Here is a 109705-nt window from a genome sequence, read left to right on the forward strand (position 1 = left end):
CGGCCGCCTGCAGCGCCGCCGCGTCGCGCTGCGCGGCCTGCTCGACGAATGCGTCGAGGCGCAGCGGCTGCAACTGCAGGCGCGCGGGTTGCGGGTGACGATCGATGGCGGCCGCCAGCCGGCACTGCTCGACCCGGACAAGCTGCGCGTCGCGCTCGGCAACCTGCTTTCCAACGCCATCGCCTTCAGCCCGGACGGCGGCGAGATCCGGCTGTCGGCGCGGATCGCCGACGGCGTGCTGATGATCGACTGCGTCGACGCCGGCCCGGGCGTCGCCCCGGAGGACGCCGAGCGCATCTTCGAACCCTTCGTGCAGGGCAGTCGCCGACCGGCGACAGCGGCGGCGGGCAGCGGCGTCGGTCTGTCGATCGTGCGCGAACTGGTCGCCGCGCAGGGCGGTCGCATTTATCTCGTGCCGGAAGCCCGTGGTGCGCATTTCAGGATGGAGCTGCCTCATGAACACTGATCTTCGTCGCTGCCTGCCGGCGCTGCTGTGCCTCGCGCTGGCTGCCTGCGGCACGCCGCCGGCGCGCGTCGCCGCGCCGGAGGAGGCGCCGCTGCGGGCGATGCTCGCCTACTACGCGGGCAATCCGCGGCCGTCGCCGGAGGCGCTGCGCGAGCGGCCGGCGGGCGGCGATCCCTACCTGCTGATGCAGCAGGCGATCCAGCTCGCCAACGCACGGCCGCCGGAGTTGCAGCGCGCCTCGGCGCTGCTCGAGAGCGTGCTGAAGAGCGCGCACCCGTACGCCGCCGACCTGGCGCCGCTGGCACGACTGTTGCACGACCAGTATGGCGAGCGCCTGCGCCTCGAGCAGCAGTGGCGCGAAGCGCAGCGGCGCGGCGACCTGCTGCAGGAGAAGATCGATGCGCTGACCGCGATCGAGCGCAGCCTGCCGGCGCGGCCGCAGCCGAAACCCATGCCTGGAGGTACCCCATGAATCTCGCGGTGATGTTGCAGCCGCCGTCGGCGCACGTGCTGGTCGTCGACGACGACCCCGACCTGCTGCGCCTGCTGTCGATGCGCCTGCGCGCCAGCGGCTACCGGGTGACCGCGGTCGATACGGCGGAGGCGGCGCTGGCCCGCGTCGCCGTCGAACGGCCGGACCTGGTGCTGAGCGACGTGCGCCTGCCCGGGCGCGACGGCCTCGCGCTGTTCGACGAGCTGCGCCAGCAGCATCCGGCACTGCCGGTGATCCTGCTCACCGCGCACGGAACGATCCCCGACGCGGTGGCGGCGACCGCGCGCGGCGTCTTCGGCTACCTGACCAAGCCCTTCGACAGCCAGGCGCTGCTGGAAAAGATCCGGCAGGCGCTGGCGCTGTCGCCGGCGCCGGCGGAGGAGGACGGCGGCGACGGCGACGCGTGGCGCGCCGGCATCGTCAGCCGCAGCAAGCGGATGGCCGAGGTGCTCGAGGAGGCGAAGCTGGTCGCCGCCTCCGACGCCGGCGTGCTGATCCGCGGCGAGAGCGGCAGCGGCAAGGAGCTGCTGGCGCGCGCCATCCACCGCGCCAGCGCGCGCGCGGCGAAGCCCTTCGTCGCGGTCAATTGCGGCGCGATCCCGGAGTCGCTGCTCGAATCCGAGCTGTTCGGCCACGTCAAGGGCGCCTTCACCGGCGCCACCGCCAACCACCTCGGCCTGTTCCAGGCGGCCGACGGCGGCACGCTGTTCCTCGACGAGATCGGCGACATGCCGCTGCCGCTGCAGGTGAAGCTCTTGCGCGTGCTGCAGGAGCGGGCGGTGCGCCCGGTCGGGGCGACCGCGGCGGTGCCGATCGACGTACGCATCCTGTCGGCGACGCACCGCGACCTGGAGGCGGCGATGGCCGAAGGCGCGTTCCGCGAGGACCTGTTCTATCGCCTCAACGTCGTCGGCCTGACGCTGCCGACGCTCGACGAGCGGCGCGAGGACATCCCGCTGCTCGCCAACCATTTCCTGCAGGCGCTGGTCGAGAAGTACGGCAAGAAGGTAAACGGCTTCGCGCCGGAGGCGCTGGAGGCGCTGGCGACGGCGCCGTGGCCGGGCAACGTGCGCCAGCTCTACAACGTCGTCGAGCAGGTCTGCGCGCTGGCGACCTCGCCGCTGATTCCGCTGGCGCTGGTGCAGCGCGCGCTGCGCGTGCGCGGCAACGAGGTCCTCAGCTACGCCGAGGCCAAGCTGCGCTTCGAACGCGACTACCTGGTGCAGCTCTTGAAGCTGACCGACGGCAACGTCTCCGACGCCGCCCGCCTGGCCGACCGCAACCGCACCGAGCTCTACCGCCTGCTGCAGAAGCACGACCTCGTTCCCGCGCATTTCCGCGGCGACGGCGACGATGTCGCCGGCGGACGACGCGGCTGAATCTTCTCGAAACAGGCACTTGCCGCGATCGCGCGGGTGCCTGTCGGCAGGTGGCGACAGCTGCCGCCGGCGGCTGCTCCGCCGGCGCCGATTTTTTCCCCTAACTCGCTGATTTTCCTGGTGATCGTCCGCTTGGCACGGATGTGGCTAAAGCTTCTCCGTCGCGCCTCTGGCGCGGTGTTCCGGACAACAACGAGATCAGGAGAAACGGATGGACATCCTCAGCCAGCGCGGAAAACTGCTTGCCCTCGTCGCGCCGGGCATCCTCGCCATCGAGGCGGCGCCGGTGCCGTGGGCGGTCGCGGCGTCGACGACGGATTTCACGCCGCGCCTGACGCAGACGGTGCCGGGCTGCAGCCCGACGCGCGTCGGCCGCCTGGTCGATTCAGGCGCGGTCGCGGATCACTTCTCGACGAAGGCGCGCTCGATCACGTAGTCGCCCTGCGCGCCGATGTACGGCGAGACCTTGAAGCCGCGCGCGTCGAGCAGCTCGCACATGTCCTTGTTCATCGCCGGGCTGCCGCAGATCATCGCGCGGTCGTCTGCCGGGTCGAGCGGCGGCAGGCCGATGTCGGCGCAAAGCTTGCCGGAGTCGATCAGGTCGGTGATGCGGCCCTGGTTGCGGAAGGGCTCGCGGGTCACCGTCGGGTAGTAGATGAGCTTGCCCTGCGTCAGCTCGCCGAGGAATTCGTGGTTCGGCAGCGTCTGCTCGATGAACTCGGAATAGGCGAGTTCGCTGGTCCAGCGCACGCCGTGCACCAGCACCACCTTGTCGAAGCGCTCGTAGGCCTCCGGGTCCTGGATCAGGCTGAGGAAGGGGGCGAGCCCGGTGCCGGTGCCGAACAGGTAGAGGTGCTTGCCCGGCTTCAGGTCGCGCAGCACCAGCGTGCCGGTCGGCTTGCGGCTGACGACGATCGGGTCGCCGGTCCGCAGGTGTTGCAGGCGCGAGGTCAGCGGGCCGTCCGGCACCTTGATGCTGAAGAACTCCAGATGCTCCTCGTGGTTGGCGCTGGCGATGCTGTAGGCGCGCGTCAGCGGCTTGCCGTCGACCTCCAGCCCGATCATCACGAACTGGCCGTTGTCGAAGCGCAGCCCGGGATCGCGCGTGGTGCGGAAGCTGAACAGGTGGTCGTTCCAGTGGCGGACGTCGAGAACCGTTTCGGTGCCGTACTTGCTCATGGTCGTGCTCTGCGATGGAAGTGGGAACGCCGCCAGTCTAGAAGTTGGCGTAATATCCGTGAAACAGATTGTACAAATCGTATATATCAGGATCGCAGATATGCACTTCACGCTCCGCCAGCTCGAGATCTTCGCTGCCATCGCGCGTTCCGGCAGCGTCTCCGGCGCCGCCGGGGCGGTCGCGCTGACCCAGTCGGCGGCGAGCACCGCGCTCGCCGAGCTGGAGCGGCAGACCGGGCGGCGGCTGTTCGACCGCGTCGGCAAGTCGCTACGGCTGAACGAACTGGGACGCAACCTGCTGCCGAAGGCGGTCGAGCTGCTCGACCGCGCCGCCGAGATCGACGACCTGCTGCAGGGGCACGAGGCGGTCGGCAACCTGAACATCGGCGCCACGCTGACGATCGGCAACTATCTGGCAACGCTGATCGTCGCCGAGTTCCTGCGCCGCCACCCGCAGGCGCGGGTGAAGCTGGAGGTGCGCAACACCGCCCACCTGCTGCAGGCGCTGGCGGTGCACGAGGTGGATCTGGGGCTGGTCGAAGGCGATTGCCACCATCCGGACCTGGCGGTGGTGCCGTGGGTCGACGACGAGCTGGCGGTGTTCTGCGCGCCGGGGCATCCGCTGGCCGGCCGCAGCGCGACGCCGAAGCGCCTGCTGCAGGAGCCGTGGATCCTGCGCGAGCCGGGTTCGGGGACGCGCGAGACCTTCGATCATGCCTTCCGCCATCATCTGCCGGGCCTGCGGGTGCGCCTCGAGCTGGAGCATACCGAGGCGATCAAGCGCGCCGTCGAGAGCGGGCTGGGGCTCGGCTGCATCTCGCGGCTGGCGCTGAAGGACGCCTTCCGCCGCGGCAGCCTGGCCGAAGTGCGGACGCCGGCGCTCGACCTGAAGCGCACCTTCAGCTTCGTCTGGCACCGCGACAAGTTCCACGGTGCCGGGCTGCGCGCCTTCCTGGAATTGTGCCGGGAGTTTTCACAGGGGGCGGCGACCAGCGACGAGATCGCGCTGCCGCCGGTGCCGTAGGCGAAAAAGCCGCCGCCCCGGAGGATTCCGGAGCGGCGGCCGCCGGCGGCGTCAGTTGACGATGTTGAACACCGTCTCGGTGCCGTCGTCCCAGCCGTCCCACAGGTAGTCGTCGGCCTTGCCGTCGGCGATCAGACGCAACGCGTAGTTCACCTGCTCCTTGTAGAAGTCGCAGAAGGCACCGATCTTGTCCATGCCGCCGTTCATCTCGGCCGCTTCGGCCGGGCACGGCGAGCCGCAGAAATGGCGGATCGCGCAGGAGCCGCAGGGGTCGAAGGTGTCGACGTCGCGTTCGATCACCGGGCGGAAGGCTGCCGACTTCAAGGCCGCCTCGACGCCGTCGGTGAGCAGGTTGCCGCCGTTGAAGCGCTTCAGGCCGATGAACTCGCTGCACGGGTAGAGGCCGCCGTCGGCCGCCAGCGCGAAGAAGGCGCGGCCGCCGCCGCAGGGCGAGATGTCGCACATCAGCCGGCGCGCGGTCGGCGCGAGGATCGCCAACAGGATGTTGGCGAAGTTGGCGACCATCAGCTTGCGCCCGGTTTCCCGGTACAGCTCGTGCGTGCGGTCGAGCGCGGCGAAGAAAGCCTTCGCCATGTCGCCGTCGGCCGGCTTCACGCCGCGCGCGCCGGGCAGCGTGCAACGGACGGTGTTGAGCATGCAGGTCGGCACTTCGGCGGCGTGGAACAGCTCGACCATGCGCGTGAGGTAAGGCAGGTTCTCGGTGTTGCAGGTGGTGATCACGCTCCACGAGCCGTAGCCGCGCAGCTTCTCCATCGCCGTCAGCACCTTGTCGTGCACGCTCTTGCCGCCCCAGGTGCGGCGCGTGGCGTCGGTGATGCCGGCGACCGGGCCGTCGAGCGAGAGGCCGATGCTGACGTTGCGCGAGGTCAGGAAGTCGATCGCCGCGTCGTCGAGCAGCGTGCCGTTGGTCTGCACGCCGAAGGCGAAGTCGTCGGCGAACTCGTCGATCGCGGCGAACACCGCGTCGCGGTTCATCAGCGGCTCGGCGCCGTGGAAGATGGCGCGCGGCTTCCTGTCCGTGTCGCCCATGACGGAGGCGAAGTAGTCGCGCAGCGCGGCGAGCGAGGCGGTGAGCGTTTCGCGCGGCATGTGCGTGCCGCCGCTGCGCTGCTCGCCGGGCAGGTAGCAGTAGGTGCAGTTGAGGTTGCAGCGCTCGGTCGGGTTGAGATAGACGCCGGAGGGCTTCAGCTCGAAGCGCAGCGCGTGCAGCTCCCTGGCGAAGCGGTCGTATTCCTTGCTGTAGGCGTCGAACAGCGGACCGCCGGTCAGCGACTCGTTGACGCGCGTCTTGTCGACCAGGCCCCAGAAGGCGGTGGCCGGGTCGGTGACGGCGGCATAGACGGCGTGGCCGATGTCCACGGGAACCAGCGCCGGACCGCCAGTGGCGGCCCGGCTCATCGTTGCGGCAGCAGTCATCGTTACTTCGCCGCCTTCTTGTCCATCAGCACGTAGTGCGAGAGGCCGATACCGTCCGGATTGCAGCTCTTGCGCGTGGCGATGCTCGGGGCGACGGGTTTATCTTCGCCCTTTGCGGCGGCGGTCTGGGGCTGGGCGGTTTGTTGCGCTTGAATGGTCTGCGTCATGATCGAGTCCTCGAATCAAATGGTGAAAAAGAAAAGGGCTCCGGCTGACGGCACGCGTGAGCATGCAGTCAGCCGGAGCCCTTGCCTTGGCTCCGGATCGGTTCGACACGTCTTCTGGCTCCCGGATCGTCCGGAGCGCTGCTGCCTTCCCGCCGGGGTGTGCCCCGTCAGTGGCCGATCAGTCGATCATGCAGCGCCCGTCCCCGGTTACAGCGGCGGGCCCGCCACGGATTCGCACCGTGTTCCGTTTCGTCGAACCGAAATGGAAGGCGGATTATCGTGCAGGAGCGGGGGAATGGGTTTGATGTAGGGCAATTTGCGCGTGCATTTCAAGCGACAGCAGAGAGGCTACTGACTTTGAGGCGATTCATCCTTCTTGATGCAGTGCTTGCCATAGGGGGTGCGATCAGTTTTTGACACGGCTCCGGAATGCCTGGAGCGAATATCTGCAGCCCGAGCCGTAAATACGGCAGCATCTGCTGCTCGGTCGGTCTCTCTCAGCGCCTGCGCGTATTCGTCAAGGAAATCGGCAAACCCTATCGGGTCTTTTGACGCGGCGTCGAGTTTTTCAACGACTGGCAATGCGCGTTCAAAATAGGGTACCGCTTGGACGAACTGGCGTTGATCGAGATTGAGGCGAGCCAATTCGATAAGGGGATAGTGAACCGGTCCCGACGACTCTTCGTCGAGTTTCAGCGCCTTGAGCAGATATTGTTCGGCGTGGTCATAAAAACACGTAGCACCGCACGCTCGCGCATACTCGTAATACATTACCGAGCGTGCACGCACTGGAGATCCGCCAAGATCGGCATTCACCGCAGCGCGTGCGTATGCCCGGCGCGCCGAATCCCAGTCGCCGCGGCGAACTGCGGTGTAACCTGTCTCCGCATAGCGGGCTGCATTGAGCTTGTTGATGTCATGGGCACATCCGCTCAGGAGCGCCAGAGCGAGAAGTATTGCGGCGTATCGCAGGTTCGTCGAGTCCTAAAATTGCTGGTGTGCGTATAAATCACCCAGGGCCGCGCGGTGAAAATGCCTTGGGCGATTTGTCATTTTGACGGTAGGGGAGGGATTTGGCGCTATCGTTGTCCAGACTCGGCCACTTGGCGTCCAGTGAAAAGAATCTTCGCTGGCAGTTCCTTTTCTTCCGCCCTTAGCTCGCTCAACAAGCCATCTGTTCCCCAGATCAATTCAACGTCGCCGTCATCGACCGTCGAGTATTTCCATACCGGTGAATCGGGAGAAGTCGTCAGGTCTGGTCGAGGAAAGCCAAGGGAGAGGATTACCTGCTGCTTGCTCATCCCGCGCAATAGCTTTCCGGAACGAATGGCCTCCTGGATCGCAGGCGGATATGAGGTGATCAGTTTGGAAGGGTCGTCCTTGACGACCAGCTTCGCGACGAGCTGCTCTTTCGTCTCCTGCTTGCGGCCATAGTCGTGTCCGATGGTCATCTGTCGTCCATCGACCAGTACGTGAATGCGGTTCCGTCCATATTCCCGGATGGCGATTGGCGTTCCTGCGGGAATGAACGGCAGGCCCCAAAGGTTCTCATCGCTGATCCATTCGTCCTGGTAGTGCAGATTGCAGCACGCAAAGGACGCTCCAGCCATTGCCCGGATGCGGTCGTCCTCGGCCGCGATATTGACGACTTTCTCGCCGATTCGCTTTCCTGTTGCTGACTCTTCCAGCCACACCTCCTGACGGAACTCCTCCAGCACGCCGCGGACGCGGTACTCGACAGCCGGGAGTAGCGTCACCTCGATCTCGCCCTCGACCCGGTAAGCGGCGGCCGAGCGCAACAGGTTGTCGATCGGCGCCGCAAACACGTATCGTCCGGCCAGCTTGATACGGTGCTTGCCGGCAGGCACCGGGCGCTCGACTTTCTTGAAACTTATGCTTCTTCCCTGTCCGTAGGACGCACGAACACTGTCATCCATATTGTTCTGCGGTTCGGGCACGCCATCGATCTCGCGGACAAAGAAGAAACCGCCGCCCGGCATCCCGCTTCCTCTTCTAAGCAGGAGGCGTTTCCATCCGGTCGGTTCTTCGACGCTGTCGCCTGTCGAAGTGTCGACGATTCGTGCCGTCTTCTCTGCGGCTTCCTTGATCACCAGGGAGTTTATGAAATGCTCGCCTTCGGCAAGCAAGATCGGATCTTGGAAAGGTGAAGGAGCCCTTTCCGAGTACTCGACAGTGACTATTTTCTGTTTGTTGGGATGCAGGCACGAGAAGCCCTTCGCCTCCAGAAAGCTGGGAGACCCACTGGATCTCGATATGACTTTGTCCCTGGCTTTCAGATGGAACCTTGTGCAGAAGGGCGGCTTGGTTTCATCCAGTTTTTCGTCATGAAGCAGCTGCTCGAATCGATCCGGGTCAGTGTCGCTAGCCCTTGCGGTTTTTACAAATGCCAGGAAATCGCTTTCGCTGGCGAACTTCACGCCTGTGTCATGTACGCGGACCGATGCGACAAAGGTGCGATTATTCGTCTCAAGTTTTTTTCCGTACGCTAGAAAACCCTTGGCCCTTGGCATTTCATACCAGTCGCTGCCTTGTGGCGGTGAGATTTCAAATAAGCCAAGGAGATACTGCGTCCTGGTCAATTCTCCAGTTACCGGCCTCGGTTGCATTGCCGGAGTACAGGCCGACAAAGCACCGATCAACATCAGCGACAAAATAAACCTGCTCGACCCCACACTGCCCCCTGAAAACATAAACAAAGGTGTAGAAAAATAAACTTCGCATCATGCCGGGAGTGAGCGGGGCGATCAAGCCAAAGTCATAAATTGGATGAGGAATTCCACGGTCGGGCGCGAGACAATCAACACTGGTGCCGTCGAGTTATTGCGGTAATTGGCTTTTGCTGCCTTTGTTCACACCCTCAACTGCCTGTTTCGGAGCGCAGACTCAACCCTCCGGACACCGCTTCACCGCCGCCCGGATGCGCGCGATGGTCTCGTCCATCGGTGCCCGCGGCGACACCTCCAGCCCCAGCCCCTCGGCGATGCGCGCGATCCGCCGCGGGTCGAGCGGGATGCCGCCGGCGTCGATGGCGGCGATCAGCTGGCGGGCGCGCTCGATGTCCGAGAGGGGGTTGGCGGGCGGTGCCGGTCGGCCGAGGAGTCGTCGCAGCAGGGATTTCATCGCGGGGGGCGGGGCGTCGGAAGTGGAGGGCAGGGCGAGGGTATCATCGACGCATGACGAGCCAGAACCTTTACGCCGATCTTCCTTCCAATCCCGAAGCCGGGGAGCGTTTCGACGCGCTCCTCGCCCGGCCGGGGCTGCGCATCGAGCGCATCGTGTCGACCGGGCAGGCCAGCCCGCCGGATTTCTGGTACGACCAGGACGAGGCCGAGTGGGTGCTGCTGCTGCAGGGCGCGGCCGCCCTGCGCTTCGCCGACGAGCCGGCGGCGCGGGCCTTGCGGCCGGGCGACTGGCTGTACGTCGCGCCGCACCGGCGCCACCGGGTCGAGTGGACCGCCGCCGGCGAGGCGACCGTCTGGCTGGCCGTGCATTTCGCCGAATGACGCCGGCCATCCGCGAGCGGAAATGAAAAAGCCCGCGCCGGGGCGCGGGCTGGGCGGGGGGCCGTGAGCGCCGATCAGGCCGCGTAGTCCGCCATCGGTACGCACGAGCAATGCAGGTTGCGGTCGCCGTAGACGTCGTCGATGCGGTTCACGCTCGGCCAGAACTTGTTGTCGCGCACGAAGGGCAGCGGGAAGACGGCTTCCTCGCGGCTGTACGGGCGGTCCCAGTCGGCGGCGAGCACGTCGGCCTGCGTGTGCGGGGCGTTCTTCAGCGGGTTGGCGTCGGCCGGCCAGCTGCCGTTCTCGATCTTGCGGATCTCGTCGCGGATGGCAATCATCGCCGCGACGAAGCGGTCGAGCTCGGCCTTCGGCTCCGATTCGGTCGGCTCGACCATGATCGTGCCGGCGACCGGGAAGCTCACCGTCGGCGCGTGGAAGCCGTAGTCCATCAGGCGCTTGGCGATGTCGATCTCGGCGATGCCGGTGGCCGCCTTGATGCCGCGGATGTCGAGGATGCACTCGTGCGCGACGCGGCCCTGCGCGCCGACGTAGAGCACCGGGTAGTGCTCCTTCAGCTTGGTCGCGACGTAGTTGGCATTCAGGATGGCGGTCTTCGTCGCCAGCGTGACGCCTTCGCCGCCGAGCATGGTGATGTACATCCACGAGATCGGCAGGATCGACGCCGAGCCGTAGGGCGCGGCGGAAACGGCGCCCTGGCCCAGGTGCGGGCCGGGGATGGCCTGCACGACGTGGTTGGCCATGAACGGCGCGAGGTGCGCCTTCAGCCCGATCGGGCCCATGCCCGGGCCGCCGCCGCCGTGCGGGATGGCGAAGGTCTTGTGCAGGTTCATGTGGCTGACGTCGGCGCCGATGAAGCCCGGCGAGGTCAGGCCGACCTGGGCGTTGAGGTTGGCGCCGTCCATGTACACCTGGCCGCCGTACTGGTGCACGACGGCGCAGATTTCCTTGATCGCCTCTTCGAACACGCCGTGCGTCGACGGGTAGGTGATCATCAGGCAGGCGAGGTTGGCGGCGTGCTGCTCGGCCTTGGCCCGGAGGTCGACGACGTCGACGTTGCCGCTGTCGTCGCAGTCGACGGCGACCACCTGCATGTTGCACATCTGCGCGGTGGCCGGGTTGGTGCCGTGCGCCGACTTCGGGATCAGGCAGATGTTGCGGTGGCCCTCGCCGCGGCTGGCGTGGTAGCGCGCGATGGCGACCAGGCCGGCGTATTCGCCCTGCGCGCCGGAGTTCGGCTGCATGCAGATGGCGTCGAAGCCGGTCACCGTCTTCAGGTAGTCGGTCAGCCCGCCGATCATCTCCAGGTAGCCGTGCGCCTGGTCGAGCGGTGCGAACGGGTGCATGTCGCCGAATTCCGGCCAGGTCACCGGGATCATCTCGCTGGTGGCGTTCAGCTTCATCGTGCACGAGCCGAGCGAGATCATCGAGTGGTCGAGCGCGAGGTCGCGGTTCTGCAGCTTCTTCAGGTAGCGCAGCATCGCGTGCTCGGTGTGGTGGCTGTTGAACACCGGGTGCGTCAGGATCGCGTCGTCGCGCAGCAGGGCCGCGGCCGGCTCGTTGCCGGCGACCTGCGCGTCGAGCGCGGCGAGGTCGGCGTCGGTGCCGCCGATCAGCTTGATCAGTGCGGCGACGTCGGCGGCGGTCGTCTTCTCGTCGACGGCGATGCCGAGCGCGCTGGCGCCGGCCTGGCGCAGGTTGTAGCCGGCCTGTTGCGCGGCCTGATGGACCGTCGCGGCGCGGGCGCCGAGCTCGATGCGGATGGTGTCGAAGAAGGTCTTGCCGAGCACCTCGACGCCGGCGGTGCGCAGGCCCGCGGCGAGGATCGCGGCCAGGCGGTGGATGCGCCCGGCGATCGTCTTCAGGCCCCGCGGGCCGTGGTAGACGGCGTACATGCCGGCCATGTTGGCGAGCAGCACCTGCGAGGTGCAGATGTTGGAGTTGGCCTTCTCGCGGCGGATGTGCTGCTCGCGCGTCTGCAGCGTCATGCGGTAGGCGGTCTTGCCGCGCGCGTCCTTGGAGACGCCGATGATGCGGCCCGGCATCGCGCGGACGTTGGCTTCGCGCGTGGCGAAGAAGGCGGCGTGCGGGCCGCCGAAGCCCATCGGGATGCCGAAGCGCTGCGACGAGCCGAAGGCGATGTCGGCGCCCATCGCGCCCGGCGACTTCAGGAGCACCAGCGCCATCAGGTCGGTGGCGACGGCGACGACGCCGCCCCTGGCCTTCACCGCGCCGATCGCTGCGGTGAGGTCGGTCGCCTCGCCGCGGTCGTTCGGGTACTGGAAGAGGGCGCCGAAGACGTCGTCGCCGGCGGCGTCCTGCGGCTTGCCGAACTTCAGCTCGAAGCCGAAGAAGCCGGCACGCGTCCTGACCACGTCGATCGTCTGCGGGAAGCAGTCCTCGTCGACGAAGAAGACGTTCGACTTCGACTTCGACACGCGGCGCGCCATCGTCATCGCCTCGGCGGCGGCGGTGGCCTCGTCGAGCAGCGAGGCGTTGGCGAGTTCCAGCCCGGTCAGGTCGACGACCATCTGCTGGAAGTTCAGCAGCGCTTCCAGGCGGCCCTGGGCGATCTCGGCCTGGTACGGCGTGTAGGCGGTGTACCAGCCCGGGTTCTCCATCACGTTACGCAGGATGACCTTCGGCGTCAGCGTGTCGTAGTAGCCCATGCCGATCATCGATTTGCGGACCACGTTCTTCGCGGCCAGCGCCTTGATCCGGGCCAGCGCCTCGTGCTCGCGCAGCGGCGCGGCAAGCGGCAGCGGCGCCGGCAGGCGGATCGCCGCCGGCACGGTCTGCGCGATCAGGTCGTCGAGGCTGGCGGCGCCGACGGCGGCGAGCATCGCGGCGGTTTCCTCGGCCGACGGGCCGATGTGGCGATGGATGAATTCGTCGCGCTGTTCGAGCGCGGAGAGGGAAAGCTTGTCGGTCATGGCATTTCCGGGGCGGATGGCAGGACAGGAAAAAAAAACGGGGCGAGGCCGGTAGGCCTCGCCCCGGGCGCCGATTACTCGCTGATCTTGGCGTAGGCGGCGGCGTCGAGCAGGGCGTCGACGTCGGCGGCGTTGGCCGGCTTCAGCTTGAACAGCCAGGCGCCGTAGGCGTCCTGGTTGACGCTCTCCGGCGCGTCGGCGGCGGACTGGTTGACCTCGGTCACCTCACCGGCGATCGGCGCATAGACGTCGGCGGCGGCCTTCACCGATTCGACGACGGCCAGCTCCTGGCCGGCGGCGTAGCTCTTGCCGACTTCCGGCAGCTCGACGAAGACCAGGTCGCCGAGCGCTTCCTGCGCGTGGTCGGTGATGCCGACGGTGACGGTGCCGTCCGCTTCGGCGCGGACCCACTCGTGGCTTTCGGTGTACTTCAGGTTGGCGGGAACGTTCGACATGTTTTTCTCCTTCGGGTGAATGCTTAGACCACGGCCTTGCCGTTGCGGGCGAAGACCGGCTTGACGACCTTCGCCTGCAGGCGCTTGTCGCGGATTTCGACGTCGACGGTGTCGCCGATCGCCACGCCGAGCGGCAGGCGGGCGAGCGCGATCGACTGCTGCAGCGTCGGCGAGAAGGTGCCGCTGGTGATCTCGCCGTCGCCGTGCGCGGTGGTCACCTTCTGGTGGCCGCGCAGCACGCCCTTGTCCAGCAGCACGAGGCCGAGGAACTGCGCCTTCTGGCCGTTGGCGACGAGCGCCGCCTTGCCGACGAAATCGCGTTCGGATTTCAGGTCGACGGTCCAGGCGAGGCCCGCGTCGAGCGGCGACACGGTCTCGTCCATGTCGTTGCCGTAGAGGTTCATGCCGGCTTCCAGGCGCAGCGTGTCGCGTGCACCGAGGCCGCACTGGGCGACGCCGGCGGCGTGCAACTGGCGCCACAGGTCGGCGGCCTCTCCGGCGGGCAGGGCGATCTCGAAGCCTTCCTCGCCGGTGTAGCCGGTGGTGGCGACGAAATAGTCGCCGACCTGGACGCCGAAGAACGGCCCGAGATTCTCGGTCGCCGCCTTCACCTGCGGCAGCACCTGCCACACCTTGGCCTTGGCGTTCGGACCCTGCACGGCGATCATGCCGAGCGGGTCGTTGCCGTCGCGGCGCTCGGTGATCGTCAGGTCCATCCCCCAGTCCTTGCGGCGGGCTTCCATCCACGCCAGGTCCTTGGTCGCCGTACCGGCGTTGATGACGACGCGGTAGGTGGTGTCGCTCAGGTAGTAGATGATCAGGTCGTCTACGACGCCGCCGGCGTCGTTCAGCATCGCCGAGTAGAGCGCCTTGCCGGGCAGCTTCAGCTTGTCGACGTTGTTGGCCACCAGCTTGCGCAGGAAGGCCTTGGCGTCCGCGCCGACGACGTCGACCGCGCACATGTGCGAGACGTCGAACATGCCGCAGTCGCGGCGCACGGCGTGGTGCTCCTCGATCTGCGAGCCGTAGTTGACCGGCATGTCCCAGCCGCCGAAATCGACCATCCGGGCGCCGGCCTGGCGGTGCACTTCATTGAGTACGGTTTTTTGCGTCATATCAGTCCCTTGGGCGAGGGTATTGAATCGGTTTCAAGAAACGAAAAAGGGGCGAGCTCGAAAAAAGCTCACCCCTCTGTCCTTGGTACCTGAGAGATTGGCGGGTCGGTCGGCCGATCCGCTTGCCCCTTCGGTGGATGGGCGCCGCCAGCACGGTCGGGCCATCGCTCTCCAGAGAATTCGATGCTGCGAAACGGTCCTTTTGCCTGAGCGGTTGCGGGTGCGGTTGCGCCTTCGGCGACTGCGGTGCAGTTCTCTTCCGTTTGCGGGGCGGACTATACCTTTTCGGTACGCCCGCTGGCAAGGAGGCGAGGGCGGCCGGTGGTGTCCCGAGATTTTCTAAATGAGAACCGCTTGCATTTGATCGGCTAATTGATAATAATTCCCATCAGCAATTAACCGATCATGGAGCACCCCATGTACGTCTGTGTCTGTCACGCCGTAACCAGCCGTCAGATCGCGGTGACGATCGCGCAGGGCGCGACCACCTTCAAGGCGCTGCGCGACGAGCTCGGCGTCGCGACCTGCTGCGGCAAGTGCAGCAAGGACGTGCGCTCGATGCTGCACAAGGAGTGCGGCGGGCGCGACGGTTGCGCCTGCGCTCGCGCCGCCTGAACGACGGCGGCGGGAGGCCGGGCGGGCAGTACGGAGTTCCGCCCGTGCCAGGGGCTGGATGTGCTAAATTGAATTGGCACCCCCAACCCCGGAGGCCGTCATGAAAGGCGAAAAGAAAGTCATCCAGTACCTGAACAAGGTGCTGACCAACGAACTCACCGCGATCAACCAGTATTTCCTCCATGCCCGCATGTACAAGAACTGGGGGCTGGAGAAGCTCAACGATCACGAGTATCACGAGTCGATCGACGAGATGAAGCACGCCGACCGGCTGATCGAGCGCATTCTCTTCCTCGAGGGCCTGCCCAACCTGCAGGCGCTGAACAAGCTGCTGATCGGCGAGAACCCGAAGGAAATGCTGGAATGCGACCTGAAGCTCGAGTTGCATTCGATGCCGGTGCTGAAGGAGGCGATCGCCCATTGCGAGACCGTCGCCGACTACGTCACCCGCGACCTGCTCGAGGACATCCTGGAGAACGAGGAAGAGCATGTCGACTGGCTGGAAACGCAACTGGACCTGATCAAGCAGGTCGGTCTCGAGAACTACCTGCAGTCGCAGATGAGCTGACCGGCGCGCCGGGCGCCGCCCGCCGCGGTGCCCGCGCAAGCCCCTGCGGCGGGCCGCTCAGCCCGCTGTGCTATCATTCGCGGCTTCTTTCGAGCCGCTCCTAACGTGCCCAACGTAGATCTCCACTGCCATTCGACCGCTTCCGACGGCCTGCTCGCGCCGGCCGAGGTGGCCCGGCGCGCTGCCGCGAATGGGGTCGAACTGCTGGCGCTGACCGATCACGACGACATCGCCGGCCTGCCCGCCGCGCGCGCGACGGCGGAAGCGATGGGCATGGCCTTCGTCTCCGGCGTGGAGATCTCGATCGAGTGGGAAGGGCTGCAGATCCACGTCGTCGGCCTCAATTTCGATCCCGCCGACGGCGCGCTGAACGCCGGCCTGGAAGGTATCCGTTCCGGCCGCGTCGACCGCGCGCGGCGGATGGCGGCCGAGCTGGAGAAGATCGGCATCGGCGGCGCCTTCGACGGCGCGATGCGCCACGCCGAGAACCCGAACCTGATTTCGCGCGCGCACTTCGCCCGCTACCTGGTCGAGGCGAAGGTGTGCAAGGACGTGCGCAGCGTCTTCGAGTCCTACCTGGTGCCGGGCCGGCCGGGCTACGTCGACCACCGCTGGGCCTCGGTCGCCGACTGCGTGCAGTGGATCAACGGCGCCGGCGGCATCGCGGTGGTCGCCCATCCGGCGCGCTACAAGCTGTCGACCGGTGCGCTGCGGCGTTTCCTCGGCGAGTTCAAGGACCTCGGCGGGCAGGCGATCGAGGTCGTCTCCGGCAGTCATTCGCTCGACGACGTCGGCGTCTTCAGCCGGCTGGCGCGCGAATTCGGCTTCCTCGCCTCGCGCGGCTCGGACTTCCACGGGCCGCAGGAAAGCTACGTCGATCTGGGCATGCTCGGCTACCTGCCGGACGGGCTGAAGCCGGTCTGGGAATCCTTCTGACCGGCGCATGACCCAATACCTGCAGATTCACCCGGACGATCCGCAGCCGCGCTACCTCGAGCGCGCGGCGGCGATCGTGCGCGCCGGCGGCATCGTCGCCTTTCCCACCGACTCCTGCTATGCGCTCGGCTGCCACCTCGGCGACAAGGCGGCGGTCGACCGCATCCGCGCGTTGCGCGAGGTCGACGAACGCCACCACCTGACGCTGATGTGCCGCGACCTTTCCGAGATCGCCCAGTACGCCCGCGTCGACAACGCGCAGTACCGGCTGCTGAAGGCGACGACGCCGGGCAGCTACACCTTCATCCTGGAAGGGACCAAGGAACTGCCGCGGCGCGTGCTGCACCCGAAGCGCAAGACGATCGGCCTGCGCGTTCCCGAGCACCGGGTGGCGCTGGCGCTGCTCGCCGCGCTCGGCGAGCCGCTGCTGACGACGACGCTGATCCTGCCCGGCGACGAGGCGCCGCTGACCGAAGGCTGGGAGATCCAGGACCGCCTCGACGGCCAGCTCGACCTGATCCTCGACGGTGGCCATTGCGGCACCGAGCCGACGACCGTCGTCGACCTTACCGGCGGCCAGCCGGTGCTGGTCCGCGCCGGGCGCGGCAGCCTCGCGCCGTTCGCCTTCGAGTAGCGGCATGGATTTCTACGCCGTTGCGCAATCGATCGCCATCGCCGCGCTGCCGGTGGTGCTGGCGATCACGCTGCACGAAGCCGCGCACGGCTACGTCGCGCGCCACTTCGGCGACCCGACCGCCTGGCGCGAAGGGCGGATCACCGCCAATCCGCTGAAGCACATCGACCCGATCGGCACCATCGTCGTGCCGCTGCTGATCCTGATCGTTTCCACCGGCGGCTTTCTGTTCGGCTGGGCGAAGCCGGTGCCGGTGGACTTCGGCAACCTGCGCAACCCGAAGCGCGACATGCTCTGGGTCGCCGCCGCCGGTCCCGGCGCCAACCTCGCGATGGCGCTGTTCTGGGCGGCGGTGATGAAGCTCGCCTGGCTGCTGCCGCTCAACTACTTCAGCCTGCCGATGGCGCGCATGGCCGAGATCGGCGTGCTGATCAACGTCAGCCTGATGGTGCTCAACCTGCTGCCACTGCCGCCGCTCGACGGCGGTCGCATCGCGGTCAGCCTGCTGCCGCACCGGGCGGCGTGGAAGTTCGCACAGCTCGAGCGCTGGGGCTTCCCGATCCTCCTCGTGCTGCTGTTTACCGGTATCCTTGGCGACGTGCTGCGGCCGCTGATGAATGCCGTCACGCTCCTCATCGCAACGATTTTCCAGTTACCGACCTAATCGAACATGTACCAGGAACGCGTCCTTTCCGGCATGCGCCCCACCGGCAGCCTGCATCTCGGCCATTACCACGGCGTCCTCAAGAACTGGGTCAGGCTGCAGCACGACTATCCCTGCCTGTTCTTCGTCGCCGACTGGCACGCGCTGACGACGAATTACGACGATCCGCGCGGCATCGACGGCGCCACCTGGGACATGGTCATCGACTGGCTGGCCGCCGGCGTCGACCCGGAGAAGGCGGTCCTGTTCATCCAGTCGCAGGTGCCGGAGCACGCCGAACTGCATCTGCTGCTGTCGATGATGACGCCGCTCGGCTGGCTCGAGCGCGTGCCGACCTACAAGGACCAGCAGGAGAAGCTGACGCACAAGGACCTGACCACCTACGGCTTCCTCGGCTACCCGCTGCTGATGAGCGCCGACATCCTGATCTACCGCGCCGACAAGGTGCCGGTCGGCGAGGACCAGCTGCCGCACGTCGAATTCACGCGTGAGCTGGCGCGCCGCTTCAACCACATGTACGGCCGCGAGCCGGGCTTCGAGGAGAAGGCGAAGGAGGCGGTGAAGCGCCTCGGCAGCAAGCGCGCGCGCAGCTACGAGCACTTCCGCACACGCTTCCAGCAGGACGGCGACGCAGGCGCGGTGGCCAAGGCGCACGCGCTGCTCGACGAGGTCGAGAATCTCGCGCACGAGGACCGCGAACGCCTGTGCGGCTACCTCGAGGGCACCGGCAAGATGATCCTGGTCGAGCCCGGCGCGCTGTTGACCGAAGCCTCGAAGATGCCCGGTCTCGACGGCCAGAAGATGTCGAAGTCGTACAACAACACGATCACGCTGCGCGAGGACGAGGCGTCGGTGACGCAGAAGGTCAAGCGCATGCCGACCGACCCGGCGCGCGTGCGCCGCACCGACGCCGGCGACCCGGCGCGCTGCCCGGTCTGGCAGCTGCACGAGGTCTATTCGGACGACGAGGTCAAGGGCTGGGTGCAGGCGGGCTGCCGCTCGGCCGGCATCGGCTGCCTGGAATGCAAGCAGCCGGTGATCGACGGCATCCTCAGGGAGCAGGCGCCGATGCGCGAGCGCGCGCAGCGCTACCTCGACCGGCCGGCGTTGCTGCGCGAGATCGTCGCCGCCGGCAACGACAAGGCGCGTCAGCTGGCGCGCGAGACGATGGCCGACGTGCGCGAGGCGATGGGCCTCGGCTACCGCTGAGCGGGATGCAGGCGAGGACGGACAGATGAGCGAGAGCGGCCTCCTCGACGGCATCGAACCCCCGCCGCCGGTGCCGGCGGCGACGGCGGCGGCCGAGCCGGTGGCGCGCATCTACGGCGAGCCACTGGAACAGTTGCCGCTGGACCTGTATATTCCGCCCGATGCGCTGGCGGTGATGCTCGATGCCTTCGAGGGGCCGCTCGACCTGCTGCTCTACCTGATCCGCAAGGCCAACATCAACATCCTCGACATCCCGATGGCGCCGCTGACGCGGCAGTATCTGGACTACGTCGAGGCGATGCGCTCGCGCAACCTGGAACTTGCCGCCGACTACCTGGTGATGGCGGCGATGCTGATCGAGATCAAGTCGCGCATGCTGCTGCCGCGGCCGAAGGCGGCCGAGGGCGAGGACGTCGAGGACCCGCGCGCCGAACTGGTCCGCCGCCTGGTCGAGTACGAGCAGATGAAGCTCGCCGCGGCCAAGCTCGACGCGCTGCCGCAGGCCGAGCGCGACTTCGCCTGGGTCGAGATCTGGGTCGAGAAGTCGATGGTGCAGCGCTTCCCCGACGTCAGCGTCGCCGATCTGCAGGACGCGTGGGCGACGATCCTGCGCCAGGCGAAGCTGCACAAGCACCACCGCGTGCAGCGCGAGGAACTGTCGGTGCGCGAGCACATGGGCATCATCCTGCGCCAGCTGCGCGAGACCGACGGCTTCGTCGAGTTCGTCCGCATGTTCGAGCCGGCGATGGGTGTCGCCGGCGTCGTCGTGCATTTCCTGGCGATGCTCGAACTGGCGCGCGAGCATCTCGTCGAGATTACGCAGACCGAAGCCTTTGACCCGATTTACGTGAGGTTGGCCGATGGAAGAAGTGTTGGAGCCGTCGTCGAACAGCCCGGCGGAAGCGCCGGGCAGCCTGCCGAATAACCCGGACGAGCTGAAGCGCGTGCTCGAGGCGGCGCTGCTCGCCGCCCAGGAACCGCTGTCGGTGAGCGACCTGCGCAAGATGTTCGCCGAGGACATCGGCGCCGACGTCGTGCGCAAGCTGCTCGACGAACTGCGCGAGGCGTGGGGCAGCCGGCCGGCCGAACTGGTGCAGCTCGCCAGCGGCTGGCGTTTCCGCACGCGCCCGGAATACCTCGGCTACCTGGCGCGGCTGAACCCGGAGAAGCCGCCGAAGTATTCGCGTGCGGTGCTGGAGACGCTGGCGATCATCGCCTACCGGCAGCCGGTGACGCGCGGCGACATCGAGGACATCCGCGGCGTCACCGTCGCCTCGCAGATCATCAAGGCGCTGGAGGAGCGCGGCTGGGTCGATGCCGTCGGCCACCGCGACACGCCGGGTCGGCCGGCGCTCTACGCCACCACCAAGAAATTCCTCGACGACCTCGGGCTGCGCAGCCTGACCGAGCTGCCGCCGCTGGAGCAGATCAACCAAGCACTGGAACTGGCCAATGGCTAACAAATCCCGCCGCACCCCCTTCCGCCCGCCGCAGGGGGGGAAAGCGAAAACGACCCCCGCCGCCTTCGAACGCTACGGCGACGACGAGGCGCTCGACCGCGCCGTCAACGGCAACCGCCTGCCGCAGGAAAAGCCGCCGCGCGAGGCGCGCCAGGCGCCGGCCCCGGGCGGCCGCCGCGGCCGCACCAGCGTCGAGCAGCAGGGCGAACCCGAGCGGCTGCACAAAGTGCTGGCACAGTCCGGCATCGGCTCGCGGCGCGAGATGGAGGAGATGATCGTCGCCGGCCGCATCAGCGTAAACGGCCTGCCGGCACACGTCGGCCAGCTGGTCGGCCCGAACGACCGGATCAAGGTCAATGGCAAGCTGGTGCATGCCAAGTTCTCCAGCCGCCTGCCGCGCGTGATCATGTATCACAAGCCGGAGGGCGAGATCGTCTCGCGCGATGACCCGGAAAAGCGCGCCTCGGTTTTCGATGCGTTGCCGCGGATCAACGGCGGCCGCTGGGTCGCCGTCGGCCGCCTCGACTACAACACCAGCGGCCTGTTGCTGTTCACCAGCTCGGGCGAGCTCGCCAACCGGCTGATGCATCCGCGCTACCAGCTTGTGCGCGAGTACGCCGCGCGCGTGCTCGGCGACCTCTCCGAGGAGAAGGTCGAGCAGCTGCGCGAGGGCGTCGAGCTCGAGGACGGCCCGGCGCACTTCGAGACGATCGAGGATGGCGGCGGCCAGGGCGCCAATCACTGGTACCGCGTGACCTTGTCCGAAGGCCGCAACCGCGAGGTGCGGCGCATGTTCGAGGCGGTCGGCGCGACCGTCAGCCGGCTGATCCGCGTGCGCTACGGCCCCTTCCTGCTGCCGCCCTACCTGAAGCGCGGCAAGACCAAGGAACTCGAGGAGACGGAAGTGCAGGCGCTGCTGAAGAGCTTCGGCCTCGGTTCCGGCGGCGAGGGCCAGGGGCGCGGGCGTGGGGCTGCCGACGGCAAGCGCGCGCCGCGTCCGGCACGCGGCGCGGCTGCGCCGGAAGTGGACGGTAACCGCGCGCCGGCACCGCGCAAGCCGCGGCCGCCGCGTCGCGGAGGTTCGGGCGCTGGCGCGGGTGGCGGCGAGGCCGACGGCAACCGCGCGCCGGCCCGGCGGCCGGAGGGGGCGGGGCGTCCGCCGCGCGCGGCGGGCAAGCCGGCGGCGGCCGGGGCGAAGCCGGGCGGCGGCGGTCGCCGCGGTCGCGGGCGCGGACCGAAGCCGGAATGAGGTCGCCGGATGGCGACTTCGTTGCCATCCGGACGCATTTTTCGTTATAATCCGCGGGTTTCTTCCGCCGGCCTCCGTTGAGGCAGGGCATTTTCTGGATGGGCGTTTCGCCCATTTTTTATTTGTAGCGCATGAATCTGCACGAACTGATCGAAAAAACCGTCGTCGGCCTCGGCTACGAGCTGGTCGACCTGGAAATGAGCCCGCGCGCGCGCGTTCTCCGGGTCTTCATCGACAAGCCGGAAAAGGAGCGCGGCGTCGACATCGACGACTGCGTCGCCGTCAGCAACCAGCTGTCGCGCGTGCTGACCGTCGAGAACGTCGATTACGACCGGCTCGAGGTGTCCTCGCCGGGGCTCGACCGGCCGCTGAAGAAGCCGGCCGACTATGAACGCTTCGCCGGTTCGGAAGTGCATCTCAAGCTGCGCATTCCCTTCAACGGTCGTCGCAATTTCAATGGTGTCCTGCAGGGGCTGCAGGACGGCAAGGTACGTCTCGTCCTCGACTCGGGCGAGGCAGAACTGGATCTGGGCAACATCGAACGTGCCCGGCTGGTCCCCAAGTTCGACTGAGCTTGGCAACAGGAGGTTAATAAATAATGAGCCGCGAAATTCTGCTGCTGGTCGACGCGCTGGCGCGTGAAAAGAACGTTTCCAAGGACATCGTGTTCGGCGCCCTCGAACTGGCGCTGGCCTCGGCGACCAAGAAACGGATCCACGAGGAGGCCGACGTGCGCGTCGCGATCGATCGCGAGACCGGCGACTTCGAGAGCTTCCGCCGCTGGGAGGTGGTCGCCGACGACGATTTCGAGAACGAGCACCTGCAGGTGCCGATCTCGGCGGCACTGGTCGAGGATCCGGAATTCCAGGTCGGCGACTTCATCGAGGAGCCGCTGGAGCCGATCGACTTCGGCCGCATCGGCGCCCAGGCGGCGAAGCAGGTGATCCTGCAGAAGATCCGCGACGCCGAGCGCGAGCAGATCCTCAACGACTTCCTCGAGCGCGGCGAGCATATCGTTTCCGGCACGATCAAGCGCATGGAGCGCGGCAACGCGATCATCGAGTCGGGCAAGGTCGAGGCGCTGCTGCCGCGCGACCAGATGATCCCGAAGGAGAACCTGCGCATCGGCGACCGCGTCAAGGCCTACCTGCTGAAGATCGACCGCCAGGCCCGCGGCCCGCAGCTGATCCTGTCGCGCACCGCGCCGGAATTCATCATGAAGCTGTTCAACCTGGAAGTGCCGGAGATCGACGACGGCCTGATGGAGATCAAGGCCGCCGCCCGCGACCCCGGCATGCGCGCGAAGATCGCGGTCAAGTCGAACGACCAGCGCATCGACCCGATCGGCACCTGCGTCGGCCTGCGCGGCGCCCGCGTCCAGGCGGTGACCAACGAGCTTGCCGGCGAGCGCGTGGACATCGTGCTGTGGTCGGCCGATCCGGCGCAGTTCGTGGTCGGCGCGCTGGCCCCGGCCGAGGTCTCGTCGATCGTCGTCGACGAGGAGAAGCACAGCATGGACGTGGTCGTCGACGAAGACAACCTGGCCATCGCCATCGGCCGCGGCGGGCAGAACGTGCGGCTGGCCTCCGAGCTGACCGGCTGGAACATCAATCTGATGACCGAGGAAGAGTCGCAGAAGAAGTCGGAAGCCGAAACCGCCGCGATCCGCGTGCTGTTCATGGAGAAGCTCGACGTCGACGAGGAGGTCGCCGACATCCTGATCGACGAAGGCTTCTCGACGCTGGAGGAGATCGCCTACGTGCCGCTGCACGAGATGCTCGAGATCGAGGCCTTCGACGAAGCCACCGTGCAGGAGCTGCGCGAGCGCGCCCGCAACGTGCTGCTGACCGAGGCGATCGCCACCGAGGAGCAGCTCGAGGGCGTCGAGGAAGAGATGATCAACCTCGACGGCATGGACAAGACGCTGGCCGCGAAGCTGGCCGGCAACGGCATCAAGAGCCGTGACGACCTGGGCGACCTCGCCGTCGACGAACTCACCGAAATGACCGGCATCGATGCCGAACGTGCAAAACAGCTGATCACCAACGCGCGCGCGCACTGGTTCGAGTAAGCGACAGGGAGAAGAAACCGATATGGCGCAAACAAGTGTTTCCCAGTTCGCCGGGGAGCTGAAGCTCCCCGCGACGTCCCTGCTCGAGCAGCTGAAGAAGGCCGGCGTCGACAAGAAGAGCGTCGAAGACCTGCTCACCGAAGCCGACAAGTCGATGCTCCTCGACTACCTGCGCAAGGCGCATGGCGAGGCGCAGTCGAAGAACAAGATCACGCTGACCAGGAAGCAGACCAGCGAGATCAAGGCGCACGACTCGTCGGGCAAGACCCGCACGGTGCAGGTCGAGGTGCGCAAGAAGCGCGTGCTGGTCAAGCGCGACCCGGCCGAGCTCGCCGCCGAGGCGGCGGCCGCTGCCGCCGCTGCGGCCCCGGTTGCAGCGGCGCTCGAACCGGTCGTCGTCGCGCCGGAGCCGGAACCGGTGGTCGTCGTCGCGCCGGAGCCGGTCGTCGAAGCGCCGCCCCCGGTCGTCGTCGAGGAGACGCCGGCGCCCGCGCCGGAGCAGCCGGCGAAGCCGGCCAAGTCCACCCGCGTGGCCAAGCCTTCGCTGGCCTCGGTGATCGGCGAAGAGCAAGTGCGCCAGCGCGAGGAGGAAGCCCGTCGCGCCTCGGCGCTGGCCGAGCGGCAGGCCGCCGATTTCAAGGAACGCCAGGAGCGCCAGGCGGAACTGGCGCGCCTGCGTCTGGAAGCCGAGGAAAAGGCCGCCGCCGCGCGCGCCGCGGAGGCCGCGAAGGCGGCGGCGGCGCAGAGCGCCGCCGAGAAGCCGGCCGAGGACAAGACCCTGCACCGTCCGGCGAAGCCGGAAGGTGCCAAGGGCAAGGACGCCAAGAAGGACGAGAAGAAGGGCGCCTGGACCGACAATGCGAAGAAGCGCGGCATCAAGACGCGCGGCGGCGACGCCGGCAGCGGCTGGCGCGACGGCAAGGGCGGCGGCAAGCACGGCAAGCGCGACGACGGCGAGCACGCCTTCCAGGCGCCGACCGAGCCGCTGGTGCGCGAAGTGCACGTGCCGGAGACGATCTCCGTCGCCGACCTAGCGCACAAGATGGCGGTCAAGGCCACCGAAGTCATCAAGACGATGATGAAGATGGGTTCGATGGTCACCATCAACCAGGTGCTCGACCAGGAGACGGCGATGATCGTCGTCGAGGAGATGGGCCACAAGGCGTTCGCCGCCAAGCTCGACGACCCGGACGCCTTCCTCGTGGACGATGCCGAGCACAAGGACGTGCCGCTGGAGCCGCGCGCGCCGGTGGTCACCGTCATGGGCCACGTCGACCACGGCAAGACCTCGCTGCTCGACTACATCCGCCGCACCCGCGTCGCCTCCGGCGAAGCCGGCGGCATCACGCAGCACATCGGCGCCTACCACGTCGAGACCGACCGTGGCATGGTCACCTTCCTCGATACGCCGGGCCACGAGGCATTCACGGCGATGCGTGCGCGCGGCGCGAAGGCCACCGACCTGGTCATCCTGGTCGTCGCCGCCGACGACGGCGTCATGCCGCAGACGAAGGAAGCGATCCACCACGCGAAGGCGGCCGGCGTGCCGATCGTCGTCGCCATGAACAAGATCGACAAGCCGGAAGCCAATCCCGACCGCCTGAAACAGGAACTGGTCGCCGAGCAGGTGGTGCCGGAAGAGTACGGCGGCGATTCGCCGTTCGTTCCGGTGTCGGCGAAGACCGGCCAGGGCATCGACGACCTGCTCGAGAACGTGCTGCTGCAGGCGGAAGTGCTGGAACTGAAGGCGCCGAAGGAAGCGCCGGCCAAGGGCCTGATCATCGAGGCGCGTCTCGACAAGGGCCGCGGCCCGGTGGCGACGATGCTGGTGCAGACCGGCACGCTGCGCCAGGGCGACATGCTGCTGGCCGGCCAGGTCTTCGGCAAGATCCGCGCGATGTTGGACGAGAACGGCAAGCCGGTGAAGGAAGCCGGTCCGTCGATCCCGGTCGAGATCCTCGGCCTGTCCGAGGTGCCGGCCGCCGGCGAGGAAGCCGTGGTCCTCGCCGACGAGCGCAAGGCGCGCGAGATCGCGCTCTTCCGCCAGGGCAAGTTCCGCGACGTCAAGCTGGCCAAGCAGCAGGCCGCCAAGCTCGAGAACATCCTCGAGTCGATGGGCGAGGCCGAGGCCAAGTCGCTGCCGCTGATCGTCAAGGCCGACGTCCAGGGCTCGCAGGAAGCGCTGGTGCATGCGCTGACCAAGCTGTCGACCTCCGAGGTCAAGGTCAACGTGATCCACGCCGCGGTCGGCGGCATCAGCGAATCCGACGTGAACCTGGCGCAGGCGTCGAAGGCCGTCATCATCGGCTTCAACACCCGTGCCGATGCCGGCGCGCGCAAGGCCGCCGAGCACTTCGGCGTCGACATCCGCTACTACAACATCATCTACGACGCGGTCGACGAGGTGAAGGCGGCGCTGTCGGGCATGCTGGCGCCGGAGAAGAAGGAAGAGATCACCGGCACCGTCGAGATCCGCCAGGTCTTCCGCATCTCCAAGGTCGGCGCCATCGCCGGCTGTTACGTGCTGGACGGCATCGTCCGCCGCAATTCGCGCGCCCGCCTGCTGCGCGGCAACGTCGTGCAGTGGGACGGCGAGCTCGATTCGCTGAAGCGCTTCAAGGACGACGTCAAGGAAGTCAAGGCTGGCTTCGAGTGCGGTCTGTCGCTGAAGAACTTCAACGACATCGAGGAAGGCGACCAGCTCGAAATTTACGAGATCAAGGAAATTGCCCGGACGCTCTAAGCACCACGCCGCCGGCTTCTCGCGCAAGGACCGCGTCAACGAGCAGATCCGCCGCGAACTGGCGGATCTGATCCGCGGCGAGCTGAAGGACCCGCGCGTGGGCATGGTCAGCATCACCGAAGTCGAGGTGACGCCGGACTATGCGCACGCCAAGGTCTGGTTCAGCACGCTCGCCGGCGACGACAAGGTGCCGGAGATCCTGCACGGCCTGAAGAAGGCTTCCGGCTTCCTGCGCCGCGAGCTCGGCCGGCGCATCCGCATCCACACCACGCCGGAGCTGCATTTCGTGCATGACGTGTCGCTCGAACGCGGCGCCGACCTGTCGAAGCTGATCGACGAGGCCAACCGCCTGCACGGTGCCGACGCGGAAGCCGCCGATCCCGCCGACCCCGCCAAGGGCGCCGACGGCGAATGAACCCGCCTGCCCGGCGCCGCTGGCGGCGGGTCGACGGCGTCCTGCTCCTCGACAAGCCCTCCGGCATCACCTCCAACGACGCGCTGCAGAAGGCGCGCCGCCTGTTCTCGGCCGAGAAGGCCGGCCATACCGGCACCCTCGACCCGATGGCGTCCGGCCTGCTGCCGGTCTGCTTCGGCGAGGCGACCAAGTTCTCCGCCGACCTGCTCGACGCCGACAAGACCTACGAGGCAACGCTGCGCCTCGGTGTGACGACGACCACCGCCGACGCCGAGGGCGAGGTGCTGGAGACGCGGCCGGTGCAGGTGGGCGAAGCCGACCTGCGGGCAGTGCTGCCACGCTTCACCGGTGCGATCGAGCAGGTGCCGCCGATGTACTCGGCCCTGAAGCGCGACGGAAAACCCCTCTACGAGCTGGCCCGGCAGGGGATCGAGGTCGAGCGCGCGGCACGCGCCGTGGTCATCCACGAACTGACGCTGCTCGCCTGCGCCGGCACCGACGTGTCGCTGCGCGTCCGCTGCAGCAAGGGCACCTACATCCGCACGCTGGCCGAGGACATCGGCAGCGCGCTCGGCTGTGGCGCCCATCTCACCGCATTGCGGCGCACCCGGGTCGGCTCGCTCGAACTGGCCGGCGCACGCACGCTGGCGGAGATCGAGGCCTGTGCGGAGGAGGGCCGGGAGGCGCTGCTGCGGCCCGTCGATACGCTCCTTTCCGGGCTGCCGCCGGTCGTCCTCGACGAGGCGCAGACGCTGCGCTTCGGCAACGGCAACCCGGTTGCCGCCGATGTCGTCGGCCCGTGCCGGGTCTATGCCGGCGGCCGCCTGCTCGGCCTCGGGCTGGGCGACGGCGCCGGGCGGCTGCACCCGAAGCGCCTGATCGCCCGCTGATTCAGGCGTCCCCCGCGGGGGCTTGTGGAGGGCTCGCGCCTTCGCTCAGGCGGCCGAGAGCACCGCCTCGATTTCGGCGAAGGTGCGTGCGGTTTCGCCGGTCGGCAGCGGCATCCCCAGCTGGCGCGCGATCTGCGTCGCCGAGAACACCCCGCAAACGAACTGCCGGCCGTGTGCGTCGCGATCGACGACGAAGGCGTGCTGGCGGCCGCAGGCCTTCAGCGTGGCGACGACGTGGCCGACCTCGGCGCGGGTGACCATCGCCAGCTCGATCGTGTCGAGGCGGGCGGCCGGCGTCATGATGTGCGACACGCGCAGTTCGCCGCGCGCCAGTCCGAGGTTCTGCGCTGCCTGCAGCGCCCGCTCGCCGAGGATGTCGCTGGCGGTGACGACGCCCTGCAGCTGCTTGGCTTCGTCGACGACGAAGAGCATGCGCACGCCGCGGTGGATCATCGCCTGGTTGGCGTCGGCGACGAGCGTGCCGGCAGCGATCGTGGCGGCAGGGACGCGGGTCAGGTCGGTCATGACCTGCAGCGCCGGCGAATCGATGCGTACCGGCGGCGGGGTCAGGCTGGTGGAGACGAAGCAGCCGGCGGCGGAAACGGAACCGGTGGCGAGAGCGGGGTAGTTTGTGCGTGTCATGATCGGCCTCCTGAGGTTGAGGAATGCGGACCACCGCCGCGGCGCGCGGCCCGCAACCGTCTGACACGCGCGCCGGACACGGGTTCCGGCGCGCTCGGCGGATCAGCTCAGGCCGCTGCGCCGCAGCATTGCTTGTACTTCCTGCCGCTGCCGCAGGGGCAGGGATCGTTGCGGCCGACCTTGCCGTTGTTGCGGCGGATCGTGCCGTGGCCGCGCTTGGCGGCCCAGAACATGAAGATCTCGGAAACGGCGCGCGCCAGTTCCTCTTCCGAGTCGCGCAGCAGTTCGGCGAGTTCCTCGCCCTCGGGCCAGGCCTCGCCGTGCTCGCGGGCGGCGGCCTCGGCCTCGCCGGTGAGCACCATCAGCGGGAACAGGCGCTCGTCGAGCCACTCGACCTCTTCCTCGTCGGCCAGGCCCTCGAACCAGTCCTCCACCGCCGTGTCGACGCCGTGCAGGTAGGCCAGGCACCACGGCTCGTAGTCGCTCGGCGCGTCGTCCTCGTCGCCCTGCGGGTAGAGGTAGAGCATCAGCGGCTCGTCGTCGGCGAGCTGGATCGCGATGTCGGCAGCCAGGCAGCGCAGCAGCGCGGCGGCTTCCTGGCCGGCCTCGCTGGCGACGCCGGCTTCGCTGCCGAGGATTTCCAGCAGCCACTCGCCTTCCGGCACCGGCACCGGACCGGCAAGCGCGGCGCAGAGGTAGCCCTGTGCCTCGTCGAGGCGCATCGCCTCGTCGAAGGCGGGGTCGTCGAGCAGCCCCTCGAGACGGTCGAGCTGGTCGTCGGAGATCGCCGGCTGGCGCTTGGTCAGGGTGGTTTCGGTCATGGCTCAGCCTCGCGTGTTGGATTGGGTGTCGAAGCTCGCCAGTTCGACCTTCGGCGCGGGCTTCCAGCCCTTCTTGCGGTGTTCGGCGACGACGTTGGTGAAGATGCCGCCGCGCACGTAGAACTTGGCGGTGAGGCGCATGTAGCGGGGCTTGGTGGCCTTCACCAGATCGTCGAGGATGCGGTTGGTGACGGCCTCGTGGAAGCAGCCTTCGTCGCGGAAGGACCACATGTAGAGCTTCAGGCTCTTCAGCTCGACGCACAGCTTTTCCGGGATGTAGTCGAGGATCAGCGTGGCGAAGTCGGGCTGGCCGGTCTTCGGGCACAGGCAGGTGAATTCCGGGATTTCCATGTGGATGTGGAAATCGCGCTCCGGGGCGGGATTGGGGAAGGTTTCCAGGGTCTTGGAAGGCAGGCTGGGCATGCTCGGGGGGTCCGTGAAGGGGATGCAAAGATGCTATTATAGCCGGCGATTCCGGGCCTTTCCCCGGGGCCGTTCGCGTCGACCCGGCGGTTGCTGGCGATGCGCCGGCCGGTTCCGCTGCCGCCGCCAGACAAAACAAGCAGATCGAGCCCTTCCCGCCCTGCACGAGAACACGCCCCGCCCATGCGCCTGACCAAACTCAAGCTCGCCGGTTTCAAATCCTTCGTCGACCCCACCACCATCGCCTTGCCCGGGCAGCTGGTCGGCGTCGTCGGCCCCAACGGCTGCGGCAAGTCGAACGTGATGGACGCCGTGCGCTGGGTGCTCGGCGAGTCGAAGGCCTCCGAGCTGCGCGGCGAATCGATGCAGGACGTGATCTTCAACGGCTCGTCGAACCGCAAGCCGGTCGCCCGCGCCGCGGTCGAGCTGGTCTTCGACAACTCGCTCGGCCGCGCCGCCGGCCAGTGGTCGCAGTACGCCGAGCTGTCGGTGAAGCGCCTGCTGACGCGCACCGGCCAGTCCGAGTACTACATCAACAACCTGCAGGTGCGCAGGAAGGACATCACCGACCTGTTCCTCGGCACCGGCCTCGGCCCGCGCGCCTACGCGATCATCGGCCAGGGCATGATCTCGCGCATCATCGAGGCCAAGCCGGACGAGCTGCGCGTCTTTCTGGAAGAAGCCGCCGGCGTTACCCGCTACAAGGAACGGCGCAAGGAAACCGAGAACCGCATCGCCGACACGCGCGACAACCTGACCCGCATCGAGGACATCCGCGTCGAGCTCTCCGCGCAGATGGAGCGGCTGGAAGCGCAGGCGGCGGTCGCCCGCCGTTACCACGAGTACAACAACGAGCTGACGAAGAAGCAGCAGCTGCTGTGGCTCTTGAAGCGCAACGAGGCGCAGGCCGAGCGCGAGCGCGCGGCGCGCGACGTCGAGCGCGCGAGCAACGACCTGGAAGGGCAGACGGCCGGCCTGCGCGAGGTCGAGGCGCGGCTGGAGGCGGCTCGCGAGCAGCACTTCGGCTCGTCGGACGGCGTGCACAACGCGCAGAGCGAACTGTTCGCGGCGAACGCCGAGGTCGCCCGGCTGGAAACCGAGCTGCGCCATCGCCGCGAGGCGCAGCAGGACCTCGAGCAACGCGTCGCGCAACTGAATGCCGAGCGGCAGCAGTGGCAGGCACAGGCGGAGAAGGCCGACGGCGACGAGCGCCGCTGGCGCGAACTCGGCGAACTCGCCGACGAGCGCTGCGAGGAAGCGGCGATGCGGCTGGAGGCGCAGCAGGAACGGTTGCCGCTGGTCGAAGAGGCGCAGGCGGCCGCGCAGGAGGCGCTCAACGCGCAGCGCGCGGCGGTGGCGGAAGCCGAGCAGAAGTTGCGCGTCGAGGAGGCGCATCGCGCCAACGCCGAGCGCACGCTGTTCAACCTCGGTGGCCGCCGCGAGCGCCTGGAGCAGGAAGCGGCCGCGCTGGTGAAACCGGATGAGGCCGAGATCGAACTGAAGGAAGCCGAGCACGAATCCCTGCAGGAAGACGTCGCGGCGGCGCAGGAGCGAGTGATGGCGGCGCAGCAGGCGCTGCCCGAGCTCGACGCGCGCCGACGCGAGGTGCAGCAGGACCTGCAGCGCGCGCAGCAGGCGAAGGGCGAGGCCGAGGCGCGGCGGAACGCGCTGGAGCAGCTGCAGAAGCGCATGCAGAGCGGCTCGAAGATCGGCGAATGGCTGCAGCGGCATGGTCTTTCCAGCCGCACGCCGCTGTGGAAGCGGCTGCATGTCGAGGCCGGCTGGGAGGATGCGCTGGAAGCGGTGCTGCGCGAGCGCCTGTCGGCGGTCGACGCCGGCGACGCCGACCTCGCCGCCTGGGCCAAGGACCGCCCCGGCGCCAAGGTCACCGTGCTGCTGCCGGGCGGCGGCGACGGCGCGGCGAGCAACGGCGACAACCTGCTCGCGCGCGTCCGCTGCGACGACCCGGCGATCGCCGGCCCGCTCGCCGACTGGCTGCGCGGCGTGCGCAGCATCGCCGACCTGCCGGCGGCGCTGGCACGGCGCGGCGAACTGGCCGCCGGCGAGGTGTGGGTGACCCCGGGCGGCGACCTCGTTGGCCGCCACAGCGTGACGCTGTTCGCGGCGGACGCCGCCGAGCACGGCTTCCTCGAGCGGCAGCGCGAGATCGAGTCGCTGCAGTCGCTGATCGACGAGCGGCAGCAGGCGGTCGAGGCGCAGGAGGCGCGCATCGCCGAGGTCGACGAGCGGCTGGAAGCGGCCCGCGGCGAGGTCGAGGCAGCGCGGCGGCAGCTCGAGGCGCGGCAGGAGCGCGCGCATGCGGTGCAGCTGGAAGTGTTGAAGCTGACCCAGATCATGGAGCGCTACCAGGACCGGATGGCGCAGATCAACGAGGCGCTGCGCGAGTTCCAGGGCGAGGAGGAGGCCGAGCGCGAGCGCATGCTGGTCGCCGAGGAGGCGATCGTCGTCCAGCGCGAGACAGTCGCCGAGCGGCAGCTGGCCCTGAACGAGGCCAAGGGCCGGCTGGAAGCCGCCGAACGCACGCTGCGCGACGAGCGCGAGCAGGTCGCCGTGGCCGAGCGCGAGCTGCGCGAGGCGCAGTTCTCGCAGCGCGAGTGCGCGAGCAAGCTCGAAGAGATCGCCGGCGGCCGCGAACTGGCGAAGCGCCAGCTCGCGCGCGTCGCCGAGGATCTGGCGCGCTGCGCGGAGAGTTCCGGCAACCTCGACCCGGAAGAGATCGTGCCGAAGCTGCAGGAAGCGCTCGAGCAGCGCGTGCTCCGCGAGCAGGCGCTGGCCGGCATGCGCGATGCGCTGGAGGCGGCCACTGCTGGCCTGCGCGGGTTGGAGGAGGAGCGGCTGAAGATCGAGCAGGGCCTGAACCCGCTGCGCGACCGCATCGGCGAGCTGCGCCTGAAGGAACAGGCGGCAGCCCTGAACGTCGAGCAGCTGGCGCTGCTGCTGGTCGAGGCCGAGGCCGACGAGGCGGCGCTCGCCGCCGACCTGCCGGGCGCCAGGCCGGGCCCGCTGCAGGGGCAGATCACCTCGCTGCAGCGGCAGATCGAGGCGCTCGGCGCGGTCAACCTCGCGGCGCTGGAGGAGCTCGAATCGGCGAAGGAGCGCAAGGGCTATCTCGATGCGCAGGCGGCCGACCTCGGCGAGGCGCTGGAGACGCTGGAGAACGCGATCCGCCGCATCGACCGCGAGACGCGCGAATTGCTGCAGACCACCTACGACACGGTGAACCGCCACTTCGGCGAACTGTTCCCGACGCTGTTCGGCGGCGGCGAGGCGAAGCTGATCATGACCGGCGACGAGATCCTCGATTCCGGCGTGCAGGTGATGGCGCAGCCGCCGGGCAAGAAGAACTCGACGATCCACCTGCTCTCCGGCGGCGAGAAGGCGCTGACCGCGATTGCGCTGGTGTTCTCGATGTTCCAGCTGAACCCGGCGCCGTTCTGCCTGCTCGACGAGGTCGACGCGCCGCTCGACGACACCAACACCGAGCGCTTCGCCAACATGGTGCGGCGCATGTCCACCAACACGCAGTTCCTTTTCATCAGCCACAACAAGATCGCGATGGAGATGGCCGAGCAGCTGGTCGGCGTGACCATGCAGGAATCGGGCGTCTCGCGCATCGTCGAGGTGGATATCGAAGAGGCGCTGCGCATGCGCGAACAGGTGGCGGCATGAACGAACTGCAACTGGGGCTGCTCGGGCTCGGTGCCTGCGCGGTGGTCGGCGTCTTCGCCTACAACAAGTGGCAGGAGCGCCGCCACCGCCAGCTGGTCGAACAGGCGCTGCCGCGTGCGCACGCCGACATCCTGCTCGGCGACGAGGACGACCTGCCGGCGCCGCCCCCTGCCGCCGCGGTCGACGACGCGCCGACGGCGCCTGCGGAGCCGGAAATCGCCGCCGTGCCGCCGTTGCGCACGCGGCACGGCGAGCGGATCGAACCGGTGCTGAGCACGGCCGACGACGACTGCGGCGGCGACGAGCCGGTGCTGCTCGAGACTGTCGCCGAGGAGGCCGTGGCAATGCCGGCCGACGCGGTGCCGGTGGCGATTCCGGCTGCGGCGATGGCGCCGGCGGCGGTGCCCGAACCGCCGCGGATCCCGCTTCCCGTCGGCGACGGCACGCCGGACGGCATCGTTTCGCCGGCGATCGACTACGTTGCCGCTTTCGAGCTGGTCGAGCCGGTGTCCGGCGGCCAGATCCTCGACTCGCAGCGCGAGCTGCTGTCGCGCCTCGCCAAGCCGATCGGCTGGGCCGGCTACAACGACCGCAGCGGGCTGTGGGAGCGCGTCGCAGCCGACGGCGCCTACCGCCGCCTGCGCATCGGGCTGTTGCTCGCCGACCGCCGCGGTCCGCTCGGCGAGGCCGACCTGCTGACCTTCCACGGCGCGATGCTGAACCTCGCCGACGAGCTGCTGGCGGTCGCCGACATGCCGCCGCGCGAGCCGGCGCTCGACGCCGCGGTCGCCCTCGACCACTTCTGCGCCAACGTCGATATCCAGATCGGCATCAACGTCGTCAGCAAGAGCCAGGCCTTCCCGGGCACCAAGATCCGCGCGCTGGCCGAGGCGGCGGGCATGGTGCTCGATTCGTCCGGGCGCTTCGTGCGCTGCGACGACGACGGGCACGTGCTGTACACGCTGGCCAACCTCGAGGCTGCCGGCTTCGCCGCCGAGGCGATGAAGACGATGAGCACGCACGGCCTGGTCTTCATCCTCGACGTTCCCTGCGTCAGCCACGGCGACCGCGTTTTCGCGCAGATGCTCGACCTTGCCCGGCGCATGGCCGACACGCTGAACGGCGTCCTCGTCGACGACAACCGGCGGCCGCTGACCGAGAGCATGCTCGATCCCTTCCGCCGCCAGATCGGCCAGTACCAGTCGCAACTCGCGGCCAAGGGCCTGCCGGCCGGCGGCCCGTTGGCGCTGCGCCTGTTCGCCTGATGCTGTTCGCGTCGCCCGAGGACTTCGCGCGCGCCGCCGAACTGCGCGCCGAACTGGAGAAGCTCGACTACCACTACTACGTGCTCGATGCGCCGCTAGTGCCGGACGCTGAATACGACCGCCTGTTCCGCGAGCTGCAGGCGCTGGAGGCGGCCCATCCCGAACTGCTGACGCCGGATTCGCCGACGCAGCGCGTCGGTGGCCAGCCGCTCGCCGCCTTCGCGCCGGTGCGGCATGCGGTGCCGATGCTGTCTATCCGCACCGAGACCGACACCGAAGCCAGTGGCGCTTTCGCCTTCGACACGCGCGTGCGCAACCAGTTGAAGCTCGCGGAGTCGGACCCGCCGGTCGAATACGCCGCCGAGCTGAAATTCGACGGGCTGGCGATCAGCCTGCGCTACGAGGCCGGCGTGCTGGTGCAGGCGGCGACGCGCGGCGACGGCGAAACCGGCGAGGACGTCACCGCCAACGTGCGCACCGTTGGCCAGGTGCCGCTGCGCCTCTTCGGCGCAGCGTCGGCATTGCCGCCGGTGCTCGAAGTGCGTGGCGAGATCTACATCAGGCGCGCCGATTTCGAACGCTTCAACGAACGTGCGGCGGCCGCCGGCGAGAAGACGCTGGTCAATCCGCGCAACAGCGCCGCCGGCAGCATCCGCCAGCTCGACCCAAAGGTCGCCGCCGGCCGGCCGCTGTCCTTCTTCGCCTACGGGCTGGGCGAGGTGCGCGGCTGGCGGCTGCCGGAAACGCATGCTGCCGTGCTCGACGCGCTCGCCGCCTTCGGGCTGCCGGTCTGCGCCGAGCGCGCCGTGCTTGCCGGGCCGCAGGCGCTGGCCGACTTCCACGCGGCGGTCGCGGCCAGGCGGCGGCAGCTGCCGTTCGACATCGACGGCGTCGTCTACAAGGTCAATTCGCTGGCGCTGCAGGAGCGGCTCGGCTTCGTCACGCGCGAGCCGCGCTGGGCGGTGGCGCACAAGTACCCGGCCGAGGAGGCGCTGACGACGCTGCTCGACATCGAGGTGCAGGTCGGTCGCACCGGCGCCATCACGCCGGTGGCGCGGCTGGCGCCGGTGTTCGTCGGCGGCGTCACGGTGACCAACGCGACGCTGCACAACCAGGACGAGATCGACCGCAAGGACGTGCGCATCGGCGATATGGTGATCGTCCGCCGCGCCGGCGACGTCATTCCGGAGGTGGTCGGCCCGGTGCTCGACCGCCGCTCGGGCGAGCCGCCGCGCTTCGACCTGCTGGCGCGCTTTCCGACCTGCCCGGTGTGCGGCTCGCACGTCGTGCGCGGCGAGGACGAGGCGGTGGCGCGCTGCAGCGGCGGCCTGTTCTGTCCGGCGCAGCGCAAGCAGGCGCTGCTGCACTTCGCGTCGCGGCGGGCGATGGACATCGAGGGACTGGGCGACAAGCTGGTCGACCAGTTGGTCGACGCGCACCTCGTGCGTACTCCGGCCGACCTCTACAAGCTCGGCTTCACGGCGCTCGCCGAACTTGAGCGGATGGGCGATAAGTCGGCGCAGAACCTGCTCGAAGCGGTCGAGCGGAGCCGGCGGACGACGCTCGCGCGCTTCGTCTACGCGCTCGGCATCCGCAACGTCGGCGAGGCCACCGCCAAGGATCTGGCGCGCCACTTCGGCAGCCTCGACCGCCTGCTCGCCGCCGACGAGGCGGCGCTGACGCAGGTGCCGGACGTCGGCCCGACGGTCGCGCGCTGCATCGTCGATTTCTTCGCCGAGGCGCACAACCGGCAGGTGATCGACGAGCTGCGCGCCGCCGGCGTGAGCTGGGAAGAGGGCGAGCCGCAGGCGACCGTCGCTGGCGCGCTGGCCGGGAAGATCTTCGTGCTCACCGGCACGCTGCCGACGCTGGCGCGCGAGGAGGCGAAGGCGCTGATCGAGGCCGAGGGCGGCAAGGTCAGCGGCTCGGTGTCGAAGAAGACCGACTACATCGTCGCCGGCGCGGAGGCCGGCTCCAAGCTGGAGAAGGCACAGGCGCTGGGCGTGCCGGTGCTGGACGAGGCACAATTACGCGAGATGCTGAACAAGGGAGCTGCTGCATGAAAAAAGTGAGAAAGGCGGTCTTTCCGGTGGCGGGTCTGGGCACCCGCTTCCTGCCGGCGACCAAGGCCAGTCCGAAGGAGATGCTGCCGATCGTCGACAAGCCGCTGATCCAGTACGCGGTCGAGGAGGCGGTCGAGGCCGGCGTCACCGACATGATCTTCGTCACCGGCCGCTCGAAGCGGGCGATCGAGGACCACTTCGACAAGGCCTACGAGTTGGAGAACGAACTCGAGCGCAAGAACAAGACCGAGATGCTCGACTTCGTGCGCAACCTGCTGCCGAAGAACATCAACTGCATCTACCTCCGCCAGCCGGAGGCGCTCGGCCTCGGCCACGCGGTGCTGTGCGCGAAGCCGGTGGTCGGCGACGAGCCGTTCGCCGTGCTGCTCGCCGACGACCTGCTCGACGGCAAGCCGGCGGTGCTGAAGCAGATGACCGACACCTACGACACCTACCGCTGCTCGGTGCTCGGCGTGCAGGACGTTCCGCGCGCCGACACCCGGAGCTACGGCATCGTCGACGCGAAGCCGGTCGCCGACCGCCTGGAGCGGATCGCCGCCATCGTCGAGAAGCCGAAGCCCGAGGAGGCGCCGTCGACGCTGGCCGTGGTCGGCCGCTACATCCTGACGCCGCGCATCTTCCATCACCTCGAAACGATCCGGCCGGGGGCCGGCGGCGAGATCCAACTGACCGACGGCATCGCCTCGCTGCTTGCCGAGGAACAGGTTCTCGCCTACCGCTACGATGGCGTACGCTACGACTGCGGGTCGAAGCTCGGCTACCTGCAGGCCACCGTCGTCTTCGGCCAGCGCCATCCCGAGGTCGGCGCGGCCTTTACCGACTACCTGAAAGGGCTCTGAACGATGAGCAATGTGCAGCAAGCGAAGGAATTCCTGGCTTCGGCCGACCTGATCCACTCCGCCGACACCGTGCTCGACGCCGTCAGGCGCGTCGCCGGCGAGATCAGCGAGCAGTTGTGCGAGGCCAACCCGGTCCTGCTCTGCGTGATGAGCGGCGGCGTACCGTTCGCCGGCCACCTGATGACGATGCTGCAGTTCCCGCTCGACTTCGACTACCTGCACGTCACCCGCTACGGCCAGGACACCGCCGGCGGCGCGCTGTCGTGGCGCGCGGCGCCGTGGATCCCGGTCAAAGGGCGGACGGTACTGGTCGTCGACGACATCCTCGACGAGGGCGTGACGCTGGCCGCGGTGCGCGACCGCCTGCTGCAACAGGGCGCCGCGCGCGTGCTGATGGCGGTGGTCGCCGACAAGGAGAACGGCAAGCAGAAGCCGATCGCCGCCGACTTCGTCGCGCTGAAGGTGCCTGACCGCTTCGTCTTCGGCTTCGGCATGGACGCCTGCGGCGCCTGGCGCAACCTGCCGGCGATCTACGCGATGAAGGAGGAACCGCAATGCTCGGCATAATCGGCGGCAGCGGCCTGACGCAACTGGCCAACCTCGACGTGTCGCACCGCGAGGTGGTGCGCACCCCGTACGGCGAGCCGTCCGGCGCGATCACCTTCGGCCAGGTCAGCGGCCGGCCGGCGATGTTCCTGGCACGGCACGGCTACGGCCATACCATTCCGCCGCACGAGGTGAACTACCGCGCCAACATCTGGGCGCTGTGGAACCGCGGCGTCACCGGCATCATTTCGGTGGCCTCGGTCGGCGGCATCCGTGTCGACCTGCGCCCGGGCGACATCGTCATCCCGCACCAGATCATCGACTACACCTGGGGTCGCAAGTCGACCTATCACGAAGGGCAGGGCTGCACGGTCACCCACGTGGACTTCACCGAGCCCTACGACAAGGCGCTGCGCCAGGCGATCCTGCTTGCCGCGTCCGACGTCGGCATCCCGATCCATACCGGTGCGGTCTATGCCGCGACGCAGGGGCCACGGCTGGAGACGGCGGCGGAGATCAACCGCCTCGAGCGCGAAGGTGCCGACGTGGTCGGCATGACCGGCATGCCGGAGGCGGTGCTGGCGCGCGAGCTGGGCGTTCCCTACGCGGCGATCAACGTCATCGCCAACTACGCCGCCGGTCGCGGCGACAGCAAGGAAGGGATCAGCTTCGAGGCGATCGAGTCGGTACTGCAGGAGTCGATGCAGCGCGTGCGCGTCGTCATCGAGCGCCTCGCCGGCTGCCACGCCGAGGTCTGCGGCCAGTCCGACTAGCGGCGGGGCCGGGAGTCAGCCGGCCGCCGGCGTGATTTCGACGATTTCGGTGATCGGCAGCGTGTCGATCTCGTGCAGCTTCGGCACCCGCTCGTCGCCCGGCCCGATCAGCGACGACACCAGCGCATAGCTGGACGGCACGAACACTTCGCGCCCGTCGCCGCTGCGCCGGCGGACGCCGTAGCGCACCCGTTCGCGCAGCTCGTGCGGCAGCTTGGAGACCAGGCTCTTGGTCGCCCAGATCGCGCCGTAGCGGGCGAAGTCGGAAATGCGCGCGGCCTGGTTGATGGTGTCGCCGAGGACGACGAACTCGACGCTGGTCGAGGACTGGAAGGTACCCAGCCATTCCTGCCCTTCGGTGATGCCGGTGTTCAGGTACAGCTCGTTCAGCCAGTTCTTCGACAACTGCCAGGCCTTGCTGATGCGGCTCATCTCCCGGCGGATCTCGTGTGCGCAGCAGAGCGCGTTGTGCAGGTAGTCGCTGTCCGGCTGCGGGAAGAAGTAATAGACCATGCCGTCGCCGACGTGCTTGCCGTAGGTGCCGTGGTACTTGCGGAAGATCGGCCCCATTGCCGCCCAGATCTCGTTGATCAGCTGGAAATACTCGTCCGGCGGCAGCTCCGAGCAGATCTTGACCGAGCTCTGCAGGTCGGCGACCAGCACCGCCAGGTGGGTCAGCACCGGCAGCCGGCGGCGCAGCAGGCTGCGCACCACCTCGTCGCGGCGGCAGAGCAGGTCGAGCATCGCGTCCGGCGGCGTGCCGTCCGGTACCAGCACGACGAATATGCCCTCGCGGAAAAACGAGGCGTAGGCCCGCCGCCGCGAGATCGTGCCGTCGGGCGCCGGCAGGCCGATCGGCGCGTCGACGATCGGATGTGGCGGCTCGGCCGAGGTCTCGGCGTAGATCTGCTGCAGGCGGGCGAAGCTCTCCGGCGACAGGCCTTCGCACAGTGCGGCGAAATTGCCCGGGCTGATCCGGCTCTTCGCCAGCCCGACCTGGAAGCGCAACAGTTCGCCGAGGCCGGCGCCGAGGCCGCCGCCGGCGAGCAGCCGGAACAGGCTGCGCTCCTCCTCGGTCGGCGGCAGGCTGTCGATGCCGGCCAGCAGCTCGTGGCGGGCGCTGTCATTGACCCAGACCAGCTCGAACTTGTGGTTCACCATGTAGGCCGGGTAGGGGAGGTCCTCGATCGTCACCCGCAGCGGCCCGTTGCGTGAAACCGCGGCGGGCGCCGTCATCGCGGCGGTGGCGGGCGGCGCCGGCGTCGTCACGCCGAGGCGGGCGGCGATCTCTCCCATGCTCAGTCCCTCCTGCTTGAGTTGCCTGATCCGGTCGATCCGTTCGGCGGCGTCGTCGGGGAAGAAACCGAGCTGGCGCGGCCCGCTGCCGCCGCTGCCCGGGTTCACGACGAGCGGCTTGGCGAGCAGGCCGAGGGCGATGTAGTTGTTCAGCGTCGCCCGCGAGATCCCTGTCTTTTCAATGAGTTCCTTGCTCGACAGCATCGCCTTGGACAGTCCGTGTTGTTGTCTTTACTGTATATTTAGACTGTCCAATTGGAAAGTCAAGAAAGATTTCGCTCCGGCGCATCGCGGCACGCGCCGGGGCTAGATCTTCAGCTGTTCGAGGAGTTCGCTTTCCAGGCGGATGCGGCCGGCGCTCTGGCCGAGGTCGCCGCCGCTGATCAGGAAGGTGTCCTCGGCGCGCTCGCCGAGGGTGGCGATCTTTGCCGTGTGCAGGCTGGCGCCATGCTTCGCCAGTGTCGTCGCGACCGCGTAGAGCAGGCCGGGACGGTCGGCGGCGACCAGCGACAGCACGTAGTTGGCGCCCTTCTCGTCGGCCTCGATCGCTACCGACGGCGCGATCGGGAAGTGCTTCAGCCGGCGCGACAGGCGGGCGGCGAGCGGCGCCTCCGGCGCCGTCTGCAGCGTCAGCCGCTCGATCAACTCGTGCTCGATGTAGCTCAGCATCTCGCGGTCGTTGTCGCGGCCGCTGGTGTCGAGCAGCACGAAGCTGTCCAGCGCGTAGCCGTGCTGGGTGGTGTGGATCTTGGCGTCGACGATGTTGTAGCCGGCACGCGCGAAGAAGCCGACCAGCCGGGCGAAGAGGTCGCGCTGGTCGCGGGTGTAGACCATCACCTGCAGGCCTTCGCTGGCCGGGTTGAGGCGGGCCTTGACCACCGGCTTCTCGTCGTTCGGCCGGTAGTGCAGGCAGCGCGTGTGCCAGGCGATCTCCTCGGCCGAATGGCGCAGGAAATAGACGGTGTCGAGCTGTTTCCACAGGCGCTCGTGCACGGTGGCGGACAGCGCGAAGTAGCGCAAGAGGCGCATCGCCTCGTCCTGCCGCTCCTGGATCACGCCGTGCGGCGCCGGCGCCGCGCCGCCATCGCGCAGCTGGCGCCGGGTCGCGCTGTAGAGGTCCTGCAGCAGCTGCCCCTTCCAGCTGTTCCAGACCTTCGGGCTGGTGCCGCGGATGTCGGCGACGGTGAGCAGGTAGAGCGCGGTCAGGTGTCGCTCGTCGCCGACGATGGCGGCGAAGGCGGCCACCACCTCGGGGTCGGAGACGTCCTGCTTCTGCGCCACCTGCGACATCGTCAGGTGGCGGCGGACCAGCCAGACGACCAGCTCGGCGTCCTCGCCGGCGATGCCGTGGCTGTCGCAGAAGGCCTGCGCGTCGGCGGTGCCTTGTTCGGAATGGTCGCCGCCACGCCCCTTGGCGATGTCGTGGAAGAGGGCGGCGACGTAGAGCAGCCAGTGGCGGTCGAACTCGCTGATCAGCCGCGTGCAGAACGGATATTCGTGCGCGAATTCCTCCATCGTGAACCGGCGCAGGTTGCGCACGACCATCAGGATGTGCTGGTCCACGGTATAGACGTGGAACAGGTCGTGCTGCATCTGGCCGACGATGGCGCCGAAGTTCGGCAGGTAGCGGCCGAGGATGCCGTACTGGTTCATCCGCCGCAGTTCGTGCACGAGGCCGCGCGGCTGCTGGAAGATCTGCAGGAACAGCGCCCGGTTGGCCGGGTCGGCGCGGAAGCGGTCGTCGATCAGCTTGCGCGCGCGGAACAGCGCGCGCAGCGTGCGCGCGGTCATGCCCTTCAGCGTCGCATCCTGTTCGAGCAGCAGGAAGCTTTCGAGGATCGCCGGCGGGTGCCGCTCGAAGACCTGCTCGTCGCGTACGTCGAGCATTTCGTGCGCCGCCTGGAAGCGCTCGTTGATGATCCGCGGCGCCTGGTCGGGCGGCGGGAAGATCGCCGCCCCGAGGTTCTGCAGCAGGATCACGTTCAACTGCGTCACCGACTTGGCGTTGCGGTAATAGTCCTGCATCAGCATTTCGCTGGCGCGGCGGGTCGCCGTCGGGCGGAAGCCGAGCTGCTCGGCGAGCGCCGTCTGGTAGTCGAAGAGCAGGCGGTCCTCGCGCCGGTTGAGGTGGTAGTGCAGGCGGATGCGCAGGCGCTGCAGGCTGGCCTCGCAGCGCTCCAGATGCTCGCGCTCCTCGGCGGTGACGAAGCCGCCGTCCTCGAGGTCGCGCCAGCTGCGGCCCAGCCCGGTGGCCTGCGTGATCCACAGGATCACCTGCAGGTCGCGCAGGCCGCCGGGGCTTTCCTTGATGTTCGGCTCGAGGCTGAACGGCGTGTCCTGGAAGCGCAGGTAGCGCTCGTCCTGCTCGATCCGCTTGGCCTTGAAGAAGGCCTGCGGGTCCAGCGCCGCCCGCAGGCGGCGGAAGAAGCCGTCGAACAGCGCCCCGTTGCCGGTGAGCAGGCGGGCCTCGATCAGCGCGGTCTGGATCGTGATGTCGCCGGCGGCCTCGGCCAGGCATTCGTCCGGCGTGCGCACGCTGTGGCCGATCTCGAGGCCGATGTCCCAGAACAGGCCGACCATTTCCTCCAGCTGCGCCTTCAGCGCCGCATCCGGCTCGCCGGGCAGCAGGATCAGCAGGTCGATGTCGGAGGCCGGGTACAGCTCGCCGCGGCCGTAACCGCCGACCGCGACCAGGGCGAGATCCGCCGGGAACCTCTGTTCCCGCCACAGTCCGGCGAGGACGTCGTCGATCAGCGCGCTGCGCCCGGCGAGCATCGCGACCGCGTCGCCGTCGGCCAGGTAGCGTTCGCGCAGGGCCTTCTGGCCTTCCTGGAGCCGGCCGCGGAAGCGGCCGAGCAGGGCGGCCCGGGGGGGCAGGGGCTTCATGCGCGGTGCGCGACGGTCAGGCGGCGAGCGCGGCGGGCTGCGCGCGGCAGCCGGCCGAGACGGTCAGCACCTCGAAGCCGGCGTCGGTGACCAGCACCGTGTGTTCCCACTGCGCGGACAGGCTGCGGTCCTTGGTGACGATCGTCCAGCCGTCCGGCAGTTCGCGGATCGCCGCCTTGCCGGCGTTGATCATCGGTTCGATGGTGAAGATCATCCCCGGCTCCAGCCGCGGGCCGGTGCCGGCACGCCCGTAGTGCAGCACCTGCGGATCCTCGTGGAACTTGCGGCCGATGCCGTGGCCGCAGAACTCGCGCACCACCGAGTAGCCGTTGCCCTCGGCGTATTTCTGGATGGCGGCGCCGATGTCGCCGAGGTGGCCGCCGGGGCGGACCTGCTTGATGCCGATCCACATGCATTCGAAAGTGATCTCGCACAGCCGCCGGGCCTGGATCGACGCCTCGCCGACCTGGAACATGCGGCTGGTGTCGCCGTGGAAGCCGTCCTTGATCACGGTGATGTCGAGGTTGACGATGTCGCCGTTCTTCAGTGCCTTGTCGCCGGGAACGCCGTGGCAGACCTGGTGATTCACCGAGGCGCAGATCGACTTCGGGTAGGGCTGGTAGCCGGCCGGGGCGTAGTTCAGCGGCGCCGGGACGCAGCCCTGCACGTTCACCATGTAGTCGTGGCAGAGCTTGTCGAGTTCGCCGGTGGTGACGCCGGCCTTGACGAAGGGGGCGACGTAGTCGAGCACTTCGGAGGCCAGGCGGCCGGCGATGCGCATTTTTTCGATTTCTTCGGGGGTTTTGATGCTGATGCTCATGTCGGGGAGGGGCGTTGCGCCAGGAAAGGTCGAAGGATACAGGGAAGGTCCGGCGTTGGGCAATTTCGCCCCGGGAAGGTTCGCCACGGCGGGAAAGTCAGGCGGATTTGAATGCGGCATGGATTGAATGCTACAATTCGAAAGTTTTTTCGCCCCGGGATCGGCCCGGCGGCAAAAAACGAGGCGCGGCCACGGTGGTCGCGTCCAATCCACACACCCGCCGTGTTAAGGGTGCTCCTCGCGCGAGGGGCGGCAGTTGCGGCAGGTGGCGGTTCAACCCTTAAGGAGTCAGCAATGTCTACGACCATGCGTCAGATGCTGGAGGCCGGCGTTCATTTCGGCCACCAGACCCGTTTCTGGAACCCGAAGATGGCCCCGTACATCTTCGGCCACCGCAACAAGATCCACATCGTCAACCTCGAGAAGACGCTCGCCAAGTACAACGAGGCGATGGCCTTCGTGAAGAAGCTGGCGTCCAACCGCGGCACCATCCTCTTCGTCGGCACCAAGCGCCAGGCCCGCGAGATCGTCGCCGAGGAAGCGGCGCGCGCCGGCGCCCCGTGCGTCGACCAGCGCTGGCTGGGCGGCATGCTGACCAACTTCAAGACGGTCAAGGGTTCGATCAAGCGCCTGAAGGACATGGAAGCGATGATCGAGGACGGCTCGGTCGAGAAGCTGGGCAAGAAGGAAGCCCTGATGCTCAAGCGCGAGCACGAGAAGCTGCAGAAGGCGATCGGCGGCATCAAGGACATGGGCGGCCTGCCGGACGCGCTGTTCGTGATCGACGTCGGCTACCACAAGATCGCCATCACCGAAGCCAACAAGCTGGGCATCCCGGTGATCGCCGTGGTCGATACCAACCACTCCCCGGAAGGCGTCGACTACGTCATCCCGGGTAACGACGACTCGTCGCGCGCCATCCGCCTGTACGCCCGCGGCGTCGCCGACGCCATCCTCGAAGGCCGTAGCCAGGTGGTTCAGGAGATCGTGGCCGCCGGCACCGGCGACGACTACGTCGAAGAATCGGCTGAGTAATTTCGTTTTCGTTTGAACCCGATACGGCCGCGACGGGGCACCCCGAGCGGCCGTATCCGTAAGCTGGAGAAGAAAATGGCGGCAATTACCGCAAGCATGGTGGCAGAACTGCGCGCGAAGACCGACGCGCCGATGATGGAATGCAAGAAGGCGCTGACCGAAGCCGACGGCGACATGGCCAAGGCGGAAGAGGTTCTGCGCGTCAAGCTGGGCAACAAGGCGACCAAGGCCGCGACCCGTATCGCCGCCGAAGGCATCGTCGGCGTCGACATCTCGGCCGACGGCAAGCTCGGCTCGATCATCGAAGTGAACTGCGAGACCGACTTCGTCGCCAAGAACGACGACTTCCTGGCGCTGGTCAAGGGCTGCGCCCAGCTGGTGTCTGGCAAGAACCCGGCCGACGTCGCCGCGCTGTCGGCGCTGCCGATGGGCGAGGGCACGGTCGAGTCGACCCGCACCGCGCTGGTCGGCAAGATCGGCGAGAACATGTCGATCCGCCGCTTCGTCCGCGTCGAAGCCAAGGGCAAGCTGGTTTCCTACATCCATGGCGGCGCCAAGATCGGCGTGCTGCTGGACCTGGTCGGCGGCGACGAGCAGCTGGGCAAGGACATCGCGATGCACATCGCCGCGTCGAAGCCGAAGGCGCTGGACGCCTCGGGCGTGTCGCAGGAGCTGATCGACACCGAGCGCCGCGTCGCCATCGAGAAGGCGCGCGCCGACAACAAGCCGGAAGCGATGCTGGAAAAGATCGCCGACGGCACCGTGCAGAAGTTCCTGAAGGAAGTCACGCTGCTCGCCCAGGTCTTCGTCAAGGCCGAGGACGGCAAGCAGACGATCGAGCAGCTGCTGAAGGCGAAGGGCGCGTCGATCGCCGGCTTCACGCTGTACATCGTCGGCGAGGGCATCGAGAAGAAAGTGTCCGACTTCGCCGCCGAAGTGGCCGCCCAGGCTGCCGCTGCCGCCCAGAAGTAACGCCAGAGAGGTAAACACGAGACCATGACCGACCGCACGCCCAAGTACAAGCGCATCCTCCTCAAGCTCTCCGGCGAAGCCCTGATGGGTGGCGACGCCTACGGCATCAATCGCCAGACGATCGGCGAGATCGTGCAGGAGATCAAGGCGGTGGCCGACCTGGGCGTGCAGATCGGCGTGGTCATCGGCGGCGGCAACATCTTCCGCGGTGTTGCCCCGGCCGCCACCGGCATGGATCGCGCCCAGGCCGACTACATGGGCATGCTGGCGACGGTCATGAACAGCCTGGCGATGCAGGACGCGATGCGCGTCGCCGGCATCAATTGCCGCGTCCAGTCGGCGCTGTCGATCGAGCAGGTGGTCGAGCCATACATCCGCGGCAAGGCCATCCGCTACCTCGAGCAGGGGCGGATCGTCATCTTCGCCGCCGGCACCGGCAACCCGTTTTTCACCACCGATACCGCCGCCGCGCTGCGCGGCGCCGAGATCGGTGCCGAGATCGTGCTCAAGGCGACCAAGGTCGACGGCATCTACACCGCCGACCCGAAGAAGGACGCCGGCGCGACCCGTTTCGACCGTATCAGCTTCGACGAAGCCATCTCGCGCGGCCTCGGCGTCATGGACGCCACGGCCTTCGCGCTGTGCCGCGACCAGAAACTGCCGATCAACGTCTTCTCGATCTTCAAGGCCGGCGCGCTGCAGCGCGTGGTGATGGGCGAGAACGAAGGCACGCTGGTCTATTGCTGAAGGAGAGCCCCCAATGATCGCCGACATCAAGAAGAACACCGAATCCAAGATGCAGAAGTCGCTCGAGGCGCTGAAGAACGACCTCGCCAAGGTGCGCACCGGCCGTGCCCATACCGGCCTCCTCGACCACATCCAGGTCGAGTACTACGGTTCGCCGGTGCCGCTCGCCCAGGTCGCCAACGTGACCCTGATCGACGCCCGGACGATCGGCGTGCAGCCGTGGGAGAAGCCGATGGTGGCCAAGGTCGAGAAGGCCATCCGCGAATCGGACCTCGGCCTCAATCCGGCGACGCAGGGCGAGCTGATCCGCGTGCCGATGCCGGCGCTGACCGAGGAGCGCCGCCGCGAACTGACCAAGGTCGTCAAGCACGAGGGCGAGAACGCCAAGGTCGCCGTGCGCAACCTGCGCCGCGACGCGAACAATTCGCTCAAGGATGCCGTCAAGGCGAAGACCATCTCCGAGGACGACGAGCGCCGCGCCCAGGACGAGATCCAGAAGCTCACCGACAAGTACGTCGCCGAAATCGACAAGATGCTCGCCCAGAAGGAGAGCGAGCTGATGGCCGTCTGACGGGTCGCGGACGCAAGGACCCGGCAATGAGCCGCTTCTCCAGTTCGACGCAGGACATCCCCGCCAGCGGCGACGTGCCCCGCCACGTCGCCATCATCATGGACGGCAACGGCCGCTGGGCCAAGAAGCGCTTCATGCCGCGCGTCGCCGGCCATACGCGCGGCGTCGAGACGGTGCGCGAGATGGTTCGCGCCTGCCTCGAGCGCGGCATCGGCTACCTGACGCTGTTCGCCTTCAGCTCCGAGAACTGGCGCCGCCCGGAAGAGGAGGTGACGCTGCTGATGCAGCTGTTCGTGCGCGCGCTGCAGCACGAGGTGGTCAAGCTGCACCGCAACGGCGTGCGCCTGCGCGTCATCGGCGACCTCACGCGCTTCGACGACAAGCTGCAGCAGATGATCCGCGTCGCCGAGGAAAAAACCGCCGGCAACGACAAGCTGACGCTGACCATCGCCGCCAACTACGGCGGCCGCTGGGACATCCTGCAGGCGGCCAACCGCCTCGCGCTGGCCGAGCCGGAAAAGGCCGGCCGCTGGCAGGAGAGCGACCTCGCGCCGTACCTCTCGATGCACTACGCGCCGGAGCCCGACCTGTTCATCCGCACCGGCGGCGAGGAACGCATCAGCAACTTCCTGCTCTGGCAGCTCGCCTACACCGAGTTCCATTTCACCGAGACCCTCTGGCCCGAGTTCAACGAGGCCGCGCTCGACCTGGCGATCGCCTCGTTCCGCCGCCGCGAACGTCGCTTCGGCCGCACCAGCGAACAGCTGCGGGCCGACCCGCATCCGGCGGCGACGGCTGCCGACCCCGCGAGCTCCCGCCTCGATGCTTAGAACGCGGGTCATTACCGCGCTCGCCCTGCTTGCCGGGCTGCTGCCGGCGCTCTTCCTGCTGCCGCCGCTGGCCTGGGCCTGGCTGATCGCCGTGCTGGCGGCGCTCGCCGGCTGGGAGTGGGGCGGCTTCATGCGCCTCGGGCCGCCGGCCCGCGTCGCCCTGGGTGCCGCCTTCTTCGCCGTCTGCGGCGGCGCGATCCTGAGCTTTCCGTCAGCGCTCGGCGGCGACGGCTGGTCGCCGGCGGTCGGCTGGGCGCTCGGTCGCTGGCTGTACGTCCCGTCGGCGCTGTTCTGGTTGCTCGTGCTGCCGTTCTGGCTGCGCCGGCGCTGGCCGCTGCCCGGCGTTGCCGGCGGCCTGGCCGTCGGCGCCGTCGTCCTGCTGCCGACCTGCCTGGCGCTGGTGCAGCTGCGCCAGCTCGGCCCGCTCGCGCTGCTGGCGGTGATGGCCATCGTCTGGGCTGCCGACGTCGCCGCCTATTTCGCCGGCCGCGCCTTCGGCAAGCGCAAGCTGGCGCCGAACATCAGCCCCGGCAAGACCTGGGCCGGCGCCTGGGGCGCGGTCGCCGGCGTGCTGGTCTACGGCTTCGCCGCGGCGGGCCTGCTGCCGCAGGCGCTGCAGCGCGGCGCGGCCGGCTTTGCGCTGATCCTCGTCGCGCTGACTGCGCTGTCGATCGTCGGCGACCTGTTCGAATCGCTGCTCAAGCGCCAGGCCGGGATCAAGGACAGCAGCAACCTGCTGCCCGGGCACGGGGGAATTCTCGACCGCATCGACAGTCAGACCTCGACCCTGCCGTTCGTCGCGCTGCTCTGGCTCTTCGTTTCCTGATTCCGCATGGCCATCCAGAACCTCACGATCCTCGGCTGCACCGGCTCGATCGGCGTCAATACGCTCGACGTGCTGCGCCGCCATCCCGACCGCTACCGCGTGCTGGCGCTGTGCGCGCACCGCCAGGCCGAGCTGCTGTTCTCCCAGTGTGCCGAATTCCGGCCGCGCTACGCGGTGCTCGGCGACGCCGACAGCGCCGCTGCGCTGCAGGTCCGGCTGCGCGCCGCGGCGCTGCCGACCGAGGTACTGCACGGCGTCGAGGCGCTGGAGCGGATGGCGGCGCTGCCCGAGGTCGATGCCGTGATGGCGGCGATCGTTGGTGCCGCCGGCCTGCGCCCGACGCTGGCGGCGGCGCGCGCCGGCAAGAAGATCCTGCTTGCGAACAAGGAAGCGTTGGTCATGGCCGGCCCGGTGTTCATGCGCGCGGTGCGCGAGCACGGCGCGGTGCTGCTGCCGATCGATAGCGAACATAACGCTATTTTTCAATCGCTTCCAGATGGTTTTGAAAGTGATTTGTCACGCGACTTGCCGGCCCGCGGCATCCGCCGCCTGCTGCTGACCGCGTCCGGCGGCCCGTTCCGCCAGCGCTCGCCGGCCGAACTCGAAGGCGTCACGCCGGAGCAGGCGGTGGCGCATCCGAACTGGGTGATGGGGCGCAAGATCTCGGTCGACTCGGCGACGATGATGAACAAGGGCCTCGAGGTGATCGAGGCGCACTGGCTGTTCGGGATGGATGCCGATCGCATCGACGTGGTGATCCATCCGCAGAGCGTGATCCACTCGCTGGTCGAGTACGTCGACGGCTCGGTGATCGCGCAGCTCGGCAACCCGGACATGCGCACGCCGATCGCGCACGCGCTGGCCTACCCGGAGCGGATCGAGGCCGGCGTCGGTTCGCTCGACCTGTTCAAGATCGGCCGCCTCGACTTCGAGGCACCGGACGACGCCCGCTTTCCCTGCCTGGCGCTCGCCTTCCGTGCGCTGCGTGCCGGCGGCAGCGCGCCGGCGACGCTGAATGCGGCGAACGAGGTGGCGGTGCAGGCCTTCCTCGACGGCGAACTGGGATTCACCGGCATTCCGGCGCTGATCGCCGCCGCGCTCGATGCGCTGCCGGCGGTGGCGCTCGACACGCTGGACGACGTGCTCGCCGCCGACGCCCGCGCCCGCGCCTTCGCCCGCGAGCAGCTGGCGCGCCAGGTCGCCGCATGAGCGATTTCCTGTACTACCTCGCCGCCTTCGCGGTGGTGATCGGCGTGCTGGTCGTCGTGCACGAATACGGCCACTACGCGGTCGCCCGGCTGTGCGGCGTCAAGGTGCTGCGCTTCTCGGTCGGCTTCGGCCGTGCGATCTGGCTGCGGCGTTTCGGGGCGGACCAGACGGAATGGGCGATCGGCCTCTTTCCGCTGGGCGGCTACGTGAAGATGCTCGACGAGCGCGAGGCGCCGGTCGCCGCGCACGAACTGCACCGCGCCTTCAACCGGCAGTCGGTGTGGCGGCGGATCGCCATCGTCGCCGCCGGCCCGCTGGCCAACTTCCTGCTCGCGATCGTCGTCTATTGGGGCGTCTTCTGGCACGGCACCGAGGAATTGCGGCCGGTGCTCGGCACCCCGCCGGCGGCGACCGCCGCCGCCGCGGCCGGCGTCGAAAACGGCGAGCGCGTCGTCAAGGTTGCCGGCGAGGCGGTGCAGACCTGGGAGGACGTGCGCTGGCGGCTGCTGCAGCTGGCCTCGGACGACAACGACGCGTTGCTCGAGGTGATCAACGAGCGCCACGAGATCGCCGTGCGCCGGCTCGACCTCGCCGCGATCCGCGAGGCGGGCTGGGAGGGCGACGCCTTCCAGCGGCTCGGCCTGACCTATTTCCGGCCGCAGCTGCCGCCGGTGATCGGTCGCGTCCTCGGCGGCAGCGCCGGGGAACGCGCCGGGCTGCAGGCTGGCGACGTCTTCCTCGAGATCGAAGGCGAGAAGATCGCCACCTGGGCCGACGTCGTGCGCATCGTCCGCGCGGCGCCGGGCAAGTCGCTGCAGGTGTTGCTGGTGCGCGGCGAGAGCGAGCTCGCGCTGACCGCCGTTCCCGATCTGCAGGAGGAGCGTGGCCGCCGTCTCGGCCGCCTCGGCATCTCCGTCCAGGAGACGGGGCAGCGGCGCGACGACCTCACCGTCGTCGTCGCCTACGGGCCGGTCGATGCGTTCGGTCGCGCCCTGCACGAAACCTGGGAGAAGTCGGTGTTCAGCCTGGTCATGCTGGGCAAGATGGTGACCGGCGAGGTGTCCTGGCGCAACCTCTCCGGGCCGGTGACGATCGCCGACTACGCCGGGCAGTCGGCGAAGCTCGGCATCGAGTACTACCTGAAGTTCATGGCCCTCGTCAGCATCAGCCTCGGCGTGCTCAATCTGCTGCCGATCCCGATTCTGGATGGGGGGCATTTAATGTATTATGTCGTCGAAATCATCAAACGCGGCCCGCTCTCCGAGCGCAGCATGGAAATCGGCCAGCAGATCGGGCTGGCACTGCTTCTGATGCTGATGGCGTTTGCCTTCTATAACGATATCAATCGACTGATTTCCGGCTGAAGATGAAGAAAAACCTGCTTGCAGGTCTGATTGCGGCAATTATTGCCTCGAGTGCGGGCGCATTCGAACCATTCACGATCAAGGACATCCGTATCGAGGGCATCCAGCGGACCGAGGCGGGCACGGTATTCAGCTACCTGCCGGTGAAGGTCGGCGACACGATGACCAACGAGAAGGCGGCGCAGGCGATCAAGGCGCTGTTTGCGACCGGCTTCTTCAAGGACGTGCGCATGGAGGTCGAGGGCGAGGTCCTGGTGGTCGCCCTCGAGGAGCGACCGGCGATCTACACGATCGACTTCGTCGGCCTCAAGGAATTCGACAAGGACCAGCTGAAGAAGGCGCTGCGCGACAACGGCATCGCCGAAGGCCGCATCTTCGACCGGGCGACGCTCGAGCGCGCCGAGCAGGAACTGAAGCGCCAGTACCTGTCGCGCGGCAAGTACGGCGTGGCGATCACGACGACGATCACACCGCTCGAACGCAACCGCGTCGCGATCAACTTCAACATCGAGGAAGGCGACGCCGCCAGCATCAAGCAGATCAACCTGGTCGGCGTCTCGGCCTTCAAGGAAAAGGATCTGCTCGAGCTGTTCCAGCTGCGCACGCCGAACTGGATCTCCTGGTATACGAAGAGCGACCAGTATTCGCGCCAGAAGCTCGCGGCCGACCTGGAGTCGCTGCGTTCCCACTACCTGAACCGCGGCTACCTCGAATTCAACATCGATTCGACGCAGGTCTCGATCTCGCCGGACAAGAAGGACATCTACATCACCGTCAGCATCACCGAAGGCGAGCGCTACGCGGTCAGCTCGGTGAAGCTCGCCGGCGACCTGCTGCTGCCCGAGGCCGAGCTGCGCAAGCTGGTGCAGGTCAAGCCCGGCGACGTCTTCTCGCGCGAGAAGCTGAACGAGTCGACCAAGGCGATTTCCGACCGGCTCGGTGCGCAGGGCTACGCCTTCGCCAACGTCAACGCGGCGCCGGAGCTGGACAAGGAAAAGCGCCAGGTCGCGTTCACCATCTTCGTCGACCCCGGCAAGCGCGTTTATGTGCGCCGGATCAACGTCACCGGCAACACCAAGACACGCGACGAGGTGATCCGCCAGGAAATGCGCCAGATCGAGGGCGCCTGGTACGACGCCGACAAGGTCCAGCTGTCGAAGCAGCGCATCGACAAGACCAACTACTTCGGCGAGGTCAACGTCGAGACGCCGCCGGTGCCCGGCACCACCGACCAGGTCGACGTGAACGTCAACGTCGCCGAGAAGAACACCGGCAACATCTCGCTCGGCGCCGGCTTCTCCAGCTCCGAAAAGGTGATCCTGTCCGGCTCGATCAGCCAGGCCAACCTGTTCGGCAGCGGCAAGTTCGCCTCGCTGTCGCTGAATACCGGCAAGATCAACCGTACGGCGGCCTTCTCGTACACCAATCCGTATTTCACGGTCGATGGAGTCAGCCAGGGCTTCGACGTCTATCACCGGCGCACCGACCCGACCAAGAGCAGCATCTCGGTCGGCAATTACCGCTCCTCGTCGACCGGCGGCGGCGTCCGCTGGGGCTTCCCGATCGGCGAGAAGGAATCGATCAGCGTCGGCATCGCGATCGACCACACCGCGCTCGACGTCGACACCACCAGCCCGTTCCGCTACCAGCAGTTCGTCAACAAGTACGGCGATTCCAACATCAGCCTGCCGCTGACTGCCGGCTGGGCCTCGGACGGCCGCGACAGCGTCCTCTATCCGAACAAGGGCACCTACCAGCGCGTCGCGCTCGAAGTGGCGGCGCCCCCGGGCGACCTCAAATACTACCGGATGACCTACTCCTTCCAGCGCTACGTGCCGCTGAGCAAGGATTTCACGCTGTTCCTCAGCGGCGAGGCCGGCTACGGCAACGGCTTCGGCGGCCAGGACGGCCTGCCGTTCTACAAGAACTTCTTCGGCGGCGGCATGGGCACCGTGCGCGGTTACGAGACGGCCAGCCTCGGCCCGCTCGACACCGTCTGCGACAACTACGTGACGCGGACCAACTGTCGTTCCTCGGAAGACCGTATCGGCGGCAACCGCAAGATCAACGGCACCGCCGAGGTGCTCTTCCCGATGCCGGGCTTCGGGGCGGACCGCTCGGTGCGCCTGGGCGTCTTCGTCGACGCCGGCCAGGTCTGGGGCAAGGGCTCCGACAACCAGAACGTCGACACCGGACCGATCCGCTTCAGCACCGGCCTCTCGGCGCTATGGAATTCCCCGATGGGTCCGCTAAAATTCAGCGTCGCCGCGCCAATCAACAAGCAGGACGGAGACAAGGCGCAAACGTTCCAGTTCCAGATGGGACAGACTTTCTAAACAGGAGATGTTGCTTTGAACAAGAAGATCGCCACTTTGCTCGTCGCCTTCATGGCTGCGCTGCCCATCGCCCAGGCCGTGGCGGCAGAGATGAAGATCGGCTACGTCAATACCCAACGGATTTTCCGCGACGCGCCGGCGGCGCAGAAGGCCGCGAAGAAGATCGAGAGCGAATTTTCGAAGCGCGACCAGGACCTGCAGCGCATGGCCAAGCAGTTGCAGTCCATGCAGGAGGGACTGGAAAAGAACGGCGTGACGATGCCGGAGAGCGAGCGCCGGACCAAGGAACGCGAGCTGAACGACCTGTCGCGCGACTTCCAGCGCAAGCAGCGCGAGTTCCGTGAAGACCTCAACCTGCGCCAGAACGAAGAGAACGCTGCGATCATCGAGAAGGCCAACAAGGCGATCAAGCAGATCGCCGAGTCGGAAAAGTACGACCTGATCGTGCAGGACGTCGTCTGGGTCAGCCCCAAGCTGGACATCACCGACAAGGTCATCAAGGCGCTGTCCGAAGGCAAGTAAGCCATTCGGTACGCTAGCGGTGAACGTGTGCCAGGAGGTCTGCGGCTCGACGAGATCGTCGCCCGTCTCGGCGGAGAGCTGAGGGGCGACGGTTCCGTCGTCGTCTCGCAAGTCGGCACCCTCGCCGGCGCCGGCGCGGGGCAGATCGCCTTCCTGGCCAATCCCAAGTATCGCAAGCAGCTGGCGACGACCGGCGCGGCGGCGGTGATCGTGCCGCCGGCAGCCGCCGACGACACCGCGCTGCCGCGCATCGTCCACCCGAATTCCTACGCCTACTACGCGCGCGTCGTCGCGCTGCTCAACCCGCCGGCGCAACGCCCGCGCGGCGCGCATCCGAGCGCGGTGGTGCATTCGCCGCTGCCGGCCTCGGCCAGCGTCGGCGAGCACGTGGTGGTCGGCGAGCGGGTGACGATCGGCGAGGACGTCACGCTCTATCCGGGCGTCGTCGTCGGCGACGGCGTCAGCATCGGCGACGGCTCGGTGCTTTACCCGAACGTCGTCGTCTATCGCGACTGCGTGATCGGCGCACGGGCGGTGATCCAGGCCGGCGCGGTGATCGGTTCGGACGGCTTCGGCTTCGCGAAGGAGGGCGACCGCTGGCTGAAGATCCCGCAGATCGGCCGCGTCGTCATCGGCGACGACGTCGAGGTCGGCGCCAACACCTCGATCGACCGCGGCGCGCTCGACGACACGGTGATCGGCAACGGGGTGAAGCTCGACAACCAGATCCAGATCGCGCACAACGTGCGCATCGGCGACAACGCGGCGATGGCCGGCTGCGTCGGCGTCGCCGGCAGCACCACGATCGGCGCCCGGTGCACGGTCGGCGGCGCCGGCATGATCATCGGTCACCTCGAACTGGCCGACGACGTGCACGTGTCGGCCGGCACGATGGTGACCAAGAGCCTGGCCAGGCCCGGGCAGTACACCAGCATCTTTCCGCTCGAGGCGCACGACGACTGGCTGCACAACGCGGCCCAGATCAAGCGCCTGGCGAAGCTCGCGCAGCGCGTCGCCGAGCTTGAGAAAAAACTTGAAGAAATGGAGAAAACAAATTGAATAATATGGATATTCATGCAATCATCGAACACCTGCCGCACCGCTATCCCTTCCTGCTGGTGGATCGCGTCGTGGCGCTCGAGGAGGGCAAGTCGATCCATGCCTACAAGAACGTGACCATCAACGAACCGTTCTTCACCGGCCACTTCCCGCACCATCCGGTGATGCCCGGCGTGCTGATCATGGAAGCGCTGGCGCAGGCCGCCGGCATCCTGTCGTTCAGGACGATGGGCAGCAAGCCGGACCCCAACTCGGTGTTCTACTTCGTCGGCATCGACGGCGCCCGCTTCAAGAAGCCGGTGATGCCGGGCGACCAGCTGCACCTGCACGTCGAGATCCTGCGCCAGATGCGCGGCATCTGGAAGTACAAGTGCGAAGCCCGTGTCGACGGCCAGGTCGTCGCCGAGGCCGAGCTGATGTGCGCCAAGAGGGACATCGCCGAATGATCCACCCGACCGCCATCGTCCACCCGAACGCGAAGATCGGCGCCCACGTCGAGATCGGCGCCTACTCGATCATCGGCGAGCACGTCGAGATCGGCGACAGCACCTGGATCGGCCCGCACGTCGTGATCAACGGCCACACCACGATCGGCCGCGACAACCGCATCTTCCAGTTCGCCTCGCTCGGCGAGGTGCCGCAGGACAAGAAGTACGCCGGCGAGCCGACCCGGCTCGAGATCGGCGACCGCAACACGATCCGCGAGTTCTGCACCTTCAACCTGGGTACCGCCCAGGACGTTGGCGTCACCCGCATCGGCAACGACAACTGGATCATGGCCTACGTGCATATCGCGCACGACTGCCAGGTCGGCAACAACACCACCTTCGCCAACAACTCGCAGCTCGCCGGCCACGTCCATATCGACGACTGGGCGATCCTCGGCGGCTTCACCGGCGTGCACCAGTTCTGCCGGGTCGGCGCGCACGTGATGACCGCCGTCGGCACCGTCATCCTGCAGGATGTGCCGCCGTACGTGATGGCCGCCGGCAACACCGCCTCGCCGTACGGGCTGAACGCGGAAGGGCTGAAGCGCCGCGGCTTCTCGGCGGAGGCGCTGCAGGCGCTGAAGCGTGCCTACCGCACGCTCTACAAGTCCGGCCTGATGCTGGAAGAAGCCCGCGTCAAACTGGAGGAAGAGGCGCGCATGCACCCCGAGGTGCAGCGCTTCGTCGACTTCCTCGCCGTCTCCAAGCGCGGCATCATCCGATGACCCTGCGCGTCGCCATGGTGGCGGGCGAAGCGTCGGGAGACCTGCTCGCCAGCCACCTCATCGCCGCGCTCAAGGCGCGCGTTCCCGACGCCGTGTTCTACGGCATCGGCGGGCCGAAGATGGCGGCGCAGGGCTTCGACGCCTGGTGGCCGGCGGAAACGCTGGCGGTGATGGGCTTTTCCGACGCCCTGAAGCGCTACCGCGAGCTGTCCGGCATCCGCAGCGAGCTGAAGAAGCGCCTGCTGGCCGATCCGCCCGACGTCTTCATCGGCGTCGACGCCCCCGACTTCAACCTCGACCTGGAAGCGGCACTGAAGGCGCGCGGGATCCCCGCCGTGCATTACGTCAGTCCGTCGATCTGGGCCTGGCGCCGCGGCCGGATCAAGAAGATCCGCCGTGCCGTGTCGCGCATCCTGGCGCTGTTCCCGTTCGAGCCGGAAATCTATGCGCAGGCCGGGGTGCCGGTCAGCTACGTCGGCCACCCTCTCGCCGACCTGCTGCCGATGGACCCGGACCGTGCGGCGACGCGCGAGCTGCTCGGCATCCCGCAGGCGGCACCGGTGTTCGCGCTGCTGCCAGGCAGCCGGCAGGGCGAGCTGCGCTTCCTTGCCGACACCTTCATCGCCGCCGCGCGGCTGGTCCGCGAGCAGCTGCCGGAGGCCCGCTTCCTGGTGCCGCTCGCCACCCGCGAGACGCGGCTGATGTTCGAGCAGGCGCTGTACCGCTGCCAGGCGCAGGACCTGCCGATCCGCCTGCTGTTCGGACACGCGCACGAGGCGATGATCGCCGCCGACGGCGTCCTCGTCGCCAGCGGCACGGCGACGCTGGAGGCGGCGCTCCTGAAGCGGCCGATGGTCATCGCCTACAAGCTGGCGCCGTTCTCGTACTTCCTGATGAAGCGCATGGGCTACCTGCCGTACGTCGGCCTGCCCAACATCCTCGCCGGCCGCTTCGTCGTCCCCGAGTTCATCCAGAAGGCGGCGACGCCGGAGAAGCTCGCCGAGGCGCTGGTCGCGCAGTATGCGGACAAGGAAGGGCGGGCGGCGATCGTCGCCGAGTTCGAGCGCATCCACCACGAGCTGCGGCAGAACACCTCGGAGCGCGCCGCCGAGGCGGTGCTCTCGTGCCTGCGCCGGCAGCCGAGCGGCAATGGCCTTGCAGTGGCCTGAACCGGGGGCCGGCCCGGTCGCCGGCGTCGACGAGGCCGGCCGCGGGCCGCTCGCCGGCCCGGTGGTCGCCGCCGCAGTGATCCTCGATCCGGCGCGGCCGATCGACGGCCTCGACGATTCCAAGAAGCTTTCCGAAGCGGCGCGCGAGCGCCTCGCCATCGAGATCCGCGACAAGGCGCTGGCGTGGGCCGTGGCCGAAGCGAGCGCCGCCGAGATCGACCGCGTGAACATCCTGCAGGCGACCTTCCTCGCCATGCGGCGCGCGCTCGACGGGTTGGCGGTGACGCCGCAACAGGCGCTAATCGACGGCAACAAGGTGCCGCCGGGGCTGTCGTGCGCGGGCGAGGCGGTGGTCAAGGGCGACGGCAGGATCGCCGCGATCGCCGCTGCGTCGATCCTCGCCAAGACCCACCGCGACGCGCTGATGCGCGAATTGGCCCTGGCCCATCCCGAATACGGCTTCGAGCGCCACATGGGCTACCCGACGCCGGCGCACTTCGCCGCGCTGCAGGCGCACGGGCCGTGCCCGGCGCACCGCCGCAGCTTCGCGCCGGTGGCGCAGCTCGCCTTGTTCTGAGCCCGGTGAAGACGATCTCGTCCCGCGACAACCCGCGCTTCAAGCGCCTGCGCAAGTGGGCGACGCAGCATCGCGCGCGGCGCGACGACGGCGTGATCCTGCTCGACGGCCTGCACCTGATCGAGGCGCTCGCCGCGGCCGGCGGCGAACTGCAGGAGCTCGTCCTGTCCGAGAGCGGCGCCGGCCGGCCGGAGATCGCCGCCTGGGTCGCCGCCCACGCCGGCATCGAGCTGCTGCAGTTCCCCGACGCGATGTTCGGCGAGGTTGCGGCGACCGACACGCCGTCCGGCATCCTCGCCGTGGCGAAGGTGCCGCCGCAGCCGGCACCGCGCGCGGATGTCGACTGCCTGCTGCTCGACGGCGTGCAGGATCCCGGCAACGTCGGCACGCTGCTGCGCACCGCCGCCGCCGCCGGCGTCCGCCAGGCGCTGCTCGGCCCCGGCTGCGCCGACGCCTGGGCACCGAAGACGTTGCGTGCCGGGCAGGGGGCGCAGTTCCTGCTGTCGATCCACGAAAACGCCGACCTCGCCGGCTTTCTCGGCGGCTACCGCGGCACCGGCGTCGTCACCCGGCTCGACGCCGCCCGCTCGCTGTACGAGACGCCGCTCGACGGCCCGCTGGCCTGGGTCTTCGGCGCCGAGGGGCAGGGCGTCAGCGCACCGGTGGCGCAGGCGGCGAAGCTCGGCGTGTTCATCCCGATGCCCGGCGGCACCGAGTCGCTCAACGTCGCCGCCGCCGCCGCCGTCTGCCTGTTCGAGGTCGTCCGCCGCCGCGGCGGCTAGACAGCAAAACGGCCGGCGCATTCCGCAGCCGGCCGTCCGTCGCAAGCCGCCAGCGGCTTACTTGTGCTTCTGGTCGATCTCCCAGACCGTCTTCTGCACCAGCCGCTGCACCAGCGAGTCCAGCGTCAGGCCGCCGGCGGCGCCGGAGGAGACGCCGAGCACCGAGGTCGACTTGGCGCCGAGCTCCATCTTCTCCTCGGCGTAGCCGGTCGCCACCTGCTCGGTGGTGTTGGCGTTGATGATCTTGTAGCGCATGCCGATGATCCAGACGCCGGTCGACTCGCCGGTCTGCACCGAGCTGGCGACGACGTTGCCGGCAGCGCCGCCGCGGCCGCCGGCACCGATCGAGATCAGCGAGCCGACGGCGCGGCCGTCGAAGCCCTGCTGCGCCTGCGCGACCTGCTCGGCCTTCAGGATGTCGAACTTCATCACCCACTTGGTGGTCTTGAACTTGCCCTTCTGCAGCACCTTGCGCGCCGCCTTCGGGTCGCCCATCGTATAGGCGAGCTGGAACTCGTTGAGCAGCGGTCCCATGTCGGAGCGCTCGAGCACCTTGAAGTTGGCCTTGCCGAGCTCGAGTTCGGCGTAGTCGGCGATGTTGTTCGGGCCGAACTTCTGCGTGAAGGTGGCGTTGTTGCTCTTCACCTCGCCCGGAATGACCACGATCTGCGGTCCCTTCTTCGCCGCGTTGGCGTATTCGATCGGCTTGTACATGGCCTTGTCGGCCATCTGGTTGGCGGTTTCCGAGGTGCCGCTGCCGGCGGTCGGCGACGGGTTGCCCGGGTCGGTACCGGTGGTCACGCAGGCGGACAGCAGCGCGGCGGCCAGCAGCGCGGCAGCGGACGGCAGGGCGGTTTTGGGCGGGAACGGCATCGTGGGGTCTCCTCCAGGATTCCCGGCGGGCGGGAATGTCGTTGTGATAGCGACCCGCAGTTTAGCAGCTAGAAAACGCGGTTATCCAGCCGGACTTCCTGCATCACCGTGGTCGAGATCTCCTCGATCGACTTGGTCGAGGAATCGAGCCAGCGGATGCCTTCGCGCTTCATCATCTTCTCCGCCTCGCGCACCTCGTTGCGGCAGTTCTCCAGCGACGCGTAGCGGCTGTTCGGCCGCCGCTCCTCGCGAATCTGCGCCAGCCGCTCGGGCTGGATGGTCAGCCCGAACAGCTTGCCGCGGTGCTTCTCCAGCGAGCCGGGCAGGCGGCCGCGGTCGAAGTCCTCGGGGATCAGCGGGAAGTTGGCGGCCTTCAGCCCGAACTGCATGGCCAGGTAGAGCGAGGTCGGCGTCTTGCCACAGCGCGAGACGCCGACCAGGATCACGTCGGCGGTCTCCAGGTCGCGGTCGGTGACGCCGTCGTCGTGCGCCAGCGTGTAGTTGATCGCCTCGATCCGGTTCTTGTAGTCGGAGGTGTCGATCGAGCCGTGCGAGCGGCCGACGGTGTGCGTCGACTGCACGCCCAACTCGGCCTCCATCGGTGCGACGAAGGTCTCGATGAAGGAGAGGCACAGCGCGTCGGCCGCGTGCACCATCTGCGCCAGCTCCGGGTTGACCAGCGTCGTGAATACGATCGGCCGCGCGCCGTCGCTGCGGCCGGCGTCCTCGATGCGCCGGATGACGGCGTGCGCCTTCTCCGGCGTATCGACGAAGGGAATCCGCGCCTGTTTGAAGCGCACGCCTTCGAACTGCGTCAGCAGGCTGTGGCCGAGCGTCTCGGCGGTGATGCCGGTACCGTCGGAGACGTAGAAGACGGAGCGGGCGGCGGCTTGCGGTTCCATGGTGTCCTGGATGTCGGTCGAAAGCCGCGATTCTAGCCGCTGTTGCGCAGGCCCGCCGCGACACCGTTGATCGACAGGTGGATGCCGCGGCGCACGCGCTCGTCGGAATCGCCGGCGCGGTGCCGGCGCAGCAGCTCGACCTGCAGGTGGTTGAGCGGGTCCATGTACGGGAAGCGGTTCTTGATCGAGCGGGCCAGGAGCGGGTTGTCGGCGAGCAGCTCGTCCTGCTCCTCGATCGCCAGCAGGTGCCGGCGGGTCAGCTCCCATTCGGCGCGGATGCGGCCGAAGACGGCGTCGCGCAGCGCCGCGTCGCCGACCAGCTCGGCGTAGCGCGAGGCGATGCCGAGGTCGGTCTTGGCCAGCACCATGTCCATGTTCGACAGCAGCGTGCGGAAGAACGGCCAGCGCTGGTACATCCGGCGCAGCAGGTCGAGGCCGTTCGGGTTGGTCGACAGCCAGGTGTCGACGGCGGTGCCGAAGCCGTACCAGCCCGGCAGCATCAGCCGGCACTGCGCCCAGCTGAACACCCAGGGGATCGCGCGGAGGTCCTCGATACGGTCGGAGGCCTTGCGCGAGGCCGGGCGGCTGCCGATGTTGAGCTGCGAGATTTCGGACACCACGGTCGATTCGCGGAAGTAGGTGGTGAAGCCCTCGGTCTCGTAGACTAGGCCGCGGTAGGCGCGGAAGGCCAGCTCCGAGAGCGTGTCCATGACGCCGCGGAAGGCCGCCGGCTCGGCCTCGTGTTCGAGGTTCAGCAGCGTCGCCTCGAGCGTCGCCGCGGCGAGGATCTCCAGGTTGCGGCGGCCGACCTCGGGGTTCGAGTATTTGGAGGCGATTACCTCGCCCTGCTCGGTGATGCGGATCTGCCCGGAAACGGCGCCGTCCGGTTGCGCCAGGATGGCCTGGTAGCTCGGGCCGCCGCCGCGGCCGACCGAACCGCCGCGGCCGTGGAACAGGCGTAGCCGCACGCCGTGCTTCCTGAACACCTCGGTCAGCCCGACCTCGGCCTTGTACAGCTCCCAACCCGAGGTCAGGAAGCCGCCGTCCTTGTTGCTGTCGGAGTAGCCGAGCATCACCTCGTGCTCGTCGCCGCGCGAGGCGACCAGCGCCCGGTAGGCGGCCAGCCCGAAGATGCGGTCCATCACGCCGGCGCTGGCCTGCAGGTCGCCGATCGTCTCGAACAGCGGGATGATGTTCATCGACAGCGCCGGCGGCTTGCCCGGCTGCAGCAGGCCGGCTTCCTTCAGCAGCAGCGCCACCTCGAGCAGGTCGGAGACGCCGTCGGTCTTCGAGATGATGCAGTTCGGCAGCGCCGCGGCGCCGTACTTTTCGCGCAGCTCCCTGGCGGCGAAGAAGATCGCCAGCTCGCCGGCGGCCTCCTCGGAATAGGCGACGTGCGGCGAGTGCAGCGGGCGCGGGCTGGCGATCTCGGTCAGCAGCAGGCCGATGCGCGCGTCCTCGGGCAGTTTCTCGTAGGCCATGCAGACGCCGGCCTTCGCCAGCAGTTCGCCGACGGTGCGCTCGTGCACGTCGGAGTTCTGCCGCAGGTCGATCGGCGCCAGGTGGAAGCCGAACACCTCGACCGCACGGATCAGCCGGCGCAGCCGGCCGCCGGCGAGCAGCGCCGCGCCGTGCGCCTGCAGCGACGCGGCGAGCACGCCGAGGTCGCCGGCCAGCTCGGCCGCTGCGGCGTACGGTTCGGCGTCGGCGATCGCGTGCCGCGTCGCCTCGTGCCGGTCGAGGGCGCGGGCGGTGGCCGCCAGCCGCGCGTAGATGCCGGTCAGCGCACGGCGGTAGGGCTCGTCGGCGCGGTGCGTCGAGTGGTCGGGCGAGCTGGCGGCGAGCGCCTCGAGTTCGGGCGTGACGGCGACCAGCATCTGCGACAGCGGCAGCTCGCCGCCGAGCGCATGCAGCTCGCCGAGGTAGAACTCGAGCGCCGCCGTCGACTGCAGGCGCAGGCCGGCGCGCAGAATGTCGGCGGTGACGAAGGGGTTGCCGTCGCGGTCGCCGCCGATCCACGAGCCGATGCGGAAGAAGGGCGGCAGCGACCAGTCCCGGTGCTCGGGGAAGGCCGCGGCGAGCTGGTCCTCGAACTGCGCGTAGAGGCGCGGCAGCTCGGCGAAGAAGGTCTCGTCGTAGTAGCTGATGCCGTTCCTGATCTCGTCGACCACCGCCAGCCGGTTCGGGCGCAGCATGCGCGTGCGCCACAGCGTCAGCACCGCGCGCCGCAGCGCGAGGTCGTTCTCCGCCGTTTCCTCGGGCGTCAGCGCCATGCGGTCGCGCGTATCGAGCAGCCGGGCGACCTCGTGCTGGCACTGCAGGATGCTCTTGCGGCTGACTTCGGTCGGGTGCGCGGTCAGCACCGGCGAAACCAGCGCGACATCGAGCACCTTCCTCACCACCTGCGGCGCGATGCCGGCTGCCTTCAGGCGCTCCAGCGTGTGCGCCAGGCTGCCGTCGCGCGGCTTCGACCCGGCCAGGTCGTGTGCGCGGCGGCGGCGGATGTGGTGCTGGTCCTCGGCGATGTTGGCGAGGTGCAGGAAGTAGGAGAAGGCGCGGACGACCGCGATCATCGTCTCGCGCGGCAGCCCGTCGAGGATCGCCTGCAGTTCGGCGCCCGCCTGGGCATCGGCGTCGCGGTCGAAGCGGATCGAGGTCTGGCGGATCTTCTCGACGACGGCGAACACCGCCTCGCCTTCCTGCTCGCGCACGGTGTCGCCGAGCAGCCGCCCGAGCAGGCGGATGTCGTCGCGCAGCGGCAGATCCTTCAGGTCCTTGTTCTCTTCGTTGTTGCTCACGGTGCTGTCCTCGTCGGTTTCGTCGGCCACCCCACAAGACGAAGGAGGCGAAAGTTCCTTGCGGAGCTTCCGCCTCCCGGTGGGTGTGGCCCGTTGTTGTGTTCAGCGTCGATTCTGACCTTGCGGCCCCCGATTGCGCAAGCATTTTGGGTGCCGCCGGCGATCGGCTTGCGTACAACTACTGAATGCCGCCGCTGCCACTACGTATTGGCGCTCATCGGTGAGCTGGTTACGCTACGGTAAATTTTTTTCCGTATCCATAAGCACCGGGTCGGAGTGACGGGGAGCGAGGCCCCGGCACCGCTGTCCGGGCCGCGGAATACGAAACAACAAAGAGTGGCGGGCGACGGAACCTTCGCGCTGGCCACCGATTCCCTCGGAGAACGGCAGCATGGGCACCTTATTGGCGCGGATCAGCATCGGCCAGAAACTCCTCATCGCACCGAGCGCCACCATCGTCCTCATGTTCGGGCTCGCCGTCGCCGCGGTGCTCGGGCTGCGCGCCGAGATGGCCAACCTCGACCATCTCTACGACGAGACGCTGCCGCGTACGCGCACCTCGGTCGAGGCGCTCAACGGCCTGCTGCACGCCCAGTCCTCGCTCTACCGGATCCTCTCCGAGGCCTCGGCGGGATTTGCCGCCGACAAGGTCGAACAGCATGCGCAGGAAATGGTCGCCGGCCTGCATCGCCACGTGACCGCGCTGCAGGCGCTGCTCGCCTCGCCGTCGCTGGCGGCGCAGGAGCGGCAGGCGATCGAGGCGCTGATCCTGCAGATCGATGCCTACAAGAAGATCGTCGCCGACACCGTCGAGATCGCCGCCGTCCAGGTGTCGATGGCCACCACCTACATGTCGAAGGCCGAGCAGGAGTTCGACAAGGCGCTGCAGCTCGCGAAGGCCTTCGAGAAGCAGCAGCTGGCGCATATCGCGCTCAGCCGCGACGAGGCGAAGAGCGTCGGCAACACCGTCGAGCGCATCATCTGGGCCTGCTGCGCCGGCTCGATCTTCGTCGCGCTGGCACTGACGCTGCTCGTCCGCGCCGGCATCGTCAGTTCGCTGCGCGAGATCCGTGCGGTGTTCGCCGAACTGCGCGCCGGCCGCCTGTCGGTGCGCGCGCCGGCGGTCGGCCGGGACGAGATCGGCGAGAGCGCGGTCGCGCTCAACGACTTCCTGCAGCACCTGCACGCCAGCATCGGCGACATCGGCGCCGCCGCCGAGAAGCTGCGCGAATCGGCGCAGGAGCTGACCGGCACCTCGCGGCTCGCCGCCGACTCCTCGTCGCAGCAATCGCAGTCGGCCGGCGAGGTGGCGGCGGCGGTGCAGCAGTCGGTGGCCTCGATCGAGTCGATCAACGATCATGCGGCGGCGCTGATGGCCCGCGCCGAGGAATGCATGTCCTTCGTCCGCGAGGAGGTGCGCGTGCTCGGCGTAATCACCGCGGAACTCGACGGGGCCAAGGCCTCGTTCGAATCGACCAACCAGGCGGTCACCGACTTCGTCGCCGCCGCCGCGTCGATCAAGGAATTCACCCGCGTCGTCAAGGACCTCGCCGAGCAGACCAACCTGCTCGCGCTCAACGCCGCGATCGAGGCCGCCCGTGCCGGCGAGCAGGGACGCGGCTTCGCCGTCGTCGCCGACGAGGTGAGGAAGCTCGCCGAGCGCTCGGCCGCCGCCGCCAACGACATCGACCGCGTCACCGTCTCGCTCTCCGACCGTTCGGCGCGGGTCGAGACCACGCTGCGCAAGGGCGAGGTGGCGATCGACGGCTGCGTCGCGCGCATGGGCGAACTGGCGCGGCTGTTCGGCGACACCGAGGTCTCGGTGAACCGCACCGGCGACGGCATCCGCGAGATCTCGGCGAGCGTCGAGGAGCAGACGGCGTCGAGCAACGTCGTCGCCGGCGCCGTCGAGCGGATCGCCGAGATCTCGGAGCAGGGCCGCGTGATGAGCCAGCGGACGATGGATGTCGCGGCGATGCTGAGCGAGCTCTCGCACGGCGTGAAGACCAGCCTGTCGCGTTTTAGTGTGTAGTCCAACCAACCCCAAGGAGAACCAGATGCTGAAAAGAATCGCAGCCGCCGCTTGTCTCGCCGTCGCCTTCATCGGCGCCGTCCAGGCGCAGGAGCGCGGTACCGAGAACGAAGCCAAGACGATGGTCGAGCAGGCGCTGCAGGCGGTGAAAGCGATGGGGGCCGAGCAGGCCTTCCAGGAGTTCAGCACCCCCGGCGGCAAGTGGCATGCCAAGGACCTCTACCTGTTCTGCTACAAGCTCGACGGCACCAACACCTGCCACGGCGCGAACAAGGCGCTGATCGGCAAGAACCTGATCGACCTGCAGACCGCCGACGGCCAGCCGCTGATCAAGAACATGGCCGGCATCGCGAGCGGCAAGGGCAGCGGCTGGATCGAGTACCGCTGGCCGCATCCGCAGACCAAGAAGCTCGAGGACAAGAAGGCCTGGGTCGCGAGGATTCCCGGCTACGACGGCTTCCTCGGCGTCGGCGTCTATAAGTAGGCAAACCCCGGCCGGGCGCGATCGTAGCGCCCGGCCGGGAATCGGGACGATTCGAATTGGCCGATAACCTGCGGGCGCAGCTGTCGCTGCTCGCCAGCGCCGAGCCGGCCGACTATGTCAGCCGGCGCCGCGACCTGGTCGCGGGCTTCATTGCCGCGGTGCCGTCGGCCGAGAGCCGCGACAAACTGCAGCGGCTGCAGCAGTCAGTCGATCAGCTGCGTGCGCTCGACGCCTGCAGCGCCCGTTCGCTCCCGGAAATCCTCGACCTGATCCGCCAGTCGCTGCAGGACATCGTCGTCCTCAGCGAGCGCCTGAAGGCGGAAATGGCCGGCGAATAGGTCGGCCGCGCAGCTGAAGCAGTCGATGAACAAGGAAACAGATGGAGCCCACGCGGTGACCCGAGGCGCCGACAGCATGCCGTCCGCTTTGCCGCCCGATGTCGGGCGGCGGCGTTTTGTCCTGGCCCTTGCGGCCGGTACGCTCGCCGCGCCGGCGGTGGTACGCGCCGGCGAGGTGCAGACCTTCCGCCTGCAGACCGCGTGGCCGGCGGCCAACCTCTACAACGAGTTCGCCGGCGACTTCGCGCGCAAGGTCGGCGAGATGAGCGGCGGCCGCCTGCGCATCGACGTGCTGCCGGCCGGCAGCGTCGTTCCGCCCTTCAGCCTGCTCGAGGCGGTGCACAAGGGGATCGTCGACGCGGCGCACAGCGTTCCCGGCTACTGGTACGGCAAGAACCCGGCCTACGCGCTGTTCGGCAACGGCCCCTCGTTCGGCATGGACGGCAACCTGCTGCTGGCCTGGATCGAACACGGCGGCGGCCGCCAGCTCTACGAGGAGCTGCAGCGGACGATGAAGTTCGAGGTGCACGGCATCCTCTACGGGTCGATGCCGACCCAGCCGCTCGGCTGGTTCAGGAAGGAGCCGAAATCCGACGCCGATTTCCGCCGCCTGCGCTACCGCACCTCCGGGCTGGCGGTGGACATGTACAAGGAGATGGGCGCCGAAGTCCTGTCGCTGCCGGCCGCCGACATCCGCCAGGCGCTGCAGAGCGGCATCCTCGACGCCGCCGAGTTCGTCGGCGGCACGCCCGACCGCCAGCTGGGGCTGCCCGAGGTGCTCAAGCTGTGCATGCTGCAGAGTTACCACCAGCCGGCGGAATGCTTCGAACTGCTCCTCAACCGCCGCAAGTTCGAGGCGCTGCCGCCCGAGCTGAAAGCGATCATCGACAACGCCGCCAGGGCGGCCAGCGCCGAGATGGCCTGGAAAATCGCCCACACCTACTCGCGCGACCACCAGGCGATGCGCGAGGCGCAGCAGGTGCGCTTCGCGCGCACGCCGCAGTCGATCCTCGAGGCGCAGCTGCGCGCCTGGGACCGCGTGATCCGCAACAAGTCGCAGGACAACCCGCTGTTTGCGAAGATCATCGACTCGCAGCGCGCGTGGGCGGCGCGCGTCGTCGGCTGGGAGAACGAGGTGGTCGTGCGCAGCGATCTCGCCTATCGCCACTATTTCGGGAGGACGGCATGAAGTCGGGCGTCCGGGCGACGGCGTGATGCGCCGCCGCGCCGCCATGCTGACCCAGCGCCTGCTGGCGCACTTCGTGGTCGCGATCGTCTTCTACGGCCACTGGCTGACCGGCTATCTCAACGTCGACACGCACCTGCACGGCATCCCGGTCTTCTACGTCGCGCTGTTCCTCTACTGGCTGGGGTACATCGCGCTGATCTGGCTGATCAACCGCTGCAACCTGCCGCCGTCCTGAACGGCGGAACGGAGGCGCTAGGCGAAAATGGATTTTCCCCACCTGATCCCCGTCGCCGCCGGCGGCTACCTGCTGTTCATCTTCGCCGTCGCCGGCCTGGCCGAAGCCAGCGCGCGGCGGGGGCGCAGCCTGATCGCCAACCCCGTCGCCTACGCGCTGTCGCTGGCCGTCGTCTATGCCTCGGCGCTGCTCTTCTACGGCGGCGTCGGCGGCGCGGTGAAGAGCGGCGCCGCGGTGATCCCGCTCTACCTGGGGCCGGCGCTGATCGCCGCCGCCTGGTGGTTCCTGCAGCGCAAGGTGGTCCACATCGCGCAGAAGTACCGCATCACGTCGATCGGCGACTTCCTCACCGTGCGCTACGGCGGCGGCATCGGCTTCGCGGCGCTGGTCAGCCTGGTCGCGCTGATCGGCACCATCCCGCTGTTCGCGCTGCAGCTGAAGGCGGTCGCCTCGAGCATCGCCGTGCTGCAGCAGTACCCGCTGGTGGTGATGCCGGCCTTCGCTTCCAGCCGGCCGATCCTCTCCGACCCGACCTTCTACACCACGGTCGTGCTGGCGGTGTTCACCATCGTCTTCGGCATCCGCCACCTCGACGCCAGCGAGCGCCACGAGGGCGTCGTCGCGGTGGTCGCGCTGCAGTCGGCGATCGTCCTCGTCGCCGCGCTGGCGGCCGGCATCTTCGTCACCTTCTTCATGTACGACGGCTTCCGCGACCTCTTCGACCGCGCCGAGCAACCCAGCCTGATTTCGCTCGCCGCCGGCGAGATCCCGCGCTGGAACACGCTGATGCTGCTCAGCATCGGCGCGCTGCTACTGGCGCCGCGGCAGTTCCAGATCGCCGCCGTCGAGAACGTCGACGAGCGCCACCTGCGTGCGTCGTCCACGCTGTTTCCGCTCTACCTGCTGCTGCTGGCGATCTTCGTGCTGCCGGTCACCTTCGCCGGGCTGGCCAAGCTGCCCGGCGGCGCCATCGACCCGGACATGTTCCTGCTCGCGCTGCCGGTCACCGAAGGGGCGACGACGGTGGCGCTGCTGGTCTTCCTCGGCGGCCTGTCGGCGGCGACGGCGATGATCGTGGTCGAGGCCATCGCCCTGTCGACGATGTGCTGCAACGGCGTCGCCATGCCGCTGCTGCTCAGGTCGCGGCGGCTCGCCGGCGCCGGCCACGAAACCTTCACCGCGCTGCTGCTGGCGATCCGCCGCGGCGTCGCGCTGCTGCTGCTCGTTCTCGGCTACCTCTACTATCGCTACGCCGGCGAGGTGACCTCGATGCTCGCCACCGGCTCGATCTCGCTGGTGGCGATCGCCCAGCTCGGGCCGGCCTTCGTCGGCGCGCTGTTCTGGCCACAGGGCTCGCGCAAGGGGGTGCTGGCCGGGATGCTGGCCGGCTTCGCGGTCTGGTGCTATACGCTGTTGCTGCCGTCGCTCGGCCATTCCGGCTGGGATGCCGCCGCCGCCATGGTCGCCACCGGCCCCTTCGGCATCGACTGGCTGCGCCCGACGCAGCTGTTCGGCGCCGGCAACCTCGACCTGGTCAGCCATGGCGCCTACACCAGCCTGATCGCCAACCTCGTCGTCTACGTCACGGTGTCGCTGCTGTCGCGGCAGAGCGTCGAGGAGGAAATCCAGGCGGCGCGCTTCTGCGACCCCTTCGGCGGCGAATCGGCGGTGCGCGCCGAGCGGCTGCTGCGCGGCAAGATTTCGCGCGAGCGGCTGGAGACGATGCTGGCGCGCTTCCTCGGTCCGGCGCAGGCGCGCGACGCGCTCGCCGCCTACGGCCGCGCGCGCGGCTGGCGCTCGGCGCTGGAAATCCGCCTCGACGCGGACGTCGTCAGCCATTGCGAAAGCCTGCTCGCCGGGCGGATCGGCAACCTCGCCGCGCGGCTGACGGTCGATGCGGCGATCAGCCGCACCGAACTCGACATGCGCGAGATGCTCGACATCCTCGACGAGGTTTCCGACACCATCTCCTACTCGAACGAGTTGGCGCGCAAGCAGAAGGAACTCGAGGAGAAGTCGGCGCAGCTGATGGCCAGCGAGCAGCGCTTCCGCGATCTCGCCGAATCGGCGTCGGACTGGTTCTGGGAAACCGACGAGGCCTTGCGCCTGGTCTATGTCTCGGAACGCTTCTACGCCGCCAGCGGCCTGCGCCCGAACGACGTGCTCGGCAAACGGCGCTGGGAGATCGAACGCCGGGACAGCGCGGACCAGACGCTCGCCGAGCGCTGGCAGCGCCATATCGAGCAGCTGCAGGCGCACCAGCCGTTCCGCAACTTCGTCTACGAGCTGGCGACGCCCGGCGGCAGCATCTCGGTCAGCGTCTCCGGCACCCCCTTCTTCGACGAGGAAGGGTGCTTCCGCGGCTATCGCGGCACCGGCACCGACGTCTCGCCGCTGATCAACGCGCAGGTGCTGCTGGCGCGCTCGGAGAAGTCCTCGGCGCTCGGTTATCTGGTCGCCGGCGTCGCCCACGAGCTGAACACCCCGATCGGCAACGGCCTGATCGCCGCCAGCACGCTGATCGACGAGACGCGCAGCTTCGAGGCGAGCATCGCCGGCGGGCTGCGCCGCTCGGCACTGGAGAAGCACGTGGCGACCGCGCGCAACGCCGGCGAAATCCTGATGCGCTGCCTGAATCGGGTGGCCGAACTGATCCGCAGCTTCAAGCGCGTCGCCGAATATGGCGAGACGCTGGAACGCCGGGAGTTCCGCCTGCTGCCGGTGGTCGAGCGCGTGGTCGCGATGCTGGCGCCGTCGAGCCACCGGGCCTCGGTCACGGTCTCGGTCGACGTCCCCGCCGACCTGATGCTGGCGAGCTATCCGACGCTGATCGAGGACATCCTCGCCAAGCTGATCCGCAACGCGCTGCTGCACGCCTTCGACGGGCGCGAGGCCGGCCGGGTCTGGGTGGTTGGCCGCGAGCGGGAGGGGGGGCTGGTCAGCCTGCTCGTCGCCGACGACGGGATCGGCATTCCCAGCGCGCACCTCGGCCGCATCTTCGATCCCTTTTTCACCACCAAGCTCGGCAGCGGCGAATCGGGGCTGGGGCTGTGCATCGTCAGCAACGTCGTCGAGAACGTGCTCGGCGGCCGCATCGAGGTGCGCAGCGACCCCGCACGCGGCAGCGAGTTCGAGGCGCGTTTCCCGCGTATCTCGCCGCCGACGGCGGACGCCGGAGAAGGCTAGGGCGGCGGCCGCCGCCCCGCCGGCAGACCTACCTGCGCCGCTCCGCCAACAGATCGCGCAGGCTCTTCGCCGCCGGTTTCAGCGGCGTGCGCGAGTCGGTCCAGCCGGCCTGCTTCGCCGGCGTCAGGAAGCGGAAGCGCGTCGCCGTCCAGGCGAACAGCCGGTACAGCGCCGGGCGGCTGTAGAGGAAGGCGAAGCCCTTGTAGGCCAGCGAGGCAAAGGCGGTCTTGCCGGCGCCCTGGCCGACCAGCGGCGCATGGCCGGGTTTGGCGTCGTGCGTCGCTTCCTCGCGCAGGCGGATCAGCAGGTCGGGGATCGGGATCTTCACCGGGCAGACCTCGCCGCAGGCGCCACACAGCGTCGACGCGCCGGGCAGCACGTGCGTCGCCGCCAGCCCCATCATGTGCGGCGAAATGATCTCGCCGATCGGGCCGGGGTAGGTCGTGCCGTAGGCGTGGCCGCCGATGCGGGTGTAGACCGGGCAGTGGTTCATGCACGCGCCGCAGCGGATGCACTGCAGCGTCTGCCGCATCTGCTCGTCGGCGAAGGCCTGCGTGCGGCCGTTGTCGACCAGCACCAAGTGCATCTCCTGCGGGCCGTCCTTCTCGCCCGCGCGGCGCGGGCCGGTGATCACGTTGAAGTAGGTGGTGATCGCCTGGCCGGTGGCCGAGCGGGTGAGTAGGCCGTACAGCGGCACGACGTGCTCCAGCTTCTCGACCACCTTCTCGATGCCGGTGATCGCGATATGCACGTTCGGTACCGTGGTGCACATGCGGCCGTTGCCTTCGTTCTCGACCAGGCACAGCGTGCCGGTCTCGGCGACGGCGAAGTTCACGCCGGAGAGGCCGACCTCGGCTTCCATGAATTTCTTCCGCAGCACGTCACGGCCGATCTGGATCAGCGCGTCGACGTCCTCGGTATAGCTGACGCCGGGCACCTTCTCGGCGAACAGCTCGGCGATCTGCTGCTTGGTCTTGTGGATCGCCGGCATGATGATGTGCGACGGCTTCTCGCCGGCGAGCTGGACGATGTACTCGCCCATGTCCGACTCCAGCGCGTCGATGCCGGCGTCGTGCATCGCGTGGTTCAACTCGACTTCCTCGCTGACCATCGACTTGCCCTTGACCATCAGCTTCGTGTCGTGGCGGCGGCAGATGTCGAGGATGATCGCGTTCGCCTCGTCCGGCGTTTCCGCCCAGTGCACCTTGACGCCGTTCTTCACGAGATTGGCTTCCAGCTGCTCGAGCAGCTGCGGCAGCCGGGAGAGGCTGTAGCGGCGGATGTGCTCGGCCAGGCTGCGCTGGCGTTCGAGCAGCTCCGGGTCGGGGAACTGCGCGGCACGCTTCGCCATCAGGAAGTCCATCGCGCCGCGGAAGCTCTTCCTGAGGAACGGGTTGGCGACGACCTCGGCGGCGCGGCGCTTGAACTCCGCGCCGGGAACGAACTGCAGGGTGTGCGTGTTTTGCGTGGTGTGCGACATTACAGGGCCTCCCCGGTGAGCAGCAGCACGACCAGTTCCTTCGGCCCGTGCGCGCCGTAGGCCAGCGTCTGCTGGATGTCGGCGGTCTTCGACGGGCCGGTGACGAGCAGCGCGTTGGTCGGCAGTCCGTCCGTCCACTTCTGCTGCACGATCGCGTCGTAGAGCGTCGGCACGACGCTGTCTTCGTCGACCAGCGCGATGTGGATCGGCGGCACCAGCGACATCGTGCGCGGTTCACTGGCGTCCGGCCAGACGATCATCGTGCCGGTCTCGGCGATCGCGCCGCGGGTGCCGGTGATCGCCGCGTCTACGTTCTCGAACAGCGCCTGCTTCCACTCGTCGATCGGGCGGTCGTAGGGCTTCAGGCCCTGAATTCCGGCGGCTTCCAGCGCCCGGCCGTGCGTCGTCGCCGGCGCGTAGAGCAGGTTGCGGATGCCTTTCGCGGCGACGACTTCCTTGAGCTTGTCGACCCACTGGCCGCGCGGCACGCGGTGCACCTCGGCGTGCCAGGCGGTGATCTTCTCGGCGAATTCCTGCGCCAGCTGCTCCTTCGGCGTGCGCGGCAGGCTGGCGTAGTGTTCGGCGATCGCGGCGTCCGGGTTCAGCGGCGCCGGGGCGGTGGTGTGCGTCGCGCCGGCGCGCAGCTTGGCGAGGATGTTGTCGCGGGCGCTCATCGCTTTTCTCCCTGCGTCTGCTGCCAGAGGAAGCTGGCCAGGTGCTGGCCGCGGAAGCTGTCGCGGCGCTTTTCGAGTGTCTTGTCGATGTTCATCAGGCAGCCGCCGTCGGCGGAAACGAACTTCTCGGCGCCGGTCTCCTTCAGCGCGTCGGCCTTGTCGCCGGCCATCGCCGCCGAGATCGCCGGCTGGCGCACGGCGAAGGTGCCGCCGAAGCCGCAGCATTCCGACTCGTGCGACTGCTGCAGCACCTCGACCCCGGCCAGTTGGCCGAGCAGCTCGCGCGCGTGCAGGTGGGTGCCCATCTCGCGGCGCGCCGAGCACGAGGTATGCAGCGTCAGCTTCGCCGGCTTGCCGCTGCCCTGCCAGTTCACCTTCAGCACCTTCACGAGGAACTCGGTCAGCTCGAAGACGCGCTCGGACAGCGCTTCGGCCTTCGCCTTCAGCGTCGCATCCTCGGCGAACAGCTTCGGGTAGTGGTGGCGCATCATGCCGGCGCAGGAGCCGGACGGCACGATCACCGGCCAGTCGTTTGGAAAGAGGCCCAGCTGAACCTTCGCCACCGCGCGCGCCTCGTCGGCGTAGCCGCTGGTGTAGGCCGGCTGGCCGCAGCAGGTCTGGTCCTCGGGGAAGTGCACGCGGATGCCTTCGCGTTCGAGCAGCTGGATCGCATCCATGCCGGCCTCGGGGCAGAACAGGTCGACGAGGCAGGTGGCGAAGAAATAGACGTCGCCCGGACGTCGTACCTGGGAATAGTCTCGTTCCATCACTTCTCCGTTGTTTGTTGTTGGGTAAGTGGTCAAACCAATTAATAAGCAGAGCGAAATTTACGCTATAACAGCCACTTGGTCAATATCTGCGGGTTCTTCGAAGCCCTTGCAGTTTGCCGAAACGCCGATTAGAATTGCGTGGTCTTACCAATCAGTGCCATTCGATCGCCCATGCCGCAAAACAAGGTTCAGGTCCCGCGCATCTCCGACGCCGTTGCCGCGTCGCTGGAAAAGCGCATCCTGGAAGGCTCGCTGAAGCCCGGCGACCGGCTGCCGCCGGAGCGCGAGCTGGCGGCCGAGCTGGGCGTGTCGCGCCCGTCGTTGCGCGAGGCGATCCAGAAGCTGGCTTCCAAGGGCATGGTACAGAGTCGGCAGGGCGGTGGCACCTATGTCACCAACCGGCTCGAATCGACCTTCTTCGACCCGTGGCAGGACATGATGGGTTCGCACCCGAACCTGCGCGAGGACCTGCTCGAATTCCGCCGCATGCTCGAAGGCCAGGCCGCCGAGTGGGCCGCCGAGCGCGCCACCGACGCCGACCTGCAGCGGCTGACGCAGGCCTTCGCAGCGATGAATGCCGCCTTCGACGCCGACGACCTCGAGCGCCGCGCCGCCACCGACATCGATTTCCACCAGGCGATCGGCGAAGCCACGCACAACGCGCTGATCGGCCACCTCTCGGCCGCGCTGCTGCGCCTGATGCAGGACAACATCCGTTTGAACCTCGGCGAACTGAAGAGCATCCCGGCGGCGATCTCGCTGCTCAAGAGCCAGCACGCGGCGATCCACGCCGCGATCGTCGACCGCAAGCCGGCCGCCGCGCGCGCCGCCGCCGAGACGCACATCGACTTCGTCCGCGAATCGCTGGCGCAGTCGCTGCGCTCCGCCGCCCGCCGCGAGACGGCCGAGCGCCGGCTGAACACCGAGTTTTCCGCTTCCTCCCTCTCCTGACCTGACCCCAACGAAAGGAATCCGCATGGAGCCCCTCGTCATTCCCTTTGAAAAACTGCGCATGACCGACGTCGAGCAAGTGGGCGGCAAGAACGCCTCGCTCGGCGAGATGATCAGCCAGCTCGCCGACTCCGGCGTGCGCGTGCCCGGCGGCTTCGCCACCACCGCGCATGCCTACCGCGAGTTCCTGGCGCAGAGCGGGCTCGACGCGAAGATCAACGACGCCCTCGATACGCTGGACGTCGACGACGTCAACGCGCTCTTGGCCACCGGCGAGAAGATCCGCAACTGGATCATCGAGACGCCGTTCCCGACCGCGCTGACGGTCGAGATCAGCGCGCAGTACCAGCGCCTGGTTGCCGACTCGGGTGCCGACATGTCCTTCGCCGTGCGCTCGTCGGCCACCGCCGAGGACCTGCCGGACGCCTCGTTCGCCGGCCAGCAGGAGACCTTCCTCAACATCCACGGTCTCGACAACATCCTGCACGCGATCAAGGAAGTGTTCGCCTCGCTGTACAACGACCGCGCCATTTCCTACCGCGTGCACAAGGGCTTCAAGCACGCCGACGTCGCGCTGTCGGCCGGCGTGCAGCGCATGGTGCGCTCGGACACCGGCGCCGCCGGCGTCATGTTCACGCTCGACACCGAATCCGGCTTCCGCGACGCGGTCTTCGTCACCGCCAGCTACGGCCTCGGCGAGACGGTGGTGCAGGGCGCCGTGAACCCGGACGAGTTCTACGTGCACAAGCCGATGCTGGCCGCCGGCAAGAAGGCCGTGATCCGCCGCAACCTCGGCTCGAAGATGATCAAGATGGAGTTCACTCCGGAGAAGGTCGCCGGCAAGTCGACGCGCACCGTCGACGTCGCCGAGGCCGACCGCAACCGCTTCTCGATCGACGACGCCGAGGTCGAGGAACTGGGCCGCTACGCGATGATCATCGAGCAGCACTACCAGCGCCCGATGGACATCGAGTGGGGCAAGGACGGCAACGACGGCAAGCTGTACATCCTGCAGGCGCGCCCGGAGACGGTGAAGTCGCAGGAAGGCCACGAGCGCCTGCAGAAGTTCAAGCTGAAGTCCTTCTCCAAGGTGCTGTCGTCCGGCCGCGCCATCGGCCAGAAGATCGGCGTCGGCCCGGTCCGCGTCGTGCATGACCCGAAGGAGATGGACAAGGTGCAGCCGGGCGACGTGCTCGTCGCCGACATGACCGACCCGAACTGGGAGCCGGTGATGAAGCGCGCCTCGGCGATCGTCACCAACCGCGGCGGCCGCACCTGCCACGCGGCGATCATCGCCCGCGAGCTGGGCATCCCGGCGATCGTCGGCTGCGGCGACGCGACCGAGACGCTGGCGCAGGGCGAGGTGGTGACCGTGTCCTGCGCCGAGGGCGACACCGGCCACGTGTACCGCGGCAAGCTCGACTACGAAGTCACCGAGCGCGAGCTCGGCACGATGCCGACGATCCCGACCAAGATCATGATGAACGTCGGCAACCCCGAACTCGCCTTCGAGTTCGCGCAGCTGCCGAACGCCGGCGTCGGCCTCGCCCGCGTCGAGTTCATCATCAACAACGTGATCGGCATCCACCCGAAGGCGATCCTCGACATCGACCGCCTGCCGGCCTCGAAGCGCGAGGAGATCCTGCGCCGCGCCCGCGGCTACGCGTCGCCGAAGGAGTTCTTCGTCGAGAAGCTGGTCGAGGGCGTCGCCACCATCGCCGCCGCCTTCTACCCGAACCCGGTCATCGTCCGCCTCTCCGACTTCAAGTCGAACGAGTACCGCAAGCTGCTCGGCGGCGAGCTGTACGAGCCGGAGGAAGAGAACCCGATGCTCGGCTTCCGCGGCGCCTCGCGCTACATCGCGCAGACCTTCCGCGACTGCTTCGAGCTCGAATGCCGGGCGATGAAGAAGGTGCGCGACGAGATGGGCCTGACCAACGTGCAGCTGATGGTGCCCTTCGTGCGCACGGTCGAGGAGGGCAAGGGCGTCGTCCAGCTGCTCGCCGAGCACGGTCTGAAGCAGGGCGAGAACGAGCTGAAGCTGATCATGATGTGCGAGATCCCGTCGAACGCGCTCTTGGCCGACCAGTTCCTCGACGTCTTCGACGGCTTCTCGATCGGCTCGAACGACCTGACCCAGCTGACGCTGGGCCTCGACCGCGATTCCGGCCTGGTCGCCAGCCTGTTCGACGAGCGCGACCCGGCGGTGAAGCAGCTGCTGGCGATGGCGATCTCCGCCGCCAACCGCAAGGGCAAGTACATCGGCATCTGCGGCCAGGGGCCGTCGGACCACCCGGACCTGGCCGAATGGCTGATGGACCAGGGCATCAGCAGCATCTCGCTGAACCCGGATACGGTGGTCGATACCTGGATGCGGCTGGGCAGCCACCAGGCCTGACGCCGGGGCGCCGGACGGCGCGCTGAAATGAACGAAGGCCGGGGCAACCCGGCCTTCGTCGTTTCAGCTGCCCGGGGCGCTCAGCGGGCGGTCCAGCCCAGGTCCATCGTCAGCGCCGCGCCGGTGATCGCGCCCGCCGCCGGCGAGCATAGGTAGGCGGCGAAGTCGGCGACTTCCGCCGGCTCGATCAGCCGCTTCACCGCCGCCGGTTCGAGCATGATCCGGTCGATCACCTCCGCCTCGGGAATGCCGCGCGTCCGCGCCTGGTCGGCGATCTGGCTGTCGACCAGCGGCGTGCGCACGTAGGCGGGGCAGATGGCGTTGACGGTGATGCCGCTGGCGCCGCCCTCCAGCGCCGCCGTCTTGGTCAGCCCCAGCAGGCCGTGCTTGGCGGCGACGTAGGCGGCCTTGTTCGGCGAGGCGACGAGGGCGTGGATCGAGGCGACGTTGATCACCCGCCCCCAGCGCTGCGCCTTCATCGCCGGCCAGCAATAGCGCGTCAGCAGGAAAGGCGCGGTGAGCATCACCGCCTGCATGCGCTCCCAGGTGTCCTCCGGAAAATCCTCGAGCGGTGCAACGTGCTGGAAGCCGGCGTTGTTCACCAGCACATGCACGGTTCCGTAGGCGGCCAGCGCGGCATCGACCAGCGCGCGGCAGTCCTCGCGGCGCGACGAGTCGCCCTTGACGAACAAGCCGCCGATGCCGGCCGCGACCGCGGCGCCGGCCTCGCTGAGGTCGGCGACGACGACGCGGGCGCCGTCGGCGGCGAAGCGCTCGGCGACTGCGCGGCCGATGCCGCTGCCGGCCCCGGTGACGATGGCCACTTTCCCGGCCAGATGCGATGGGTTCATTGCGCCTCCTCGCGCTGCGCGCGCTTGCGAAAGACCGTCAGCATACCGAAAGTCAGGCTTGCCTGCGCCTCGGCCGCCCACTATGTTCAGGAGGCATCGACGTCGCCTTCGTCTCCAGAGCGACGCGGGAGGATGCGTCCCGCCGGCGGCAACGGCGCCGGCCGTCGTCTTTCCTGACGCCAAGGAGAAACTCATGAAGAAGCAAGGAAAATTGCTCGCACCGCTGGCCGCTGTGCTGCTCGGCGCAACGCTGCCGGCCGCCGCCGCCCCGACCTCGGGCTCCGACGAGGCCTTCAACGCGATGGTTCTGGAGATGTCCGGCCAGGACACCGGTTCGGCCTGGTTCGATTACTACGTCGAGACGCTCAACCAGCACATCGCCTACAAGAGCGCCGACGAGGCGTTCGGCGCCGCCGGGCCGAGCGGGCCGCTGGCCGGCTTCGACGGCTATGTCGCGGGCTTCGTCGATCCGGATACCGGCTCGAAATGGTTCAACGCCTACGTAGACAACCTGCGCCGGGTGCTGCGCGCCAAGGAGGCGCACGAACGCTGATCGCGCCGATCGCGCCGTTTTTCGTCTACTCGGTTGTCGCCGGCGCCCGGCTCAAGCGCTGCGGCGCCGCCGGCGGCGCGAAGCCGAACAGCGCCATCGTCCGCCGCACCGTTTCGCGCTGCTCGTCCGGGCAGGCCGCGTACCAGTCGCCGAGGAAGTCGGCGAAATCCTTGGCGGCGCTGGCCGCGTCCGGGTTGAGGTAGGCGATCGCGCGCCAGGAAGCGGGGTTTTCGGCGAACAGCGGCAGCAGCGCGTTCGCCACCACTTCGTTCTTGTCACGCAGGTAGGGGTTGTCGCGCAGCGCCGCGGCGTGCTCGCGGTACCAGCCGGCGAGCGGTTGCGCCGGCGCCAGGCGGCGGTGCGCCTGCCCCTGCAGGAAGGCCGCGTAGCCGGCGAGGACCGGCGCATAGCCGGCCCAACGCGCGGTCGGCGGCAGTTCGCCCCAGCGCGCGGCGAGGCGTTCCAGCGTGAACAATGCGGCGGTCTCGCACAGCGCCTCCTCGAACCACTGGTTGGCGCTGGCCGGCTCGTCGCCCTCGTGCGCCTTGCGGTCGAAGTGCGAATAGATGTGGCACAGCTCGTGCGCGAACTGGTAAGCGTACTGGAACCAGTTTTCGTTGCGCGCACTCAGGTGCACGACGTATTCGCCGCCCGGGCCACGCTCGTAGAGCACGCGCGGCGCGCCGCCGCGCGGCATGACGCGGATCGCCGGCAGCGGCGCGCCCGGGGGCGCCGCGTGGCGGTGGAATTCGGCGGCGACGGCGTCGAGCAGCGCCTGCACGTCGCGCGGGTCCGCGCTGCCCCAGTTCGCCGGCGCGACCCTGATCGCCGGCCGCTCGTGCCCGGCCTTGGCCTCGCCGGCGAGCGGGTCGGTGCCGGCCAGCGCGGCCGGCACGGCGACGCACAGGCCGCCGACCGCCCACCAGCCCCACAAGGGGATAAGCCGTTTCCTCACTGTCGACCTCCTGCGCACCAAGCCGCGTCACCTTCCAACGTAGACGCTGCCGAGGCCGTGTCAACGGCCGGGCCTAACGAGGATTCGCGACGCCGACCAGCCAGTCGGCGATTTCGCGGACCGACGCCGACGGCGCGCCGAGGTGGGACGCATCCGGCTCGTACAGCTTCGTCCGCGGATGGCGGGGCAGGGCGTCGACCATCTGCTGCTTGACCCGCAGCAGGCCGGGGTAATCGCCGGTCGGCACGATGAACAGCACCGGCGTCGCCGGATTCAGGGCGCGCACGGCCTTCAGCTGGTCCATCGCACCCGCCGGGTCGAACCAGTCGAGGTAGATCCTCGGCGTCGTCAGCACCGGGCTGGTGCCGCGCGAGCCTTCGTAATCGAGAAACGGCACCTTTTCGTCGCCCTTGCCGTCGGCGAGCAGGCGGCGCGCGAGCTCGACCGAATCGCCCAGCTTGTCGCGGAAGACCGGGCTGTTCACGCTGCCGCCGGGAGCGATGGCGATGATGCCGTCGACGGCATGGCTGACGCCGAAATAGAGCGCGAACAGGCCGCCCTGGCTGTGCCCGGCGACGAACACCCGCTGCGCCCCCTTGGCGCGCAGCGAGCTCAACGCGGCCTCGACTTCGGCCGCGGCCGCATCCACCGTGACGTCGTAGTTGCGCCGCCCGGACCACGGCATCTCCAGGTTCGCCACCAGGAAACCCTGTTGTTCGAGCCGCTCGGCCAGCTCGGCGACGAACTTCGTCGGCGAGCCGCCCTTGCCGTGCATGACGACGATGCCGATGCGGCTGTTGCCGCCGTCGGCGACGGCCGCCGCCGCGGCGAAGGGCGCCAGCAGCAGGGCGAGCAGGAGGCGGCGGCGGGCGGGCGCCATCACTTCACCTGCGGCAGCGGCGAGAACTCGACCGGCACCCAGGCGTAGCGGCCGCCGCCCTCGGCGCGGACGTGGCCGAGGCCGGGGAAGGGCAGGTGCATGCCGGCGACCAGCGACTTGCTCGCGGCCACCGACTTCAGCACCGCTCGGCGGGTGGCGATGGCCTGCTTCTGGTTGACGTCGAACTCGATCGAGACGCCCGGCTTCGCGAACTGCACCGCGTGCGCATGCACCAGGTCGCCCCAGATCAGGAGCTTCTGTCCGCCGGATTCGACCGCGTAGGCGGTATGTCCCGGCGTGTGCCCGTTGGCGGCCACCGCCCGCACGCCCGGCACCAGTTCGGCGCCGTCGGCGAACGGTTGCCACTGGCCGCTGGCCTGGTACGGCGCCGCGGTCTCGCGCGCCATCCGGAAGAAGGGCTGCATGCCTTCCGGCGCCTTGTCGGCGACCGCCGGCGACAGCCAGAAGTCGTGCTCCGCCTGCGGCACCAGCACCTTCGCCTTCGCGAACACCGGCTTGCCGCCGGCGTCGTTCAGCCCGCCCATGTGGTCGCCGTGCAGGTGCGTGATGACCACCGTATCCACCTGCGCCGGCTCGTAGCCGGCCGCCTTCAGGTTCTCCAGCACGTAGCCGAGCGACGGCCCGAACAGCTTGGCCGCCCCGGCGTCGACCAGCACCAGATTGCGGCCGGTGTTGATCAGGTAGGCGTTCACCGCGGTCTGCATCTTCGGGTTGCCGACGAACATCCACGACAGCAGGCGCTGCAGATCGGTCGGCGTCGCGTTCTTCAGCAGCTTGGTGTCGAGCTCGATGGCGCCGTCGAACAGCGCGGTGACCTCGAACTGGCCGAGCTGGTGGCGGTAGTAGCCGGGGACCTGGGTCTGGAGCTGCGGGGCTTCGGCGCGAGCGAGCGACGGGAGGGAGAGGAGGGCGGCGAGGGCTAGTGGGAGCAGGGGGCGGAGGAGGCGGGGCATAGGCAGGGGGCTATGTTGTTGGGGTGGGTTCGGCCGTGTTTAGTTGAGGAATCTTGGTGCGTGACGTGGAAGCTCTGGGGTGCGAAGCCGCGCTTGCTAGCGTAGCGTCCCGCTGGAGTGCGGGGTTTAGAGCCTGCCTTGACTAAAAATATTCTCGTTGTGGTAAGCGATATACGCGCCGCCAATTACGTGCCCCTGACTGGAGCGAAGGTCTTTTCCTTCCAAAGGAATCGTGCCGTAGTCGAGCATGACGTGATGGTTCGGGCAAAGGACCACAATGTTTTCTGCCACATCAGGCCCGTTGTGCGGACTGCCAAGGGGCTTGATGTGATGGGCCTCCGCGTAAGTTGCTCCGTCCTTCAGCATTACTGTCTGGCCGCATAACTGACAGATGTTCTTGTGAAGGGCCTTGATCTTTCTAGCCAGTTCGGTGTCGCGCAGCACACGATAGGTTTCGATCAGAAGACGTTCCGGGGCGCTCGGTGGCTCAATATCTGAGGCAGATGGAGTGGAAATCAGATGCGAGCGAAGCCCCCAGACTCCAGAGCCAATTCCTTTCACGGAGTAGAAGATGTTGTTGCCCTTGAAGCCATCCGAGTCCGCCGAGTGATCCTGAATGGTGCGCTGAATAATCTTTTTCCAGCTATCCGGAAAAGTACCCGAGCGAACCTTCTTGACTTCGGGATAGAGGGATTCGTAGTGGGCAATACCGCCGAGGTTGGCGAGCGCCGAAGAAATGTCATCTAGCCAAGTGCTCATGGTTTGCGGGCTCTAACGATAAAAGTCAAACGGGGTCAGCATGAATATAGATTTGATGCCAAATAGTTCTACCACGAAGGCGGCATCGATGAGTTACACCTCCAGGAGCCGGCGCGCCAGCACCGACTGCATGTCGCGCCGGCCATCGGCGATCAGGTAGATGATGACCTCATCGCCGGCGACGCGGTGGATCACGCGGTAGAGCTTGAATGCGGTCTGGCGGTATTCCCTGATGCCGAGCGCGGCCAGCTCTTTCGGGTAGCCGCCGCGCTCGGGAAACCGCGACAGGCTATCGACGACCGCGACCAGCTCGTCGAGCACGCGGTCGGCATTGGCGACGCTGTCGAATTCGGCGAGGTAATCGTGAATGGCCTCCAGGTCCTGTTCGGCACCTGCGGTGAGCAGGACCTCATACCTGGCCGGCTTGCCGGCCATCAGCCTGCCGTCCGCTTGGCGCGCAGGCGGGCAACGACATCCGCCGCGGGCTTGAGTTTGCCGGCGGCCACCTCCTGGTTGCCGAGCGCCAGGATTTTCAGCAGGGCCAGAGTTTCCTGGGTTTCCTCGAACGAGGCCACGTCCTGCAACACGGCCTTGGCTTCTCCGTTCTGGGTGATGACCAGCGGCTCGCGCTGCTCGGCGAGCCGGGTCAGGACTTCGGCCGCGTTGGCCTTGAGGTAGCTGATGGGTTTGACTTGAGACGAGTAGCGCATGGCCGTGCTCCTTGCATTTGACGAGGACTGAATTTAGTCCTTTTGTGGTCTTGCAGCAAGGAGCCTGAACCAACCCAATGGGGGCAGCAGCGGTAAGGAGGCGCGTTCAGTTTTCCCGCACCGCTCTTCAGTGCGACGCGCTCGCATCCGGCCGGATGCACTGGATGTCGAGCCGCAGCGAATCCGCAAGATCGAGCCACACCCGGTCGGCGGTGACGACGGCCATGCCGTGCAGGCGCGCCGTCGCCAGGCAGGCGCGGTCGCCCAGCGAGAGCCCGCGCGAACGGGTCTGTGCCCGCAGCCGGGCGGTTTCCGTGGCCTCCTGCGCCGCGAAGGGCAGGGGCTTCAGGTCGAGGATCGCCAGCGATGCCTGCGCGTCGTCCGGCGGCACGCCGCGGTCGATCAGCTTGCCCAGCACTTCGGCGACATTGACCGGGCTGGCGTAAGCAGAGCCGTCGAGGATGGCGGGTTCGACGGCCTGCCAGCCGGGCTCGCCGTGCAGGTAGGCGAGGATTGCCGAGGCGTCGAGGAGGGGCATCAGCGGCGGTCCTCCCGGTCCTGTTCGGCGCGGCGCTCGGCGACGAGTTCCGTCGCCAGTTCGACCTCGGCCGGGACATGGCGCTTGATCGTCGCCTGCGCGCGGCGGAGCTGGGCGAGGCGGGTTGTCACGACGAGTTCGCCGTCGCGGATTTCCCAGATCAGCTGGTCGCCATCCTTGATGCCGAGTTGTTCGCGCAGAGCAGCGGGGATCACCGTTCTGCCGTGAGAGAGGTTCGAAGTGGCGGCCATGGCAATAGTTTCTATGAATAGCGTTGTCTGGCAATTTATATCAATAGTCGTAAAAATGCCATGACCTCGTTGAAACATCCGACCTGTGCCGGTCCGTCGCTTCCTGCCAAGCATAATGCACGGTCGGAGCGGTAAAATAGCCGCATTATTTATAAGGCTATTATTTCCGTGCAGCTCGAAGACCACGTCACCACCCTCGGCAGCCACCTGAAATCCCGCTTCGGCGCGCGCGTGCGCAAGCTGTCGCTGCATGTCGGCTTCACCTGTCCGAACCGCGACGGCACGCTGGGGCGGGGCGGCTGCACCTTCTGCAGCGTGCGCTCGTTCAACGAGGACGACCCCGGGGCGTCGATCGGCGAGCAGCTGGTGAAGGGACGGGCGCGCACGGCGCGGGCGGAGCGCTATCTGGCCTACTTCCAGGCCTACACCAGCACCTACGCCGAGGTCGAGGAGCTGCGCCGGCTCTACGAGGAGGCGCTGGCGCAGGCGGACATCGTCGGGCTGTGCGTCGGCACGCGGCCGGACTGCGTGCCGGATGCGGTGCTGGAGATCCTCGCCGGCTACCGCGAGCGCGGCTACGAGGTGTGGCTGGAGCTGGGGCTGCAGAGCGCGCACGAGGCGACGCTGGCGCTGATCAACCGCGGCCACGGCTTTGCCGCCTATGCCGACGCGGTGACGCGGGCCTACCGCTACGGGGTGCCGGTGTGTACGCACCTGATCCTCGGGCTGCCCGGCGAGACGCCGGCGATGATGCTCGACACGCACCGCCAGGTGCTGGGCTGCGGCGTCGCCGGGATCAAGCTGCATCCGCTGATGATCGTCAAGGGCGCGCGCATGGCGGCGCACTACGCGCGCGGCGGGCTGCAGCCGCTGGCGCAGGAGGCCTACGTCGAGACCGCCGCCGAGCTGATCCGGCGCACGCCGCGCGAGGTGATCTTCCACCGCGTGACGGCGACCGCGCGGCCGCCGACGCTGATCGCGCCGGACTGGTGCCGGACGCGCTGGTCCGCCGCGCAGGCGCTGTGCGCCGAACTGGCCCGCGACGGCGGGCAGGGCAGCTACCTGAAGGGCGCCTAGCCGAAGCGCCGCGCCGCCTCGACGGCCAGCCCGGCGCCGATGCTGCCGAAGAGGTCGCCCTCGACCGCCTGCGCCTTCGGCAGCAGCGCGGCGATGCGCCGGCGCAGCGCCGGAATGCCGCTCGAACCGCCGGTGAAGAACACCGTGTCGATGCCCTCGGCGGCGACGCCCGCGTCGCGCAGCAGCGCGGCGACGGTGGCCTCGACCTTTTCCACCAGCGTCGTCGTCGCCAGCTCGAACTCGGCGCGGGTCAATTCGTGCTGCCAGTCCGGGGCGAAGCGGTCGAGCGACAGCGCGGCGGTGTCGCGGTCGGAGAGCGCGATCTTGGCTTCCTCGACGCGGTGCGCCAGCCAGTGGCCGGCGCGCTGCTCGATCAGCCGCAGCAGGCGGTCGAGTTGCTCCGGCGCCATCGCTTCGAGGCGCAGCTGCTGCTGTTCGGCCCAGACCTGGCGGGTGTAGGCGAAGTTGATGGTGTGCCAGGTGGCGAGGTTGAAGAAGACGCTCGCCGGCATCTCGCGCCCGTTCTTCAGCCGGCTGCGGTAGCCGAGCTGCGGCATCACGCTGGCGAGGCTCAACTGGCGGTCGAAGTCGGTGCCGCCGATGTGCACGCCGGCGTTCGCCAGCACGTCGGCGCGGCGGTCGGCGGCCTTCGCGCGCTCGGGGGAGAGGCGGACCAGCGAGAAATCGGAGGTGCCGCCGCCGATGTCGACGATCAGCACCAGCTCCTCGCGGTGGATGTCGCGCTCGTAGTGGAAGGCGGCGGCGATCGGCTCGTACTGGAAGGACACCTCGGCGAAGCCGACGGCGCGGGCGATCTCGGCCAGCGTCTGCTCGGCCTGGCGGTCGGCGGCCGCGTCGTCGTCGACGAAGAAGACCGGGCGGCCGAACACCGCCTGCTCGAACGGGCGGCCGCCCTCGGCCTCGGCGCGCGCCTTGAGCGTGCCGATGAAATGCGTGAGCAGCTCGCGGAAGACCACCGGCCGGCCCTGCACCTCGGTGCGGCCGTCGATCAGGCTGCTGCCGAGCAGGCTCTTCAAGGAGCGCATCAGCCGCCCCTCGCAGCCCTCCAGGTACTCGCTCAGGCCGGCGCGGCCGAAGCTGACCGAATCCTCCTCGGCATTGAAGAAGACCACCGACGGTAGCGTCGGCCTGCCGTCTTCCAGCGGCAGCAGCGTCGCCGCCTGCGGGCGCAGCCAGCCGACGGTGGAGTTGGAGGTGCCGAAGTCGATGCCGCAGGCGCGGGCGGGGGAGGCGTGGGTCACGGAAAACGGAAGGAAAGCCGAAGCGGGCGCGCGATGCTACGCGCCCGGCACGGCGATGTCCAGTCGCCGCGCCCGCCTTCAGTCGCCGCGCCAGGTCGGCAGGCGCAGATCGAGGAGCAGCGCCAGCGCGCGCAGCGCGAAGGTGATCGCGGCAGCGCCGGCGAGGACGAGCCAGTCGGCGACGCCGAGCCGCTCGCCGGCCACCACGCACCAGCCGCCGACGAAGGCGCAGACGGCATACGGGCGGTGGTCGCGGAAGGCGCTGGGAATCTCGTTGCAGACGATGTCGCGCAGCACGCCGCCGAAGACGGCGGTGATCATGCCCATCACCACGGCAACGATCGCCGGCGTGCCGGCGTCCAGCGCGAGCTGGGTACCGCCGGCGGTGAACAGGCCGAGGCCGAGGGCGTCCGGCCACTGGATCGCGCGCTCGGTGGGCTCGAAGTGGCGGCCGCGCAGGAACAGCATCGCCAGCAGGCTGAGGCCGAGCAGGATCCACAGCCACTCGGCGTGCGCGACCCAGAACAGCGGCCGGCGGTCGAGCAGGATGTCGCGCAGCGTGCCGCCGCCGAACGCGGCGAGCGCGACGACGGTGCACACGCCGATGATGTCGAGCCTCCGGCGCGCCGCCTCGAGCAGGCCGGAGGCGGCGAAGGCGAGGATCGCGGTGGCCTCGATCAGCGTCTGCGCGGCGGAGAGCGAGAGCGCGGGAACGGCGGACAGGGCGGCGGCGGTCGGCATCGGGATGCCTATTGCGCCGGTGGCGCCGCGGCCGGCTCGATGTGGCGGCGCGCATAGCGCGCGCCGAGGCTGGTCAGAATTTCGTAGCCGATCGTGCCGGCGCGGGCGGCGATCGCGTCCACGTCGTTGACCGGGTCGGCCAGGTCCACCAGCGTGCCTTCGCCGAGGCGGCCTTCGGGCAGGTCGGTGACGTCCAGCGTGAGGGTGTCCATCGACACGTTGCCGACCAGCGGCAGGCGGATGCCGTCGCACAGCGCATGGCCGCGGTTGCTGAGGCTGCGCAGGTAGCCGTCGGCGTAGCCGACGGCGACGGTGGCGATGCGCGAGCGGCGGGCGGCGGTCCAGGTGTGCGCGTAGCCGACCGGCGTGCCGGCCTCGATCGTGCGCAGCTGCAGCACCTTGCCCTGCAGGCGGATCGCCGGGCGCAGCGGGTTGGCGCGGCCGGCGACCGGCGCCACGCCGTAGAGCGCCGCGCCGGGGCGGACGAGGTCGAAGTGGTAGTCGCCGCCGAGGAAGATCCCGGACGAATTGGCGAGGCTGGCGCGGGCCTTCGGCAGGCGCGCCAGCGCGGCGCGGAAGCGTTCGCGCTGGGCGCGGTTGGCCGGGTTGTCCTGCTCCTCGGCGCTGGCCAGATGGCTCATCACGAACTGCAGGGCGATGCCCTGCAGCACTGCGGGGACCGCGGCGAGCTGGTCGAGTTCGTCCGCCGCCAGCCCGAGGCGGGCCATGCCGGTGTCGATCTGCAGCACCGCCGGCAGCGCCTGGCCCTGCATGATGCCGAGTTTCTGCCAGGCGGCCACCTGCGGCAGGCTGTTGAGCACCGGCACCAGGCCGTGCGCGGCGCAGTCCGCCTCGGCGCCGGGGTGCGCGCCGTGCAGCACGTAGATCGTCGCGTCGGCCGGCAGCGCCGGGCGCAGCGCGGCGCCTTCGTCGAGGTGGGCGACGAAGAAGTGGCGGCAGCCGGCGCGGTACAGTGCCGGCGCGACCTGCCGCGCGCCGAGGCCGTAGGCGTCGGCCTTGACCACGGCGGCGCAGGTCGCCTTGCCGACCAGCGCGCGCAGCGCGCGCCAGTTGTTGCAGATGGCGCCGAGGTCGATGGTCAGCACGGCGCCGGCGGTGGTGAGGGGGCGAGGGGTCATGGTCGAGGGTACCGGAAATTGCGTTGCATCCTGCCCCGACCGCCGTTGCGGCGGCCGGGGGTTGCACGGGGATTACTTGGCTGCGTTCCGCGCCAGCTGGGCGCGCGGCGAGGCCTTCTCCGCCCAGTACTCCTGGGTCAGGCGGACGACGACCGGCGCGAGCAGCAGCAGCGAGACCAGGTTGGGCAGCGCCATGAAGGCGTTGAGCGTGTCCGCGACCAGCCAGACGAAGTCGAGCTGGGTGACGGCGCCGACCAGCACGAAGATCGTCCACAGCACGCGGTAGGGAATCTCGACCGCGGTGCCGACCAGGTACTCCCAGCACTTCTCGCCGTAGTAGGCCCAGCCGAGGATGGTGGTGAAGGCGAAGATGGCCAGTGCGATGGCGAGGAAGGCGCCGCCGAAGCCGGGGAAGGCGGCGGTGAAGCCGGCCGAGCTGAGCGCCGCGCCCTTCAGGCCGCTGCTCCAGACGCCGGTGACGATCAGCACCAGGCCGGTCATCGTGCACACGACGATGGTGTCGATGAAGGTGCCCATCATGCCGATCAGCCCGGACTCGACCGGGTTCTTCGTCTGCCCGGCGGCCTGCGCGATGCCGGCGGTACCGAGGCCGGCCTCGTTGGAGAAGATGCCGCGGGCGACGCCGTAGCGCATCGCCATCATCACCGCCGCGCCGGCGAAGCCGCCGGTCGCCGCGACCGGGTTGAAGGCGCTCTCGAAGATCAGCGCGAAGGCGGCCGGGATCTGGTCGGCGTAGAGGCCGAGCACGATCAGCGAGGCGACCACGTAGCCGACGCACATGAACGGCACCAGCTTCTCGGCCACCGCGCCGATGCGCTTGACGCCGCCGAGCAGCACGAAGCCGGTGAAGGCCGCCATGGCGACGCCGGACACCCACGGGTTGATGCCGAAGGCGGCGTCGAGCGCGCCGGCGATGCTGTTCGACTGCACCATGTTGCCGATGCCGAAGCCGGCGAGACCGCCGAACAGCGCGAAGGCCGCACCCAGCCAGCGCCAGTGGCGGCCAAGGCCGTTCTTGATCGCGTACATCGGGCCGCCGATCTGCTCGCCGCGGTCGTCGGTCTCGCGGTAATGCACGGCGAGCAGGACTTCGGCGTACTTGGTGGCCATGCCGACCAGCGCCGTCATCCACATCCAGAACAGCGCGCCGGGGCCGCCGACGGCGATCGCGGTGGCGACGCCGGCGATGTTGCCGGTGCCGACGGTCGCCGCCAGCGCGGTCATCAGCGCGGCGTAGGGGGTGATCTCGCCGGGGGCGCCGGGCGCCGCCTTGCGGCCGCGCCAGATCATGACGAAGCCGGCGACGATCTTGGTCACCGGCATGAATTTAAGCCGCAGCTGCAGGTAGATGCCGGTGCCGAGGATGGCGACCAGCATCGGCGGCCCCCAGACGAGGTCGTTGATGGCGGTGATGACGCTGATGATTGCTTCCATGAATGTCTCCTGGTGTTTTTGTAATGTTGCGCGGATGCGGAGCCGGGCGCTCAGCGCGCCAGACGGGCGACGGCGCTGATCTCGACGCGGGCGCCGGTCGGCAGCGCGGCGACCTGGACCGTGGTGCGCGCCGGCAGCTGGCTGCCGAAGCGGGTGGCGTAGACGGCGTTCATCGCCGCGAACTCGGCGAGGTCGGTCAGATAGACGGTGGTCGACACCACCGCGGACAGGCCGAGGCCGCGGCTCGCCAGGATCGCTTCGAGGTTGTCGAGCACCTGCCCGGTCTGCCGCGCGATGTCGCCGTCGACCTTCTCGCCGGCGGCGGTGAGCGGGATCTGGCCGGAGGTGAACAGCCAGCCGTCGCTGGCCACCGCCTGCGAATACGGACCGATCGCCGCCGGCGCGTCCTTGGTTGCCACGAATTCCATCGTCTTGTCTCCTGTAGTGGTGATGGTGGGTGCTGCCTGGGATGCTGCGGGGCGCCGCCTACGCGTGGTAGCGGGCGACGCCGAGGTCCTCGATGTCGATCTCGGGCGGCCGGCCGCTGATCAGGTCGGCCATCACGCGGCCGGTGCCGGCGGCCATCGTCCAGCCGAGCGTGCCGTGGCCGGTGCTGAGGAAGAGGTTGGGGTAGCGGGTCTTGCCGACGATCGGCGTGCCGTCCGGCGTCATCGGCCGCAGGCCGGTCCAGAACTCGGCGCCGGCGACGTCGCCGCCCTTCGGGAAGAGGTCGCTGACGACGAATTCCAGCGTCTTGCGCCGACTGGCATTGAGGTTCAGGTCGTAGCCCGAGAGCTGCGCCGTGCCGCCGACGCGGATGCGGTCGCCGAGGCGGGTGACGGCGACCTTGTGCGTCTCGTCCATGATCGTCGATTCGGGCGCCTTGGCGGCGTCGCTGATCGGCACCGTCAGCGAGAAGCCCTTCACCGGATAGACCGGGATGTCGATGCCGAGCGGCTTCAGGAGCTGCGGCGAGTAGCTGCCGAGCGCCAGGATGTAGCGGTCGGCGGTGAGCGTGCCGGCGTCGGTGCGGACGCCGGTGATCTGTTCGCCGTCGCCGTCGATGCCGCGGATCGTCGTGCCGAAGCGGAAGTCGACGCCGAGATCCTCGGCCAGCTTCGCCAGGTTCTGCGTGAACTTGAAGCAGTCGCCGGTCTCGTCGCCGGGCAGGCGCAGCGCGCCGACGAACTTCTCCCTGACCTCGGCCAGGGCCGGCTCGTACTCGAGGTAGCCGTCGCGGTCGAGCACCTGGAAGGGCACGCCGTACTCGCGCAGGATCTCGGTGTCCTTGCCGACGCCGTCGAGCTGCTTCTGCGTGCGGAACAGCTGCAGCGTGCCCCGCGTCCGCTCGTCGTAGGCGATGCCGGTGTCGGCGCGCAGTTCCCTCAGGCAGTCGCGGCTGTACTCGGCGAGGCGGACCATGCGGCTCTTGTTCAGCTTGTAGCGGTGCTCGGTGCAGTTGCGCAGCATCGAGAAGCCCCAGCGCCACATCGCCGGGTCGAGCATCGGCTTGATCACCAGCGGGCTGTGCTGCATCAGCATCCACTTGATCGCCTTCACCGGCACGCCGGGGCCGGCCCACGGCGCCGAGTAGCCGGGCGAGACTTCGCCGGCGTTGGCGTAGCTGGTTTCCAGCGCCGGGCCGGGCTGCCGGTCGATGACGGTGACCTGGTGCCCGGCACGGGCGAGGTAGTAGGCCATCGTCGTGCCGATGACGCCGCTGCCGAGGATGAGGACATGCATGATCTGGTTTCCTTGCTCTGGTTGCGATGGGCCGCTGTGACGGCCGGGGTCTCGACGCTCCCTTAGCAGGCGCCATGCCAAGCGGAAAAGTTGCAAATAAACAATGGCTTGCAGATATTCGGCCGGCGCGGCGAGGGGATTGTGTAGCGAAATCGTTCCAACAACGCCCGCGCGGGGCCCCGGTATTCGTCGAAAATCTCGGCGAGACAGGCGATCGCAGTGCGTGTATCGTTACCGTTACGTCGTAACGAATTCGCAACAAGAGGCCGCCGATGCGCATCAACGTCCTGTTTTCCGACCGCGTGGGGATCGCGCAGGAGATCCTGTCCGCGCTCGCGGCGCGTTCGCTGAACGTCACCGCGGTCGAGGTCGAGCCGCCGAACATCTACATCGAGGCGCCGGAGCTGACGCCCGCCGACCTGAGCGAGCTCGCCGCGCACCTGATGCGGCAGGTGCGCGGCGTGCGCTCGGTGGACGTGGTCAGCATGCTGCCCGGGGCGCGCCGCCGGCTGTACCTCGACGCGCTGCTCGCGTCGCAGCCCGACCCGGTGTTCGCGGTCGATGCCAAGGGCAGCATCCTCGTCGCCAACGGCGCGGCGATCAGCGCCAGCGGCATGAGCGAGGGCGAGCTGCTGCAGACGACGATGCAGTCGCTGGTCGGCGAACCGGGACTGTTCGACACGCTGATCGAGGGCGGCCACCACCTGCCGGTGCGCGAAATCGAACTCGCCGGCGAGCTGTACATGCTGGAGACGATGCCGCTGCACGAGGCCGGCGGCGACGTCGCCGGCGCGGTGCTGACGCTGCATGCGCCGAGCCGCATCGGCGAGCGCCTGAGCGCGCTGCAGAACTACGACGCCGGCGGCTTCGAGACGATCGTCGGCAGCTCGCCGGAAATCGAGCAGGTACGGCAGCGCGCGGCGCGCATGGCGCAGGTCGACGCGCCGATCCTGATCACCGGCGAAACCGGCACCGGCAAGGAGCTGCTGGCGCACGCCTGCCACGCCGCCAGCCCGCGCAGCGCGCAGCCCTTCTTCGCGCTGAACTGCGCCGCGCTGCCGGAGAGCTTGGCCGAGAGCGAGCTCTTCGGCTACGCGCCGGGCGCCTTCACCGGCGCGCTGCGCAGCGGCAAGCCGGACCTGCTCGAACTGGCCGACCGCGGCACGGTATTCCTCGACGAGATCGGCGAGATGTCGCCCTACCTGCAGGCCAAGCTGCTGCGCTTCCTCGCCGACGGCAGCTTCCGCCGCGTCGGCGGCGACCGCGAGCTGAAGGTCGACGTCCGCATCATCTGCGCCACCCACCGCGCGCTGGAGGAGATGGCGGCGCGCGGCGACTTCCGTCAGGACCTGCTGTTCCGCATCAACGTGCTCAACCTGCGCATGCCGGCGCTGCGCGAACGGCCGGGCGACATCCTGCCGCTGGCGCAGCTGTTCGTCGCGCGCGCCAGCGCCCAGGCCGGGCGGCCGAAGATGCGGCTGTCGCAGGGCGCCTGCGCGGCGCTGCTGGCGAACCCGTGGATCGGCAACGTGCGCGAGCTGCAGAACGTCGTCTTCCGCGCGGTGACGATGAGCGAGCGCACCGTGATCGACGCCGGCGACCTCGAACTGGCGCGCGCGGCCGGACCGGCCGGCGGCGAGGCGGCGGGGGAGGTGACGACGCTGGAGGGGGCCGTCGCCGACTTCGAGCGCGAGCTGCTGACCCGGCTCTACCGCGATTTCCCGTCGACCCGGCGGCTCGCCGCCCGGCTGCAGACCTCGCACACGGCGATCGCGGCGCGGCTGCGGCGCTACGGCATCGGCGATCCGGCGCGGCGCTGAAGCCAATAAAAACGGGAGCCGAAGCTCCCGTTCCGTTGTGCTGCGCCGGAGCGCTGCGGCGCCCGGTTGTCCGTCAGGCTCAGTGCGTCCCCCAGGAGGACTTCTTCGCGATGCGCTTGCGCATCGCTCAGTGCGCCGACGCGGCGGCGGCACCGAGGCCGGTCTGGGCGCGGATGTACTGCTCCTCGAAGGCTTCCGCCTCCTGCTTGGCCTGCGCGCTCTTGTCGGTGACCGAGACCAGCCAGGTGACGAGGAAGGCAGCGCTCATCGAGAACAGCGCCGGGTGGTCGTACGGGAAGATCGCTTCCTTGTAGCCGAGGACCTTGACCCACACCGCCGGCGACAGGATCACCAGGCCGACCGCCGAAGCGAGGCCGGCGATGCCGCCCCACAGCGCGCCGCGCGTGGTCAGGCCCTTCCAGTACATGGACAGGATCAGCACCGGGAAGTTGACCGAGGCGGCGACGCCGAAGGTCAGCGCGACGAGGAAGGCGATGTTCTGGTCCTTGAACAGGATGCCGACGGCGATGGCGACGAGGCCGATGCCGACCGAGGCGATCTTCGACATGCGCATTTCGGAGATCGCGTCGGCCTGGCCCTTCTTGATCACGCGGGCATAGATGTCGTGCGAGATCGCCGAGGCGCCGGCCAGCGCGAGGCCGGAGACCACCGCGAGGATGGTGGCGAAGGCCACCGCCGACAGGAAGCCGAGGAAGATGTCGCCGCCGACCGCCTTGGCGAGGTGCATGACCGGCATGTTGCCGCCGCCGATGATCTTGCCGCCGACCTTGCCGCCTTCGAAGAACTGCGGGTCCTGGCCGACGATGACGACCGCCGAGATGCCGAGCACCGCCACCACGAGGAAGAAGAAGCCGATGAAGCCGGTCGCGTAGAACACCGACTTGCGCGCTTCCTTGGCGTTCGGCACGGTGAAGAAGCGCATCATGATGTGCGGCAGGCCAGCGGTGCCGAAGAGCAGGCCGAGCGACAGCGACACGGCCGACACCGGGTTGGAGAGCAGCGAGCCCGGGCCCATGATCTTGGCGCCTTCCTTGTGCACCGACACCGCCGTCGAGAACATCGTCTCGAAGGAGAAGCCGAACTTGGCGAAGGCCAGCAGCATCAGCATGGTGCCGCCGCCGAGCAGCAGCACGGCCTTGATGATCTGCACCCAGGTGGTGGCGACCATGCCGCCGAAGGTGACGTAGACCATCATCAGGATGCCGACGACGACCACCGCGTAGTTGTACTCCAGCCCGAACAGCAGCTGGATCAGCTGGCCGGCGCCGACCATCTGCACGATCAGGTAGAAACAGACCACCGTCAGCGAGCCGAAGGCGGCGAAGGTGCGGATCTTGCCTTGGTCGAGGCGGTAGGAGGCGATGTCGGCGAAGGTGAACTTGCCGAGGTTGCGCAGGCGTTCGGCCATCAGGAAGAGGATGATCGGCCAGCCGACGAAGAAGCTGATGGTGTAGATGAAGCCGTCGAAGCCTTTCGCGTAGATCAGGCTGGAGAGGCCGAGCAGCGTCGCCGCCGACATGTAGTCGCCGGCGATCGCGAGACCGTTCTGGAAGCCGGTGATGCCGCCGCCGGCGGTGTAGAAGTCGGCCGTCGACTTGGTCTTGTTCGCCGCCCAGTAGGTGATGCCGAGCGTGGACAGCACGAAGGCGATGAACATCGCGATCGCCGAGACGTTGACCGGCTGCTTCTCGACGCCGTCCATGGCGCCGGGTGCGGCAACCGCCGCCGCGGCGAACAGCGCCAGCGCGGCGCCGCCGAGATATTTGGAGAAGCGGTTCATCGCGTCGCCTCCTTCAGCACTTTCTGGGTCAGTTCGTCGAATTCGCCGTTGGCGCGGCGGATGTAGACGCCGGTCAGCAGCCAGGAGCCGATCACCAGCAGCGCGCCGAGCGGCCAGGCGATGGTGATGACGCTATCGCCAAGGGTCTGGTGCAGCAGCGCCGGGTTGAAGGCGACCACCATCATGAAGCTGTAGTACGGCACGAGGACGAACAGCGAGAGCACGAGCGCGAAGCGCGTGCGGCGGGCAACGAGTTCGGCGAACTTCGGGTGCTGCCGGATCCGTTGCTGGACGGAGGGACTGCTCATGACTTCTCCTTCGTTGGTGAAAGTGGAAAGTTGAAAGTTCGAAGCGGATTCAGATCGACTGCATTTCGGAGGGCGGCACCGCCGGCGCCGGGCGGCCGGGGGCGAGCATCGTCGCCTCGCCCTCGATCACCGTCAGCCCGCCGACGCGGCAGACGGTGTCGAGCACGACGCGGCGGCGCTCGGCGGCGACCGACTTGACGGTGACGGTGGCCGTCACCGTGTCGCCGGGGCGCACCGGGGCGCGGAAGGCCAGCGTCTGCCCGAGCTGGATCGCGCCGGGGCCGGGCAGGCGGTTGGCGAGCGTCGCCGAGATCAGGCTGGCCGACAGCATGCCGTGCGCGACGACGCCGCCGAACGGCGTCTCCGCCGCCCAGTCGCGGTCCAGGCAGGCCGGGTTCACGTCGCCGGAAATGCCGGAGAACAGGATGATGTCGGCCTCGGTGATGGTCTTCGAGAAGCTCGCGCTCATCCCCGGCGCGAGCTCGTCGGCGGCGTAGCCGTCGCGGATCTGCATGATTGATGCCTCAGGTTCCGTGGCCGGGCTCAGGCCAGGTTCATTTTCTTCGCCGCCTCGCGCAGCTCGCCGCGGAAGTCCGGGTGGGCGATGCCGATCAGCGCCGCGGCGCGCTGCTTGGCGCTCTTGCCGCGCAGCTGGGCGACGCCGTACTCGGTGACGACGTAGTTGATGTCGTTCTTGCTGGTCGTCACGTGCGTGCCGGCGGAGAGCGTCGGCACGATGCGCGAGATGCTGTTCTCCTTGGCGGTCGAGGGCAGCACGATGAAGGCCTTGCCGCCGTTCGAACGGTTCGCCGCGCGCACGAAATCGGCCTGGCCGCCGGTGCCGGAGTAGGGCTTGAAGCCGAGGCTTTCCGAGCCGCACTGGCCGAGCAGGTCGATCTGCATGGTCGCGTTGATCGCGTGCAGGTTGTCGTTCTGGCCGGCGAGGTAGGGGTCGTTGGTGAAATCGACCGGGTGCATCTCGAGCGCCGGGTTGCGGTGCATGAACTGGTAGAGCTTCTTCGAGCCGAGCGCGAAGGTCGCCAGCATCTTGCCCGGGTGGTAGTTCTTCTTGCGGTTGGTGACGACGCCGGCCTCGACCAGGGTCATGATGCCGTCGCCGACCATCTCGGTATGGACGCCGAGGTCGTGTTTGTCGGTGAGCTGCATGACCACCGCGTCGGGGATGCCGCCGTAGCCGATCTGCAGCGTCGCGCCGTTGGGGATCAGCTCGGCGACGTACTTGCCGATCGCCTCCTGCACCGGGCCGATCTTCGGCAGGCCGACTTCGAGAACCGGCTCGTCGCTCTCGACCAGCGCCGCGACCTGCGAGATGTGCACGTGGCAGTCGCCGTTGGCGAACGGCACGTTCGGGTTCACCTCGAGGACGATCGCGCGCGCCTTGCCGACCGCGGCCATCGTGTAGTCGGCGCCGAGCGACAGCGAGAAGTAGCCGTGCTCGTCCATCGGCGAGGCCATGCTGAAGACGACGTTGGCCGGGATCAGGTCGCGCTTGATCAGCGCCGGGATTTCCGAGAAGTAGTTCGGGATGAAGTCGATCCAGCCCTCCTGGCCGCCCGGGCGCGAGGCGCCGCCGTAGAAGTAGGCGGTGTGGCGGACGTGCTCGGCGGTTTCCGGGTCGAAGTAGCCGTACTTCCTGAGCGGCAGGATCTGCACCACCTCGACGCCACGGAAGTCGCGGCGCTGCTCGGAGAGGGCGGTGAGCAGCGCCGGCGGCTCGCCGACCCCGGTCGGGACGACGATGGTGTCGCCGTTCTGCACCTGGCGCACGGCGTCGGCCGCGCTCGTTTTCTTTTGCTGGTAGAGGGATTGGATGGACATGTGCCGCGCTCCTTTGTTGCAAGTCTCGATGCCGGACCGGGGAGCGCGCCCGGCCCGCCGCCCGCTCTGCGCGCGTGCGGTCGCCGCCGGCAAGAAGGTCGCGCGGCGGCGAGGGCCAGGGTGTCTCCTCGGCGTCTTTCCCCGTCGGGGGAGTGCTGTTCTGCTTTTCTGGTCCTGGTCTCTCGGTCCGCGCGGGAGAGTTCCCCGTCGCGTCATCGTGCCTGTCTGCCCGCAGGCCGGCTGACGCCGCGCCGGACCGGTATCCGGTGTTATGGCTGGCAAGGATGGCAGCAGACCCTTGCACAACTATTCGCGAAACGTAACGAATCGTTACAAGCTGTCGGAGGGGAGGCCGGCTGGCCTAAAATCGCGCCATGATCGAACCCCGCGCGAACGACGACGAATTGCTGCAACTCGCCGCCGAGCGGCATCGCTACGAGATGCTGCAGGTCGGCCTCGACCTGCTCGACCAGGGGCTGACGGTCTTCGACGAGAACCTGAAGATGGTCGCGTGGAACGACACCTTCCTGCGCCTCCTGGGTTTCCCGCGCGAGCTGGCCTTCGTCGGCGCCGACTTCGAGAGCTTCATCCGCTACAACGCCGAGCGCGGCGAGTACGGCCCGGGCGACGTCGATGCGCTGGTCGCCGAACGGGTGAACGCCGCGCGCCGCTTCAGCTCGCACGTGACCGAGCGCGTCCGCCCCGACGGCCGGATCCTGCTCGCCCGCGGCGAACCGCTGCCGCACAAGGGCTTCGTCACGCTGTACACGGACATCACCGAACAGCGCTACATCGACAACCTGCTGCGCCACCAGAACACCGAGCTGGAGGAGCGCGTCGCCCGCCGCACCGCGCAGCTGGAGAACGCCAACGCGGTGCTGTCGCGGGTGAACGAGGAGAAGACGCAGATCGCCCAGGCGCTGAAGCGCAGCGAGGAACGCATCCGCCTGATCACCGACACGATCCCGGCGATGATCGGCTACTTCGACAAGGACGAGGTCTTCCGCTACGCCAACCGCGGCTACGCCGACTGGTTCGGCGTCGCCGTCGAGGCCTTCATCGGCCACACGATCTGCGCGGTGGTCGGCGAGACCGTCTACAACCGCGTCCGCGACAACGTGCGGCTGGCGCTGACCGGCCGCCAGGTGACCTACGAGTACCTGATCGAGCGCCAGGGCCGGCCGATGACCGCGCGCAGCACGCTGGTACCGGAGATCGGCGCCGACGGCGAGGTGCTCGGCTGCTTCGTCTTCGCCTACGACGTGACCGAGCAGAAGCAGATGCAGCTGACGCTGGTGCAGGCGCAGAAGATGGACGCCATCGGCCAGCTCACCGGCGGCCTCGCGCACGACTTCAACAACCTGCTGACGGTGGTCATCGGCAACCTCGCCGCGCTGCAGGAGCGGCACGGCGACGACGCCGGCATCCGCGAGTTCACCGAGCCGGCGCTGCAGTCGGCGCGCCGCGGCGTGCAGCTGATCCGCCGCCTGCAGACCTTCTCGCGGCAGCAGCCGCTGGAGCCGATGGCGGTGGACATCGCCCGCCTGGTGGTCGAGCTGACGACGCTGATCGAACGCTCGCTGCCGGAATCGATCGCGATCTCGACCGAGCTCGCCGACACGCCGATGCACTGCCTGGTCGACCCCGGCCAGCTGGAAAGCGCGCTGCTCAACTTCGCGCTGAATGCGCGCGACGCGATGCCGGACGGCGGGCGGCTGCGCATCGCCGCGGCGCCGCTGCGGCTTTCCCCGGGGGCGGTGGATACCGCCGAGTTCGGCGTGCCGGCCGGCGACTACATCCGCTTCGAGGTCGCCGACGACGGCTGCGGCATGGACGCGGCGACGCTGGCGCGCGCCTTCGAACCCTTCTTCACGACCAAGCAGCTCGGGCTGGGCAGCGGCCTCGGGCTGGCGATGACGCAGGGCTTCGCGCGCCAGTCCGGCGGCGGCATCCGCATCGCCAGCGCGCCGGGGCAGGGAACGACGGTGCAGCTGGTGCTGCCGCAATGCCAGCCGGAGCTGCCGGCCGCGTCGCCGGAGGGCGACGGCGCCGCCAGCCAGGCCGGCGACCTGGTGCTGCTGGTCGAGGACGATCCGGCGGTGCGCCGCGTCGTCCGCCAGCAGCTGGTCGGGCTCGGCTACGCGGTGATCGAGGCCGACAACGGCGCGCAGGCGCTGCAGCTCGCCGACGCGGTGCCCGACATCGCGCTGGTGCTGACCGACATGGTGATGCCCGGCGGCATCAACGGCCGCCAGCTGATCGAGCTGGTGCGCCAGCGCCGCCCCGGCATCGGCGTCGTGCTGATGAGCGGCTACGCCGAAGGCCTCGGCAACCGCGAGGAGCGCACGCTGCGGGTGCTCGACAAGCCGTTTTCGACCCGCGAGCTGGCCGACGCGCTGCAGCGGGCGCTGAAGGAGGATGCATGAGGAACGCGGGCGAGACGGCGGACGGGGCGAAGCTGGTCGCGCTGGTCGAGGACGACCCGGACGTCGCCCGCATCATCGAGAAGACGCTCGCCGACTTTGCGTTCGCGACCGTCTGGTGTCGCAGCGGCGGCGAGATGCTGCGCCGGCTGCCGAAGCTCCTGCCGGACCTGTGCATCATCGACCTCGGCCTGCCCGACATGGACGGGCTGGAGCTGATGCGCCGACTGCGCGAGACCTCGCCCTGCGGCATTCTGATCCTGACCGGCCGCGGCGATGTCAGCGACCGTGTGATGGGGCTCGAGCTCGGCGCCGACGACTACGTGCTGAAGCCCTTCGAGCCGCGCGAGCTGGTCGCCCGCGTGCGCAGCGTGCTGCGCCGGCGCGAGGCGGCGCCCGGCCCGGCGGGCGGCGGGCAGGCGAGCGTCGCCGAGTTCGCCGGCTGGCGCTTCAACCTCGGCAACAACACGCTGGTCTCGCCGGCGGGAGTCGAGGAATTGCTCAGCACATCGGAAGCGGAACTGCTCAAGGTCTTCGTCGGCAACCCCAACCGCATCCTGCAGCGCGAGCAGCTGATGGGGCAGCGCGACCTGTCGCCGACCGACCGCACGATCGACGTGCGCATCTCGCGGCTGCGCCGCAAGCTCGAGCCGGACCCGCAGAACCCGGTGCTGATCAAGACGGTGTACGGCGCCGGCTACCTGTTCCTGGCGACGGTGAGCTGGTCGGGCGGCTGAACCGCTACGCCTGTTGGTACTGGCCCGCGATTATCTGCAAGCGCCCGACCAAGCCACCGTTCTGATGCACGCCGGAGGGGCGATTCCCGAATTGCTGAGGGCCGACGGATGTACGAGCACAAAGGCCGCAAGGCCGGCGAGCCGCCGTTCCGCTGGCACGGCCCCTCGCACCGGCTATTACAAATAACCGATTGACTCGCCGGGAGAAGGGGGGATACTGGTTTCATTGCTGCACTCCGCAGCATTCCCCCGCCAAGAGCGGACCTCTCGACGCAACGCAAGTCCCCCGCGTCGGATCACGTGCGAAATCCCAAAAGGAAACTTCATGAGCACCAAGCCTCAAAACAATCATGCCGCTCGCCCTGGCGACATGCTCGATACGTTTCTAGCCATCTCCCGAATCTACTTCGCCAGCAGCGAACGCCTTTCCGAACTGGCGCTGGAAGCGGCCCGCAGCTCGGTCGAAGACTGCGTTGCGGCTGCCCGGCTAGGTATTGCGCAGGACGGGCATTTCAACCTGCAAGGATGGCAGTCGGCCTTTGCCCAACCCGCCATCGAGCGTGCGCGCAGCTATACCCGTAGCACCTACGAGATTCTCGTCGGTGCCCAAGCCGATGCCGCCCGGGTATTGGGCCAACGCCTGGCCATGCCGCCGATGCAATTCCCGCTGTCGGACGACTGGATGTCAGCCTTCGATCGTTTCTCTCAAGGCATTCGCGAACTCGCGGCGACCGGTGCAGCCAATGCCGCTGCAGCCGCCAACATCGCCTCGGAAGAGGCGGCCAAGGCCGACGCGCTGGCGCGGAAAGCCGCCTGAAGCAACAAGGCCGCGCTTCTCTACGAAGCCCCGCAACAGCGGGGTTTTTTTCGCTCCTTGGGTGGAGGGAAACGCCTGCGATCATGGCAACCGAAACAATGCCAAGTTTATTTTGGCACCGCCGGTATTCCGGCCCCCATCGGCCTATACTCGAACGTGCCGGCACTTGCCGGCGCCTGTCAGGAGTACCGTCATGGGCAAGCATCGACAAGGCAACAAGGAAGCAAAGAAACCGGCTGCACTGACTCCCAAGGAAAAGAAAGCCGCCAAGGAGGCGAGGAAGCACGCCCACGACGCGCCCCCCTTCCTTCCGCGCTAAAGTGACGGCGCGATCCACTGGCACACCCGGTCCGTCGCTCGTCCTCCGACGAGCTCGTGCGGAGGGGGCTGTTGCCGTTTCCCGGCGTCAGCCGCGTTGCAGGATTTCCATTGCCCTGTTGGCGTCAGCCAGCGAATCGAGCGCGATGTAGGCGACGAACTGCGAACCGATCGCCGAAGCCGACAGGCCGCGCAGGTTGATTCCCGCCGTGGCGAGCTTCTGCGTCAGTTCGGCGCCGAGGCCGGGCTTGTCGCGGCCCATGATGCGCAGCGAATGCAGGCTCTGGGTGACGTTGAAGCCGGCTTGCGCTGCCGCGCTGACTTCCCGGTCGCCCAGCAGCGGCGTCACGAACACCACGCCCTTGCCCGGCGTATCCGGCGCCCGGCGGGCGATGATGAATTGCAGGTCGGCCCCGGCATCCCGCAGCACGGCAAGCACTTCCGCCAGCCCGCCCGGCTTGTCGTTGATCGGCGCCGCCCAGACATCCACGCGTTCCACGAGCAGATCCATGATGAATACCCCCGTCTTTGGAATGGCTATTTCAATCTAGGCCACGTCTTCCGCAAAGCAAGCGGCGACCGGGGGAGAAATGGAGCGGGGGAGGCGGCCCCGCCTTCGGACGAAGGCGGGGGTGTTGCGGCTTACTCGTGCTTGAACGCGGCGGCGCGCTTGTCGACGAAGGCGGCCATGCCTTCCTTCTGGTCGGCGAGCGCGAAGGCGGCGTGGAACTCGCGGCGCTCGAAGAGCAGGCCCTCGTTGAGGCTGCTTTCATAGGCGCGGTTCACGCATTCCTTGATCATCATCACCACCGGCAGCGAGAACGAGGCAATGGTGGCGGCAGCCGCCAGGGTCTCGTCGACCAGCTTGTCGGCCGGCACGACGCGGGCGACCAGGCCCGAACGCTCGGCTTCCTCGGCGCCGATCATGCGCGCGGTGAGGCACATGTCCATCGCCTTCGCCTTGCCGATCGCCCGCGGCAGGCGCTGCGTACCGCCGGCGCCGGGCAGGATGCCGAGCTTGATCTCGGGCTGGCCGAACTTGGCGGTGTCGGCGGCGAAGATCATGTCGCACATCATCGCCAGCTCGCAGCCGCCGCCGAGCGCGAAGCCGGCGACCGCGGCGATGACCGGCTTGCGGCAGGTCTTCACCTTTTCCCAGTTGCGGGTGATGTAGTCGCCCTTGTAGGCGTCCATGTAGCTGAAGTCCTTCATCATCGTGATGTCGGCGCCGGCGGCGAAGGCCTTCTCGGAGCCGGTGATGACGATGCAGCCGATGCCGTCGTCGGCCTCGAAGTCGGCCAGCGCCGCGCCGACTTCGTCCATCAGCCCGTCGCACAGCGCGTTCAGCTGCTTCGGCCGGTTCAGCGTGATCAGGCCGACGCGGTCCTTCTTTTCGGTGAGGATGTAGGTGTATTCCATGCGATGAACCTCCGTTCAGTAGGCGAAGAAGCCGCGGCCGGTCTTGCGGCCGAGGTAGCCGGCCTCGACCATCTCGACGAGCAGCGGGGCGGGGCGGTATTTCGGGTCCTTGAAGCCCTCGAACAGCACCTGCATCACCGCCAGCTGCACGTCGAGGCCGATCAGGTCGGCGAGCGCCAGCGGGCCGATCGGGTGGTTGGCGCCGAGCTTCATCGCCTCGTCGATCTCGGCGGCGGTGGCGAGGCCTTCGCCGAGGGCGAAGATGGCTTCGTTGATCATCGGGCAGAGCAGGCGGTTGACGACGAAGCCCGGGCTGTTCTTCACCTGCACCGGCGTCTTGCCGACCGCGCGCGACAGCTCCTCGGCCAGCGCGTAGGTGGTGTCCGAGGTCTGCAGGCCGCGGATCAGTTCGACCAGCGCCATCATCGGCACCGGGTTGAAGAAGTGCATGCCGATCACCTTGTCGGCGCGCTTGGTCGAGGCGGCGAGCTTGGTGATCGAGATCGACGAGGTGTTCGACGCGAGCACGGTGTCCGGGCCGGCCAGCGCGTCGAGCTGGGCGAAGATCTTCAGCTTGAGGTCGAGGTTCTCGGTGGCGGCCTCGATGATCAGGTCGCAGTCGGCCAACGTCTTCATGTCGGTGGTGGTGGCGATGCGCGCCAGCGCCGCGTCCTTGTCGGCGGCGCTCATCTTTTCCTTCTTGATCAGCCGGTCGAGGCTGCCGCTGATGGTAGCCAGGCCGCGCTGCACCTGCGCTTCGCCGATGTCGCTCATGACCACGTCGATGCCGGCGACGGCAAAGGCCTGGGCGATGCCGTTGCCCATCGTGCCGGCGCCGACGACGCCGATTTTCCGTTTCTGCATGTTTTCGCCTTTCTGTGTGCTGTTCGTTGATCTCGCATGGGCGGGGTTGCGCCCGCGCTTCCATACGCACACGTATGGTATGAGGTCCTGCGAAAAATTGCCAGCCCGTTTAAAACAGCCCGCGTGCGCGAATCTTGATCCAGTTGGATTGACAGGGCCGGGCGCTCGCGTACAGTCGCGCCCCATGCTTTCCCACGCCATCACCCGTCTTCCCGGCCTGCGCCTCGCGGTCGTTCCGCGCTCGGCGCCGGGCTGGCTACGCTTCGGCGTCACGGCGCTGCCGAAGACCGCGCCGCCGCTTCCTGCCTGCTGATTCCCTTCGTTTTTCTGCCGTGCCGCGAGCGCGGCAGCGTCATCTTTTCAGACAGGAACCGATCATGTCCGCAACCCCCATCACCTTCGCTCCCGCCGGCCAGTCGCGCGTCGTGCCGCGCATTGACCGGATTTCCGACCCCGACCCGATCGTCGGCGACCGCGTCGAGCTGCAGTTGCTGACGACGCTCAAGTGCAACCTGAAATGCACCTATTGCTCGCTCGGCGTCGGCGAGGTCCTCGGCTCGCAGAACGAGCTCGAATACGACATCGACCAGCTCGCCGCCTTCGTCGACAAGCATCTGGCCGGCAAGGAGGTCTACGTTACCTTCTACGGCGGCGAGCCGACGCTGAACCGGAAGATGATGGAGGAGGTGATGCGCCGCTTCCCGCACTTCCGCTTCCAGCTGCAGACCAACGGCACGCTGCTCGACGACCTGCCGGACTGGATGCTGGCGCGGCTCTCCAACGTGCTGGTGTCGATCGACGGCGGCGAGGCGACCACCGACGGCTACCGCGGCAAGGGCATCTACCGCCAGGTGATCCGCAACATCGGGCTGGTCCGCGACAAGATCGGCGGCACCGTCACTGCCCGCGTCACCTGGGGCAACCCGGCCACGAGCTTCGAGGAGCTCGACGAACTGGCGACCAGCGAGGCCTTCGACTACCTCTACTGGCAGTTCGTCGCCGACGAGATGTACGCCGGCGATTCGGTGGACAAGCGCAAGGCGGTGCTGGTCAAGCTGATCGAGCGCTTTTTCGCGGACAGCGACACGCTCTACCCAGTGGTGCCGCTGATGGGCATCGTGCGCAACAAGGTGCTGCCGAACCGGGGCCGCGAGCTGTACGCCGGCCTGACGCAGTGCCGCGTGTCGACGCACCTGATCAACGTCATGCCGAACGGCCAGATCTACCCCTGCCCGGACATGATGTACGCGCACCACATGCAGATGGGCGAGATCCAGGGCAACTGGCTGAAGAAGAGCCCGCTGCAGCCGACCCCGGAGATGCCGTGCGAAAGCTGCGAGGCGTTCTCGTGGTGTCGTCGCAACTGCATGAAGAACCTCTACCTCGGCTACGTGAAGAACGACCTGCGCTACCGCGGCAACGTCGTCGAACCGATCTGCGAGCTGCTCAAGTTCATCGGCCGCGAGGTCGACCGGCACGACCCGCAGGCCTGGTTCGCCAGGCTGCCGGTGCCGGCCCGCCAGCGCCTGGTCGAGGCCGAGGTGTACGACTACGTGGAAATCATGCCCTGAGGGAAGGCGCGGCGCCGGCCGACATCCGGCGGCGCCATGGGCGGCGCGCGGACGGAGGCTACGATCCGTCCCGTTTGGCCGGGAACGACGGCAGGGTCAGGTGGAAGTGGATCGCCGCCATGCGCAGGCCGAGGATGGCGAACATGGTGATGCCGCTCGCCCACAGGTCGGGCATGCCGGCCTGCTGCAGGCCGATCAGCAGCAGCGCGCCGAGCCAGGCGGCGGTCGCGTAGAGCGCGCCGGCGCGCATCACCAGCGGCACCTCGTTGCACAGCACGTCGCGCACGACGCCGCCGAAGACGCCGGTGATGACGCCCATCAGCGAGGCGGCCAGCCACGGCGTATGCCACTGCAGCGCCGCCTGTGTGCCGATCACCGTAAACAGCGCAAGGCCGATCGCGTCGGGGAAGAGAAACCAGCGCGGCGAGACGCGGCGGTGGCGGATCAGGAAGAAGCTGCCGATGCCGACGGCGACGGCGGTGATCAGGTAGGTCTGGTCGACGACCCAGAAGACGTTGCGGTCGAGCAGCAGGTCGCGCACGGTGCCACCGCCGAGCGCGGTGGCGACGGCGACGAAGGTGGCGCCGAGGACGTCGACCTCCTTGCGCTCGGCCTCGAGCACGCCGGTCAGCGCGTTGACCGCCACCGCCGCCATGCCGACCCAGTAGATGAAGTCGACCATCGTCATCGCGATGTCGCGCGCGGCCTCAGCGCGCCTTTTCCTTCATCAGCCGCCCCTGCTCGCGTTTCCAGTCCTTGTCCTGCTCGGCGGCCCGCTTATCGTGCAGCTTCTTGCCCTTGGCCAGGCCGATCTGCGCCTTCACGCGGCCGCGGGTGTAGTGCAGGTCGACCGGCACCAGCGTGTAGCCGGCGCGTTCGACCTTGCCGATCAGCTTCGAGATCTCGCGTTCGTGCAGCAGCAGCTTGCGCGTCCGCGTCGGGTCCGGGTGCACGTGCGTCGAGGCCTGCGACAGCGGCGTGATGTGCATGCCGAGCAGCCAGATCTCGCCGTCCTTGACGACGACGTAGGACTCCTTGATCTGCACGCGGCCGGCGCGGATGGCCTTCACTTCCCAGCCTTCGAGCGCGATGCCGGCCTCGTACTGCTCCTCGATGAAATAGTCGTGGAAGGCCTTCTTGTTGTTGGCGATGCTCATGTGCCCGCGGCGTCCGGTGTAATTGCGCTAAAATGCGCCATTCTACAGGATTCACGGGGGTTGACGGGCGATGGCCCTGGTCGAGAAATCGGTGCTGATCGAGCACTCCGCGCAACAGATGTTCGACCTCGTCGACCGCGTCGAGGACTACCCGCAGTTCCTCCCGTGGTGCAACCGCACCGAACTGAAATTCCGCGACGCGACGAAGACGGCGGCGACGCTGTTCATCAACTACCACAGCGTCAAGTCGCACTTCACCACCGAGAACGAGAAGGACGCGCAGGCGTCGCCGCTGCTGATGAAGATCCACCTCGTCGACGGCCCGTTCCGCCGGCTGGAGGGCGTCTGGCGCTTCAAGCCGCTGGCCGAGCATGCCTGCAAGATCGAGTTCGAGCTGGCCTACGAGTTTTCCAGCCGACTGTTCGAAAAGGTCATCGGGCCGGTATTCAGCACAATCGCAAACACCTTCGTCGACGCCTTCGTCAAGCGCGCGGCGCAGGTCTATGGAGCCAAGGGATGAAGATCGAGGTCGTCTACGCGCTGCCGCACAAGACGGAACTGGTGAGGCTTGAGCTGGCGGAGGGCAGCACCGTGCAGCAAGCGGTCGAGGCCTCGGGGCTGCTCGCCAAGTACCCGGAAATCGACGTCAGGAAGAACAAGTTCGGCATCTACGCCAAGCTCGCGAAGGCCGACGCCGTACTGCGCGACCGCGACCGCATCGAGATCTACCGGCCACTGATCGCCGACCCGAAGGAGGTACGCAAGCAGCGCGCGGCCGAGGGCAAGGTGATGAAGAAGGGCGCCGGCGACGAGGCCGGCGCGGCGGAGTAGGCGGGGCTACTTGCAGTTGTCGGCGACGAACTTGCGCGCGCGGTCGATCTCGGCGGCGCGCTGGCTGTCCTCGATATACACGCGCTCGCCCTGGGCGTCCCGGGTGACGACGCGCTCGCCCGACTCGAGAACCTGCAGCTGACGCTGCGCGCGCTCGCAATCGTCCTTGCGCGCAGCCTTGTTGGCGGCCTCCTTCTGCGCCTTCTCGGCGGCCTCCTTCTGCTCCTGCTGGCGCTTCTTGAACTCCAGCTCGCGGTCGGCGAGCGATTTCGGCGCCGCTGCGGCGCCGTTCGCCGCCGGCGCGCTGTCGCCACCGGCGTCGGCCGGGCCCGGGATCGTCTTCGCCGGTGCCTTGCCCGCGGGCGGCGGGCGATCCGAGATCACCGTCCGCCCGGACGCATCCTTGTACTGATAGATCTGGGCCTGCACCGGGAGGCTGGCGAGGAGGACGGCAAGCAGGGCGATGCGCGACGGCGGGAGCGGTCTCATGGCTATCCAACGGTTACAAGGCTTACGGTATAATACGTTTTTGTAACCCCGGAACAAAGGCCATGCGTGTAATCCAAAAGGCGTTGACGTTCGACGACGTCCTTCTCGTTCCCGCCCACTCTGCCATCCTCCCGCGCGACGTCAGCCTGAAAACCCGCCTGACGCGCAACATCACGCTGAACCTGCCGCTGGTGTCCGCCGCCATGGACACCGTCACCGAATCCCGCCTCGCCATCGCGCTGGCGCAGGAAGGCGGCATCGGCATCGTGCACAAGAACCTGAAGCCGAAGGCGCAGGCCACCGAAGTGGCGAAGGTGAAGCGCTTCGAGTCGGGCGTGCTGAAAGACCCGATCACCATCACCGCGACGATGACCGTCCGCGACGTGCTGGCGCTGACCCGCACGCACAGGATCTCCGGCCTGCCGGTGCTCGACGGCAAGATCGTCGTCGGCATCGTCACCAACCGCGACCTGCGCTTCGAGACCAACCTCGACCAGCCGGTCGGCAACATCATGACCCCGCGCGATCGCCTGATCACGGTGAAGGAGGGCAGCAGCCCCGAGGAGGCCAAGGCGCTGATGCACAAGAACCGCCTCGAGCGCGTGCTGGTCGTCAATGACGCCTTCGAGCTGCGCGGCCTGGTCACCGTCAAGGACATCCTCAAGTCCACCGAGCACCCGGACGCCGCCAAGGACGGCCACGGCCGCCTGCTGGTCGGCGCCGCGATCGGCGTCGGCGCCGGCACCGAGGAGCGCGCCGAGCTGCTGGCCGAGGCCGGCGTCGACGTAATCGTCGTCGACACTGCGCACGGCCACTCGCAGGGCGTGCTCGACCGCGTGCAGTGGGTCAAGCGCAATTTCCCGAACGTCGAGGTGATCGGCGGCAACATCGCCACCGCCACCGCCGCCCGCGCGCTGATGGACATGGGCGCCGACGGCGTCAAGGTCGGCATCGGCCCGGGCTCGATCTGCACCACCCGCATCGTCGCCGGCGTCGGCGTGCCGCAGATTTCCGCGGTGCATAACGTCGCCGAGGCGCTGAAGGGCACCGGCGTGCCGCTGATCGCCGACGGCGGCATCCGCTACTCGGGCGACATCGCCAAGGCGATCGCCGCCGGCGCCAACGCCGTCATGCTCGGCGGCCTGCTCGCCGGCACCGAGGAAGCGCCGGGCGAGGTCGAGCTCTACCAGGGCCGCTCATACAAGTCGTATCGCGGCATGGGCTCGATCGGCGCAATGGCCGCCGGCGCCGCCGACCGCTACTTCCAGGACAACACCGCCAACGTCGACAAGCTGGTCCCCGAGGGCATCGAGGGCCGCGTGCCCTACAAGGGCTCGGCGCTGGCGGTGATCCACCAGCTGATGGGCGGCCTGCGCTCGTCGATGGGCTACCTCGGCTGCAGCACGATCGAGCAGATGCACGAGCGTGCCGAGTTCGTCGAGATCACCTCGGCCGGCGTCCGCGAGTCGCATGTACACGATGTGCAGATCACCAAGGAAGCACCGAACTACCACGTGGATTGATCCACCGCGGTCCAACCGGGGCGGCTTCACGGCCGCCCTTGTTCATTCAAGGGTTTGAAAATGGCTCACCAGAAGATCCTCATCCTCGATTTCGGCTCCCAGGTCACCCAGCTGATCGCCCGCCGCGTGCGCGAGCAGCAGGTCTATTGCGAACTGCACCCGTTCGACGTCTCCGACCAGTTCGTCCGCGACTTCAAGCCGGCCGGGATCATCCTCTCCGGCGGCCCGAACTCGGTCTATGAGGCGCTGGAATGGAAGGCGCCGCAGGCAGTGTTCGAGCTCGGCGTGCCGGTGCTCGGCATCTGCTACGGCATGCAGACGATGGCCCAGCAGCTCGGCGGCAAGGTCGAGAGCTCGGGCAAGCGCGAGTTCGGCTACGCCGAGATCCGCGCCCGCGGCCATTCCGAGCTGTTCAAGGGCCTCCAGGATCGGACCAATGACGAGGGCCACGGCCTGCTCGACGTGTGGATGAGCCACGGCGACAAGGTCACCGAGCTGCCGGCCGGCTTCAAGGTCATCGCCAGCACGGAATCGTGCCCGGTGGCGGCGATGGCCGACGAGACCCGCAAGTTCTACGCCGTCCAGTTCCACCCGGAAGTCACACACACGCTCAAGGGCAAGGAGATGATCGCCCGCTTCGTGCACGAGA

At 68.2% G+C, this 109705-nt stretch carries 109 protein-coding genes and 2 riboswitches (2 of these 111 only partly in view); of the genes, 63 read left to right on the top strand and 46 right to left on the bottom strand.

Annotation, left to right across the window (positions count from 1 at the left end; translation table 11 throughout):
• The 4 genes from IWH25_RS12915 to IWH25_RS12930 form a co-directional block, all read left to right on the top strand.
• Positions 1-466, top strand: the 3' portion of a protein-coding gene (locus IWH25_RS12915; protein WP_203386196.1) for a sensor histidine kinase. It extends 935 nt beyond the left edge of the window; only the last 466 of its 1401 coding nucleotides appear in the window; its start codon lies off the left edge, out of view; its stop codon occupies positions 464-466.
• Positions 456-938 carry a hypothetical protein gene (locus tag IWH25_RS12920; RefSeq protein ID WP_203386197.1) on the top strand — a complete coding sequence of 161 codons (483 nt, stop codon included), beginning with the start codon at positions 456-458 and terminating at the stop codon, positions 936-938. Before IWH25_RS12915 ends, IWH25_RS12920 begins: the two co-directional genes overlap by 11 nt.
• Positions 935-2338 carry a sigma 54-interacting transcriptional regulator gene (locus tag IWH25_RS12925; protein WP_238998898.1) on the top strand — a complete coding sequence of 468 codons (1404 nt, stop codon included), beginning with the start codon at positions 935-937 and terminating at the stop codon, positions 2336-2338. The genes IWH25_RS12920 and IWH25_RS12925 overlap by 4 nt, the downstream gene beginning before the upstream one ends.
• 211 nt (positions 2339-2549) lie before the next feature.
• Positions 2550-2774, top strand: a complete 225-nt coding sequence (locus tag IWH25_RS12930) for a hypothetical protein (RefSeq protein WP_203386198.1) — start codon at positions 2550-2552, stop codon at positions 2772-2774.
• Here IWH25_RS12930 and IWH25_RS12935 read toward each other — a convergent pair.
• Positions 2741-3517 (bottom strand): ferredoxin--NADP reductase, encoded by a 777-nt coding sequence (locus IWH25_RS12935; protein ID WP_203386199.1) that lies wholly within the window; start codon positions 3515-3517, stop codon positions 2741-2743. The two genes, IWH25_RS12930 and IWH25_RS12935, sit on opposite strands and share 34 nt — an antisense overlap.
• Before the next feature lie 100 nt (positions 3518-3617).
• Between IWH25_RS12935 and IWH25_RS12940 the strand changes: the two genes are divergently transcribed.
• Entirely contained in the window at positions 3618-4541 is a 924-nt protein-coding gene (locus tag IWH25_RS12940; RefSeq protein WP_203386200.1) for a LysR family transcriptional regulator, read from the top strand.
• Positions 4542-4592: 51 nt separating this feature from the next.
• On the opposite strand, the gene cbpB is transcribed toward IWH25_RS12940, so the two are convergent.
• From cbpB to IWH25_RS12965, 5 genes are all read right to left on the bottom strand, one after another.
• Positions 4593-5978: a peptide-modifying radical SAM enzyme CbpB gene (gene cbpB, locus IWH25_RS12945; protein ID WP_238998899.1), complete on the bottom strand. Its 1386-nt coding sequence runs from the start codon at positions 5976-5978 to the stop codon at positions 4593-4595.
• A 2-nt stretch (positions 5979-5980) separates the two neighbouring features.
• Complete coding sequence (cbpA, locus tag IWH25_RS12950) at positions 5981-6145, bottom strand: modified peptide precursor CbpA (protein WP_203386201.1); 165 nt, start codon at positions 6143-6145, stop codon at positions 5981-5983.
• Between the two features lie 87 nt (positions 6146-6232).
• Positions 6233-6422, bottom strand: a riboswitch (cobalamin riboswitch).
• A gap of 71 nt (positions 6423-6493) precedes the next feature.
• Positions 6494-6961: a tetratricopeptide repeat protein gene (locus IWH25_RS12955; protein WP_203386202.1), complete on the bottom strand. Its 468-nt coding sequence runs from the start codon at positions 6959-6961 to the stop codon at positions 6494-6496.
• 263 nt (positions 6962-7224) lie between these two features.
• Complete coding sequence (locus IWH25_RS12960) at positions 7225-8817, bottom strand: hypothetical protein (protein ID WP_203386203.1); 1593 nt, start codon at positions 8815-8817, stop codon at positions 7225-7227.
• A 232-nt stretch (positions 8818-9049) separates the two neighbouring features.
• Positions 9050-9286 carry a hypothetical protein gene (locus IWH25_RS12965; RefSeq protein WP_203386204.1) on the bottom strand — a complete coding sequence of 79 codons (237 nt, stop codon included), beginning with the start codon at positions 9284-9286 and terminating at the stop codon, positions 9050-9052.
• 53 nt (positions 9287-9339) lie between these two features.
• On the opposite strand from IWH25_RS12965, the gene IWH25_RS12970 reads away from it, so the two are divergent.
• Positions 9340-9669: a cupin domain-containing protein gene (locus IWH25_RS12970; RefSeq protein WP_203386205.1), complete on the top strand. Its 330-nt coding sequence runs from the start codon at positions 9340-9342 to the stop codon at positions 9667-9669.
• A 74-nt stretch (positions 9670-9743) separates the two neighbouring features.
• Here IWH25_RS12970 and gcvP read toward each other — a convergent pair whose 3' ends face one another.
• The 3 genes from gcvP to gcvT all read right to left on the bottom strand — a co-directional run bounded on the left by gcvP (position 9744) and on the right by gcvT (position 14190).
• Complete coding sequence (gene gcvP / locus IWH25_RS12975) at positions 9744-12620, bottom strand: aminomethyl-transferring glycine dehydrogenase (protein WP_203386206.1); 2877 nt, start codon at positions 12618-12620, stop codon at positions 9744-9746.
• 74 nt (positions 12621-12694) lie between these two features.
• The gene (gene gcvH, locus IWH25_RS12980; RefSeq protein ID WP_203386207.1) at positions 12695-13075 is read right to left on the bottom strand and encodes a glycine cleavage system protein GcvH; all 381 of its coding nucleotides are present in this window, start codon (positions 13073-13075) and stop codon (positions 12695-12697) included.
• Between the two features lie 23 nt (positions 13076-13098).
• Positions 13099-14190: a glycine cleavage system aminomethyltransferase GcvT gene (gcvT, locus tag IWH25_RS12985; RefSeq protein ID WP_203386208.1), complete on the bottom strand. Its 1092-nt coding sequence runs from the start codon at positions 14188-14190 to the stop codon at positions 13099-13101.
• A gap of 66 nt (positions 14191-14256) precedes the next feature.
• Positions 14257-14375, bottom strand: a riboswitch (glycine riboswitch).
• 232 nt (positions 14376-14607) lie between these two features.
• Here gcvT and IWH25_RS12990 point away from each other — a divergent pair.
• The 14 genes from IWH25_RS12990 (at position 14608) to truB (ending at position 27644) form a co-directional block, all read left to right on the top strand.
• On the top strand, positions 14608-14805 hold the full coding sequence (locus IWH25_RS12990; protein WP_203386209.1) for a (2Fe-2S)-binding protein: 198 nt from the start codon (positions 14608-14610) through the stop codon (positions 14803-14805).
• A 100-nt stretch (positions 14806-14905) separates the two neighbouring features.
• Positions 14906-15373: a bacterioferritin gene (bfr, locus tag IWH25_RS12995; RefSeq protein WP_203386210.1), complete on the top strand. Its 468-nt coding sequence runs from the start codon at positions 14906-14908 to the stop codon at positions 15371-15373.
• A 105-nt stretch (positions 15374-15478) separates the two neighbouring features.
• Complete coding sequence (locus IWH25_RS13000) at positions 15479-16309, top strand: 3',5'-nucleoside bisphosphate phosphatase (RefSeq protein ID WP_203386211.1); 831 nt, start codon at positions 15479-15481, stop codon at positions 16307-16309.
• A gap of 7 nt (positions 16310-16316) precedes the next feature.
• A complete protein-coding gene (locus IWH25_RS13005; RefSeq protein WP_203386212.1) occupies positions 16317-16943 on the top strand; it encodes an L-threonylcarbamoyladenylate synthase in 627 nt (208 codons plus the stop codon).
• 4 nt (positions 16944-16947) lie between these two features.
• Positions 16948-17607 (top strand): site-2 protease family protein, encoded by a 660-nt coding sequence (locus IWH25_RS13010; RefSeq protein WP_203386213.1) that lies wholly within the window; start codon positions 16948-16950, stop codon positions 17605-17607.
• 6 nt (positions 17608-17613) lie between these two features.
• Entirely contained in the window at positions 17614-18816 is a 1203-nt protein-coding gene (locus IWH25_RS13015; protein ID WP_203386214.1) for a tryptophan--tRNA ligase, read from the top strand.
• Positions 18817-18841: 25 nt separating this feature from the next.
• Positions 18842-19741, top strand: coding sequence for a segregation and condensation protein A (locus IWH25_RS13020; RefSeq protein WP_203386215.1), 900 nt, complete (start codon positions 18842-18844; stop codon positions 19739-19741).
• The gene (scpB, locus tag IWH25_RS13025; protein WP_203386216.1) at positions 19677-20276 is read left to right on the top strand and encodes an SMC-Scp complex subunit ScpB; all 600 of its coding nucleotides are present in this window, start codon (positions 19677-19679) and stop codon (positions 20274-20276) included. The genes IWH25_RS13020 and scpB overlap by 65 nt, the downstream gene beginning before the upstream one ends.
• Complete coding sequence (gene rluB / locus IWH25_RS13030) at positions 20269-21525, top strand: 23S rRNA pseudouridine(2605) synthase RluB (protein ID WP_203386217.1); 1257 nt, start codon at positions 20269-20271, stop codon at positions 21523-21525. The genes scpB and rluB overlap by 8 nt, the downstream gene beginning before the upstream one ends.
• 131 nt (positions 21526-21656) lie before the next feature.
• Positions 21657-22097 carry a ribosome maturation factor RimP gene (gene rimP / locus IWH25_RS13035; protein ID WP_203386218.1) on the top strand — a complete coding sequence of 147 codons (441 nt, stop codon included), beginning with the start codon at positions 21657-21659 and terminating at the stop codon, positions 22095-22097.
• Between the two features lie 26 nt (positions 22098-22123).
• Positions 22124-23596, top strand: coding sequence for a transcription termination factor NusA (gene nusA / locus IWH25_RS13040; RefSeq protein ID WP_203386219.1), 1473 nt, complete (start codon positions 22124-22126; stop codon positions 23594-23596).
• Positions 23597-23618: 22 nt separating this feature from the next.
• The gene (gene infB, locus IWH25_RS13045) at positions 23619-26339 is read left to right on the top strand and encodes a translation initiation factor IF-2 (RefSeq protein ID WP_203386220.1); all 2721 of its coding nucleotides are present in this window, start codon (positions 23619-23621) and stop codon (positions 26337-26339) included.
• On the top strand, positions 26323-26754 hold the full coding sequence (gene rbfA / locus IWH25_RS13050) for a 30S ribosome-binding factor RbfA (protein WP_203386221.1): 432 nt from the start codon (positions 26323-26325) through the stop codon (positions 26752-26754). Before infB ends, rbfA begins: the two co-directional genes overlap by 17 nt.
• On the top strand, positions 26751-27644 hold the full coding sequence (gene truB, locus IWH25_RS13055; protein ID WP_203386222.1) for a tRNA pseudouridine(55) synthase TruB: 894 nt from the start codon (positions 26751-26753) through the stop codon (positions 27642-27644). The genes rbfA and truB overlap by 4 nt, the downstream gene beginning before the upstream one ends.
• A 45-nt stretch (positions 27645-27689) precedes the next feature.
• Here the strand turns inward: truB and IWH25_RS13060 are convergent, their stop codons facing one another.
• The 3 genes from IWH25_RS13060 to queF all read right to left on the bottom strand — a co-directional run bounded on the left by IWH25_RS13060 (position 27690) and on the right by queF (position 29530).
• A complete protein-coding gene (locus IWH25_RS13060) occupies positions 27690-28286 on the bottom strand; it encodes a CBS domain-containing protein (protein ID WP_203386223.1) in 597 nt (198 codons plus the stop codon).
• 107 nt (positions 28287-28393) lie between these two features.
• On the bottom strand, positions 28394-29107 hold the full coding sequence (locus tag IWH25_RS13065; protein ID WP_203386224.1) for a YecA/YgfB family protein: 714 nt from the start codon (positions 29105-29107) through the stop codon (positions 28394-28396).
• A 3-nt stretch (positions 29108-29110) separates the two neighbouring features.
• Positions 29111-29530, bottom strand: a complete 420-nt coding sequence (gene queF, locus IWH25_RS13070) for a preQ(1) synthase (protein ID WP_203386225.1) — start codon at positions 29528-29530, stop codon at positions 29111-29113.
• A gap of 183 nt (positions 29531-29713) precedes the next feature.
• On the opposite strand from queF, the gene smc reads away from it, so the two are divergent.
• From smc to IWH25_RS13100, 6 genes are read left to right on the top strand one after another with little or no spacing between them, the layout of a single operon-like run.
• Entirely contained in the window at positions 29714-33220 is a 3507-nt protein-coding gene (gene smc / locus IWH25_RS13075; protein ID WP_203386226.1) for a chromosome segregation protein SMC, read from the top strand.
• Positions 33217-34485 (top strand): cell division protein ZipA C-terminal FtsZ-binding domain-containing protein, encoded by a 1269-nt coding sequence (locus IWH25_RS13080; RefSeq protein WP_203386227.1) that lies wholly within the window; start codon positions 33217-33219, stop codon positions 34483-34485. The genes smc and IWH25_RS13080 overlap by 4 nt, the downstream gene beginning before the upstream one ends.
• Positions 34485-36548, top strand: a complete 2064-nt coding sequence (gene ligA / locus IWH25_RS13085; RefSeq protein ID WP_203386228.1) for an NAD-dependent DNA ligase LigA — start codon at positions 34485-34487, stop codon at positions 36546-36548. Before IWH25_RS13080 ends, ligA begins: the two co-directional genes overlap by 1 nt.
• Positions 36545-37408, top strand: a complete 864-nt coding sequence (galU, locus tag IWH25_RS13090) for a UTP--glucose-1-phosphate uridylyltransferase GalU (RefSeq protein WP_203386229.1) — start codon at positions 36545-36547, stop codon at positions 37406-37408. Before ligA ends, galU begins: the two co-directional genes overlap by 4 nt.
• 3 nt (positions 37409-37411) lie before the next feature.
• Positions 37412-37975 (top strand): hypoxanthine-guanine phosphoribosyltransferase, encoded by a 564-nt coding sequence (locus IWH25_RS13095; RefSeq protein WP_203386230.1) that lies wholly within the window; start codon positions 37412-37414, stop codon positions 37973-37975.
• Positions 37963-38727, top strand: coding sequence for an S-methyl-5'-thioinosine phosphorylase (locus IWH25_RS13100; protein WP_203386231.1), 765 nt, complete (start codon positions 37963-37965; stop codon positions 38725-38727). The genes IWH25_RS13095 and IWH25_RS13100 overlap by 13 nt, the downstream gene beginning before the upstream one ends.
• A 15-nt stretch (positions 38728-38742) precedes the next feature.
• On the opposite strand, the gene IWH25_RS13105 is transcribed toward IWH25_RS13100, so the two are convergent.
• The 3 genes from IWH25_RS13105 to map form a co-directional block, all read right to left on the bottom strand.
• Positions 38743-40227 (bottom strand): adenylate/guanylate cyclase domain-containing protein, encoded by a 1485-nt coding sequence (locus IWH25_RS13105; protein ID WP_203386232.1) that lies wholly within the window; start codon positions 40225-40227, stop codon positions 38743-38745.
• Positions 40228-40329: 102 nt separating this feature from the next.
• Positions 40330-42909, bottom strand: coding sequence for a [protein-PII] uridylyltransferase (locus tag IWH25_RS13110; RefSeq protein WP_203386233.1), 2580 nt, complete (start codon positions 42907-42909; stop codon positions 40330-40332).
• Between the two features lie 16 nt (positions 42910-42925).
• Entirely contained in the window at positions 42926-43729 is an 804-nt protein-coding gene (gene map, locus IWH25_RS13115; protein ID WP_203386234.1) for a type I methionyl aminopeptidase, read from the bottom strand.
• 294 nt (positions 43730-44023) lie between these two features.
• Here map and rpsB point away from each other — a divergent pair, with 294 nt between their 5' ends.
• From rpsB to IWH25_RS13195, 16 genes are all read left to right on the top strand, one after another.
• A complete protein-coding gene (gene rpsB / locus IWH25_RS13120) occupies positions 44024-44764 on the top strand; it encodes a 30S ribosomal protein S2 (protein WP_203386235.1) in 741 nt (246 codons plus the stop codon).
• 75 nt (positions 44765-44839) lie between these two features.
• The gene (tsf, locus tag IWH25_RS13125) at positions 44840-45736 is read left to right on the top strand and encodes a translation elongation factor Ts (protein WP_203386236.1); all 897 of its coding nucleotides are present in this window, start codon (positions 44840-44842) and stop codon (positions 45734-45736) included.
• 24 nt (positions 45737-45760) lie between these two features.
• Entirely contained in the window at positions 45761-46483 is a 723-nt protein-coding gene (gene pyrH, locus IWH25_RS13130) for a UMP kinase (RefSeq protein WP_203386237.1), read from the top strand.
• A gap of 13 nt (positions 46484-46496) precedes the next feature.
• Complete coding sequence (frr, locus tag IWH25_RS13135; RefSeq protein WP_203386238.1) at positions 46497-47054, top strand: ribosome recycling factor; 558 nt, start codon at positions 46497-46499, stop codon at positions 47052-47054.
• A gap of 26 nt (positions 47055-47080) precedes the next feature.
• Entirely contained in the window at positions 47081-47884 is an 804-nt protein-coding gene (uppS, locus tag IWH25_RS13140; protein WP_203386239.1) for a polyprenyl diphosphate synthase, read from the top strand.
• Entirely contained in the window at positions 47877-48710 is an 834-nt protein-coding gene (locus tag IWH25_RS13145; protein ID WP_203386240.1) for a phosphatidate cytidylyltransferase, read from the top strand. Before uppS ends, IWH25_RS13145 begins: the two co-directional genes overlap by 8 nt.
• A 6-nt stretch (positions 48711-48716) precedes the next feature.
• On the top strand, positions 48717-49919 hold the full coding sequence (ispC, locus tag IWH25_RS13150; protein ID WP_203386241.1) for a 1-deoxy-D-xylulose-5-phosphate reductoisomerase: 1203 nt from the start codon (positions 48717-48719) through the stop codon (positions 49917-49919).
• Positions 49916-51283 carry an RIP metalloprotease RseP gene (gene rseP, locus IWH25_RS13155; protein ID WP_203386242.1) on the top strand — a complete coding sequence of 456 codons (1368 nt, stop codon included), beginning with the start codon at positions 49916-49918 and terminating at the stop codon, positions 51281-51283. The genes ispC and rseP overlap by 4 nt, the downstream gene beginning before the upstream one ends.
• Before the next feature lie 2 nt (positions 51284-51285).
• On the top strand, positions 51286-53619 hold the full coding sequence (gene bamA / locus IWH25_RS13160) for an outer membrane protein assembly factor BamA (RefSeq protein WP_203386243.1): 2334 nt from the start codon (positions 51286-51288) through the stop codon (positions 53617-53619).
• Positions 53620-53670: 51 nt separating this feature from the next.
• Positions 53671-54141 (top strand): OmpH/Skp family outer membrane protein, encoded by a 471-nt coding sequence (locus IWH25_RS13165; RefSeq protein ID WP_203389249.1) that lies wholly within the window; start codon positions 53671-53673, stop codon positions 54139-54141.
• Positions 54142-54168: 27 nt separating this feature from the next.
• Positions 54169-55200, top strand: coding sequence for a UDP-3-O-(3-hydroxymyristoyl)glucosamine N-acyltransferase (gene lpxD / locus IWH25_RS13170; protein ID WP_203386244.1), 1032 nt, complete (start codon positions 54169-54171; stop codon positions 55198-55200).
• 5 nt (positions 55201-55205) lie between these two features.
• Entirely contained in the window at positions 55206-55646 is a 441-nt protein-coding gene (gene fabZ / locus IWH25_RS13175) for a 3-hydroxyacyl-ACP dehydratase FabZ (RefSeq protein WP_203386245.1), read from the top strand.
• Positions 55643-56413, top strand: a complete 771-nt coding sequence (lpxA, locus tag IWH25_RS13180) for an acyl-ACP--UDP-N-acetylglucosamine O-acyltransferase (RefSeq protein ID WP_203386246.1) — start codon at positions 55643-55645, stop codon at positions 56411-56413. Before fabZ ends, lpxA begins: the two co-directional genes overlap by 4 nt.
• Complete coding sequence (gene lpxB, locus IWH25_RS13185) at positions 56410-57582, top strand: lipid-A-disaccharide synthase (protein WP_203386247.1); 1173 nt, start codon at positions 56410-56412, stop codon at positions 57580-57582. The genes lpxA and lpxB overlap by 4 nt, the downstream gene beginning before the upstream one ends.
• Positions 57563-58159 (top strand): ribonuclease HII, encoded by a 597-nt coding sequence (gene rnhB / locus IWH25_RS13190; protein ID WP_203386248.1) that lies wholly within the window; start codon positions 57563-57565, stop codon positions 58157-58159. The genes lpxB and rnhB overlap by 20 nt, the downstream gene beginning before the upstream one ends.
• A 5-nt stretch (positions 58160-58164) precedes the next feature.
• Positions 58165-58941 (top strand): TrmH family RNA methyltransferase, encoded by a 777-nt coding sequence (locus tag IWH25_RS13195; RefSeq protein ID WP_203386249.1) that lies wholly within the window; start codon positions 58165-58167, stop codon positions 58939-58941.
• A 57-nt stretch (positions 58942-58998) separates the two neighbouring features.
• Here the strand turns inward: IWH25_RS13195 and IWH25_RS13200 are convergent, their stop codons facing one another.
• The 3 genes from IWH25_RS13200 to ppc form a co-directional block, all read right to left on the bottom strand.
• Entirely contained in the window at positions 58999-59814 is an 816-nt protein-coding gene (locus tag IWH25_RS13200) for a hypothetical protein (protein ID WP_203386250.1), read from the bottom strand.
• Positions 59815-59882: 68 nt separating this feature from the next.
• The gene (ppsR, locus tag IWH25_RS13205; RefSeq protein WP_203386251.1) at positions 59883-60716 is read right to left on the bottom strand and encodes a posphoenolpyruvate synthetase regulatory kinase/phosphorylase PpsR; all 834 of its coding nucleotides are present in this window, start codon (positions 60714-60716) and stop codon (positions 59883-59885) included.
• Between the two features lie 32 nt (positions 60717-60748).
• On the bottom strand, positions 60749-63514 hold the full coding sequence (gene ppc / locus IWH25_RS13210) for a phosphoenolpyruvate carboxylase (protein ID WP_203386252.1): 2766 nt from the start codon (positions 63512-63514) through the stop codon (positions 60749-60751).
• 391 nt (positions 63515-63905) lie between these two features.
• Here ppc and IWH25_RS13215 point away from each other — a divergent pair, with 391 nt between their 5' ends.
• From IWH25_RS13215 to IWH25_RS13240, 6 genes are all read left to right on the top strand, one after another.
• Positions 63906-65546, top strand: coding sequence for a methyl-accepting chemotaxis protein (locus tag IWH25_RS13215; RefSeq protein WP_203386253.1), 1641 nt, complete (start codon positions 63906-63908; stop codon positions 65544-65546).
• A gap of 25 nt (positions 65547-65571) precedes the next feature.
• Positions 65572-66030 carry a cache domain-containing protein gene (locus tag IWH25_RS13220; protein WP_203386254.1) on the top strand — a complete coding sequence of 153 codons (459 nt, stop codon included), beginning with the start codon at positions 65572-65574 and terminating at the stop codon, positions 66028-66030.
• Positions 66031-66086: 56 nt separating this feature from the next.
• Positions 66087-66368 carry a hypothetical protein gene (locus tag IWH25_RS13225; RefSeq protein WP_203386255.1) on the top strand — a complete coding sequence of 94 codons (282 nt, stop codon included), beginning with the start codon at positions 66087-66089 and terminating at the stop codon, positions 66366-66368.
• A gap of 76 nt (positions 66369-66444) precedes the next feature.
• Positions 66445-67557: a TRAP transporter substrate-binding protein gene (locus tag IWH25_RS13230; RefSeq protein WP_203386256.1), complete on the top strand. Its 1113-nt coding sequence runs from the start codon at positions 66445-66447 to the stop codon at positions 67555-67557.
• A gap of 25 nt (positions 67558-67582) precedes the next feature.
• Entirely contained in the window at positions 67583-67792 is a 210-nt protein-coding gene (locus IWH25_RS13235; RefSeq protein ID WP_203386257.1) for a hypothetical protein, read from the top strand.
• Positions 67793-67819: 27 nt separating this feature from the next.
• Complete coding sequence (locus tag IWH25_RS13240; RefSeq protein WP_203386258.1) at positions 67820-70978, top strand: ATP-binding protein; 3159 nt, start codon at positions 67820-67822, stop codon at positions 70976-70978.
• A 28-nt stretch (positions 70979-71006) separates the two neighbouring features.
• On the opposite strand, the gene IWH25_RS13245 is transcribed toward IWH25_RS13240, so the two are convergent.
• The 3 genes from IWH25_RS13245 to IWH25_RS13255 are packed head-to-tail and all read right to left on the bottom strand — an operon-like array spanning position 71007 to position 73899.
• Positions 71007-72458, bottom strand: a complete 1452-nt coding sequence (locus tag IWH25_RS13245; protein ID WP_203386259.1) for a LutB/LldF family L-lactate oxidation iron-sulfur protein — start codon at positions 72456-72458, stop codon at positions 71007-71009.
• The gene (locus IWH25_RS13250; protein ID WP_203386260.1) at positions 72458-73132 is read right to left on the bottom strand and encodes a LutC/YkgG family protein; all 675 of its coding nucleotides are present in this window, start codon (positions 73130-73132) and stop codon (positions 72458-72460) included. Before IWH25_RS13250 ends, IWH25_RS13245 begins: the two co-directional genes overlap by 1 nt.
• On the bottom strand, positions 73129-73899 hold the full coding sequence (locus IWH25_RS13255) for a (Fe-S)-binding protein (RefSeq protein WP_203386261.1): 771 nt from the start codon (positions 73897-73899) through the stop codon (positions 73129-73131). Before IWH25_RS13255 ends, IWH25_RS13250 begins: the two co-directional genes overlap by 4 nt.
• A 174-nt stretch (positions 73900-74073) precedes the next feature.
• On the opposite strand from IWH25_RS13255, the gene IWH25_RS13260 reads away from it, so the two are divergent.
• Together IWH25_RS13260 and ppsA are read left to right on the top strand one after the other, a co-directional pair.
• The gene (locus tag IWH25_RS13260; RefSeq protein ID WP_203386262.1) at positions 74074-74853 is read left to right on the top strand and encodes a GntR family transcriptional regulator; all 780 of its coding nucleotides are present in this window, start codon (positions 74074-74076) and stop codon (positions 74851-74853) included.
• A gap of 25 nt (positions 74854-74878) precedes the next feature.
• The gene (gene ppsA / locus IWH25_RS13265; protein ID WP_203386263.1) at positions 74879-77251 is read left to right on the top strand and encodes a phosphoenolpyruvate synthase; all 2373 of its coding nucleotides are present in this window, start codon (positions 74879-74881) and stop codon (positions 77249-77251) included.
• An 80-nt stretch (positions 77252-77331) separates the two neighbouring features.
• Here ppsA and IWH25_RS13270 read toward each other — a convergent pair whose 3' ends face one another.
• On the bottom strand, positions 77332-78102 hold the full coding sequence (locus IWH25_RS13270) for a 3-hydroxybutyrate dehydrogenase (RefSeq protein ID WP_203386264.1): 771 nt from the start codon (positions 78100-78102) through the stop codon (positions 77332-77334).
• Positions 78103-78295: 193 nt separating this feature from the next.
• Here IWH25_RS13270 and IWH25_RS13275 point away from each other — a divergent pair, with 193 nt between their 5' ends.
• Positions 78296-78655, top strand: a complete 360-nt coding sequence (locus IWH25_RS13275) for a hypothetical protein (RefSeq protein ID WP_203386265.1) — start codon at positions 78296-78298, stop codon at positions 78653-78655.
• 25 nt (positions 78656-78680) lie between these two features.
• Here the strand turns inward: IWH25_RS13275 and IWH25_RS13280 are convergent, their stop codons facing one another.
• The 8 genes from IWH25_RS13280 to IWH25_RS13315 form a co-directional block, all read right to left on the bottom strand.
• A complete protein-coding gene (locus tag IWH25_RS13280; protein ID WP_203386266.1) occupies positions 78681-79610 on the bottom strand; it encodes a hypothetical protein in 930 nt (309 codons plus the stop codon).
• 73 nt (positions 79611-79683) lie between these two features.
• Complete coding sequence (locus tag IWH25_RS13285) at positions 79684-80490, bottom strand: alpha/beta fold hydrolase (RefSeq protein WP_203386267.1); 807 nt, start codon at positions 80488-80490, stop codon at positions 79684-79686.
• Positions 80490-81464, bottom strand: coding sequence for an MBL fold metallo-hydrolase (locus IWH25_RS13290; protein ID WP_203386268.1), 975 nt, complete (start codon positions 81462-81464; stop codon positions 80490-80492). The genes IWH25_RS13285 and IWH25_RS13290 overlap by 1 nt, the downstream gene beginning before the upstream one ends.
• Before the next feature lie 126 nt (positions 81465-81590).
• Entirely contained in the window at positions 81591-82223 is a 633-nt protein-coding gene (locus IWH25_RS13295) for an HNH endonuclease (RefSeq protein ID WP_203386269.1), read from the bottom strand.
• Between the two features lie 93 nt (positions 82224-82316).
• Entirely contained in the window at positions 82317-82658 is a 342-nt protein-coding gene (locus IWH25_RS13300) for a type II toxin-antitoxin system RelE/ParE family toxin (RefSeq protein WP_203386270.1), read from the bottom strand.
• On the bottom strand, positions 82658-82933 hold the full coding sequence (locus IWH25_RS13305; protein WP_203386271.1) for a type II toxin-antitoxin system Phd/YefM family antitoxin: 276 nt from the start codon (positions 82931-82933) through the stop codon (positions 82658-82660). Before IWH25_RS13305 ends, IWH25_RS13300 begins: the two co-directional genes overlap by 1 nt.
• 127 nt (positions 82934-83060) lie before the next feature.
• Positions 83061-83471 carry a type II toxin-antitoxin system VapC family toxin gene (locus tag IWH25_RS13310; RefSeq protein WP_203386272.1) on the bottom strand — a complete coding sequence of 137 codons (411 nt, stop codon included), beginning with the start codon at positions 83469-83471 and terminating at the stop codon, positions 83061-83063.
• A complete protein-coding gene (locus IWH25_RS13315; protein ID WP_203386273.1) occupies positions 83471-83722 on the bottom strand; it encodes an AbrB/MazE/SpoVT family DNA-binding domain-containing protein in 252 nt (83 codons plus the stop codon). The genes IWH25_RS13310 and IWH25_RS13315 overlap by 1 nt, the downstream gene beginning before the upstream one ends.
• A 168-nt stretch (positions 83723-83890) precedes the next feature.
• Between IWH25_RS13315 and mnmL the strand changes: the two genes are divergently transcribed.
• A complete protein-coding gene (gene mnmL / locus IWH25_RS13320) occupies positions 83891-84799 on the top strand; it encodes a tRNA modification radical SAM protein MnmL/YtqA (protein WP_203386274.1) in 909 nt (302 codons plus the stop codon).
• On the opposite strand, the gene IWH25_RS13325 is transcribed toward mnmL, so the two are convergent.
• The 6 genes from IWH25_RS13325 to IWH25_RS13350 all read right to left on the bottom strand — a co-directional run bounded on the left by IWH25_RS13325 (position 84796) and on the right by IWH25_RS13350 (position 91139).
• The gene (locus tag IWH25_RS13325) at positions 84796-86061 is read right to left on the bottom strand and encodes an Hsp70 family protein (RefSeq protein ID WP_203386275.1); all 1266 of its coding nucleotides are present in this window, start codon (positions 86059-86061) and stop codon (positions 84796-84798) included. The two genes, mnmL and IWH25_RS13325, sit on opposite strands and share 4 nt — an antisense overlap.
• 78 nt (positions 86062-86139) lie before the next feature.
• Positions 86140-86802 (bottom strand): trimeric intracellular cation channel family protein, encoded by a 663-nt coding sequence (locus IWH25_RS13330; protein ID WP_203386276.1) that lies wholly within the window; start codon positions 86800-86802, stop codon positions 86140-86142.
• An 8-nt stretch (positions 86803-86810) separates the two neighbouring features.
• A complete protein-coding gene (gene alr, locus IWH25_RS13335; RefSeq protein WP_203386277.1) occupies positions 86811-87941 on the bottom strand; it encodes an alanine racemase in 1131 nt (376 codons plus the stop codon).
• A gap of 72 nt (positions 87942-88013) precedes the next feature.
• Complete coding sequence (locus tag IWH25_RS13340; protein ID WP_203386278.1) at positions 88014-89396, bottom strand: alanine/glycine:cation symporter family protein; 1383 nt, start codon at positions 89394-89396, stop codon at positions 88014-88016.
• A gap of 50 nt (positions 89397-89446) precedes the next feature.
• Positions 89447-89824 (bottom strand): Rid family detoxifying hydrolase, encoded by a 378-nt coding sequence (locus IWH25_RS13345; RefSeq protein WP_203386279.1) that lies wholly within the window; start codon positions 89822-89824, stop codon positions 89447-89449.
• Between the two features lie 58 nt (positions 89825-89882).
• A complete protein-coding gene (locus tag IWH25_RS13350; RefSeq protein WP_203386280.1) occupies positions 89883-91139 on the bottom strand; it encodes a D-amino acid dehydrogenase in 1257 nt (418 codons plus the stop codon).
• A 272-nt stretch (positions 91140-91411) separates the two neighbouring features.
• Between IWH25_RS13350 and IWH25_RS13355 the strand changes: the two genes are divergently transcribed.
• The gene (locus IWH25_RS13355; protein ID WP_203386281.1) at positions 91412-92959 is read left to right on the top strand and encodes a sigma-54-dependent transcriptional regulator; all 1548 of its coding nucleotides are present in this window, start codon (positions 91412-91414) and stop codon (positions 92957-92959) included.
• A gap of 127 nt (positions 92960-93086) precedes the next feature.
• Here IWH25_RS13355 and IWH25_RS13360 read toward each other — a convergent pair whose 3' ends face one another.
• From IWH25_RS13360 to IWH25_RS13375, 4 genes are read right to left on the bottom strand one after another with little or no spacing between them, the layout of a single operon-like run.
• Positions 93087-94760, bottom strand: a complete 1674-nt coding sequence (locus IWH25_RS13360; protein ID WP_203386282.1) for a cation acetate symporter — start codon at positions 94758-94760, stop codon at positions 93087-93089.
• The gene (locus IWH25_RS13365; protein ID WP_203386283.1) at positions 94757-95068 is read right to left on the bottom strand and encodes a DUF485 domain-containing protein; all 312 of its coding nucleotides are present in this window, start codon (positions 95066-95068) and stop codon (positions 94757-94759) included. Before IWH25_RS13365 ends, IWH25_RS13360 begins: the two co-directional genes overlap by 4 nt.
• Positions 95069-95117: 49 nt before the next feature.
• A complete protein-coding gene (locus IWH25_RS13370; RefSeq protein ID WP_203386284.1) occupies positions 95118-95582 on the bottom strand; it encodes a MaoC family dehydratase in 465 nt (154 codons plus the stop codon).
• Positions 95583-95611: 29 nt separating this feature from the next.
• Positions 95612-96907, bottom strand: coding sequence for an acetyl-CoA hydrolase/transferase family protein (locus tag IWH25_RS13375; protein WP_203386285.1), 1296 nt, complete (start codon positions 96905-96907; stop codon positions 95612-95614).
• A 374-nt stretch (positions 96908-97281) separates the two neighbouring features.
• On the opposite strand from IWH25_RS13375, the gene IWH25_RS13380 reads away from it, so the two are divergent.
• From IWH25_RS13380 to IWH25_RS19220, 4 genes are all read left to right on the top strand, one after another.
• The gene (locus IWH25_RS13380; RefSeq protein ID WP_203386286.1) at positions 97282-99333 is read left to right on the top strand and encodes a PAS-domain containing protein; all 2052 of its coding nucleotides are present in this window, start codon (positions 97282-97284) and stop codon (positions 99331-99333) included.
• Positions 99330-100067, top strand: a complete 738-nt coding sequence (locus IWH25_RS13385) for a response regulator transcription factor (RefSeq protein WP_203386287.1) — start codon at positions 99330-99332, stop codon at positions 100065-100067. The genes IWH25_RS13380 and IWH25_RS13385 overlap by 4 nt, the downstream gene beginning before the upstream one ends.
• 325 nt (positions 100068-100392) lie before the next feature.
• Positions 100393-100884: a TIGR01841 family phasin gene (gene phaP / locus IWH25_RS13390; RefSeq protein ID WP_203386288.1), complete on the top strand. Its 492-nt coding sequence runs from the start codon at positions 100393-100395 to the stop codon at positions 100882-100884.
• A gap of 193 nt (positions 100885-101077) precedes the next feature.
• Complete coding sequence (locus tag IWH25_RS19220) at positions 101078-101203, top strand: hypothetical protein (protein WP_275403813.1); 126 nt, start codon at positions 101078-101080, stop codon at positions 101201-101203.
• An 87-nt stretch (positions 101204-101290) separates the two neighbouring features.
• Here the strand turns inward: IWH25_RS19220 and IWH25_RS13395 are convergent, their stop codons facing one another.
• The 3 genes from IWH25_RS13395 to IWH25_RS13405 all read right to left on the bottom strand — a co-directional run bounded on the left by IWH25_RS13395 (position 101291) and on the right by IWH25_RS13405 (position 103485).
• Positions 101291-101713 (bottom strand): ACT domain-containing protein, encoded by a 423-nt coding sequence (locus tag IWH25_RS13395; RefSeq protein WP_203386289.1) that lies wholly within the window; start codon positions 101711-101713, stop codon positions 101291-101293.
• 131 nt (positions 101714-101844) lie between these two features.
• On the bottom strand, positions 101845-102621 hold the full coding sequence (locus IWH25_RS13400) for an enoyl-CoA hydratase (RefSeq protein WP_203386290.1): 777 nt from the start codon (positions 102619-102621) through the stop codon (positions 101845-101847).
• 15 nt (positions 102622-102636) lie between these two features.
• Positions 102637-103485, bottom strand: coding sequence for a 3-hydroxybutyryl-CoA dehydrogenase (locus IWH25_RS13405; RefSeq protein WP_203386291.1), 849 nt, complete (start codon positions 103483-103485; stop codon positions 102637-102639).
• 184 nt (positions 103486-103669) lie between these two features.
• Here IWH25_RS13405 and IWH25_RS19225 point away from each other — a divergent pair, with 184 nt between their 5' ends.
• Both IWH25_RS19225 and IWH25_RS13410 read left to right on the top strand, forming a co-directional pair.
• Positions 103670-103798 carry a hypothetical protein gene (locus IWH25_RS19225; protein ID WP_275403814.1) on the top strand — a complete coding sequence of 43 codons (129 nt, stop codon included), beginning with the start codon at positions 103670-103672 and terminating at the stop codon, positions 103796-103798.
• 64 nt (positions 103799-103862) lie between these two features.
• Positions 103863-105056: a radical SAM/SPASM domain-containing protein gene (locus IWH25_RS13410; protein ID WP_238998900.1), complete on the top strand. Its 1194-nt coding sequence runs from the start codon at positions 103863-103865 to the stop codon at positions 105054-105056.
• A gap of 58 nt (positions 105057-105114) precedes the next feature.
• On the opposite strand, the gene IWH25_RS13415 is transcribed toward IWH25_RS13410, so the two are convergent.
• Positions 105115-105744, bottom strand: a complete 630-nt coding sequence (locus IWH25_RS13415) for a trimeric intracellular cation channel family protein (RefSeq protein WP_203386292.1) — start codon at positions 105742-105744, stop codon at positions 105115-105117.
• A gap of 19 nt (positions 105745-105763) precedes the next feature.
• Positions 105764-106213, bottom strand: a complete 450-nt coding sequence (gene smpB, locus IWH25_RS13420; protein WP_203386293.1) for an SsrA-binding protein SmpB — start codon at positions 106211-106213, stop codon at positions 105764-105766.
• Positions 106214-106283: 70 nt separating this feature from the next.
• Between smpB and IWH25_RS13425 the strand changes: the two genes are divergently transcribed.
• Positions 106284-106733: a type II toxin-antitoxin system RatA family toxin gene (locus IWH25_RS13425; RefSeq protein WP_203386294.1), complete on the top strand. Its 450-nt coding sequence runs from the start codon at positions 106284-106286 to the stop codon at positions 106731-106733.
• Positions 106730-107044, top strand: a complete 315-nt coding sequence (locus tag IWH25_RS13430; RefSeq protein WP_203386295.1) for an RnfH family protein — start codon at positions 106730-106732, stop codon at positions 107042-107044. Before IWH25_RS13425 ends, IWH25_RS13430 begins: the two co-directional genes overlap by 4 nt.
• Positions 107045-107050: 6 nt before the next feature.
• Here IWH25_RS13430 and IWH25_RS13435 read toward each other — a convergent pair whose 3' ends face one another.
• Complete coding sequence (locus IWH25_RS13435; RefSeq protein WP_203386296.1) at positions 107051-107533, bottom strand: DUF4124 domain-containing protein; 483 nt, start codon at positions 107531-107533, stop codon at positions 107051-107053.
• Between the two features lie 62 nt (positions 107534-107595).
• On the opposite strand from IWH25_RS13435, the gene guaB reads away from it, so the two are divergent.
• Positions 107596-109056 carry an IMP dehydrogenase gene (gene guaB, locus IWH25_RS13440; protein ID WP_203386297.1) on the top strand — a complete coding sequence of 487 codons (1461 nt, stop codon included), beginning with the start codon at positions 107596-107598 and terminating at the stop codon, positions 109054-109056.
• A 60-nt stretch (positions 109057-109116) separates the two neighbouring features.
• Positions 109117-109705, top strand: partial view of a glutamine-hydrolyzing GMP synthase gene (gene guaA, locus IWH25_RS13445; protein WP_203386298.1) — the 5' end (the start) only. It continues 977 nt past the right edge of the window; the window shows 589 of its 1566 coding nt (coding positions 1-589); its start codon is at positions 109117-109119; the stop codon falls past the right edge of the window.

It is taken from the genome of Azospira restricta (assembly GCF_016858125.1).
Taxonomy (GTDB): Bacteria; Pseudomonadota; Gammaproteobacteria; order Burkholderiales; family Rhodocyclaceae; genus Proximibacter; species Proximibacter restrictus.

What these genes read in the sequence shown, in the direction of transcription:
- IWH25_RS13360 (WP_203386282.1), bottom strand. Translation starts at nt 94,760, where the DNA reads ATGAACCGCTTCTCCAAATATCTCGGCGGCGCCGCGCTGGCGCTGTTC.
- cbpA (WP_203386201.1), bottom strand. Translation starts at nt 6,145, where the DNA reads ATGACGCAGACCATTCAAGCGCAACAAACCGCCCAGCCCCAGACCGCC.
- IWH25_RS13020 (WP_203386215.1), top strand. Translation starts at nt 18,842, where the DNA reads ATGAGCGAGAGCGGCCTCCTCGACGGCATCGAACCCCCGCCGCCGGTG.
- IWH25_RS13145 (WP_203386240.1), top strand. Translation starts at nt 47,877, where the DNA reads ATGCTTAGAACGCGGGTCATTACCGCGCTCGCCCTGCTTGCCGGGCTG.
- IWH25_RS13095 (WP_203386230.1), top strand. Translation starts at nt 37,412, where the DNA reads ATGAGCAATGTGCAGCAAGCGAAGGAATTCCTGGCTTCGGCCGACCTG.
- cbpB (WP_238998899.1), bottom strand. Translation starts at nt 5,978, where the DNA reads ATGACTGCTGCCGCAACGATGAGCCGGGCCGCCACTGGCGGTCCGGCG.
- IWH25_RS13315 (WP_203386273.1), bottom strand. Translation starts at nt 83,722, where the DNA reads ATGGCCGCCACTTCGAACCTCTCTCACGGCAGAACGGTGATCCCCGCT.
- ppsR (WP_203386251.1), bottom strand. Translation starts at nt 60,716, where the DNA reads ATGGAACCGCAAGCCGCCGCCCGCTCCGTCTTCTACGTCTCCGACGGT.
- IWH25_RS13200 (WP_203386250.1), bottom strand. Translation starts at nt 59,814, where the DNA reads ATGCCGTTCCCGCCCAAAACCGCCCTGCCGTCCGCTGCCGCGCTGCTG.
- IWH25_RS12920 (WP_203386197.1), top strand. Translation starts at nt 456, where the DNA reads ATGAACACTGATCTTCGTCGCTGCCTGCCGGCGCTGCTGTGCCTCGCG.
- IWH25_RS19225 (WP_275403814.1), top strand. Translation starts at nt 103,670, where the DNA reads ATGCTTTCCCACGCCATCACCCGTCTTCCCGGCCTGCGCCTCGCGGTC.
- IWH25_RS13400 (WP_203386290.1), bottom strand. Translation starts at nt 102,621, where the DNA reads ATGGAATACACCTACATCCTCACCGAAAAGAAGGACCGCGTCGGCCTG.
- IWH25_RS13310 (WP_203386272.1), bottom strand. Translation starts at nt 83,471, where the DNA reads ATGCCCCTCCTCGACGCCTCGGCAATCCTCGCCTACCTGCACGGCGAG.
- lpxA (WP_203386246.1), top strand. Translation starts at nt 55,643, where the DNA reads ATGATCCACCCGACCGCCATCGTCCACCCGAACGCGAAGATCGGCGCC.
- IWH25_RS13220 (WP_203386254.1), top strand. Translation starts at nt 65,572, where the DNA reads ATGCTGAAAAGAATCGCAGCCGCCGCTTGTCTCGCCGTCGCCTTCATC.
- lpxB (WP_203386247.1), top strand. Translation starts at nt 56,410, where the DNA reads ATGACCCTGCGCGTCGCCATGGTGGCGGGCGAAGCGTCGGGAGACCTG.
- IWH25_RS13395 (WP_203386289.1), bottom strand. Translation starts at nt 101,713, where the DNA reads ATGGATCTGCTCGTGGAACGCGTGGATGTCTGGGCGGCGCCGATCAAC.
- galU (WP_203386229.1), top strand. Translation starts at nt 36,545, where the DNA reads ATGAAAAAAGTGAGAAAGGCGGTCTTTCCGGTGGCGGGTCTGGGCACC.
- gcvT (WP_203386208.1), bottom strand. Translation starts at nt 14,190, where the DNA reads ATGACGCAAAAAACCGTACTCAATGAAGTGCACCGCCAGGCCGGCGCC.
- IWH25_RS13290 (WP_203386268.1), bottom strand. Translation starts at nt 81,464, where the DNA reads ATGCCCCGCCTCCTCCGCCCCCTGCTCCCACTAGCCCTCGCCGCCCTC.
- IWH25_RS13105 (WP_203386232.1), bottom strand. Translation starts at nt 40,227, where the DNA reads ATGCTGTCGAGCAAGGAACTCATTGAAAAGACAGGGATCTCGCGGGCG.
- rpsB (WP_203386235.1), top strand. Translation starts at nt 44,024, where the DNA reads ATGTCTACGACCATGCGTCAGATGCTGGAGGCCGGCGTTCATTTCGGC.
- IWH25_RS13415 (WP_203386292.1), bottom strand. Translation starts at nt 105,744, where the DNA reads ATGACGATGGTCGACTTCATCTACTGGGTCGGCATGGCGGCGGTGGCG.
- IWH25_RS13165 (WP_203389249.1), top strand. Translation starts at nt 53,671, where the DNA reads ATGGCTGCGCTGCCCATCGCCCAGGCCGTGGCGGCAGAGATGAAGATC.
- bfr (WP_203386210.1), top strand. Translation starts at nt 14,906, where the DNA reads ATGAAAGGCGAAAAGAAAGTCATCCAGTACCTGAACAAGGTGCTGACC.
- ppsA (WP_203386263.1), top strand. Translation starts at nt 74,879, where the DNA reads ATGGAGCCCCTCGTCATTCCCTTTGAAAAACTGCGCATGACCGACGTC.
- ispC (WP_203386241.1), top strand. Translation starts at nt 48,717, where the DNA reads ATGGCCATCCAGAACCTCACGATCCTCGGCTGCACCGGCTCGATCGGC.
- pyrH (WP_203386237.1), top strand. Translation starts at nt 45,761, where the DNA reads ATGACCGACCGCACGCCCAAGTACAAGCGCATCCTCCTCAAGCTCTCC.
- IWH25_RS13430 (WP_203386295.1), top strand. Translation starts at nt 106,730, where the DNA reads ATGAAGATCGAGGTCGTCTACGCGCTGCCGCACAAGACGGAACTGGTG.
- rluB (WP_203386217.1), top strand. Translation starts at nt 20,269, where the DNA reads ATGGCTAACAAATCCCGCCGCACCCCCTTCCGCCCGCCGCAGGGGGGG.
- IWH25_RS13235 (WP_203386257.1), top strand. Translation starts at nt 67,583, where the DNA reads ATGCGCCGCCGCGCCGCCATGCTGACCCAGCGCCTGCTGGCGCACTTC.
- rimP (WP_203386218.1), top strand. Translation starts at nt 21,657, where the DNA reads ATGAATCTGCACGAACTGATCGAAAAAACCGTCGTCGGCCTCGGCTAC.
- IWH25_RS13380 (WP_203386286.1), top strand. Translation starts at nt 97,282, where the DNA reads ATGATCGAACCCCGCGCGAACGACGACGAATTGCTGCAACTCGCCGCC.
- IWH25_RS12925 (WP_238998898.1), top strand. Translation starts at nt 935, where the DNA reads ATGAATCTCGCGGTGATGTTGCAGCCGCCGTCGGCGCACGTGCTGGTC.
- IWH25_RS12935 (WP_203386199.1), bottom strand. Translation starts at nt 3,517, where the DNA reads ATGAGCAAGTACGGCACCGAAACGGTTCTCGACGTCCGCCACTGGAAC.
- tsf (WP_203386236.1), top strand. Translation starts at nt 44,840, where the DNA reads ATGGCGGCAATTACCGCAAGCATGGTGGCAGAACTGCGCGCGAAGACC.
- ligA (WP_203386228.1), top strand. Translation starts at nt 34,485, where the DNA reads ATGCTGTTCGCGTCGCCCGAGGACTTCGCGCGCGCCGCCGAACTGCGC.
- IWH25_RS13350 (WP_203386280.1), bottom strand. Translation starts at nt 91,139, where the DNA reads ATGCATGTCCTCATCCTCGGCAGCGGCGTCATCGGCACGACGATGGCC.
- IWH25_RS12970 (WP_203386205.1), top strand. Translation starts at nt 9,340, where the DNA reads ATGACGAGCCAGAACCTTTACGCCGATCTTCCTTCCAATCCCGAAGCC.
- phaP (WP_203386288.1), top strand. Translation starts at nt 100,393, where the DNA reads ATGAGCACCAAGCCTCAAAACAATCATGCCGCTCGCCCTGGCGACATG.
- IWH25_RS13250 (WP_203386260.1), bottom strand. Translation starts at nt 73,132, where the DNA reads ATGAGCGCCCGCGACAACATCCTCGCCAAGCTGCGCGCCGGCGCGACG.
- bamA (WP_203386243.1), top strand. Translation starts at nt 51,286, where the DNA reads ATGAAGAAAAACCTGCTTGCAGGTCTGATTGCGGCAATTATTGCCTCG.
- IWH25_RS12965 (WP_203386204.1), bottom strand. Translation starts at nt 9,286, where the DNA reads ATGAAATCCCTGCTGCGACGACTCCTCGGCCGACCGGCACCGCCCGCC.
- rnhB (WP_203386248.1), top strand. Translation starts at nt 57,563, where the DNA reads ATGGCCTTGCAGTGGCCTGAACCGGGGGCCGGCCCGGTCGCCGGCGTC.
- IWH25_RS13010 (WP_203386213.1), top strand. Translation starts at nt 16,948, where the DNA reads ATGGATTTCTACGCCGTTGCGCAATCGATCGCCATCGCCGCGCTGCCG.
- IWH25_RS13365 (WP_203386283.1), bottom strand. Translation starts at nt 95,068, where the DNA reads ATGAGCAGTCCCTCCGTCCAGCAACGGATCCGGCAGCACCCGAAGTTC.
- IWH25_RS13215 (WP_203386253.1), top strand. Translation starts at nt 63,906, where the DNA reads ATGGGCACCTTATTGGCGCGGATCAGCATCGGCCAGAAACTCCTCATC.
- IWH25_RS13110 (WP_203386233.1), bottom strand. Translation starts at nt 42,909, where the DNA reads ATGAAGCCCCTGCCCCCCCGGGCCGCCCTGCTCGGCCGCTTCCGCGGC.
- fabZ (WP_203386245.1), top strand. Translation starts at nt 55,206, where the DNA reads ATGGATATTCATGCAATCATCGAACACCTGCCGCACCGCTATCCCTTC.
- IWH25_RS13355 (WP_203386281.1), top strand. Translation starts at nt 91,412, where the DNA reads ATGCGCATCAACGTCCTGTTTTCCGACCGCGTGGGGATCGCGCAGGAG.
- IWH25_RS13295 (WP_203386269.1), bottom strand. Translation starts at nt 82,223, where the DNA reads ATGAGCACTTGGCTAGATGACATTTCTTCGGCGCTCGCCAACCTCGGC.
- map (WP_203386234.1), bottom strand. Translation starts at nt 43,729, where the DNA reads ATGAGCATCAGCATCAAAACCCCCGAAGAAATCGAAAAAATGCGCATC.
- truB (WP_203386222.1), top strand. Translation starts at nt 26,751, where the DNA reads ATGAACCCGCCTGCCCGGCGCCGCTGGCGGCGGGTCGACGGCGTCCTG.
- infB (WP_203386220.1), top strand. Translation starts at nt 23,619, where the DNA reads ATGGCGCAAACAAGTGTTTCCCAGTTCGCCGGGGAGCTGAAGCTCCCC.
- IWH25_RS13015 (WP_203386214.1), top strand. Translation starts at nt 17,614, where the DNA reads ATGTACCAGGAACGCGTCCTTTCCGGCATGCGCCCCACCGGCAGCCTG.
- rseP (WP_203386242.1), top strand. Translation starts at nt 49,916, where the DNA reads ATGAGCGATTTCCTGTACTACCTCGCCGCCTTCGCGGTGGTGATCGGC.
- IWH25_RS13270 (WP_203386264.1), bottom strand. Translation starts at nt 78,102, where the DNA reads ATGAACCCATCGCATCTGGCCGGGAAAGTGGCCATCGTCACCGGGGCC.
- IWH25_RS13405 (WP_203386291.1), bottom strand. Translation starts at nt 103,485, where the DNA reads ATGCAGAAACGGAAAATCGGCGTCGTCGGCGCCGGCACGATGGGCAAC.
- frr (WP_203386238.1), top strand. Translation starts at nt 46,497, where the DNA reads ATGATCGCCGACATCAAGAAGAACACCGAATCCAAGATGCAGAAGTCG.
- IWH25_RS13330 (WP_203386276.1), bottom strand. Translation starts at nt 86,802, where the DNA reads ATGCCGACCGCCGCCGCCCTGTCCGCCGTTCCCGCGCTCTCGCTCTCC.
- IWH25_RS13370 (WP_203386284.1), bottom strand. Translation starts at nt 95,582, where the DNA reads ATGCAGATCCGCGACGGCTACGCCGCCGACGAGCTCGCGCCGGGGATG.
- IWH25_RS13100 (WP_203386231.1), top strand. Translation starts at nt 37,963, where the DNA reads ATGCTCGGCATAATCGGCGGCAGCGGCCTGACGCAACTGGCCAACCTC.
- IWH25_RS12990 (WP_203386209.1), top strand. Translation starts at nt 14,608, where the DNA reads ATGTACGTCTGTGTCTGTCACGCCGTAACCAGCCGTCAGATCGCGGTG.
- scpB (WP_203386216.1), top strand. Translation starts at nt 19,677, where the DNA reads ATGGAAGAAGTGTTGGAGCCGTCGTCGAACAGCCCGGCGGAAGCGCCG.
- IWH25_RS13410 (WP_238998900.1), top strand. Translation starts at nt 103,863, where the DNA reads ATGTCCGCAACCCCCATCACCTTCGCTCCCGCCGGCCAGTCGCGCGTC.
- IWH25_RS13260 (WP_203386262.1), top strand. Translation starts at nt 74,074, where the DNA reads ATGCCGCAAAACAAGGTTCAGGTCCCGCGCATCTCCGACGCCGTTGCC.
- IWH25_RS13255 (WP_203386261.1), bottom strand. Translation starts at nt 73,899, where the DNA reads ATGGAACGAGACTATTCCCAGGTACGACGTCCGGGCGACGTCTATTTC.
- gcvH (WP_203386207.1), bottom strand. Translation starts at nt 13,075, where the DNA reads ATGTCGAACGTTCCCGCCAACCTGAAGTACACCGAAAGCCACGAGTGG.
- IWH25_RS13060 (WP_203386223.1), bottom strand. Translation starts at nt 28,286, where the DNA reads ATGACACGCACAAACTACCCCGCTCTCGCCACCGGTTCCGTTTCCGCC.
- IWH25_RS13275 (WP_203386265.1), top strand. Translation starts at nt 78,296, where the DNA reads ATGAAGAAGCAAGGAAAATTGCTCGCACCGCTGGCCGCTGTGCTGCTC.
- IWH25_RS13080 (WP_203386227.1), top strand. Translation starts at nt 33,217, where the DNA reads ATGAACGAACTGCAACTGGGGCTGCTCGGGCTCGGTGCCTGCGCGGTG.
- guaB (WP_203386297.1), top strand. Translation starts at nt 107,596, where the DNA reads ATGCGTGTAATCCAAAAGGCGTTGACGTTCGACGACGTCCTTCTCGTT.
- IWH25_RS19220 (WP_275403813.1), top strand. Translation starts at nt 101,078, where the DNA reads ATGGGCAAGCATCGACAAGGCAACAAGGAAGCAAAGAAACCGGCTGCA.
- IWH25_RS13245 (WP_203386259.1), bottom strand. Translation starts at nt 72,458, where the DNA reads ATGTCGCACACCACGCAAAACACGCACACCCTGCAGTTCGTTCCCGGC.
- IWH25_RS13425 (WP_203386294.1), top strand. Translation starts at nt 106,284, where the DNA reads ATGGCCCTGGTCGAGAAATCGGTGCTGATCGAGCACTCCGCGCAACAG.
- queF (WP_203386225.1), bottom strand. Translation starts at nt 29,530, where the DNA reads ATGCCCAGCCTGCCTTCCAAGACCCTGGAAACCTTCCCCAATCCCGCC.
- IWH25_RS13285 (WP_203386267.1), bottom strand. Translation starts at nt 80,490, where the DNA reads ATGGCGCCCGCCCGCCGCCGCCTCCTGCTCGCCCTGCTGCTGGCGCCC.
- IWH25_RS13005 (WP_203386212.1), top strand. Translation starts at nt 16,317, where the DNA reads ATGACCCAATACCTGCAGATTCACCCGGACGATCCGCAGCCGCGCTAC.
- IWH25_RS13305 (WP_203386271.1), bottom strand. Translation starts at nt 82,933, where the DNA reads ATGCGCTACTCGTCTCAAGTCAAACCCATCAGCTACCTCAAGGCCAAC.
- nusA (WP_203386219.1), top strand. Translation starts at nt 22,124, where the DNA reads ATGAGCCGCGAAATTCTGCTGCTGGTCGACGCGCTGGCGCGTGAAAAG.
- IWH25_RS13385 (WP_203386287.1), top strand. Translation starts at nt 99,330, where the DNA reads ATGAGGAACGCGGGCGAGACGGCGGACGGGGCGAAGCTGGTCGCGCTG.
- IWH25_RS13435 (WP_203386296.1), bottom strand. Translation starts at nt 107,533, where the DNA reads ATGAGACCGCTCCCGCCGTCGCGCATCGCCCTGCTTGCCGTCCTCCTC.
- IWH25_RS13345 (WP_203386279.1), bottom strand. Translation starts at nt 89,824, where the DNA reads ATGGAATTCGTGGCAACCAAGGACGCGCCGGCGGCGATCGGTCCGTAT.
- smc (WP_203386226.1), top strand. Translation starts at nt 29,714, where the DNA reads ATGCGCCTGACCAAACTCAAGCTCGCCGGTTTCAAATCCTTCGTCGAC.
- IWH25_RS13230 (WP_203386256.1), top strand. Translation starts at nt 66,445, where the DNA reads ATGCCGTCCGCTTTGCCGCCCGATGTCGGGCGGCGGCGTTTTGTCCTG.
- IWH25_RS13065 (WP_203386224.1), bottom strand. Translation starts at nt 29,107, where the DNA reads ATGACCGAAACCACCCTGACCAAGCGCCAGCCGGCGATCTCCGACGAC.
- IWH25_RS12940 (WP_203386200.1), top strand. Translation starts at nt 3,618, where the DNA reads ATGCACTTCACGCTCCGCCAGCTCGAGATCTTCGCTGCCATCGCGCGT.
- IWH25_RS13300 (WP_203386270.1), bottom strand. Translation starts at nt 82,658, where the DNA reads ATGGCCGGCAAGCCGGCCAGGTATGAGGTCCTGCTCACCGCAGGTGCC.
- IWH25_RS13240 (WP_203386258.1), top strand. Translation starts at nt 67,820, where the DNA reads ATGGATTTTCCCCACCTGATCCCCGTCGCCGCCGGCGGCTACCTGCTG.
- IWH25_RS13340 (WP_203386278.1), bottom strand. Translation starts at nt 89,396, where the DNA reads ATGGAAGCAATCATCAGCGTCATCACCGCCATCAACGACCTCGTCTGG.
- IWH25_RS12930 (WP_203386198.1), top strand. Translation starts at nt 2,550, where the DNA reads ATGGACATCCTCAGCCAGCGCGGAAAACTGCTTGCCCTCGTCGCGCCG.
- IWH25_RS13375 (WP_203386285.1), bottom strand. Translation starts at nt 96,907, where the DNA reads ATGTCCATCCAATCCCTCTACCAGCAAAAGAAAACGAGCGCGGCCGAC.
- uppS (WP_203386239.1), top strand. Translation starts at nt 47,081, where the DNA reads ATGAGCCGCTTCTCCAGTTCGACGCAGGACATCCCCGCCAGCGGCGAC.
- alr (WP_203386277.1), bottom strand. Translation starts at nt 87,941, where the DNA reads ATGACCCCTCGCCCCCTCACCACCGCCGGCGCCGTGCTGACCATCGAC.
- gcvP (WP_203386206.1), bottom strand. Translation starts at nt 12,620, where the DNA reads ATGACCGACAAGCTTTCCCTCTCCGCGCTCGAACAGCGCGACGAATTC.
- smpB (WP_203386293.1), bottom strand. Translation starts at nt 106,213, where the DNA reads ATGAGCATCGCCAACAACAAGAAGGCCTTCCACGACTATTTCATCGAG.